General features: G+C 41.0%; 108 protein-coding genes and 4 pseudogenes (1 of these 112 running past the window's edge). 64 read left to right on the forward strand and 48 right to left on the reverse strand.

Annotated features, from left to right (window positions below; translation table 11 throughout):
* Positions 1-161: 161 nt before the first annotated feature.
* The 3 genes from rmuC (at position 162) to AN395_RS02765 (ending at position 2,585) form a co-directional block, all read left to right on the forward strand.
* A complete protein-coding gene (rmuC, locus tag AN395_RS02755) occupies positions 162-1,628 on the forward strand; it encodes a DNA recombination protein RmuC (RefSeq protein WP_004586298.1) in 1,467 nt (488 codons plus the stop codon).
* Positions 1,629-1,671: 43 nt separating this feature from the next.
* The gene (locus AN395_RS02760; RefSeq protein WP_054981987.1) at positions 1,672-2,223 is read left to right on the forward strand and encodes a GNAT family N-acetyltransferase; all 552 of its coding nucleotides are present in this window, start codon (positions 1,672-1,674) and stop codon (positions 2,221-2,223) included.
* Positions 2,224-2,291: 68 nt separating this feature from the next.
* Positions 2,292-2,585: a hypothetical protein gene (locus AN395_RS02765; protein WP_157683941.1), complete on the forward strand. Its 294-nt coding sequence runs from the start codon at positions 2,292-2,294 to the stop codon at positions 2,583-2,585.
* A 34-nt stretch (positions 2,586-2,619) separates the two neighbouring features.
* On the opposite strand, the gene AN395_RS02770 is transcribed toward AN395_RS02765, so the two are convergent.
* Positions 2,620-3,024: a MerR family transcriptional regulator gene (locus tag AN395_RS02770; protein ID WP_054981989.1), complete on the reverse strand. Its 405-nt coding sequence runs from the start codon at positions 3,022-3,024 to the stop codon at positions 2,620-2,622.
* 86 nt (positions 3,025-3,110) lie between these two features.
* Between AN395_RS02770 and AN395_RS02775 the strand changes: the two genes are divergently transcribed.
* Complete coding sequence (locus AN395_RS02775; RefSeq protein WP_054981990.1) at positions 3,111-4,361, forward strand: NADH:flavin oxidoreductase/NADH oxidase family protein; 1,251 nt, start codon at positions 3,111-3,113, stop codon at positions 4,359-4,361.
* A 26-nt stretch (positions 4,362-4,387) separates the two neighbouring features.
* On the opposite strand, the gene AN395_RS02780 is transcribed toward AN395_RS02775, so the two are convergent.
* The gene (locus AN395_RS02780) at positions 4,388-5,113 is read right to left on the reverse strand and encodes an aspartate/glutamate racemase family protein (protein WP_054981991.1); all 726 of its coding nucleotides are present in this window, start codon (positions 5,111-5,113) and stop codon (positions 4,388-4,390) included.
* Positions 5,114-5,224: 111 nt separating this feature from the next.
* Here AN395_RS02780 and AN395_RS02785 point away from each other — a divergent pair, with 111 nt between their 5' ends.
* On the forward strand, positions 5,225-6,109 hold the full coding sequence (locus AN395_RS02785) for a LysR family transcriptional regulator (RefSeq protein ID WP_054981992.1): 885 nt from the start codon (positions 5,225-5,227) through the stop codon (positions 6,107-6,109).
* Between the two features lie 205 nt (positions 6,110-6,314).
* Positions 6,315-7,322 (forward strand): zinc-binding alcohol dehydrogenase family protein, encoded by a 1,008-nt coding sequence (locus tag AN395_RS02790; RefSeq protein WP_054981993.1) that lies wholly within the window; start codon positions 6,315-6,317, stop codon positions 7,320-7,322.
* A gap of 64 nt (positions 7,323-7,386) precedes the next feature.
* On the opposite strand, the gene AN395_RS02795 is transcribed toward AN395_RS02790, so the two are convergent.
* Together AN395_RS02795 and AN395_RS02800 are read right to left on the reverse strand one after the other, a co-directional pair.
* A complete protein-coding gene (locus AN395_RS02795) occupies positions 7,387-8,334 on the reverse strand; it encodes a LysR family transcriptional regulator (RefSeq protein WP_054981994.1) in 948 nt (315 codons plus the stop codon).
* Position 8,335: 1 nt separating this feature from the next.
* The gene (locus AN395_RS02800; RefSeq protein ID WP_004586290.1) at positions 8,336-9,241 is read right to left on the reverse strand and encodes a LysR family transcriptional regulator; all 906 of its coding nucleotides are present in this window, start codon (positions 9,239-9,241) and stop codon (positions 8,336-8,338) included.
* Positions 9,242-9,539: 298 nt separating this feature from the next.
* Between AN395_RS02800 and AN395_RS02805 the strand changes: the two genes are divergently transcribed.
* On the forward strand, positions 9,540-10,295 hold the full coding sequence (locus tag AN395_RS02805) for an SDR family NAD(P)-dependent oxidoreductase (protein ID WP_054981995.1): 756 nt from the start codon (positions 9,540-9,542) through the stop codon (positions 10,293-10,295).
* A gap of 187 nt (positions 10,296-10,482) precedes the next feature.
* Positions 10,483-11,205 (forward strand): class III extradiol ring-cleavage dioxygenase, encoded by a 723-nt coding sequence (locus tag AN395_RS02810; RefSeq protein ID WP_235576540.1) that lies wholly within the window; start codon positions 10,483-10,485, stop codon positions 11,203-11,205.
* A gap of 334 nt (positions 11,206-11,539) precedes the next feature.
* Here AN395_RS02810 and AN395_RS02815 read toward each other — a convergent pair whose 3' ends face one another.
* The 3 genes from AN395_RS02815 to AN395_RS02825 all read right to left on the reverse strand — a co-directional run bounded on the left by AN395_RS02815 (position 11,540) and on the right by AN395_RS02825 (position 15,840).
* Complete coding sequence (locus AN395_RS02815; RefSeq protein WP_157683942.1) at positions 11,540-12,205, reverse strand: hypothetical protein; 666 nt, start codon at positions 12,203-12,205, stop codon at positions 11,540-11,542.
* 650 nt (positions 12,206-12,855) lie between these two features.
* Entirely contained in the window at positions 12,856-13,578 is a 723-nt protein-coding gene (locus tag AN395_RS02820; RefSeq protein ID WP_054981997.1) for a hypothetical protein, read from the reverse strand.
* Positions 13,579-14,295: 717 nt separating this feature from the next.
* Positions 14,296-15,840 carry an EAL domain-containing protein gene (locus AN395_RS02825; protein ID WP_157683943.1) on the reverse strand — a complete coding sequence of 515 codons (1,545 nt, stop codon included), beginning with the start codon at positions 15,838-15,840 and terminating at the stop codon, positions 14,296-14,298.
* A gap of 561 nt (positions 15,841-16,401) precedes the next feature.
* On the opposite strand from AN395_RS02825, the gene AN395_RS02830 reads away from it, so the two are divergent.
* From AN395_RS02830 to AN395_RS02865, 8 genes are all read left to right on the forward strand, one after another.
* Positions 16,402-17,079: a haloacid dehalogenase type II gene (locus AN395_RS02830; RefSeq protein ID WP_054981999.1), complete on the forward strand. Its 678-nt coding sequence runs from the start codon at positions 16,402-16,404 to the stop codon at positions 17,077-17,079.
* Between the two features lie 368 nt (positions 17,080-17,447).
* The gene (locus AN395_RS02835) at positions 17,448-18,986 is read left to right on the forward strand and encodes an aspartate aminotransferase family protein (RefSeq protein ID WP_054982000.1); all 1,539 of its coding nucleotides are present in this window, start codon (positions 17,448-17,450) and stop codon (positions 18,984-18,986) included.
* Entirely contained in the window at positions 18,986-20,305 is a 1,320-nt protein-coding gene (locus AN395_RS02840; protein ID WP_054982001.1) for a lysine N(6)-hydroxylase/L-ornithine N(5)-oxygenase family protein, read from the forward strand. The genes AN395_RS02835 and AN395_RS02840 overlap by 1 nt, the downstream gene beginning before the upstream one ends.
* Positions 20,302-21,480 carry an MFS transporter gene (locus AN395_RS02845; RefSeq protein WP_054982002.1) on the forward strand — a complete coding sequence of 393 codons (1,179 nt, stop codon included), beginning with the start codon at positions 20,302-20,304 and terminating at the stop codon, positions 21,478-21,480. The genes AN395_RS02840 and AN395_RS02845 overlap by 4 nt, the downstream gene beginning before the upstream one ends.
* A 25-nt stretch (positions 21,481-21,505) precedes the next feature.
* Positions 21,506-23,854: a GNAT family N-acetyltransferase gene (locus AN395_RS02850; RefSeq protein ID WP_054982003.1), complete on the forward strand. Its 2,349-nt coding sequence runs from the start codon at positions 21,506-21,508 to the stop codon at positions 23,852-23,854.
* The gene (locus AN395_RS02855; RefSeq protein ID WP_054982004.1) at positions 23,847-24,485 is read left to right on the forward strand and encodes a hypothetical protein; all 639 of its coding nucleotides are present in this window, start codon (positions 23,847-23,849) and stop codon (positions 24,483-24,485) included. Before AN395_RS02850 ends, AN395_RS02855 begins: the two co-directional genes overlap by 8 nt.
* Positions 24,469-25,548: a heparan-alpha-glucosaminide N-acetyltransferase domain-containing protein gene (locus AN395_RS02860; RefSeq protein WP_054982005.1), complete on the forward strand. Its 1,080-nt coding sequence runs from the start codon at positions 24,469-24,471 to the stop codon at positions 25,546-25,548. The genes AN395_RS02855 and AN395_RS02860 overlap by 17 nt, the downstream gene beginning before the upstream one ends.
* Before the next feature lie 230 nt (positions 25,549-25,778).
* Complete coding sequence (locus AN395_RS02865) at positions 25,779-26,981, forward strand: multidrug effflux MFS transporter (RefSeq protein WP_054982121.1); 1,203 nt, start codon at positions 25,779-25,781, stop codon at positions 26,979-26,981.
* Between the two features lie 63 nt (positions 26,982-27,044).
* Here AN395_RS02865 and AN395_RS02870 read toward each other — a convergent pair whose 3' ends face one another.
* On the reverse strand, positions 27,045-27,914 hold the full coding sequence (locus AN395_RS02870) for a LysR family transcriptional regulator (RefSeq protein WP_054982006.1): 870 nt from the start codon (positions 27,912-27,914) through the stop codon (positions 27,045-27,047).
* 101 nt (positions 27,915-28,015) lie between these two features.
* Between AN395_RS02870 and AN395_RS02875 the strand changes: the two genes are divergently transcribed.
* The 7 genes and pseudogenes from AN395_RS02875 (at position 28,016) to AN395_RS02905 (ending at position 32,422) form a co-directional block, all read left to right on the forward strand.
* Complete coding sequence (locus AN395_RS02875; protein ID WP_054982007.1) at positions 28,016-28,516, forward strand: lactoylglutathione lyase family protein; 501 nt, start codon at positions 28,016-28,018, stop codon at positions 28,514-28,516.
* Between the two features lie 199 nt (positions 28,517-28,715).
* Positions 28,716-28,958: pseudogene (locus AN395_RS02880) on the forward strand (GNAT family N-acetyltransferase); the annotation flags it as partial.
* 160 nt (positions 28,959-29,118) lie between these two features.
* A pseudogene (locus tag AN395_RS02885) lies at positions 29,119-29,322 on the forward strand (GNAT family N-acetyltransferase); the annotation flags it as partial.
* A gap of 56 nt (positions 29,323-29,378) precedes the next feature.
* Positions 29,379-29,867, forward strand: a complete 489-nt coding sequence (locus AN395_RS02890; RefSeq protein WP_054982008.1) for a GNAT family N-acetyltransferase — start codon at positions 29,379-29,381, stop codon at positions 29,865-29,867.
* Positions 29,868-30,411: 544 nt separating this feature from the next.
* Positions 30,412-30,735 (forward strand): co-chaperone YbbN, encoded by a 324-nt coding sequence (locus AN395_RS02895; protein WP_054982009.1) that lies wholly within the window; start codon positions 30,412-30,414, stop codon positions 30,733-30,735.
* Between the two features lie 19 nt (positions 30,736-30,754).
* On the forward strand, positions 30,755-31,705 hold the full coding sequence (gene trxB, locus AN395_RS02900) for a thioredoxin-disulfide reductase (RefSeq protein ID WP_054982010.1): 951 nt from the start codon (positions 30,755-30,757) through the stop codon (positions 31,703-31,705).
* A 126-nt stretch (positions 31,706-31,831) separates the two neighbouring features.
* Positions 31,832-32,422: a TetR/AcrR family transcriptional regulator gene (locus AN395_RS02905; protein WP_054982011.1), complete on the forward strand. Its 591-nt coding sequence runs from the start codon at positions 31,832-31,834 to the stop codon at positions 32,420-32,422.
* A 127-nt stretch (positions 32,423-32,549) separates the two neighbouring features.
* Here AN395_RS02905 and AN395_RS02910 read toward each other — a convergent pair whose 3' ends face one another.
* Positions 32,550-32,960 carry a hypothetical protein gene (locus AN395_RS02910; RefSeq protein WP_054982012.1) on the reverse strand — a complete coding sequence of 137 codons (411 nt, stop codon included), beginning with the start codon at positions 32,958-32,960 and terminating at the stop codon, positions 32,550-32,552.
* A gap of 21 nt (positions 32,961-32,981) precedes the next feature.
* Positions 32,982-33,464: a DUF2938 domain-containing protein gene (locus tag AN395_RS02915; RefSeq protein ID WP_054982013.1), complete on the reverse strand. Its 483-nt coding sequence runs from the start codon at positions 33,462-33,464 to the stop codon at positions 32,982-32,984.
* 157 nt (positions 33,465-33,621) lie between these two features.
* On the opposite strand from AN395_RS02915, the gene AN395_RS02920 reads away from it, so the two are divergent.
* A complete protein-coding gene (locus AN395_RS02920; protein WP_054982014.1) occupies positions 33,622-34,506 on the forward strand; it encodes a LysR family transcriptional regulator in 885 nt (294 codons plus the stop codon).
* 251 nt (positions 34,507-34,757) lie between these two features.
* On the opposite strand, the gene AN395_RS02925 is transcribed toward AN395_RS02920, so the two are convergent.
* The gene (locus AN395_RS02925; protein ID WP_054982015.1) at positions 34,758-35,342 is read right to left on the reverse strand and encodes a TetR/AcrR family transcriptional regulator; all 585 of its coding nucleotides are present in this window, start codon (positions 35,340-35,342) and stop codon (positions 34,758-34,760) included.
* A gap of 300 nt (positions 35,343-35,642) precedes the next feature.
* Between AN395_RS02925 and AN395_RS02930 the strand changes: the two genes are divergently transcribed.
* From AN395_RS02930 to AN395_RS02940, 3 genes are all read left to right on the forward strand, one after another.
* Positions 35,643-36,194, forward strand: a complete 552-nt coding sequence (locus AN395_RS02930) for a carboxymuconolactone decarboxylase family protein (RefSeq protein ID WP_054982016.1) — start codon at positions 35,643-35,645, stop codon at positions 36,192-36,194.
* A 109-nt stretch (positions 36,195-36,303) separates the two neighbouring features.
* Complete coding sequence (locus AN395_RS02935; protein WP_054982017.1) at positions 36,304-37,035, forward strand: SDR family oxidoreductase; 732 nt, start codon at positions 36,304-36,306, stop codon at positions 37,033-37,035.
* Between the two features lie 191 nt (positions 37,036-37,226).
* Positions 37,227-37,469, forward strand: a complete 243-nt coding sequence (locus AN395_RS02940; RefSeq protein WP_054982018.1) for a hypothetical protein — start codon at positions 37,227-37,229, stop codon at positions 37,467-37,469.
* 119 nt (positions 37,470-37,588) lie between these two features.
* On the opposite strand, the gene AN395_RS02945 is transcribed toward AN395_RS02940, so the two are convergent.
* Positions 37,589-38,497 (reverse strand): LysR family transcriptional regulator, encoded by a 909-nt coding sequence (locus tag AN395_RS02945; protein WP_054982019.1) that lies wholly within the window; start codon positions 38,495-38,497, stop codon positions 37,589-37,591.
* Positions 38,498-38,605: 108 nt separating this feature from the next.
* On the opposite strand from AN395_RS02945, the gene AN395_RS02950 reads away from it, so the two are divergent.
* Positions 38,606-38,848, forward strand: coding sequence for a hypothetical protein (locus AN395_RS02950; RefSeq protein WP_054982020.1), 243 nt, complete (start codon positions 38,606-38,608; stop codon positions 38,846-38,848).
* 27 nt (positions 38,849-38,875) lie between these two features.
* Positions 38,876-39,394, forward strand: coding sequence for a hypothetical protein (locus AN395_RS02955; protein ID WP_054982021.1), 519 nt, complete (start codon positions 38,876-38,878; stop codon positions 39,392-39,394).
* Between the two features lie 117 nt (positions 39,395-39,511).
* Here the strand turns inward: AN395_RS02955 and AN395_RS02960 are convergent, their stop codons facing one another.
* The 3 genes from AN395_RS02960 to AN395_RS02970 all read right to left on the reverse strand — a co-directional run bounded on the left by AN395_RS02960 (position 39,512) and on the right by AN395_RS02970 (position 42,151).
* The gene (locus AN395_RS02960; RefSeq protein WP_054982022.1) at positions 39,512-40,615 is read right to left on the reverse strand and encodes an FAD-dependent oxidoreductase; all 1,104 of its coding nucleotides are present in this window, start codon (positions 40,613-40,615) and stop codon (positions 39,512-39,514) included.
* Positions 40,616-40,618: 3 nt separating this feature from the next.
* Positions 40,619-41,293: a cupin domain-containing protein gene (locus tag AN395_RS02965; RefSeq protein WP_054982023.1), complete on the reverse strand. Its 675-nt coding sequence runs from the start codon at positions 41,291-41,293 to the stop codon at positions 40,619-40,621.
* A gap of 84 nt (positions 41,294-41,377) precedes the next feature.
* Positions 41,378-42,151: an SDR family NAD(P)-dependent oxidoreductase gene (locus AN395_RS02970; RefSeq protein ID WP_054982024.1), complete on the reverse strand. Its 774-nt coding sequence runs from the start codon at positions 42,149-42,151 to the stop codon at positions 41,378-41,380.
* A gap of 169 nt (positions 42,152-42,320) precedes the next feature.
* On the opposite strand from AN395_RS02970, the gene gcvA reads away from it, so the two are divergent.
* The 4 genes and pseudogenes from gcvA to AN395_RS02985 form a co-directional block, all read left to right on the forward strand.
* On the forward strand, positions 42,321-43,250 hold the full coding sequence (gene gcvA / locus AN395_RS02975) for a transcriptional regulator GcvA (RefSeq protein ID WP_054982025.1): 930 nt from the start codon (positions 42,321-42,323) through the stop codon (positions 43,248-43,250).
* Positions 43,251-43,405: 155 nt separating this feature from the next.
* Positions 43,406-43,927: a carboxymuconolactone decarboxylase family protein gene (locus AN395_RS02980; protein ID WP_054982026.1), complete on the forward strand. Its 522-nt coding sequence runs from the start codon at positions 43,406-43,408 to the stop codon at positions 43,925-43,927.
* Positions 43,928-43,984: 57 nt separating this feature from the next.
* The gene (locus AN395_RS19585) at positions 43,985-44,230 is read left to right on the forward strand and encodes a hypothetical protein (RefSeq protein WP_235576541.1); all 246 of its coding nucleotides are present in this window, start codon (positions 43,985-43,987) and stop codon (positions 44,228-44,230) included.
* A 12-nt stretch (positions 44,231-44,242) separates the two neighbouring features.
* Positions 44,243-45,214: pseudogene (locus AN395_RS02985) on the forward strand (MFS transporter); the annotation flags it as partial.
* A gap of 436 nt (positions 45,215-45,650) precedes the next feature.
* On the opposite strand, the gene AN395_RS02990 reads toward AN395_RS02985, so the two are convergent.
* Complete coding sequence (locus AN395_RS02990) at positions 45,651-46,625, reverse strand: transposase (RefSeq protein ID WP_054982027.1); 975 nt, start codon at positions 46,623-46,625, stop codon at positions 45,651-45,653.
* A gap of 172 nt (positions 46,626-46,797) precedes the next feature.
* Between AN395_RS02990 and AN395_RS02995 the strand changes: the two genes are divergently transcribed.
* The gene (locus AN395_RS02995; RefSeq protein WP_054982028.1) at positions 46,798-47,130 is read left to right on the forward strand and encodes a gamma-glutamylcyclotransferase; all 333 of its coding nucleotides are present in this window, start codon (positions 46,798-46,800) and stop codon (positions 47,128-47,130) included.
* 44 nt (positions 47,131-47,174) lie between these two features.
* Here AN395_RS02995 and AN395_RS03000 read toward each other — a convergent pair whose 3' ends face one another.
* Positions 47,175-47,855, reverse strand: coding sequence for a hypothetical protein (locus AN395_RS03000; RefSeq protein ID WP_054982029.1), 681 nt, complete (start codon positions 47,853-47,855; stop codon positions 47,175-47,177).
* Positions 47,856-47,962: 107 nt separating this feature from the next.
* Here AN395_RS03000 and AN395_RS03005 point away from each other — a divergent pair, with 107 nt between their 5' ends.
* On the forward strand, positions 47,963-48,838 hold the full coding sequence (locus AN395_RS03005) for a LysR family transcriptional regulator (RefSeq protein WP_054982030.1): 876 nt from the start codon (positions 47,963-47,965) through the stop codon (positions 48,836-48,838).
* A gap of 75 nt (positions 48,839-48,913) precedes the next feature.
* On the opposite strand, the gene AN395_RS03010 is transcribed toward AN395_RS03005, so the two are convergent.
* The gene (locus AN395_RS03010; RefSeq protein ID WP_054982031.1) at positions 48,914-50,995 is read right to left on the reverse strand and encodes a TonB-dependent siderophore receptor; all 2,082 of its coding nucleotides are present in this window, start codon (positions 50,993-50,995) and stop codon (positions 48,914-48,916) included.
* A 168-nt stretch (positions 50,996-51,163) separates the two neighbouring features.
* Here AN395_RS03010 and AN395_RS03015 point away from each other — a divergent pair, with 168 nt between their 5' ends.
* The 5 genes from AN395_RS03015 (at position 51,164) to AN395_RS03035 (ending at position 55,391) form a co-directional block, all read left to right on the forward strand.
* On the forward strand, positions 51,164-51,787 hold the full coding sequence (locus AN395_RS03015) for a fused MFS/spermidine synthase (RefSeq protein WP_054982032.1): 624 nt from the start codon (positions 51,164-51,166) through the stop codon (positions 51,785-51,787).
* A complete protein-coding gene (locus AN395_RS03020) occupies positions 51,780-52,664 on the forward strand; it encodes a spermidine synthase (RefSeq protein ID WP_054982033.1) in 885 nt (294 codons plus the stop codon). Before AN395_RS03015 ends, AN395_RS03020 begins: the two co-directional genes overlap by 8 nt.
* Positions 52,665-52,784: 120 nt before the next feature.
* Positions 52,785-53,258 carry a MarR family transcriptional regulator gene (locus AN395_RS03025; RefSeq protein ID WP_054982034.1) on the forward strand — a complete coding sequence of 158 codons (474 nt, stop codon included), beginning with the start codon at positions 52,785-52,787 and terminating at the stop codon, positions 53,256-53,258.
* 8 nt (positions 53,259-53,266) lie between these two features.
* Positions 53,267-54,331, forward strand: coding sequence for an HlyD family secretion protein (locus AN395_RS03030; RefSeq protein ID WP_054982035.1), 1,065 nt, complete (start codon positions 53,267-53,269; stop codon positions 54,329-54,331).
* A gap of 10 nt (positions 54,332-54,341) precedes the next feature.
* On the forward strand, positions 54,342-55,391 hold the full coding sequence (locus AN395_RS03035) for a DUF2955 domain-containing protein (RefSeq protein ID WP_004586263.1): 1,050 nt from the start codon (positions 54,342-54,344) through the stop codon (positions 55,389-55,391).
* A gap of 81 nt (positions 55,392-55,472) precedes the next feature.
* Here the strand turns inward: AN395_RS03035 and arfB are convergent, their stop codons facing one another.
* Positions 55,473-55,886, reverse strand: a complete 414-nt coding sequence (arfB, locus tag AN395_RS03040; protein ID WP_024033019.1) for an alternative ribosome rescue aminoacyl-tRNA hydrolase ArfB — start codon at positions 55,884-55,886, stop codon at positions 55,473-55,475.
* Between the two features lie 193 nt (positions 55,887-56,079).
* On the opposite strand from arfB, the gene AN395_RS03045 reads away from it, so the two are divergent.
* Positions 56,080-56,652: a hypothetical protein gene (locus tag AN395_RS03045; RefSeq protein ID WP_004586261.1), complete on the forward strand. Its 573-nt coding sequence runs from the start codon at positions 56,080-56,082 to the stop codon at positions 56,650-56,652.
* 89 nt (positions 56,653-56,741) lie between these two features.
* Here the strand turns inward: AN395_RS03045 and AN395_RS03050 are convergent, their stop codons facing one another.
* The 5 genes from AN395_RS03050 to AN395_RS03070 are packed head-to-tail and all read right to left on the reverse strand — an operon-like array spanning position 56,742 to position 61,340.
* Positions 56,742-57,488 (reverse strand): SDR family oxidoreductase, encoded by a 747-nt coding sequence (locus tag AN395_RS03050; protein ID WP_171036111.1) that lies wholly within the window; start codon positions 57,486-57,488, stop codon positions 56,742-56,744.
* 10 nt (positions 57,489-57,498) lie between these two features.
* Positions 57,499-58,203 carry a histidine phosphatase family protein gene (locus AN395_RS03055; protein WP_054982037.1) on the reverse strand — a complete coding sequence of 235 codons (705 nt, stop codon included), beginning with the start codon at positions 58,201-58,203 and terminating at the stop codon, positions 57,499-57,501.
* The gene (locus tag AN395_RS03060) at positions 58,203-59,276 is read right to left on the reverse strand and encodes a phosphotransferase family protein (protein WP_054982038.1); all 1,074 of its coding nucleotides are present in this window, start codon (positions 59,274-59,276) and stop codon (positions 58,203-58,205) included. The genes AN395_RS03055 and AN395_RS03060 overlap by 1 nt, the downstream gene beginning before the upstream one ends.
* A gap of 12 nt (positions 59,277-59,288) precedes the next feature.
* Positions 59,289-60,110, reverse strand: a complete 822-nt coding sequence (locus tag AN395_RS03065; protein ID WP_054982039.1) for an SDR family oxidoreductase — start codon at positions 60,108-60,110, stop codon at positions 59,289-59,291.
* Positions 60,111-60,119: 9 nt separating this feature from the next.
* Positions 60,120-61,340, reverse strand: a complete 1,221-nt coding sequence (locus AN395_RS03070; protein ID WP_054982040.1) for an acyl-CoA dehydrogenase family protein — start codon at positions 61,338-61,340, stop codon at positions 60,120-60,122.
* Positions 61,341-61,455: 115 nt separating this feature from the next.
* Here AN395_RS03070 and AN395_RS03075 point away from each other — a divergent pair, with 115 nt between their 5' ends.
* Positions 61,456-62,367 carry a LysR family transcriptional regulator gene (locus tag AN395_RS03075; protein ID WP_054982041.1) on the forward strand — a complete coding sequence of 304 codons (912 nt, stop codon included), beginning with the start codon at positions 61,456-61,458 and terminating at the stop codon, positions 62,365-62,367.
* Positions 62,368-62,423: 56 nt separating this feature from the next.
* Here the strand turns inward: AN395_RS03075 and AN395_RS03080 are convergent, their stop codons facing one another.
* The 3 genes from AN395_RS03080 to AN395_RS03090 form a co-directional block, all read right to left on the reverse strand.
* Complete coding sequence (locus AN395_RS03080) at positions 62,424-63,296, reverse strand: bile acid:sodium symporter family protein (protein ID WP_054982042.1); 873 nt, start codon at positions 63,294-63,296, stop codon at positions 62,424-62,426.
* Between the two features lies 1 nt (position 63,297).
* A complete protein-coding gene (locus tag AN395_RS03085) occupies positions 63,298-65,283 on the reverse strand; it encodes an AMP-binding protein (RefSeq protein ID WP_054982043.1) in 1,986 nt (661 codons plus the stop codon).
* Between the two features lie 129 nt (positions 65,284-65,412).
* Entirely contained in the window at positions 65,413-66,219 is an 807-nt protein-coding gene (locus tag AN395_RS03090; RefSeq protein WP_054982044.1) for a class II aldolase/adducin family protein, read from the reverse strand.
* A 90-nt stretch (positions 66,220-66,309) separates the two neighbouring features.
* Between AN395_RS03090 and AN395_RS03095 the strand changes: the two genes are divergently transcribed.
* Entirely contained in the window at positions 66,310-67,239 is a 930-nt protein-coding gene (locus AN395_RS03095) for a LysR family transcriptional regulator (protein ID WP_024033009.1), read from the forward strand.
* On the opposite strand, the gene AN395_RS03100 is transcribed toward AN395_RS03095, so the two are convergent.
* The 4 genes from AN395_RS03100 to AN395_RS03115 form a co-directional block, all read right to left on the reverse strand.
* Positions 67,223-69,607, reverse strand: a complete 2,385-nt coding sequence (locus AN395_RS03100; protein WP_054982045.1) for a TonB-dependent receptor — start codon at positions 69,605-69,607, stop codon at positions 67,223-67,225. The genes AN395_RS03095 and AN395_RS03100 overlap by 17 nt on opposite strands.
* Positions 69,608-69,770: 163 nt before the next feature.
* The gene (locus AN395_RS03105) at positions 69,771-70,508 is read right to left on the reverse strand and encodes a phytanoyl-CoA dioxygenase family protein (RefSeq protein WP_054982046.1); all 738 of its coding nucleotides are present in this window, start codon (positions 70,506-70,508) and stop codon (positions 69,771-69,773) included.
* Entirely contained in the window at positions 70,505-71,095 is a 591-nt protein-coding gene (locus tag AN395_RS03110; protein WP_054982047.1) for a uracil-DNA glycosylase family protein, read from the reverse strand. The genes AN395_RS03105 and AN395_RS03110 overlap by 4 nt, the downstream gene beginning before the upstream one ends.
* 150 nt (positions 71,096-71,245) lie before the next feature.
* A complete protein-coding gene (locus AN395_RS03115; RefSeq protein WP_054982122.1) occupies positions 71,246-71,602 on the reverse strand; it encodes a VOC family protein in 357 nt (118 codons plus the stop codon).
* A 222-nt stretch (positions 71,603-71,824) separates the two neighbouring features.
* Between AN395_RS03115 and AN395_RS03120 the strand changes: the two genes are divergently transcribed.
* The 3 genes and pseudogenes from AN395_RS03120 (at position 71,825) to AN395_RS03130 (ending at position 74,092) form a co-directional block, all read left to right on the forward strand.
* Positions 71,825-72,163 carry a hypothetical protein gene (locus tag AN395_RS03120; protein ID WP_054982048.1) on the forward strand — a complete coding sequence of 113 codons (339 nt, stop codon included), beginning with the start codon at positions 71,825-71,827 and terminating at the stop codon, positions 72,161-72,163.
* Positions 72,160-73,754 (forward strand): annotated as a pseudogene (locus AN395_RS03125) (PepSY-associated TM helix domain-containing protein). The gene AN395_RS03120 and the pseudogene AN395_RS03125 overlap by 4 nt, the downstream one beginning before the upstream one ends.
* On the forward strand, positions 73,751-74,092 hold the full coding sequence (locus AN395_RS03130) for a DUF3325 domain-containing protein (RefSeq protein WP_054982050.1): 342 nt from the start codon (positions 73,751-73,753) through the stop codon (positions 74,090-74,092). Before AN395_RS03125 ends, AN395_RS03130 begins: the two are co-directional and overlap by 4 nt.
* A gap of 237 nt (positions 74,093-74,329) precedes the next feature.
* On the opposite strand, the gene AN395_RS03135 is transcribed toward AN395_RS03130, so the two are convergent.
* Positions 74,330-74,851 (reverse strand): lipocalin family protein, encoded by a 522-nt coding sequence (locus AN395_RS03135; RefSeq protein ID WP_004588274.1) that lies wholly within the window; start codon positions 74,849-74,851, stop codon positions 74,330-74,332.
* Between the two features lie 120 nt (positions 74,852-74,971).
* Between AN395_RS03135 and AN395_RS03140 the strand changes: the two genes are divergently transcribed.
* Genes AN395_RS03140 through AN395_RS03150 form a run of 3 tightly spaced genes read left to right on the forward strand, consistent with a single transcriptional unit; the run spans position 74,972 to position 76,381 of the window.
* On the forward strand, positions 74,972-75,427 hold the full coding sequence (locus AN395_RS03140) for a YaiI/YqxD family protein (protein WP_004588273.1): 456 nt from the start codon (positions 74,972-74,974) through the stop codon (positions 75,425-75,427).
* 1 nt (position 75,428) lies between these two features.
* Positions 75,429-75,971 carry a DUF6942 family protein gene (locus AN395_RS03145; RefSeq protein WP_054982051.1) on the forward strand — a complete coding sequence of 181 codons (543 nt, stop codon included), beginning with the start codon at positions 75,429-75,431 and terminating at the stop codon, positions 75,969-75,971.
* Positions 75,972-75,988: 17 nt separating this feature from the next.
* Positions 75,989-76,381: an ACT domain-containing protein gene (locus AN395_RS03150; RefSeq protein WP_054982052.1), complete on the forward strand. Its 393-nt coding sequence runs from the start codon at positions 75,989-75,991 to the stop codon at positions 76,379-76,381.
* Between the two features lie 125 nt (positions 76,382-76,506).
* Here the strand turns inward: AN395_RS03150 and AN395_RS03155 are convergent, their stop codons facing one another.
* Positions 76,507-77,388 carry a LysR family transcriptional regulator gene (locus AN395_RS03155; protein ID WP_054982053.1) on the reverse strand — a complete coding sequence of 294 codons (882 nt, stop codon included), beginning with the start codon at positions 77,386-77,388 and terminating at the stop codon, positions 76,507-76,509.
* 144 nt (positions 77,389-77,532) lie between these two features.
* On the opposite strand from AN395_RS03155, the gene AN395_RS03160 reads away from it, so the two are divergent.
* Together AN395_RS03160 and AN395_RS19460 are read left to right on the forward strand one after the other, a co-directional pair.
* Positions 77,533-78,138 carry a short chain dehydrogenase gene (locus tag AN395_RS03160; protein ID WP_054982054.1) on the forward strand — a complete coding sequence of 202 codons (606 nt, stop codon included), beginning with the start codon at positions 77,533-77,535 and terminating at the stop codon, positions 78,136-78,138.
* 103 nt (positions 78,139-78,241) lie between these two features.
* A complete protein-coding gene (locus AN395_RS19460; RefSeq protein WP_157683944.1) occupies positions 78,242-78,412 on the forward strand; it encodes a hypothetical protein in 171 nt (56 codons plus the stop codon).
* A 1-nt stretch (position 78,413) separates the two neighbouring features.
* Here the strand turns inward: AN395_RS19460 and AN395_RS03165 are convergent, their stop codons facing one another.
* The 5 genes from AN395_RS03165 to AN395_RS03185 form a co-directional block, all read right to left on the reverse strand.
* Positions 78,414-79,070, reverse strand: coding sequence for a class I SAM-dependent methyltransferase (locus AN395_RS03165; protein WP_024033000.1), 657 nt, complete (start codon positions 79,068-79,070; stop codon positions 78,414-78,416).
* 12 nt (positions 79,071-79,082) lie between these two features.
* Positions 79,083-82,733 carry an AAA family ATPase gene (locus AN395_RS03170; RefSeq protein WP_054982055.1) on the reverse strand — a complete coding sequence of 1,217 codons (3,651 nt, stop codon included), beginning with the start codon at positions 82,731-82,733 and terminating at the stop codon, positions 79,083-79,085.
* Complete coding sequence (locus AN395_RS03175) at positions 82,730-83,977, reverse strand: exonuclease SbcCD subunit D C-terminal domain-containing protein (protein ID WP_054982056.1); 1,248 nt, start codon at positions 83,975-83,977, stop codon at positions 82,730-82,732. The genes AN395_RS03170 and AN395_RS03175 overlap by 4 nt, the downstream gene beginning before the upstream one ends.
* 77 nt (positions 83,978-84,054) lie before the next feature.
* Positions 84,055-84,291, reverse strand: a complete 237-nt coding sequence (locus AN395_RS03180) for a hypothetical protein (RefSeq protein ID WP_004588266.1) — start codon at positions 84,289-84,291, stop codon at positions 84,055-84,057.
* 135 nt (positions 84,292-84,426) lie between these two features.
* Positions 84,427-84,663 carry a hypothetical protein gene (locus tag AN395_RS03185; RefSeq protein ID WP_004588265.1) on the reverse strand — a complete coding sequence of 79 codons (237 nt, stop codon included), beginning with the start codon at positions 84,661-84,663 and terminating at the stop codon, positions 84,427-84,429.
* Positions 84,664-85,045: 382 nt separating this feature from the next.
* Here AN395_RS03185 and AN395_RS03190 point away from each other — a divergent pair, with 382 nt between their 5' ends.
* From AN395_RS03190 to AN395_RS03205, 4 genes are all read left to right on the forward strand, one after another.
* Positions 85,046-87,481, forward strand: a complete 2,436-nt coding sequence (locus AN395_RS03190; RefSeq protein WP_054982057.1) for a M1 family metallopeptidase — start codon at positions 85,046-85,048, stop codon at positions 87,479-87,481.
* Entirely contained in the window at positions 87,481-87,972 is a 492-nt protein-coding gene (locus AN395_RS03195; RefSeq protein WP_004588263.1) for a DUF6702 family protein, read from the forward strand. The genes AN395_RS03190 and AN395_RS03195 overlap by 1 nt, the downstream gene beginning before the upstream one ends.
* Positions 87,973-88,229: 257 nt before the next feature.
* Positions 88,230-88,847, forward strand: coding sequence for an HAD family hydrolase (locus AN395_RS03200; RefSeq protein ID WP_004588262.1), 618 nt, complete (start codon positions 88,230-88,232; stop codon positions 88,845-88,847).
* Positions 88,848-89,025: 178 nt separating this feature from the next.
* Positions 89,026-89,751, forward strand: a complete 726-nt coding sequence (locus AN395_RS03205; RefSeq protein ID WP_054982058.1) for a YebC/PmpR family DNA-binding transcriptional regulator — start codon at positions 89,026-89,028, stop codon at positions 89,749-89,751.
* Positions 89,752-89,841: 90 nt separating this feature from the next.
* Here the strand turns inward: AN395_RS03205 and AN395_RS03210 are convergent, their stop codons facing one another.
* Complete coding sequence (locus AN395_RS03210; RefSeq protein WP_054982059.1) at positions 89,842-92,034, reverse strand: malate synthase G; 2,193 nt, start codon at positions 92,032-92,034, stop codon at positions 89,842-89,844.
* A gap of 236 nt (positions 92,035-92,270) precedes the next feature.
* Here AN395_RS03210 and AN395_RS03215 point away from each other — a divergent pair, with 236 nt between their 5' ends.
* Positions 92,271-93,872 (forward strand): isocitrate lyase, encoded by a 1,602-nt coding sequence (locus tag AN395_RS03215; RefSeq protein ID WP_004587182.1) that lies wholly within the window; start codon positions 92,271-92,273, stop codon positions 93,870-93,872.
* 490 nt (positions 93,873-94,362) lie between these two features.
* On the opposite strand, the gene AN395_RS03220 is transcribed toward AN395_RS03215, so the two are convergent.
* From AN395_RS03220 to AN395_RS03230, 3 genes are all read right to left on the reverse strand, one after another.
* Positions 94,363-96,399: a S9 family peptidase gene (locus AN395_RS03220; RefSeq protein ID WP_054982060.1), complete on the reverse strand. Its 2,037-nt coding sequence runs from the start codon at positions 96,397-96,399 to the stop codon at positions 94,363-94,365.
* A gap of 358 nt (positions 96,400-96,757) precedes the next feature.
* Positions 96,758-97,492, reverse strand: a complete 735-nt coding sequence (locus AN395_RS03225) for a 5-oxoprolinase subunit PxpA (protein WP_054982061.1) — start codon at positions 97,490-97,492, stop codon at positions 96,758-96,760.
* 19 nt (positions 97,493-97,511) lie between these two features.
* On the reverse strand, positions 97,512-99,308 hold the full coding sequence (locus tag AN395_RS03230; RefSeq protein WP_054982062.1) for a glycoside hydrolase family 3 protein: 1,797 nt from the start codon (positions 99,306-99,308) through the stop codon (positions 97,512-97,514).
* 557 nt (positions 99,309-99,865) lie between these two features.
* Here AN395_RS03230 and AN395_RS03235 point away from each other — a divergent pair.
* Positions 99,866-100,075: a cold-shock protein gene (locus AN395_RS03235; RefSeq protein ID WP_004587186.1), complete on the forward strand. Its 210-nt coding sequence runs from the start codon at positions 99,866-99,868 to the stop codon at positions 100,073-100,075.
* A 196-nt stretch (positions 100,076-100,271) separates the two neighbouring features.
* Positions 100,272-100,952, forward strand: a complete 681-nt coding sequence (locus AN395_RS19310; protein ID WP_095206602.1) for an ABC transporter substrate-binding protein — start codon at positions 100,272-100,274, stop codon at positions 100,950-100,952.
* Between the two features lie 96 nt (positions 100,953-101,048).
* On the opposite strand, the gene AN395_RS03245 is transcribed toward AN395_RS19310, so the two are convergent.
* From AN395_RS03245 to udk, 3 genes are all read right to left on the reverse strand, one after another.
* The gene (locus AN395_RS03245; RefSeq protein ID WP_054982063.1) at positions 101,049-101,750 is read right to left on the reverse strand and encodes an ABC transporter substrate-binding protein; all 702 of its coding nucleotides are present in this window, start codon (positions 101,748-101,750) and stop codon (positions 101,049-101,051) included.
* Between the two features lie 354 nt (positions 101,751-102,104).
* Positions 102,105-103,328, reverse strand: coding sequence for a NupC/NupG family nucleoside CNT transporter (locus tag AN395_RS03250; protein ID WP_004587189.1), 1,224 nt, complete (start codon positions 103,326-103,328; stop codon positions 102,105-102,107).
* A gap of 17 nt (positions 103,329-103,345) precedes the next feature.
* On the reverse strand, positions 103,346-103,975 hold the full coding sequence (gene udk, locus AN395_RS03255; RefSeq protein ID WP_004587190.1) for a uridine kinase: 630 nt from the start codon (positions 103,973-103,975) through the stop codon (positions 103,346-103,348).
* 194 nt (positions 103,976-104,169) lie between these two features.
* Here udk and AN395_RS03260 point away from each other — a divergent pair, with 194 nt between their 5' ends.
* The 5 genes from AN395_RS03260 to AN395_RS03280 all read left to right on the forward strand — a co-directional run bounded on the left by AN395_RS03260 (position 104,170) and on the right by AN395_RS03280 (position 108,626).
* Positions 104,170-105,387, forward strand: a complete 1,218-nt coding sequence (locus AN395_RS03260; RefSeq protein ID WP_054982064.1) for a phosphopentomutase — start codon at positions 104,170-104,172, stop codon at positions 105,385-105,387.
* Positions 105,388-105,402: 15 nt separating this feature from the next.
* Positions 105,403-106,104, forward strand: a complete 702-nt coding sequence (deoD, locus tag AN395_RS03265) for a purine-nucleoside phosphorylase (protein ID WP_004587192.1) — start codon at positions 105,403-105,405, stop codon at positions 106,102-106,104.
* A gap of 617 nt (positions 106,105-106,721) precedes the next feature.
* Complete coding sequence (locus tag AN395_RS03270) at positions 106,722-107,465, forward strand: ferredoxin--NADP reductase (protein ID WP_054982065.1); 744 nt, start codon at positions 106,722-106,724, stop codon at positions 107,463-107,465.
* A 92-nt stretch (positions 107,466-107,557) separates the two neighbouring features.
* Complete coding sequence (locus AN395_RS03275) at positions 107,558-108,289, forward strand: nuclear transport factor 2 family protein (protein ID WP_029773547.1); 732 nt, start codon at positions 107,558-107,560, stop codon at positions 108,287-108,289.
* A 16-nt stretch (positions 108,290-108,305) separates the two neighbouring features.
* Positions 108,306-108,626 carry a hypothetical protein gene (locus AN395_RS03280; protein WP_004589283.1) on the forward strand — a complete coding sequence of 107 codons (321 nt, stop codon included), beginning with the start codon at positions 108,306-108,308 and terminating at the stop codon, positions 108,624-108,626.
* Between the two features lie 504 nt (positions 108,627-109,130).
* On the opposite strand, the gene AN395_RS03285 is transcribed toward AN395_RS03280, so the two are convergent.
* Positions 109,131-110,009 carry a TPR end-of-group domain-containing protein gene (locus AN395_RS03285; protein WP_024032988.1) on the reverse strand — a complete coding sequence of 293 codons (879 nt, stop codon included), beginning with the start codon at positions 110,007-110,009 and terminating at the stop codon, positions 109,131-109,133.
* 658 nt (positions 110,010-110,667) lie between these two features.
* Here AN395_RS03285 and katG point away from each other — a divergent pair.
* A complete protein-coding gene (gene katG / locus AN395_RS03290) occupies positions 110,668-112,848 on the forward strand; it encodes a catalase/peroxidase HPI (protein ID WP_024032987.1) in 2,181 nt (726 codons plus the stop codon).
* A 429-nt stretch (positions 112,849-113,277) separates the two neighbouring features.
* Here katG and AN395_RS03295 read toward each other — a convergent pair whose 3' ends face one another.
* Complete coding sequence (locus tag AN395_RS03295) at positions 113,278-114,885, reverse strand: ABC-F family ATPase (RefSeq protein WP_095206603.1); 1,608 nt, start codon at positions 114,883-114,885, stop codon at positions 113,278-113,280.
* Between the two features lie 186 nt (positions 114,886-115,071).
* On the reverse strand, positions 115,072-115,343 hold the 3' portion of the coding sequence (locus AN395_RS03300) for an ABC transporter substrate-binding protein (protein ID WP_054982067.1). 463 nt of this gene lie beyond the right edge of the window; 272 of the gene's 735 nt are visible here — the last part of the coding sequence; its start codon lies off the right edge, out of view — the gene reads right to left on this strand; its stop codon occupies positions 115,072-115,074.

Below are 115,343 nucleotides of genomic sequence, written 5' to 3' on the forward strand. Positions count from 1 at the left end.
CAAGCTTCATGTTGATTTCCCTGATTGGTTACTAAATTTAGTAATGATTGAGCCAGCCCTTTTAGCTGGCTTTTTTATGCCTTTAGTAAATGTTACGCCCCTACCCCCCACTACCTTTATTCGTTATGATGGCATGTCTCTAAATTTTATAAGTTTATTTTATGTTTACTCAGCTATTAACGCATATAGATTGGTTAAGTGCCAGCGCAGGGCTTGCAACAGGGCTCGTACTATATGGCCTAGTGTCGCTCCCTTCTCGTAATAAATTAAAACAACACATTAGCGAGCAACAGCAACAGTTATCGTTATTACAAAACCAGTACGACAATAAACAGCTGCAATACACGGCCTTATTTGATGAGCACGAGCTGCTCGAGCAGTCACATCAAGAGCAACGCGATGAAGCGCAGCATTTTAAAACTCGCTTTAGCGAGCAAGAAAAACAAAGTGTTCAATACAACCATTTTTGGCGTAAAGCCGAAGGCGAACTTAGTGCCTTGCGAGAGCAATATAACCAGCGCGATATTGAGCTTAATAATATGCGAACTACGCTTGAGCAAAAGCAGCAAAACTTTACCGAGCAGCTTGCACAAATAGAGCAAAGCAAAAATGTGCTTAAAAAAGAGTTTGAAAACTTAGCTAATAAAATTTTAGAAGAAAAATCGCAAAGCTTTAAAACCCTAAACCAAGAAAGCATTGAGCAACTATTAAAGCCAGTTCAAGGGGAGCTAAAAGGCTTTAGAGATAAAATGGAATCTATTCACGTTGAAGACTTAAAACAACGTGCTGCCCTAAAAACTGAGCTACTGCACTTGCAAGCTAAAAGCCAAGCTATTACAGAGCAAGCCGATAAACTTAGTAATGCCTTACAAGGGCAAAAAAAGACCCAAGGTAATTGGGGCGAACTAATGCTCGAAAATGTACTCGACAGCGCAGGCCTGCGCGCGGGTACTGACTACAAACGCGAAGTATCGTTTAATACCGAAGACGGTCGACTGCGCCCCGACGTAGTGGTGTATTTACCTCAGGGCCGCCACTTAGTGATTGATGCTAAAACATCGCTAAATGCTTATACCCGCTACGTTAATGCCGAAAACGAGCTAGAGGCTAGCCAAGCAATTAAAGAGCATGTAAATGCAGTTACCGCGCGTATTAACGAGCTTGCCAGTAAATCGTACGATCGTCTCCCAGGTATAAATTCGCCTGAAGTAGTTATTATGTTTGTGCCTATAGAATCTGCATTTGTTGAGGCGCTTAAATATCAAAGCGATATTTACCAACAAGCTATCGAAAAAAACATTTTAGTTGCTACACCAACGACTCTGCTTACAAGCCTTAATATTGTTAAACAGCTGTGGCGCTTTGAAGAGCAAACTAAATACTCTAAAGAGCTGGCGAATCGTGCAGAGCGCTTTTATAACAAGCTCAATGGCTTTTTAACGAGTATGGAAGGTGTTGGCAAGCAACTAGACCGCGCAAAAGAAAGCTACGATAAAGCCTTTTCACAGCTTTACCGTGGTAAAGGTAACTTAATTAAACAAGCTTCAGAATTTAAAGAGCTAGGTGTATCGGTTCAAAAAGAGCTACCAAACGAAAGCGTAGAAAAAGCCCAATTAGAGCTGGATTAAGTTCGATTTATCTCTACTGTTTTATACATCAAAAGGAAGGTTAATGGTTTTCCCCTTACTCAATTCGCAAAGGTTAGCGTTAACCCCTATAAATTATGAGGATAGAGACGCTATTTTTGCTCTTTTTTCAGACCAAGGTGTTACTAAATACTATGATCTGGCGCCCTTTACTCAAGTTTCTCAGGCCGATAAGTTAATCGAATTTTTCAATATTCGGTATAAAAATGGAGAAGGGATCCGCTGGGCTATCCGTTTAAAAAATACTGATGAGTTAATAGGTACTTGCGGTTTTAATAGTTGGTCAGTACCAATGAAGCACGCATTTATTGGTTACGACCTTAATAGCCAGTATTGGGGTAAAGGCTATGCTTTTGAGGCTATTCATATGATTATAAAAGCTGCCTTTGATGGATTGCTAAGTTGCGGTGCTTTAAATCGAATTCAAGCCGACACAGTACCAGGAAATAACGCATCAGAGGCGCTTTTAATAAAGCTCGGCTTTTGTGAAGAAGGCACAAGGCGCCAAAGTGGTTTTTGGAAAGGGCAATTTCACGACTTAAAATGCTTTGGACTTTTAAGCGCGGAGTTCAATTGATGAAAACGGATGTTGTAATTTATAAGTTATTGCACGAAATCACTGCTCAATTCCCTTAAGTTAAAGCGTTGCTGAGCATATATGATGAAGGTGAAACCACGTATAAAATGGAGACGTTTTCTAAAGCCACAACACACGCTTTTGCTCTTGGCTATGTGGAGCAAGCCCAGCGTTATTTAAGTTTTATGGCTGAAAAGCTAGTAAATGCTGAGGCAAAAGTAATTGAATACATAGACGTATATTACGTAGAAACATTATTTTGGGGCGCAAGTTCTCATACTATTGCGGTTGGTTGGCCTCTAATGCCTGGCAACTTACAAAAGCTTTATATCAATTTTCATGGTAAAGCGCCGCAAAACTAATACAACTAAAGCTCACATGTACTCGCTTACGCCTTTAATACTCCACCTCATTCAATAACTCATTTATTTTTTCATCGCCAATACACTCTCCATTAGACCAGTTTGCATTAAGCACTGTAATTAAATTACCAATACGCTCAGACTTACGCTGTAGCTGCTCAATTAGTGCATTAGCTTCATGTTGTTTTTGAGTGAGGCGCTCAATAATGGCGTTGTGATCTAGCTCCTCATTAGGCTTACGTAGGGAGGGGATTTCTTCAAGCGAAAACCCTAAACTTTGTGCAAACTTAATCATTTTAAGCTGCTCTACACTGGCTTTGTCGTATTGCCTATACCCGTTGTTATTTCGCGTACCGGGTGGCAGCAGCCCTATACTTTCGTAATACCGTATGGTGCTTGCTGCAATACCCGAGTGCTTAGCTAGTTCACCTATTTTCATTATTGCCTCTACTATAAAAAGCGGGTTGACCTTAAAGCTGACTTTAAGGTTATAGTGCCTGTAATGTCAATTTATGGTTTATATTTATGTCTGAGTTTGAACAATCTGCTGTATTTACGCCCTTTACCCTACCAAGCGGTTTAACGCTTAAAAACCGAGTAGTAAAAGCCGCTATGGAAGAGAACCTCGCAGAGGCCGACCTAACGCCATCGCAAGTGCTTAAAAATGTATACAACGAATGGGCAAAAGGCGGGTGCGGGTTAATTATTACCGGCAATGTTATGGTTGACCACCTTGCAATGACAGGGCCTGGCGGCCTTGCCCTTGAGCAGCAAACCGATATAACGCCTTTTGCAGAGCTTGCTCGTTTAGGGCAACAAAACGACTGTAAAATTGTGATGCAAATAAATCACCCTGGCCGCCAAGTATTTAAAAAAATGGGCGGTAAAGCGCTAAGTGCCTCTGATATTGCGCTTAATATGGGTAAGCACTCTCACTTATTTGCCCAGCCAACAGCTATGGATAAAAGCGAGATTAGTGATGTTATCGCTCGTTTTACCCATACAGCGCAACAGGCCGAAAAAGCAGGTTTTAATGGCGTGCAAATACACGCTGCACATGGCTATTTATTAGCGCAGTTTTTATCTCCACTAACTAATAAGCGTGATGACGAATGGGGCGGTAGCCTTGAGAATCGCGCGCGATTATTACTTGAAATAACACGTAGTATTAAAGCGCAATGCAGCGCCGGTTTTTCGGTATCGGTTAAGTTAAACTCAGCCGATTTTCAGCGCGGCGGCTTTGAACCGCATGATGCGCAAGCAGTTGTTAATATGCTTAGTGCATTAAAGCTTGATTTTGTAGAGCTTTCGGGCGGCAGTTACGAAGCACCGGCTATGCAAGGACAAACAGGCGATGAGCGTACACTTGCACGTGAGGCGTACTTTTTGGAATTTGCCAAAGCAATTAGCGAGCAATCAACCATACCTATTATGACCACCGGTGGCATTAGCCGATTAGATGTGGCAAATAAAGTAATTAGCTCAAGCGTAGCGCTCGTTGGTATGGCCACGGCACTGGCTTATCAGCCTAATTTAGTTAATTGCTGGCAAACACAGCCAACGCAAAACCTGCTTATGCCGCGTGTTACCTTTAAAGACAAAACCCTTGCAGGGCTTGCCACTATGGCGCTGGTAAAAAGGCAAATTCGCCGAGTGGGCCAAGGCAAACGCGTTAAAGCAAATGCCTCGGCTATTTTTACTTTAATAAGTGACCAAATGCGCGCTGCAAAGCTTACAAAGCGCTATCGAAAACGCTTTACTAAAGAGCTAAATTAATTAGCTCTAGTTTAAACTGATATTTTCTATGCCACACTTGAGAGCGTTGATTGATGGGCGTTTGCATATGCCCAGTTAACGCACTCTTGCGCTAAAATAGCAATGGTATCTAGGCAGGTGTCTGGCGAGTGTTTAGCTTGTTCATTTAACACAAGCGGTATTTCGGTACAGCCAAACAACACGCAGTCAGCACCTTGAGCAAGCATTAAGTCGTATGCCTTGCTTAACAAGTGGCGACCTTTATTTAAATCGCCCGCTTTTACGGCGGTTATCCCATCCATTATGGCTGCTTGTTGCTGAGAGTTTGGTTCAACAAAATCAATATTGTGCTGCTTAAACGCATTTTGGTAAATGCCCATATTAAGCGTAGCGGTAGTGGCTAAAATACCAACCTTTTGTTTGCCCGTGGCTTTTACTTGTTTTATAACGCTTTTTACAATGCTAATGGTGTGTACATCGGCATTTTTAGTGAGCGCGTCGTACCAGTAATGCGCGGTATTACACGGAATAACAATACAACTTACACCTAAGCTTGTTAGCTCTTTAAAGCCTTTTTTAAGCTCAAAAAATGGGTTTTCATCTTCAAGACCCATTAAAAATTTTGTTCTGTCAGGAATTTGCGGGATATTCCTTATAAACATAGGTATATGCTCTTGATCATTTTTAGCGGGCGATAGCGCAATTACCTGATTCATAAATGAGGCGGTAGCCAAAGGCCCCATTCCACCTAATACGCCAAGAGTTCTAAGCATGATTGCATTCCGGTTATTGAGTTTATAGGCTTAATTTATAGTGTTTTATTTAGTTTGAATAATGCTATTATTTTACCACCCATGCACAAACTGCATAACTAAGTGGTCGCTATGAATATTGAAAGTAAATGGTTAGAAGATTTTTTAACGCTCTCGCACACAAAAAGCTTTTCGCAAGCGGCAAAGCTTAGGCATATTACGCAACCTGCATTTAGTCGGCGTATAAAAGCCCTTGAAGACGCCCTTGGCGCAGCCCTAATCGACCGAGAAAACTTGCCTATTACTCTTACCCCAAGCGGTAAAATATTTCATATAACGGCGCGTAATTTAGTTAACCAAATGAATACCTCGGTTAGCATGCTTGAGGAGTTGTCGGTGCAGCAAAATTATTCTGTAAAGGTAGCGGCCGCACATTCTTTAGCGAGTTTTTTAACCTTACAACTCGCTAACTTTCAAACACAAGATGAACGCGACATTGTACTTAATTTAGAGGCTATAGACGTAGATAAAGCCACCGAAGCGCTAGAGCAAGGTGAATGCGACTTACTTATTGCCTTTGATAACGAACGCCTTAAACTGCCGCCGTTTAGTCATCAAAAAATAGGTAATGCTAAGTTGTTACCTGTTAGCGCCTGTGACAAGCAAGGCAAAGCCTTATATAACCTAGAAAGCGCAGCGCCTATACCGCATTTAGCCTACAGCCTCGACTCCTACATGGGCCGGCAGTTAGAGCCTATTATATCGGGCGCTAAGCTTAAAAAGGTGTTTGTTTCATCCATGACTGAGCTTTTAAAAGTTCACGCTGTTGCAGGTAATGGTATTGCTTGGCTGCCCGACTACGTTATATCAAACGAGCTTAAAAATAATACCTTGGTAGTTGTAGGGAGTGAGCACCACTGCGTGCCAATAACTTACTATGCGTATAGATATCATGCGGCTTTGCACCCCGGTGGCGAAAGTGTGTGGAATAAGTTAACTGAGCTCAATATAAGCTAACTGTAAACCCCCGTTACAGTTAATAAGGTATTATTAATTTAAAACGATAACAGCTATGTGCAATTGAATTTTAATTATTTACCTATTTTATTATGGAGTTTTATTTCCATAATAATTGGGTGTTTTGTCTCTTTTTTAATGCTCTTGATAAAGCCAAAATAGCGTCATCAACACAGAGTATTAACTAGCTAACGAGGCAACTCCCATGAAAGCAATCGGATATCAAAAAAGTTTACCTATCGAAAACGAATTATCATTACAAGACATTGAACTTGAAATGCCAACAGCACACGGCCACGATATTTTAGTAGAAGTTAAAGCGGTATCGGTTAATCCGGTTGATTTTAAAATTCGCCAAGCAATGCCAGCAGCTGAGGGCGAGTATAAAGTAATTGGTTGGGATGCAACTGGGGTTGTTAAATCGGTTGGCGAAAACGTATCGCTTTTTAAGCCAGGCGACAAAGTATGGTACGCAGGCGACATTACGCGCTCAGGTAGTAACGCGCAGTTTCAGTTAGTTGATGAGCGTATTGTTGGCCATATGCCAAGTTCGCTTTCGTATGGGGAAGCCGCCGCATTGCCGCTTACTAGCATTACTGCGTGGGAATTATTGTTTGATCGTTTAAACGTAGCTAAAAACGATGACTCTAAAAGCATTTTAGTTATTGGTGCCGCCGGTGGGGTGGGCTCAATAATGGTGCAGCTATTAAAGCAGCGCACTAAATTAAATATTATTGCTAGTGCTTCTCGTGCTGAAACAATATCGTGGTTAGAACATTTAGGTGCCGACACTATTGTTAATCACCGTAACCCGTTAAGTGAAGAGTTTGCAGCTAAAAAATTAAGCGAAGTGGATTACGTTGTTAGCTTAAACAATACAGAGCAGCACTTACCTGAAATTGAAAAAGTAGTGAAGCCACAAGGTCAATTTGCCCTTATTGATGACCCTGAAACACTTAATATTGTGCCATTTAAAAACAAAAGCGTGTCGGTACATTGGGAGCTTATGTTTACTCGCTCGTTATTTAAAACCGACGACATGCAAGAGCAACACGTTATTTTAAACAACGTAGCCACTATGATTGACCAAGGGCAAATTAAAACTACGGTAGGTGAGCACTTAGGTAAAATTAATGCAGCCAATTTACGCAAAGCGCATCAGCACCTTGAATCGCAAATCGCTAAAGGTAAAGTGGTGTTAGAAGGCTTTTAAGGCCTTTAGCTAATATAGTTTTTTTGAGTATACCCAAGCCCCTAACGGGGCTTTTTTGTGGCTATTATTTATATAACTGGTTGTAATTAGGAATATGTTTTACCCAAAATGCAGGGCTGCCAATATACTCTTGTACAGTTTTTATAAATTCGCTCACTAGTGGCGTTTGTTTACGGTGCGGATACAGCGCATAAATACCGGTGCCCGATGCGCTGAGCTTATAATTAGTTAATAGCGGCACTAGCCCCATTTCGTCTATGGGTTTTTCTAGGTTAAATAAATCTAGCATCACATACCCTAAACCCGCTTTTGTGGCATCAAGCATGGCGCGTACATCGCTTACCTTATAGTTGCCTTTCATTTTATGAGTTTTGTATTCATCACCATGAGGTTGGGTGCTTAATTTAATTTGATCTAGGCTTACATCGCCATTGCCATAAACCACTGCAGGTAAGGCGATAAGTTCTTCGGGTGTGCTTGGCATACCATGGCGTGCAATAAAGTCATTAGAGGCAACCAAAGCAAAGTGCATGTCAGATATTTTTTTTGCCATTAGATTGGAGTCATTCAATTTGCCAATTCTAAATGCTAAATCGTAATGATCGGCAATAATATCGTTGCGCTTATCATCAAGCATGAGGGTTATTTTTACCTCAGGGTATTTTTGCATAAATAAATTAATGGCAGGCTGCACATACTGCTGCCCAAAAAACATGCCCGAGGTAATGCGCAAAATACCTTTAGGTTTTGCTTGGTAGGAGTCGGCAATGCTATGAATATCACTGAGCGTATCAATTAAAATATGCGCTTGCTGGAGTATTTCCTCCCCTGCGGAGGTAAGCGAAAAGGAGCGCGTAGAACGATTAAGTAATTGAATACCTAAACTGCTTTCTAGCTTTTTAATTTGCTTTGAAAGCGATGAGTTGTCCATATCGTGCAGCGCCGCGGCTTTTGCAAATGAGCCTTGCTGTACTACATCAACAAATAACGCTAATTGGTTGGTGATTGACATCTCACTCTCCTAAATCCCAATAAGGTGTATCGGTGTAATAATTGCTCGCAAAATCAACAAACGCGCGCACTTTACTGGGTAAAAACTGCCTGTTTGCGTACACCATATAAAGCCCTATTGGCTCAGGCTCGTAGTCTTTTAATATACGCACTACTTTACCCTGTGCCAGCGCCTCACCAGCTATAAATGTTGGCTGCATGGCAATACCGCCACCTGCTATAGCGGCATTGAGTAGCAGGTCGCCATTGTTAGCAACTAGGTTACTTTCAAGCTTTAACTCGTTTTTAAGCTCGTTCGCTCCACGTAGCTTTTTGGTAGGCTCGGTGTGTGCGTAGCGTAAATAGTTATGCGATTGCAGCTCTTCTAAGCTAGTAGGCGTACCGTGCTGCGCTAAATAAGAAGGAGAGGCAAACACCGCTAACCTAATAGGCGCTATTTTTTTAGCAATAAGTGATGAGCTTTTTAAAACCCCTATGCGTAGCGCTATATCAATACCTTGCTCAACAATATCAACAAACTGGTCGGTAAGGTTTAGATCTAATTTTAAATTTGGATAACGCTTTTGAAACTCAACCAATAGCGGTGCTAAGTGCTTTACCCCAAACGACATAGGGGCACTAATACTGAGCACACCAGAGACATTTTCGTTTAGGTTATCGAGCGAATTTTCCATGTCGTCTATATCGTCTAGCACCTGTAAGCAGCGGGTAAAATAGTGATCTCCCGCCTCGGTAGTGCTTACTTTGCGCGTGGTGCGGTGCAGTAATCGGGTAGCAAGCCCCTCTTCTAGCGCAGACACATACTTGCTCACAAGTTGCGGCGATATGTCGAGCTTATCGGCAGCTTTAGAAAAAGACCCCTCTTGTACAACACTTACAAAAGTCTTCATGGTGGTTAGCTTATCCATTATTAGCAATGCCTTGTTTATAATTTTTAAATAAAGATCGTATTAATTATGTTTATAAAAACAGTTAAAGTCCACACATCGCATTTTTGCACAGTTAGTGAGTTTTTATAGCGTTATAAACACATTTTTTTGCGTAAATAACTATTTATTTACAACAAAATGGAGTTAATACGTGCTACTGCAGCAATCACGCTTCTTTTTATCCATTCTAACGCCAAGTCGGGTTTATTAATAATGCAGTATCGCTGTACGTGAATAAGCACGCTTATATTTTTATTAATGACTAAGAGATAAAGCCATGAAAAGATTAAACAACAAAGTAGCCATCGTTACTGGTGCAGCACAAGGTATTGGCGCTGCTTATGCAAAAGGTTTAGCTCAACAAGGCGCTAAAGTTGTGCTTGCTGATTTAGCCGACCCAAGCGCAGCTGTATCTGAAATTATTGCCGCTGGCGGCCAAGCAATAGGCTGCAAAGTAGATGTAACGAATAGTGAATCGTTAGATGCCATGGTAAAACAAACCGAAGCTGAATTTGGCCCGGTTGAAATATTAGTTAACAATGCTGCTATATTTGCTGCGCTTGAGCTTAAACCATTTTGGGAAATATCTGAAGACGAGTGGGATTTAGTTATGCGCGTAAATGCACGCGGGCCTTTTCAGTGTACCAAAGCAGTGTTGCCTAGCATGCGTAAATTAGGTCGTGGTAAAATCATTAACATTGCATCGGGTACATTTTTACGCGGTGCACCTATGTTTTGCCATTATGTGGCATCTAAAGGCGCGGTTGTTGGGCAAACACGTGCGTTGGCCACTGAGCTTGCTAACGATAATATTTTAGTTAACTGCCTATTAGTTGGCTTAACCGAAAGCGAAGGCGTTAAAAATAACGCACAGTTTGATAAAGCTAAAAATAGCACACTAGGCTCACGAGTAATTAAACGTGCAATGGAGCCTGAAGACTTACTTGGCCCTATTTACTTTTTAGCCAGTGAAGACAGCGATTTTATGACCGGACAATGTATTAACGTTGATGGTGGCGCAATTAACTACTAATACGCCTTTATCGCTTATTTAGTGTTAATTTAAAAGCCGATGTTTACGCATTGGCTTTTTAACGTGGGGGCAAATAAAAATCAGTTTAACAATACTGTATTTATAATATCTCAATGGGCGCTTTATTTATTAACAAAATAAAAGCCAATAAAATAAGGATATATTAATAAAATCCTTAGGTATTACCATGGCTCAACCTGCACTATTTATCTCTCACGGTTCACCTATTATGGCCGTACAGCAATCGCCAACGTCTGACTTTTTAAAAGCGCTTGGCAAGTCACTCAACACGCCACGCGCTATTGTTATATTTTCGGCGCACTTTGATATCGCCCATGATGAAGCGGCCCATAATATTGTAATAACCGCAGGGCAAGCGCCTGAAACCATTCACGACTTTTATAATTTTCCTGCGCATATGTATAACATTAAATACCCTGCGCCAGGTCATCATGAGCTTGCGGGTAATATTGCAACGCTATTTAAAAATAAAGGCATTACAGCAATACTTGATGAACGCCAAGGCTGGGATCATGGAGTATGGATACCACTGCGCTTAATGTACCCGCAGGCAAATATTCCTATTGTACAAGTATCTATAAATACTCAACTAGGCGCAAAAGCCATGTATGAATATGGGCAGTTACTTGCCCCACTTCGCGATGATAATATATTAATTATTGGCTCTGGCGGCATTAGCCACAACCTACGAGAAGTGTTTAAAACCCCTGCTACACCTAACCGTGTACAAATGGTAAAAGCGTTTACCCAATGGGTTGAATATAAGCTTTTAGCGCAAGACACACCCGCACTTTTAAATTACTTAGCCGATGCACCCCACGTGTTATTTAACCACCCTACCCAAGAGCATTTTTTACCACTCTTTGCTGCTATGGGCGCAGGCGGTTGAAATGGATATTTTAGCGCTTGATACCTATAAGTTTTATTAATTTTGATCAGCACGCTGCAAGCGCCTTGTGTTTTTTTAATCAAAGTGTAATGGGGGTTTACAAAGAGGTGTTGGGCTAAACTATAATTAATAAACAATATACTTTTTGAGCTCCTTGGTATAAGAATTTTTGGTATGTTAGAGGTATTCGAATAGATATTTGATGAGATAGGGCTGCATATCTGTAGCTTTAAATTCTTGCTGGCAGACTGATAAATGTTATTAAACAAGCATAGGAATTAATGACCAAACTCATAATACAAGGTCTTTACATTTAGATTTTCCTAGGCATTTATTAGCACCAGCTCCAATTAAACTTTAAATAATTGCTCGACTTTGCTTTAGCAAAAAATATAACATCATTTAGTTCATTATTAGATGCTAAAGCATGCTTACACCTTAAGTTGGCTTTGTTTCTAGTTGTTAGTGCGCCATGCCCAGTTCCACAGCCAGAGGCAATTAAATATATAGCACCTCCGTCATTTCGAACGCAGTCATTTATATAATCTAAAATAGGTTTTATGTTTTCGTAAATAATCAAATCATCACAAGATGAATAAAATTTTATGTGTTCTCCTGTATCCCACTCGTTGTAGAAGCCATGTTTAGAATGCGCTGGAGCAAGATCGCCAATAAATGATGGCTCAACATAATATGCAGTATTCGGTACTATATTTTTAAATACAAGCCTTAACTCGATTCCTTCATCATAGGCGACCACTTTAATGAAAGGATGAAACCCTATTAATGAATAAATATCGCTGTCACTACTAATTTTTATTAGTTGGCACTTAAAGCTATAAGGCCATTCTAATGATTGAAACCATTGTCGAAAAATTTTTCTTCCATTCAACTTCATCACAATTATATTGACCTTTATTTGACTGTGTTCAGCAGCACCAATAGGGATAAATAAACAACCTTTAAAAATACAAGTAGTAAAGGCATAGCCGCTCAACAAGAAATTGATTTAATTCTTATATTAAAGCACCCTACAAGCATGGTAAATGCACGGTGGTAATCTATTAGAGCAATGCATGGCTCATTTTTGAGGACTATTATGCTGATTGTCAAAAATTACTGAGCTTATCTTTCTGGCTTTGAATACATACCTTTGCTAGTTCAGTATCTTTTGTTCAAAAACATATTTTGTTTATCCGTTTTAGGCTGACTTTAACGTGCCATGGCAAACAACAGAAAGGGCGACTTATGCCATAATTTTTCTGGATAAAGCAGAAGATCCACATTGGGGTAACTTTCACAAACTAAGGGCCATATGCAATCGTCTGCTTATGAGGTTTCAATATACCAAAGGTACGACTTTCATGAGCCCCTGAGCTAAGTTACCAAGCCAAAATCAAAGGTATCAAAGAAGGATGATACTTATACCTAAGCCAACATTGTAAGAAATCAGCTTTTCAAATCATGTAGTGTGCTCTAAACGATGGAGGAGGTAAAGTAGGTGACATAATTAGCCCTCCTCGTTAGGCACTTTTAGTTTTTACTATCTGCACTTAGCGTGCATGAAGAGCAATATAATAAAGACAACAAAAAGGCTGGAATTTTAAGTGCTTTAGTAATGACTTGCTCACGGAATAGAACTGCTTTTGCCTATATTTTCATTTTTACGACAGATATAAGATTAAAGCCAAGTCGTAGCTTATTATAAATACGTGTGAGTATAGTTAGCTCCTCAGGAGTACATAGGAGTACTAGAGAAAGCTTCTCTTTAATTATAAAGCAATCGTTTATAGCATTTGTGCCTATTCTTCCATTGTTGATTGCACATAAACCTCTAAAAAAATCAATTATTAGAGATTCATCATTTAGGGCAGGAGCCACGTTTTCTAGTAAATAAATAGCGCTTCCTAGATACCAGTTTGGTAGAGTCCTCGTGTAGCTGCCATGTTGAAAACACACTTCCCCCCTGATAAATGCACTACCTTGGCTCATCATGCATTTACTAAAGTCGAGTGAATAGACAGGCATATCTCGTAAAGCAGCTCCGTGCTCGAGTAAAGGCTTCACCTGTTCAATCTGATTTGTTGAAACCGCACGAAGCATTTCATATTGTGTGTTGGGTGCCACAAAACCCCAGTTACTTGAAGTTAAATTTAAGCCAAAGTCTTTTTTGGTATGAGCCCTTATACCGGCGGACTTTGAGGATAACCTAGAAAATCGACCTTTTCTTCTTGTGGGGGTCTGTATATTAGCGTCATTTAATGAATTTTCGACCTGGGGGTGCGCTCTTTTATTTACACAAATTTGTTCAGGCTCAATAGCTTGGTTTTTTAAGTTTAGGTTACAGGGCTGAGTTAAGCTTTCTTCTTTCATCCATGCTAAATTTGGTGTTCAATTTATAAGTTAGGTTATTAATTGGGCGCTTTAACTTAGTGCGCCTATATATTCATGTCTATAAATATATTCCCCCATACATTCAGGTAGTAAAAATTTTCAAACCAATAAATTAATAATCAATCAACGAGACGCTACTATTTTAGTACGACTACATAAACGTTTAATTATTTATTTTTTATGGCTTTGTGTAATATTTAGAAATTAAGTTACTTATTTTCTTTTTTACTATTGTTTTATCATGTTGTGGTATAACAATACTTATTCTTGTCTTCGATTCCAGTGTTTCCATTAAATCAAACACAGTTTATATAAATAGCACGTACCATTTTTAGAACCGCTCGCCGTGTTAATGCTTATACTGCTAGAAATTTTACGTAGTGTTTTTCTAGCTTTACCTTGGCTTACACTCTCATTGTATAGTCTAATGTATTTTCTTCTGTGTATTTGAATTCTTAATAAACTATGGATTTATTTAAAAACCTAATATCCGCATTCGCTTATCAGTATTTTTTCTCAAGCCCCTATGTGTTATTTAACCACCCACCCAAGAGCATTTTTTACTACTCTTTGCTGCTTTGTTTGAAATGGATATTTTAGCGCTTGATACCTATAAGTTTTATTAATTTTAATCAGCACGGTGCAAGCGCCTTTGGTTTTTTTAATCAAAGTGTAATGGGGGTTTACGCTTTCTATTTAGCGATCTCCGAGCATGTAATGTGCTTTAAAAGCTTCTAATTGACTGGGTTTGTGATAATAAAAGCCTTGAATATACTTAAAGCCAATGCTTTGTACTATATCTAACTGCTCCTTATTCTCAACTCCCTCAACAATTACTTTTAAATCGAGGTGTGCAGCCATGTCGTATATAGACTCTAATAGTGATATAGCGTCCGTATTTTCCTCAATATTATGGATAAATGCACGATCTATCTTTATCGCTTTAAATTTATGGTTTCGCAAAAAGTCTAACCCTGCGTAGCCTGTTCCAAAGTCATCCACAGAAAAGCTAGGGCCAAACAGCTCTATACGCTTTAAGTTTTTTTTGAGCTCGGCCACTTGCTCTAAATTAAATTTATGTTCTTCTGTAATCTCTAGTACTAAATGTTTAGCTGTTCGTGGATGCAGTTCCAAAATATGTTCGAGTTGAGTGATAAACTCAGGGACTAAAATAGAACAGCGACTAATGTTCATACTAACGTACCTGTTCGCAAAAAAAACGGGGTTAGATTCAATCATTTGAATACATTTCTTTAGTACCAGCGTGGTTAAATCATCTATTAATTGAAACTGTTCGGCGATTGGTATAAAGACCGCTGGCGAGATATAGCCAAGTTTACTATGTTTCCATCGAGATAACGCTTCACATCCTATAGGGCTGTTCGTTTTTGAATTTACAATAGCTTGAAAATAGACATCAATCGTTTCGTTTTCAATTGCATATTTTAAATCTCTTTGTAGCACCCTTACTTTCAGATATTTTAATGCAAACGGCGTTACTATAAAGGTGATTACTATTAATACTAAAAGTAAAACTAAATTATGAAATATATAATCAAGATAAATCTGACTCTGCTTTTCATACTTGATAATTAAAGGAAAATCCTTAGCTTGAAGGGTTATTCCATCTATCTGATCAGTGTTTTTTGCTAATAGAGCCTCGTTGAGCAATAGCTGATATTTGAGGTGTTGATTTTCCAGCGTTTTTGAAAAAATATCTAGTAAATGATGCTTAGGGCTAACAATACCAATGTACGTATCTTTATTTATATTGAAATAGTTAAATATACTTCGAATATTAATATAAGTTGGAGTACCCAGAGATAACCCTTCTTCTGGTAGCTTGCTAACGTTTAATAACTTGTAAAAGTTAAGGTTATTTTTACCTCGTATACTTTCACAATAAACAACACCATCCCCATTAAATAGCCCTATAGCGTCTATTGAATTTATGTGATAAACAGTTTCTCTCATCGCTTTTTTGAGGGACGAACATTCACTTTTTAGTATGGGTAATAAAACACGTTTTGTTTCTTCCCGTTGCTTTAAATAGAGATCATTACTTTGATTTAAGAACGCCAAGGCATTCTCTTTTATTGTGGAATTTACACTAGAGACATGGTATGCGGTATTACCCATAACGAGAACAACTGAAATTACACATGCAGTTTTAAAAGCATCAGGCTCTACTATTTGTTTAACTAATTCTTTAGTCTTACTTATAACTTTTGAAAACAACAATTTAACTCCAATATCCTTATTGACTTCATATTAATACGCATTAAAGATGAAACACAAGCGTGTTTCCCCATTATGCGAGTTAATTTAATAATAGCGTTTGCTGTTTTGTTTTTATTTTGTTAACCACAAGGATAAAACAAAGTAGTTAATTCTTAATTACTAATGTCGAGGTGTATAGATAGCTTAATAATTGTACTAGTTGATTGTGCCGTTACCTTACTAATAACGATGACAAACATTGAAGGGGATAAGATGTTTAACCATAAGCTAGTTTAGTTAATGGTCCATCAAATAAGTAGGTATTATAAAAAGGAACTATAAACAAATATTTGCTGACGTGGTTAAAAAGTCTTTGTGCTGGGCTTGTTTTACGTACTCAAATTAGCAAAGAGAAAGAGCCCTATTTAGCTTTTGTTATTTATCCATTATTTAAAATAAAAATACGTAAAAATCATTGGTTCGAGCAGATATTATAAGCTTTATTAATTTGAGCAACCGTTCAAAGTAAGTTAAGCTCAAAACGACTAACCTACAAGTATCTTAAAATTACTGGGAGCAAACATGGCAACCACACTCGCATTTGACGTATACGGTACGCTTATAAACACTCACGGCGTGCTGTCTTTACTTGAAGATATGATAGGCGATAACGCGCAAAGCTTTTCAAATACATGGCGTGAAAAACAATTAGAGTATTCGTTTAGGCGTGGGTTAATGCAAAACTATATTCCGTTTTCATTATGTACCAAACATGCTCTCGATTACGCGTGTTTAGCGCACAAAACGCAGCTTAGTGACGAACAGAGGCAGCAATTGCTTGAGCAGTATAAAATTTTACCCGCCTTTGACGATGTTAAAAAAGGCCTTGAGCAACTTAAAGCACAAAACTACCGATTGTTTGCATTTTCTAATGGCGCTGCGGATGCCGTAAATAAATTGCTCGAAACCGCCGGCATAAACACCTATTTTGAGGGCGTTGTAAGTGCCGACGATATGAAAACATTTAAGCCAAACCCAGGTGTTTACAGCCATTTCTTACGCGAAACAAATTCAACGGGCGCAAACACGTGGCTTATTTCGAGTAACCCGTTTGATATTACCGGCGCTATTTCGCATGGTATGCGCGGAGCATGGATAAAACGCTCTGAGGATTCTATTTTTGATCCGTGGGAAATTCAGCCAAGCACCGTAGCCACCGATCTAGTGGATTTAAAAAATAAGCTTGAAGATATCAATTAAGCTGCATTTTTTCTTTTATATCCCTCTTTAGCACTTAAAGTTTAACCGAGCTGTAAAGGGGGTTTACTTCTTATAGTGGTGCTGTCCACTTATAATACGTTCGCTTTTAGCTACCCTTTCTCATTTCTCAACTCTTATATTTTAACTAGCGCACTATTTTACAAACTGTCATTATTTAGCGCGCATTTTGGCACCTTCTCATAGCTCATTTTATACACTTTGTTAGTTTTAAAAGTAATTCCTTATAACTAATCAGTCACTCCTAATTGCGAAAATAAACCTATATCTAACCCTTAATCATTATTGTAAATGCAAATTGTTACTATTAAGATCCTCAATCTCAATGCAAGTACAACCAAGGAGCGAATATGTCACAATTACAATCGGCGCAGCTCAGCCCTGTCGAAAATAAAGCAATATTTGAGCAAAACGGGTTACCTCCTCAATTTAATCTCGATCAGTTTATTAACTACCAAATAGCGTCGTTGCAGGGGCTTTCGGCTGTACAACAAGCTATGGCTAAAGCGCAAAAGCCGTTTTCTGGCGTGTCTGTTAATACGCTTGCCGCGACTGTAAATGATGTAGATTTAGCCAAACCTCTTGCTGATTTTCCTGCCGTATTAAACGAGCTTAAAAGTGTGTATTTAGATCACGCTGTGTATTTTCATCATCCGCGTTATATGGCGCATTTAAATTGCCCCGTTACGTACCCTGCGGTTGTAGCAGAGCACATCATTGGCGCAATCAACACGTCGGTAGACACCTGGGATCAAAGCGCTGGCGCGACCCTTATTGAACAAAAATTAATTGATTGGAGCTGTGAAAAAGCAAAATTACCTAGCACTGCCGATGGAGTTTTTACCAGTGGTGGTACGCAATCGAACTTAATGGCTATGCTTGTTGCTCGCGAAGTCGCAGTGAGCCGCTATGCACCTAATCATGCAGTAAAACTGCAAGGCTTGCCTGAAGTAGCCTCTCGTTTTCGTATTTATTGCTCTGAGGTTGCGCATTTTAGTATTCAAAAGGCAGCGGCATTACTGGGCCTTGGTTATAACGCGGTAGTGCCCGTGGCTACAAACAATAAAATGCAAATGGATATGGACGCACTTAACCACGCAATTGCGGATTCTAAAGCCAAGGGCGATTTACCTATCGCTGTGGTAATTACCGCAGGTACAACCGATTTTGGCTCAATTGACCCTGTTGAAGACATAGCAAAACTTGCTAAAAAAGAGCAGCTTTGGTGCCATGTTGACGGCGCATACGGCGGTGGTTTATTGGTAAGCGAGCATCACCGAAGTGCCCTAAACGGCATAGAACAAGTAGATTCAATTACCATTGATTACCATAAATCGTTTATGCAACCGGTTAGCTGCAGTGCTTTTTTATTAAGTGACAAACGCCACTTTAGCCATATTACCCTTTACGCCGACTATCTAAACCCGCTTGCTGAGGCTGGCAATGGCACGCCAAATTTAGTTGATAAAAGCTTACAAACCACACGCCGTTTTGATGCCTTAAAACTGTGGTTAACACTTCGCACCATGGGCGAAGCGCCACTAGGGAGAGCGTTTGATAAAGTAATTGGCCTTGCTCGTCAAACCCATATTGTACTTAACGACCACCCTGATTTTGAAGTTATAAATTACCCAGAGCTTAGCGCATTGGTGTTTCGCTTTGCACCAGAGGAGCTAAAACATAACCCCGATTTACTCGACACCCTAAACCTGCACGTACGCCAAACATTCTTAAATACTGGTGAAGCCATGATTGCGCGCACCAAAATTAACGGCCGTCATTACCTTAAATTTACGTTACTTAATGCCCAGTGCCAATTGAGCGATGTGCGCGCCGTGCTTGAACAAATTAGTGCTATTGCGTGGCAAACGTATAAGGAGCAAAAATAATGAGTAACCAGCCTTATGACTTTATAGCCATTGGCCTTGGCCCATTTAATTTATCGTTAGCGTGTTTAAGTGAGCCACTGGAGGGCGTGAAAAGCTTATTTTTAGAGCAGCGTAGCCAATTTGATTGGCACCCCGGAATGATGCTAGAAGGTGTTACCTTGCAAACGCCGTTTATGTCTGACTTGGTGACCCTTGCAGACCCTACTAGCAAGTACAGTTTTTTAAATTATGCCAAGCTTAATAATCGCTTATACCCATTTTATATTCGCGAGAGCTTTTTTTTACTGCGTAAAGAATACAATCTCTATTGCCAGTGGGTGTGCTCGCAGCTTAGTAACGTAAGCTTTGAGCAAAGTGTAACAAAGGTTGAATTTTGCCAGCAAAGTGAGTGCTATACCGTTACCTGTAAAACCCCAAATGGGGAGCAACACTATGTTACGCGCCACTTAGTGCTTGGCACCGGCCCTGCCCCATATATTCCTGATTGCGCAGTGCAAAGTAATTCTAATAACGTACTGCACAGTAGCGATTTTTGCCACCGCCTTGATGAGCTAAAAGCGGCTAAACGCGTTACGGTTGTAGGAGCTGGGCAAAGTGCGGCTGAAATTTATCACACCTTATTACAACAAGGTGTGCCACAAGGTTTGCAACTAGATTGGATTGCGCGTTCGCCGCGTTATTTTCCGCTGGAATACACTAAACTCACCCTTGAGATGACCTCACCTGAGTATGTTGATTACTTTTATAATTTAAAAACTGAGCAACGAGATTGGCTTAATCAAAATCAAAAAAACTTATTTAAAGGCATTAATGGCGATTTAATTAATGACATTTTTGACACCCTTTACGCGCAAAGCCTAGATGGGCCCATATCTACCACATTTAAAACTAACAGCAAGCTTACCAATACACGTAAAAGTGCTGGTCGCTTAGTCACTGAGTTTTATCATCAAGAGCTAAATGAAGCCTTTGAAATAAAAACCGATTACTTAATTTGTGCCACGGGCTTTAAATACAAGCGCCCTGCTTTTTTAAACCCCATTGCACAGCAACTCCCAGAAGATGAGCAAGGCCGCTACTTAGTTAGCCGCGAGTATGCGGTAGATAGTGAACAAAAACGTATATTTGTACAAAATGCAGAGCAGCATACCCATGGTTTTGTAACCCCCGATTTAGGCATGGCGTGTTATCGCAACAGTATAATTTTGCGCGAAATACTCGGTTATGCGCCGTATCAGGTTGAGCAAAAAATTGCTTTTCAGTGTTTTGATTTAAGCGATGTAGAAACCCATCCACAGCAAAAGAGTAACGCCGCATGAGTTTACGTTTAGCGCTTATTTTGCTTACGGTTATTTCGGTAGTGTGCGACACCTTATTACTGCCGTTTTATCCGCAATTTTTTGCCAGCGAATTTTCTGTAAGTAATCCCACACTTATTGGCGTGTTTGTAGCTAACTGTTGTATTACCGTTATGCTCGCGCTGCCCCTGTGGGCAAAGGTTGCCAAAAAATACCACGAGCTGGCTCTTTGGCTTGTAACGCAAGTGATTGCCGCCTGCTTTGGTTTGCTTTGTTATTTTGCAACTAACGTGTGGGAGTTTTGGTTTTATTATCAGCTTATGTTGGTGCTTAAAGCCAGTTACCTGCTTATTTACCCGTTTGCACTGCGTTTAGAGCAGCAAAGTAAGCACCTTTCTATTATTGGCTTATTTTCGGTACTTATGCACTTTGGTGCTATTGGCGGCGCGTTAGTGGGCGGGTACTTTTTTAGTATAAATGCACCGCGTTATGCATTGTTATTAAGTGCTGCGGGCGATGTTATACAAGTGCTGTTGTGCGCCTATTTAATGGTGAGCTTAAAGTTAGGTATTTATCAGCACGCGATTGAAAGCGAAAAACCGCGCACTCGCACGCCGTACTTTATTTGGCAATTTTGCTTTATAAGCGTGGTGGTTTATTTTAGCGCGTTTTTAATTAGGCCGTTTTTTACGACCCATTGGCAAGGAATGAGCGCACAAAGCAGTGCATTCCAAAGTGCGCTTGTGTACGCCATTCCTGCTTTTGCAGCCCTACTTATGCTGTTGTTTAACCACTTTCGGCAGCACTTACCTCTTCCTACGCTTAGCCGCACTAGCACGCTATTGTGTGCACTTATTTTTGGTGCTATTGGGCTTTATTTACAGGCGCAAGAGTCGGTGTGGTTAGTTGTCAGCTCTCGCGTTTTATACGGTATAGCATTGTTTCAGGTCATGGTTTTATTAGAAGTGATGTTATTTGCTAAAAGCGAGCCTGCTCACTACGGCAGTGATTTTGCCAAAGTGCATATTGCGCAAAATATTGGCGTTATTTTAGCGTCGTTATTAGTGGGTATGAGCGTGGAATATTTTAATACCACCGTGCCTTTTTACTTTGCTGCCATTGGCTTTGCAAGCCTTGGCGCTATTTTGCTATGGCGCGTTAAATTTGTTGGCCAAGCTGCACACACAGCCACTTAATAATTAAAAAGATTTAGGAGTTTTTATGTATTTTTCATCTTTTGTAACCACGTTACAACACACAGGTAATGTGACTATGCGGTTACTACAGCAAAGCGATATGCCCATAATTTGCCAGTGGCTTACACTACCTTACGCCCATTTTTGGGGTATGAGTAAACACACCCCCAAGCAAATGTGCAGCGCCTACCAAGATATAATTAACAACCCGCACCATCATGCCTATGTTATTGAGCAAAATAATGAGCTGCTTGCCTTAGTTGAGCTTTACAGCCCAAAGCACGACAAACTACTCGCAGCTGCCTATGAGGTACTGCCAAACGATACCGGCATGCATATTTTACTTGCCCCAAATACACAGCCTAAACGCCATTTTAGTTTTGAAATAATGCAGTGCGTATTGCACAGTATTTTTACTCATAATGCCGATGCACGCGTAGTAGTAGAGCCCGATATTGCCAATAGTAAAATTCATACCTTAAATAAGCGTTTAGGCTTTGTGCATACTAAGCAAATAACCCTTGGTGATAAAAACGCCTACCTTGGGTTTTGTAATAAAGCTGCATTTGAAACGCACGTTAATTTACATCACAAAGCGCAAATGCCAATAAACACCGACTATGTAAAGTTTGACCACTGGCAGTGGGCTAACAGGCACTTACAAAGTAAAGCCATTAGCGAACTGGTACACGAGCGCTTATTGGTTGCAGAGCAAACCCCACAAGGTTTTAAAGTAAATATTGAAGGGGGTTATTTTATATTTAATGGCCGTGCTATGGCGCTTAACCACATAGATATAGACGAGCCAAGCTTATGCTTTTATAACCTTAATAATGAGCAAGCAGAGCTTGATGTACTGCACTTTTTTAGCGTGCAAGGCCCTGCGCTGGGTTTAACTGGCGAGCGTTTAGCCACCTACCTTGAAGAGCTTAACGCCACACTTGCCAGTGCCTGTTATAAACGCGAAAACAACACCCTTAGCGCAGCCGAACTTGCGCAATTAGGGCTGCAACAAATAGAGGCTGCAATGAGCGAAGGCCACCCTGCGTTTGTGGCTAATAATGGCCGAATTGGTTTTAGCAAAAGCGACTTTTTACGCTATGCGCCAGAGGTGGGTAAACCGTTTAAAGTATTGTGGTTAGCGGCGCACAAAACAGTATGTGATTTTGCTTATAGTGAATACTTTAGTGATTACCCAAGCCATATTAGTGGCGAGCTTGATTTAACCACCCGTAATGCGTTTAACAAAGCGCTAAAAACGCAAAACCTAAACCCCGACGACTACCTATTTATGCCTGCCCACCCGTGGCAATACCAACATAAATTAAGTGTGGTGTTTGCCAACGAGTTTGCCAATAACCGTTTAGTTTACTTAGGTGAAGGTGACGATTTATATCAAGCGCAGCAATCTATTCGCACCTTATATAACTGCTCGCACCCGCATAAGCCGTATTTAAAAGTGGCGCTGTCTATTTTAAATATGGGTTTTATGCGCGGGCTTTCGCGCGCTTATATGGCGGTAACCCCGGCTATAAATGATTGGGTATTTAATAAAGTAAACTACGACCCCACGCTTAGCGCGTGCAATTTTACAGCACTTAGAGAGTACGCCACCCTAGGGTATGCGCATCATACCTTTGAGCAAAGCGCGTTGGGCGATACACCGTATCGTAAAATGTTTGCCTGTTTATGGCGCGAAAACCCAAACCATAACTTACAAAATAATGAGCAGCTCACCACCATGGCCGCACTACTGCACCTAGATAACAACGGTAAAAGTATGGCAGGCGCATTAATAGATCAAAGTGGTTTAAGCACACATGCTTGGCTGCAACGCTATTTTAACGCCTATCTTATCCCGTTAGTGCATAGTTTTTATGCCCATAAATTAGTGTTTATGCCCCACGGCGAAAACCTTATTTTAAAGCTTAAAAATTCAGTGCCTGTTGGCGCTTACATGAAAGACATAGGCGAAGAAGTGGCGCTGCTTAATAGCACTGAGCCTTTACCTGAGGAAGTGTCGCGTATTCATATTGCTATGCCAAAAGAGCTTGAATTACTGAGCATATTTACCGATGTATTTGACTGCTTTTTTAGATACCTAGTGGCTATTTTAGTAAGAGAAGAGCGCATTACCGAGCACGACTTTTGGCACGGCGTTGCGCAAAGTGTTAAAGCGTATCAACAGGCTAACCCTGCCTTAAATGCGCGTTTTAAAGAGTATGACTTTTTTAGTGATGAATTTGCACACTCTTGCTTAAACCGCTTGCAGCTTGGCAATAATAAACAAATGGTTGATTTAACCGACCCAGCAGGCAGTTTACAGTTTGCCGGAAGTTTAAATAACCCGGTATCGGCAAAGCTGTATGGCTAAGCCTGTAACCCTTGCGCACTTTTTATTTTGCCCAAATGAGCCAGCTACTGCGGCTCACCCAAGCTTAGATTTAGTGCGCAAATTAGCGATTCATTGCAAGGCGCATTACCCACATGCGCCTACGCAATTTATTAGCCGCCATTTGTATTTGCAGCTTTGTTGGCAAACTATTTATGCCTATTGTTATTGGCATACTTCTAAACAAAATGCACATAACCCCATGCAATTACAGCTTAAAATTAATGGCGCTTATAGCCGAGGGTTTAACCTCAGCGGTGCGCCTATATTAAGTAAAGCCGAGCAAAACACTGCACTTATTGAGTTTTTTAGCTGTGTAGGTAAGTGGATAAATACCGATTATGCGCTGGGAAAAAAAGAGCAAGGGCGCTTATTAATCGACGCCCTTAACAGCGCATTTGAGCGCGCCCATAGCTTAAATTTAGCAAGCGCTGATCACACTACACATTGCCATCAGCAGCTACACAATTTAATCAGCAACCACTTTAATTTAAACACCCCATTTAAATTAACGGCCGGTCGCTTAACGTGCTGTCGTTATTATTTAGCTGGTTATAACAAATGCCAAACCTGCCCTAAAAAGGATATTAAAACCAATGAACACACGTCTTAAAACGATAGACCTTGCCCGAGGTGCGAGCGTTTTTATTATGATTTTGGTACACACCCTATGGATGTACTCGAGCACAACGCTTCAAAGTGAGAGCCTATTTGGGGCTGTTATCCATATACTTGGCAAAGGCACCGCCTCGTTTTTAGTGGCAATGGGGCTGTCTATGGCGCTTTCGCGCAGGCAAACCCCCATGTTATTAATTAAGCGTGGTATACAGCTTTTACTACTTGCCTATTTAATGAATGCGGCAAAATTTTGGCTACCCATTGAGGTATTTAATACCATGCCCGAGGCATTTATAAATGCCTATGGCTGGCAAAGCCCGCTCAGTGCTGGGCAGTTACAATTTATGGTGTTAACCGGTGATATTTTACAACTTGCTGGGGTGAGCTTAGTGCTGTTTGGCGCGCTTAATATTGCCCGCTGGAAAACCACATGGATTGCATGTTTAGCCGTGGCTATTGCACTTGTAAGCCAGTTTGTTAGGGGGCAGCAGTTTGCGCTTTCGCCTTACATTAGTGATTTGTTTTTTGCTAATAACTACCAAGTTTATTTTCCGGTATTTCCGTGGATAAGCGCTATATTAACGGGGTATGTGCTTGGGCGTGTATATATAAATAGCCAACATAATGCAGCGTATTTATTTAATGTGTGTGCAAAGTTAGGGGTCGCATTATTAGTGATTGGTTCCGTGTGGTTATTTATTGATTTTAAAGGCCAGTTTGGTAACTTTTTTCACTTAAATGGCGGCGGTATTATTTATTTAGTTGGTTTAAATTTATGTGCATTAGCCTTAATAGAATATGCCATTGCCAATAAATTTAATGGCCCTATTACCCGCGCTCTTTTATATGCGAGCAAACATGTAACGGCCCTTTACATTATTCAATGGGTGCTAATTTGCTGGCTTATGGGCGTGTTTGGTTATCATACACAGTCGTTTTGGCCAACGTTGTGCTTAATGGTACTTATGAGCTTATTAACCTTTGCAGTGCACAAAGTGTATTTGCAAGCTAAGCAAACCATACTCGCTATTAAGCAAAAGCCTAAGCGTACAGCATAAATTAAACTCTCTGGCTATTACTGGTAAAGTAATAGCCAGCTATAAAAAACGAACATAAAAAATGAGCAATATACACATGGGCTTAGAGTATATAAAATCTACTTATAACGTGGAGCATACAAAAGGAGTCTATTAAGTAGGTAATGAGTGCAGTCGTGCTTTGCATTTACCACGTTATTTATAAGCAAGATTGTGTATTAGTCAGTTATTTTGTTTTTTTGGAGTTTAGTTTGAAAGTAGAGCAGCCTGTATTAGGCAAAACTGGCACGTTAATTTTTTTAGTTATTATTAGTGCATTTCCCCCTTTAACTACCGATTTATATCTTCCTGCTTTACCTACTATGGTAGAGAAACTAAATACTAACCAAGCCATGGTTAACTTAACACTTAGCGTATACTTTGCAGCCTACGCCATAGGACTATTGTTTTGGGGCCCATTAAGTGAAAAATTTGGCCGTAAACCTATTTTGCTTATGGGCCTTGGAATATACGTAATAGGCAGTGTGCTTTGTGCGTTATCTAATTTTGTAGAAATGCTTATAGGCGCGCGTTTATTACAAGCCTTTGGCGGAAGTGCAGTAACGGTTGTAGCCACGGCAATAGTAAAAGATTTGTACGATGGCCGCGAGCGAGAAAAAATTATCGCCACTATTATGTCGCTGGTTATTATTGCCCCTATGGTGGCGCCTGTGCTGGGCGCATTGCTATTAAAAATTGCTAATTGGCATATGATGTTTGCTGCTTTAGCCGTGTTTGGCTCGGTGGCTATGTTATTTACCTTTTTTTACCGCGAAACCTTACATACACGCTACGCCGGCTCTGTTTTTCAGTCGTGGGGGCGATTAGCTGTAGTAGTTAAAAACCCGCCATTTTTATCGCTATTGGCTGTTTTTACTATTGTGCCTATGGCGTTAATGTCGTTTTTAGCGGCGGGCTCTTATGTATATATCAACGGGTTTGGTTTGTCTGAACAAACCTTTAGTTACGCCTTTGCAGCGAATGCTGTGTGCGCCTCGTTTGGGCCAACAATTTATATGCGGCTTTCTAAACGTGTATCGGTAAAAAAAATAATTACTGCGAGTTTTTTAACCCTAACAGCATGCGGTATAAGTACCATTTTTATAGGTGGTTTATCGCCTTGGGTATTTGGTGCATTAGCAGCAATAGCCACCCTAACCGTTATTATTACCCGCGTGCCCGGTACTAATTTAATGTTAGAGCAACAAACAACGGACACGGGCTCTGCTGTGGCCGTTATTCAGTTTTGTTCTATGATTGCAGGTGCAATAGGCATGGCGCTTGTATCGCTTAATGCAGAAACATTAATTAAAAACTTAGGTGTTATTCAGCTAAGTATTGGCCTTATAGCGCTTACTTTATGGTTGGTATTTAAAAATAAGGCGTATGTAAGCGCCTATATGTCTAAGGTTTAAACACGCTAAAACCCAAAAAGGCAGTACAGTAAATTAAAGCTGGCTGTACTGCCTTTTTAAAAACTATTTCCCCGCTTTTATTGCCTCAATTACCGTGTGCATGCGCTTTGCCATTGGCCTGTTACGATGATGACACACATAAATATTTTCGCTGATTGGATTAGCTAAATGGTGCGTTTTTATAAGCGCTGGTTTATTAAATGCGCCCACCGCATAGGCAGGTAAAACAGTAAAACCTAGCCCTAAACTTACCGGCTCGAGTATTAAACTTATTTGGTTAGAAAACCCCGTGCGCTTAATTTGATCAACATGTTCAAACTCGCTGTAGTTTTCGCTAAGTAATAGCTGCGCGTGGTGTTTTGCATCGGGGTGGCCAATAAAGCCAAGCTCACATAAAACCTCCCATGTTGGGTTTTTAATATGTGCGGGGGTTACTAATAATAAAGCTTCTTGACCAATTTTGTGGCTGGTAACTTCGCTAAGCGTGGGGGCTTGGGTTAAAAAGCCTATGTCGGCACTGTGGTTTGCTACCGCTTGCTCTACACTGGTATTAGGTGCAAAGCGATAATCAATATTAAGCTCGGTATGCTCAGCCTGTAATGCTAATAATTGGCTATAAAATTGTAGCCCACAACTACCAGGCGATTGTATTTTTACTAGGCCACTGTAAGGCGAGTCATCTTTTAATTGTTGTTCTAAAAATTGCCATTCTTTTAATAACAAGCTGCCTTGCTGATACAAATTTTGCCCATGCACGGTAAGGGTAAATTGTTTGCCGTGGCGCTCTAGTAGCGCGCAGTTTACTTGCTGCTCTAGCTTTTTAATATGCTGGCTTACGCCAGATTGGGTCATAAATAAGCGTTCGGCGGTTTGGGTAAAATGATTTACCTCAACCAACGTACAAAACGTGTTTAACCATGTCGGGTTTATCATTACAAAACGTACTCAAAATGATGATTAATGATAATTTTACTTAATAAACACGGGTTCGTAAACTAACTCCATCAACTAATCACAGTTAAAGAGGAAGCATTATGAGTCATACATATCCACGTAGTTTTTCGCACATTGGTATTTCAGTACCTGATGTTGAAAAAGCCGTAGAGTTTTACACTAAGGTGATGGGCTGGTACACCATAATGGAGCCTACCGTGATCACTGAAGATAACAGCCCCATTGGCGAAATGTGCACCGATGTATTTGGTCCAAATTGGGAAAAATTTAAAATAGCGCACCTTTCAACAGGCGACCGTATTGGTGTAGAAATTTTTGAATTTAAAGACCAAGAAAACCCTAAAGACAACTTTGAATACTGGAAAACCGGTATCTTCCATTTTTGTGTACAAGACCCAGATGTTGAAGGCTTAGCGGAGCGTATTGTTGCTGCAGGTGGTAAAAAACGTATGCCAGAGCCACGTTACTACTACCCTGGCGAAAAGCCGTACCGCATGATCTACATGGAAGACCCGTTTGGTAACATCCTTGAGATTTACAGCCACAGCTACGAACTTATTTACAGCGCAGGCGCTTACTAAACGTAGCTAATTTAAAAAAGTTTAGCTAAAAACAAAGGCCGCAGTATTTATTTACTGCGGCCTTTTTGTGTTAAATAGACTTGTAGATTATTAATTTGGCTAATATTGGGTGTATAAAAATCAATATCTTCATTTGATTGATTATAGGTACATACACTGATAGCTTACTAATTGCACAAAGTTGTTCTAAAGGAAAAACATGAATCTGTCACTGGAAGACATCACCGCCGATAACTATGAAGCCATATGCGATTTAGAGGTTACTAAAACGCAAGAAGAATACGTAGCGTGTAATATGTGGTCGTTAGTTGAGGCGCACTATAATAGCGGGTATACCTGTAAAGCGATTTACCTAAATGCTCTGCCAGTTGGCTTTTTTATGTGGGTACAAGAAACCCCTAAAAAGGTTTCTATTTGGCGCTTTATGGTAGATCAAACTTATACCAACTCCAATAAATAGCTGCTCTATTTTACTTGCTAAAACAACCCATTTCTTTGTTTTAAATTTCGTAAAGGGAACAACCATTTACATCAATTTACGCCTAGAACTGAATTGTTTTTTCGGCGTAAAATTTAGAACACATACTTAATGGAGTTGGTATTATCAAAATAAAGGCATTGGGCGCAAAGCACTGGCTATGGCAATTGAAGAGATTAAAGCAACTCCTAAGCTTGAACAAATCGAGATTTGTTATAACCCGCAAAACCCAATAGCTAAAGATTTTTATTCAAGTTTTGGGTTTGAGGAAGTTGGCCTCGATGAGGACGAAGACGATATGTTAGCGGTAATTAAAATTAGCCGTTAACTCATTTATAAGTAAGCGCTAATTTTAAAGAATGATAATAGTTTTAAGGAAATACTGTGATCATAAGGCCATTTGCAAAGAACGATTTTTTAGCCGTTCAAAATATTTATCAGCAAGGCATTGATACCGGCAACGCGACCTTTCAAACTGAAGCTAAAAATTGGGAACAATGGAATAGTTCTATGTTCAACTGTTGTCGTCTTGTTGCAGTTGAGGATGAAAAGGTGCTTGGCTGGGCTGGGTTATCTGCTGTTTCAAGCCGTGAGGTATACTCGGGCGTTGCCGAGGTAAGTGTATATGTTGCAAACCAAGCCCAAGGTAAAGGCTTGGGGCACGCATTGCTTTGTGCACTCATTAATGAATCAGAAAGCAACGGTATATGGATGCTACAAGCCAGTATATTCCCTGAAAACATAAGCAGCATTACACTACATACTCGTAATGGTTTTAGGCAAGTTGGAAACCGAGAAAAATTAGGCCAACTGCATGGCGTATGGCGCAATGTAACTTTAATGGAAAGGCGCAGCGCCGTCGTAGGCCTCTAAACCTTCAAATAGCATAATAAATACAATGTGCGTTCATTATTATGCTTTTAAATCGCATTTATTATTCAAATTATTTAAGAAAAACTCACAACCTCAGAATGTATATTGCTCACCTTCCCTACTCTTTTCTCAAAAACCATAAATTAATTATTTTAAATTTCAGCTCCTAGCTGCGTTGTTTTTTTACTTTATAACCTATTGCTTTAATTTAAAAAATAAAAACAAAGTCGCTTCAAATTAATTTATGAGTGCGGCTTTTTGAGTGTTAATTTTACTTATTTGTGGAATGAGTGTTCTATAAGTTGTTGGCACTCGCGATTCTTGAGTGTAAATTTCGGATCAATCGATCCATAAGTGTTCTGGGTAATGTGTTTTAAGTTGATATTTTTAAGAGTTTGTTCCTCTTATTTTAAATAGCATCTTTTTAAAACACGTTTATAGCTCTGATATTTATTATGCGTAGTTTGCATATATAAATAACCTGTTAGGCGAAATATAGGTGTGTCACTGTGGGTCGATTTTTACTTTTAACTAGGAGCCAAAAATGACTAACCAAGTAATTAAATTAAATGATGAAAACTTCGAATCGCTAAACAAAAAAGACGCCAAATTAGTTGTAAGACTATGGGCTGAGTGGTGTGCTCCATGCCAAATGATGTCGCCTATTTACGAGCAAGTAGCCGATAACCTCGCTGATGAAAATATTATTATGGGTGAGCTTAATATTGATGATTTTCCATCAGTTGCAGCCAAATTAGCGGTAAGAAGTATTCCTACTGTTGTTGTATTTAAAAACGGTAAAGAAATAAATCGCTCTGTAGGTATGATGCCTGCGCCAGAGCTACAAGCGCTAATTTTAAAAGATTAGTACGCCAAAGAGGTGATAAATGAGCACACATCGAAAGTTGATAATTTTGGGTTCAGGGCCTGCTGGTTACACTGCCGCTATTTATGCAGCTAGAGCAAACCTTGAACCATTACTAATTACTGGCCTTGAAGTGGGTGGGCAACTCACAACAACGACTGATGTTGAAAATTGGCCAGGATACCCAACGGGTATTCAGGGGCCACAACTGATGAGGCAGTTTAAAGATCATGCCGAAAATTTTGATACCGAAATAGTGCATGACTACATCACACATGTTGACCTGCAGCAAAGGCCATTTGTGCTTAAAGGGCAGCAAACTTACACAGCTGATGCGTTAATTATTTCTACGGGCGCATCGGCAAAGTACCTTGGCCTACCAAGCGAAACTGAGTTTAAAGGCAAAGGTGTGTCGGCGTGTGCAACCTGCGATGGCTTTTTTTATAAAAACCAAAGCGTAGCTGTGGTTGGCGGTGGTAATACCGCTGTAGAAGAGGCTTTATATTTAGCTAATATTGCCTCGCACGTTACGCTTATTCACCGTCGTGACTCACTCAGTGCCGAAAAGGTTTTACAACAGCGCCTATTTGATAAAGTAGCGCAAGGTAAAGTAACTATTAAGTGGAATAACCAAGTAGATGAAATAGTGGGTGACGCTAATGGCGTTACAGGAATTACTATTAAATCAACGTTACTTGAGCAAGATAGAGAAACACTGAGCGTTAATGGGGTGTTTATTGCCATTGGGCATCAGCCTAATACACATATTTTTAAAGATCAGCTTGATATGCGCGATGGCTACATTAATGTGTATTCTGGGTTTAAAAATGGTGAAACATTAACGAATATTCCCGGCGTATTTGCCGCAGGTGATGTAAGCGATAACCATTATAGGCAGGCAATTACATCTGCAGGTACTGGGTGTAAAGCAGCATTAGATGTAGAGCAATACTTTACTCGCTTAGGTGCTTAGCACAGCAACTGTATTTAAAACTTATGATATGATCAGCACAATGCCCGACAATACTTAGTATTTCGGGCTTGAGTGTTTTAACTAACAATACACTTATTTAAAATTTACTTACTTGAGGTAATTTATATGGCCCGAACCGGACGCCCACGCCAGTTTAATCGTGAAGATGCAATAAAAAGTGCAATGGATTTATTTTGGCAAAAAGGCTACGAATCCACTTCTTTAGCTGAGCTACGCAAAGTGTTAGGCAATATTTCATCTGCGAGTTTTTACGCAGCATTTGGCTCAAAGCAAGCTCTATACAGTGAATGTTTAGCACTTTATACCAGCACCTGTGGAGAGACCTTTTCGGAGCTAGAAAACGAGTCGGTTCCTGCAAAAGCAGCGATTAAAAACATGGTGTTTAAAACCATTCATATGCAAACCTCAACTAAGCAACCATCGGGTTGCATGATTGTTTTATCTGGCTTAAATTGCGGCGACGAAAATAAAGAAGTTGAGCAAATGGCACTGTCGGTTCGCAACGACATTCGTAAAGCGCTTGTAAAATGCATAGAGCGCGGAACTGCTCAGCAAGAGTGGCAACAAGAAATGCCCGTAGAGCAATTTATGCTAATTTTAGATACCTTTATTAATGGCCTTTCTATTCAATCAAGAGACGGCATTGCACGGGAAAAGCTTTTAGAAGCCTGTGAGTTATTTTTAGATAGGTGGTAATAAGTAGATTGCTTTAAGCGCGTAGAAAAAACAGATTTAACGTAACTAAATTAAATTTATATATAAAAAACAAGGCGCACTTTTAATAAAAAGTGCGCCTTGTTGGTTTTAGCTACGGTATTTAATATTAAACCGTTTTAGCGGGTAACTTAGTGGCTGTTACTGCTAAATAAGTAAGTCCAATAATACCTATTAGTGCACAGGCCGATAAAATAAATGGGTCAACTAACAGGTTATCTTTAAATTCAAAGGTGCCTGCTGATATTTTTTTCCAGCCCATAAAGTGCTGATTAGCAGCCACTGTAGCGCCAAAAAAACCAATTACTAAAGCGAAATATTTGCCTATCCAGTGTGTAACCGCAGGCGTTATTAATAATAAGCCTAACAGGCCTATTACTGAGCGCTGCACTCTACAATAGGGGCACGCATACACAATGCCTAATAAATCTGTGCTCCACGCAGCTATTGAAATAACAATAGCTAATAAGCCCACTATTTTTATATGCGTAGAATAGGTGCTTAAATTTAAAATGTTCATAGTCTGCTTTCCTACTTAAAATTATGCTAAAACCAGTGCGGTTAAAAACATGCCTAAGCCAAATATGGTGTGCCCTACAAAGCTTTTTATGCGCGTAACGGTGGGGTTAGGTGTTTTTGCACCGGCCATACCCGCCCCCATGCCTGGCATCATAATAAAAAAGGGGGCAACTATGCCAAACCATGAAACAAGTAATGTAGGTAGTATGGTTGGCAAATCAAGCCACTGCGTGTTTACACACACCATTAATATTAACCCGTACGCTATGCCAATTAGGTAATGTACAACCCAACCAATGGCAAGCTCACCCGGTATTTTTTCGGCCTTAGGTAGTGCAGGCTGATAAAATTGCCCCGACTTCATATGACCTACCCAGCGTCCGACTAATCGCCAATTTGTGGCGGGTAAATCAAAAAACTTAGCGAGTAACCCCGCGTAAATATCTAACACTAGTGTGCCCCCTATACCTATTAATATAAAAGTATAGATAGAGTCGCTAAACATAGGCTGTATCTCCTGGTAATACGTTAAATGTTACACGTTTTGCTCATGGCTAATATAGCAAAGCGCATAGACTTGGGTATGTAATGTGATAATATTACCAAAACACCATTATGAACACTAATGGTAAAAACTGGTTTTGGAATGAATATAAATCATAATGCTTGAACGTAATCATCTACACATTATTAAAGAGGTTAATCGCCTTAAAAGCGTGACCGCTGCGGCCGAAAGTTTAAACTTAAGCCAATCGGCTGTGAGCCATACTATTGCTAAATTAGAGCGCCGATTTGGCGTAAAACTGTGGCATCGTAAAGGCAATACGCTGGTATATTCTCAGGCGGGGCTTTATTTACTTTCGCTTGCAGGCAAAATGGTCACCGAGTTTGAGCACGCCGAGCGCGTATTGCAAGAATTTGCCCAAGGCCGGCGAGGAATCATGCGCATAGGCATGGAGTGCCACCCGTGTGAGCAATGGTTAATGGGTAAAATTCAGCAATTTTTAAAAGCATGGCCCGAGGTAGACGTAGAAATAAAAAGTGCTTTTAGATTTGATGGCATAGCAGCGCTCAAAGCCAACGAAATAGATGTGCTAATAACCCCCGACCCCATCAATACAGAGGGCTTAAACTTTAGGTCGGTGTTTAACTACAATTTATGTATTGTCGTGAGCGAGCAAAATCCGTTATACAACAAAGCGTTTGTTACAGCACAAGATCTCGAAAACCAAATACTTTACACCGTGCCCGTAGGCTACAACCGCTTAGATGTATACACCCGATTTTTAGACCCCGCTAACGTGCAACCCAAACGCAGAGTACCCATAGAGAGTACTGAAATGATGCTGCAATTAGTGTCTGCCAATCGGGGTGTAGCAGTATTACCAGAGTGGCTAGTTTCATCGCACGAAAGCCGTTTAGGCATAAAAGGCATCCGCATAGGTAATAAAGGGCTGCAAAAAAGCGTGAATGTAGGCGTACGTGATGACGACTTACAGCTTGATTATGTAAAAGGGTTTATAGAATCAACACGCTCAAATGTGTAAATGGCTTTACCGTTAAATGTAAGGCGGTGAAGAGAATTAATAATTTGGGGGATTAACTTGAGCTGTTAGGTATATGCCAGTGTAGGTCGGATAAGCGAAGCGCCATCCGACACAGTAAAATACTTTGCCAATTATTACAGTATTTAATGTTGTTGAGTAGCTAGAGAGTGCCATTTTCAGAGGATCAGGAGCATGTTGTAGGCCGCCAAGGTTTGATCCTTTAGACCTATATGATTAACCCTTAACTCCTATTAAAAAGGATAATGCGTAAAAATATCGTCTATCATGGCACTAACCTTATTTTTGTCTTTATTAATTTTAGCAAAAGTACGTAAACCTGTTATTTGAATTTGTACATGGGTAGCAAGATCTTCAGCATTTTTATTTTTATCCACCTCACCTAATGTCTGTGCTTCTTCAATTAATTTGACCAATGCTGAGGATATATTAACTAGATGTGCTTTCGTTACATCAATTAAATCTTGATTCTCATCTGTTAATTCTGAAATAGTTTTTGACAGCATACAAATGCCATTTGGAGCACTATTTTGTGACTCTACTATTATTAACTTCATAAAGGCTTTTAGTGCATGAAGTGGCGAATCATGTTCGTCTTTACATTGCTGTAATAGTGACAGGCTCATATCAGCATAGTTAGCTAAGGCTTCCTTAAATAAACCATCTTTATTACCAAATGCTGAGTATATGCTACCGGGGCGAAGGTCTACCGCGTCTTGCAAGTTTCGCATTGATGTTGCATGAAAGCCTTTCTTCCAATAAAGATTGGTTGCCTTATCTATCACTTCTTGGCGATCAAATGTTGTGGTCTTTGCCATAACTTCACCTAAAAACATTAAATGAACAGTCGTTCAATTATAGTTATATTTTATCTTTAGGTAAAGTTAAACTCAGCAGAGGTGACTTCTAATAAAGCAAAAATATTTCAAGACAAATATCCATTTAAATACAATAGATTATATTTACATATTTAAAATAATTGAACGATCGCTCAAATATAGCTTGAACGATCGTTCAGGTGGGTATATAGTTCACTCCATCAACTAAGGGGCTTCAAGATTTATTCCCTTTTTATATAGGGACAACCCCTAAACAACCTATGTCATTGGAGATTAAAAATGAGCAAATTTACATTACACACAGTAGAAACAGCACCAGAAAAAAGCAAAGCAATTTTAGAGGGCGCTAAAAAGCAAATGGGTGTTGTTCCTGGCTTATATGCAGCAATGGCTGAATCACCAGAAATATTAAAAGCTTATACACAGCTACATCAGTTATTTACAGCAACATCATTCAACGCAGAAGAATTAACTGTAGTGTGGCAAACAATTAACGTTGAGCATGAGTGTCATTATTGTGTGCCAGCTCATACTGGTATTGCACACTCAATGAAAGTTGATGCCGCTTTAACTGAGGCGTTACGTAACCAAGAAGCGATGCCAACAGAGAAACTACAAGCGCTTCAAGATTTCACGCTAGCTATCGTACGCCAACGCGGCAACGTAACACCTGAACAAGTCGATGCTTTCTTTGCCGCAGGTTACGCGCAGCAACAAGTATTAGAAATCATTCTTGGGTTATCACAAAAAGTGATCAGCAACTATGTAAACCACATTGCTGAAACACCAGTAGATTCAATGTTTAATAAATTTGAATGGACTAAAAAGTAACGAGTTATAACTGCACAGTTATAGTAAATACTGTATTACAGCCTAATCAATTTTCCGTTGCGATAAAACTTTAGCAATCGCAACGGATACTAAACCAAAGGAATATCAAATGAGTTTTATCATTAAAGACAAAGTAGCTTTCGTTACCGGCGCAAATCGTGGCATAGGTAAAGCCATTGTTGAGTCACTTCTGCAACACGGTGCCAAAAAAGTATATCTTGGTGTGCGCAATCCTGAGTCAACTAAAGCATTAGAAAAGCAATACGGTGAAAAAGTAGCAACTATCCAGACGGATATTTCAAGCACCGACTCAGTTAACAAAGCGGCAGCTGAGGCTACTGATGTCGATCTTGTAGTTAACAACGCAGGTATAATGCTGTCGACTACACCTTTAGCAGAGAATATTTTTGAGTCTTTAGCTAGGGAAATAGACGTTAATGTTTATGGTTTAGTGCGTATCGCTAACGCCTTTGCAAAAGCGCTTGAACGTAATAAAGGTGCGTTAGTCCAACTGAATTCTGTGGTATCGATGAAAAACTTTCTTCAGGAAACCACTTACTCGGCATCTAAAGCTGCATCCTACTCAATCACACAAGGATTGAAAGACGCATTTGCCGAAAAAGGCGTTCAGGTACTTAGTGTTCACCCAGGCCCAATTGAAACAGATATGGGAAAAAGAGCTGGCTTTGATAACTTAGCAAGTGCTGAGTCTGTCTCTGAAGGCATTATAGACTCTCTTGAAAAAGGCGACTTTTTACTCTTCCCAGACGATATGGCTAAGATGATTGAAGGTGCTTACCAAAGCTACGCAGACAATATTATCTTGAAAGATTTTTCATAGTAAATCTTGAGCTAATAGCTAAGGGTTATACGGCTATCTACTCTCAAGCACTGTTATTTTTTTTTGTCGTTATAGCAGAGAAAGATAGAAGAAAATGGACCATGGCAAGCTTTGGTATTATTTCTGTATTAGGACTTAGCTATTTACTTTCTATTCAGTAAGCTGAATTTTAATGACACCTTGGAGCAAGCATGAAAAAAATTCCGCGTAAGTATCAATATCCACTTACTGTTTCTATGGTGTCATCTTCAATGTTGCTAGGAACGTCTGGGGTGATGGCCTATAAAACCCTGCCTGATGAGGCTTCGTTTATCAGTGCATGGATTAACTCTATTGAGCAAATTATCCCTTTTGCAATAATGCTATTATTAGTTGTCGCACCAACGATTAAACTCCTTGTGACGAAAATATTGTTAGAGCCAGAAGCAAAATGAGAAGTTGTACTGACTTTAAGCGCTTATTTTTATCAACGTCATCAATACTATAATAGCCAATAGCGGTCTATTAGACTTATCTTTTTAATGTATTTAGCACTTAATCTGTTCTAGCAAAACTAACTCACTATGGATTTAAATAAGTCTGATGGTTTATCCATTTTTTGAATTATTTTTTCTCTAAATGCGACCACCCTACTAGCAATCAACTGACGATCACTCCATACAATATAAGCTTTGCCTTTCGGGCACTCTACATCGGGCAATACCCTCTGTAGCACTGCGTCTTTTTCAAATTCTAACACTTCTTTCGGTATCAAGCCTATCCCTATGCCCGCTTTAACTGCATTAATCATTAAACGGAGGCTATTTATTGAATACTTAGCCATTACAGGTAGCTTTGTAGTTACACCTTGGTACTTAAATTCCCAAAAAGGTATAGTATTTCCTGCAAGTAAATTATGTTCAAGTAATGACTCTATATTATTGGGAATACCTTGAGCTTTAAGGTATTTGGGTGATGCAGCTAAGACTAGCTCAGTTTGAAATAAGGGTTTTTGAATTAATGTAGGTATATTGCTCGGTGTAGTAACAATCGCGAGATCAATACGTTCATCAATATAGTTTTCAGTGTCAGAAGAGAAACTAATGTGGATTTTAACACCGGGATGTTCTGTCATAAATTCGATTGCTAGATTCTGAAGAAAATAATCAGCGAAAGGCTCTGGACACGATACATAAATCTCACCCGTTAATGTTGCCTGTGTATTAGAAAGGTTGAGCCATTGTTCATCAACTTGTTTGAAAATAGGAGCAAAGCGTCGGTAATATTCTTCACCTGCATTAGTGAGTTGGAATTTTTTGGCATGTCGATGAATGAGTTTCTCACCTACTTTTTCTTCTAACTGACTCACAGCCCTAGAAAGCGTCGGGGCAGAGGCTGTAGCTAAAAGACTAGCCGGGGCGTAACCACCACACTCTACTGACAGGCAAAACCAATATAAATTGCCGAGCTCTTTTGCATCCATAATATCTAATCATTCAAATATGAATTTATAAATTTCAATAATAGCTATTTTTGAAATAAGGGCAAGGCTTTAAAATATGCCCTCTAAATTATTCAAGGTGTGACCAATATGAAAAAATTCCCTCAAAAATTTAAATATCCGCTAATAGCCTCAATGGTTTTACCTTCAATGCTTTTGGGCATGACGGCTATTATGGCCAGGAAAATGGTGTCTGACGATGTCTCATTTATGAGTGCATGGTCATACTCTATAGGAGAAGTTATTCCTTCTGCACTATTGCTTTTAGCTGTAGTTGCACCAACAGTTCGGCTTTTTGTTAGCAAAGTATTATTAGAATCTGAAGAGAAATAATTCACCATAAAATATAGGAAAAATGAAATGGGGAAACAATTATTACTAGAAGTATCACTAATATCGAGTGTATTCGTTATTGTCGGGTTAATGTGGCTGGCGTTACGCCATTCAGCGATGAACCCTTCGGCCATCATGCAAAAGCTATTAACCGGCTTGTTAGCTATTTTTTTAATTATGGCTGGCACAGTAAAGTTCTTTGAGCCGTTCAATACTATGTTTACTAAACAAATAGCTTTGAGTGGACTGCCATTACCCGAGATAGCTAGGTGGGCTGGTCAATTAGGTGAAATTTCAGCAGGTTTAGGGTTTTTGATTGTGCTTACTTTATCCAAGGTTCTAACAAAAAATATAATAAGAAAAGTATTTTATTGCTCATCACTATTAGCGCTATCTATTATGTTTGTCGCAGTGTATGTTCACATGATTCCAGAGGTAACTGCTGAGTTTTTACCATTACAATCAAAGCCTCCAATTCTAACATTAATTGTTATGTTGCTAATTGGGCTGAATGTGTGGATATTTAGGAAGTTTAAAAACGAATAAGTTAATCTGTTTAAATCACTATAATGATGGCTGTTTCTTGAACGCTCATAACCGCCCATCAGCTGCCGTTATGAGCTATCCATTAAAGCACTAAGCTCAAACCTCAGCCTCTACACATCACGCGTTAACATTTTTTAAATACAGCTCAACGCCTATGTTTGCTGCATCAACCGCACCAGCTACATAGCCTGGAAATTGCACTGACCATTCACTGCCAATACCGACTAAATTTTGATACCACGGGCCATTTTGCGCGGTTATGTAAGGTGCTGGTGCATGTGTATTCGCAGCATGTGTATCTAAATGTGTTGCTGTGAGTGGGTCTTGTGCCCAGTCTTTAATAATATCGGCTTTGGGAGTGGCGGCTTGTGCGCCAAAAAGCCTGACTAATTGCGCTCTGCAGTGTGTGATAAAATCTTCATTACTAATGCGTTTTCGATCATCAGCGGGTATGCCAATAAAGCCAAATAATGCGGCTTGGCCTTGTGGATTTGATGCATCGTGTATTTCTGCCATTGGCCCAACACTGCTGCGGGCGCTGCCCGAGAGCGTTTGCTTACGCCAAAATGGCGTATCGTACACTGCAATATACTTAGCGTGGGGTGCCGTCCAGGTTGCGGTATTTTGCCACTGCGTTACTAAATCGCTTGGCAATGCGGGGGTAAATGTTATTTGGCTTGCGGCTAAGCGTGGTGGTAGCGCAAGCATTACGTGCTCAACGTTTACTTTATTATCGGTTGTGTTTGAGGTGCTAAAGTTAACTTCAATATTACCGTGTTGGTGGGTAATTGTTTTTACCAAAGCACCAGTTACTATTTGTTTGTTGCTAAGCTTTGCATGTAAGGCATTAATAAGGGTGCACATGCCACCTTTTAACCGCATAGACGTAGGCGCATGCGTATAACCGGGCATTGCTGTGGGCGGTTGTGTATGTGAGCGCTCTACTAACGTATTGCCTTGCTCGTACTGGGCAAATGTTTCTAGGTTTAGGGTTTTAATAATGGCATTTAATTGCGGCTGAAACTCTGGCCAAAACCATGTTGGGCCAAGATCAAAGCTATTTGTTGTCGCTTGCGACAGGCTTGTAAAGTCCATAATACGGCCACCTAATTGGTCTCTGGCTTCAAGCAATATGTAATCGGTAATGCCGCATTGCTCTAACTGGTAAGCTGCATACACGCCGCTTAGCCCACCGCCTATAATCGCAATTTTTGTACGCATTATTTAGCCTCCACAGCCTATGTTTTTAAAATTACCTACTTTTAGGTAAATTGTAGCGCTGTTATTTCCCGCAGATATTAACGCTTTACTCGTGCTTGGCAGCCTTAGCCAGCTTCCTTTTGAATATTCTACCTCGTTGTGTATTACGCTGCCGCCCAGTACAAATAGCTCTAAGGCATTATGTGCTTTTAGGTTATCAAATAGGGGCTGTTGCGGGGTTAACTTTACCAGTTTAGTTACTTCGTTATCATCTTGATAAAGCGGGCATATTAGGCGGTTATTTTGGGTTATCCACGTAGCCGGATCGTGTGTATTTATGCGCACTGGGGCGGTTTCTGTTACCCACATTTGCCACAGTTTTACAAAAATGGTTGCGCCACTTTTACTTTTAGGTGCATGTGAAGACCCTGGCGGGTTTCGTAAATAAAAGCCTTGTGGGTAGTCGCCCGACTCATCTGAAAAAGTGCCCGAAAGTACCAATATTTCTTCACCACCTGGGTGAGCATGGCTTGGAAAAGTAGACTCAGGCGCGTAGCGTACTACGCTAGTTGCTCTGGCTTTTTCAGCGCCTATTCTGTCGAGCATTACCCGCTCAACACCCGCCTGAGGCGATGTTTGCCAACTATATTGACTTGGCAGCATAGAAGCGTTTTTTGAAAAATCTGAATTGACTCGCATTTATCCAACCTAAATTAAACAAGAGCAATAACATACATTATTGCTCTATAAATTTGCGCCCATCGAGGGCTTTAAAATTACGTATTAATTACGACCAGCCATTACACCGCCGTCAACATCCCATACAGCACCCGTTACCCAAGCGGCTTTGTCGCTGAGTAAAAACGCAATGGTATTGGCGACATCTTCGCTGGTACCTACACGGCCAATTGGGTGGAAACTGTTAAAGCCTTGTAGGGCATCGTTTACTTGTGCTTTAGGAATAAAACCTTCGTAAATTGGCGTTTGTACAACCGCTGGCGATACTGCATTGACGCGAATGTTGTGCGCGGCTAATTCCATTGCTAAATGTTGAGTTAGCGCATGTAAGCCCGCTTTAGCCATTGAATACGCTGACGATGGTGTAGCTGCAATAGCTTGCTTACCCCACATAGAACCCACATTTACAATGGCGCCTGCGCGTTTTGCTGCCACTAAATTAGCGGCTACTTTTTGTGTAATAAAAAATAGTGCGCGGTTAATTTGCATGTACTGATCGTAATCAGCCGCTTCGTGCTCTAAAAATGGTTTAGGGAAAAACACACCGGCCGCATTTACCAGTAAATCCACGTCTGCGTGGTCTTGTGAAAGTGTGTTAATTAAGTTTTGCACGCCTTCGTCGCTGGTTAAATCAGCGGTTAACACCTCAACAGTTCCTAAAGCTGATAACTGCTCTTTTGCTGCTTGGGCTTTTTCTTTACGGTGGCCAACAATAACAGCGTGGCCGCCTTGCTCTAAAATTAATCGAGCCGTGTCAAAACCCATTCCGCTAGTACCACCAATAACGAGTAATTTTTTACCTAAAAATTGCTTAGTCATGTTTATTGCTCCAAGCGCCACTAAGCGCTGTATTTGTTATATAAATAAAAAGTATTGGGTTGCCTAATAGCAAGTAACTTGCTGGTTGGCTTGGGCGGTATTTTTTACTTATTTACTTGCTTTAACAAACGAGATAATCTGAATCATCAGTAAAGAAAAAGTTTATCGTATGAAATCACCTATACACCTCAATGCATTAAAAGCGTTTGAAGCAAGCGCAAGGCACCAAAGTTTTTCAGCGGCAGCTGAAGAGCTAAATGTAACGCCTGCAGCCGTTGGGCAGCTGGTAAAAACATTAGAAGAGTGGCTCGACACGCCGCTGTTTCATAGAATGAGCTCAGGTAAAACACGGCTAGTAACCACCGAAACCGCGCAAAGTGCCCTGCCACTAATACGCGAAGGCTTTGATAAACTTGCCCAAGGGCTAGACATTTTAAAAGACAACGCCATAAGTGGCGCGTTAACAGTGGCAGTAAGCCCCGCATTTGCCGCCAAGTGGTTATTGCCTAGGTTGCATTTTTTTCAAGAAATATGTTCGCAAACCAGTGTGAATTTAAATACTAATTTAAAGCCTGTTGATTTTACTGAGCAGCGCATAGATATAGGCATACGCTTTGGTACAGGCACTTGGCAAGGCTTGAGCGCAGAAAAACTAATGGATGAAGAGGTATACCCGGTATGCTCACCTAAGTTTTTAGAAGACTCAAACCGCTTAAACACCATAGATAAATTATTGAACGAAACCCTAATACACGATCAATCAATGGATGACCATACGGGTTTTCCGTCTTGGTCGGCGTGGTTAAAAAAAGCCGGAGTAACAGGCCCTTTAACCACTAAAAGCATTCAAATAAATAACTCAGCGGCTGTATTGCAATCAGCTATTGACGGCCACGGCGTGGCGTTAGCACGCAGTGTTATGGCTAAAGATGATCTAGCCGCAGGGCGATTGGTCAGGTTATTCCCTGATATTTATTTTGAATCGCCTTTGGCGTATTACGTTATTTACCGCCCCGAATGTGCTGAACTGCCAAGAATACACGCATTTAAAGAATGGCTGTTTAAAGAGGTAGGAAACCCGCGGGCTAAAAGAGATTAAAGCTCAGGAGTACTTTGATAAAATACAGCAATAAAGAAAATATTTACCATGGTAAAAGATAATCTCTGTGGTTAAGTACGTTCATTCCCCGTAAGCTTTCGCTCCAAGTTAGCCACTTTAATGACTAAAGTGGCGTTTAATTAGGAGTAAACATTATGTCACAAGTAAGAGTAACGCCATGGCAAAATGGCGAGCAAGCCCCAGGCGAACTACTAGCCGAAATGCAAGGTCGTCGTCCAAACGGTGAACTAATAGGCATAGATAGAGTACTACTAAAAAGCTTTCCTTTAGCTAAAGGCTGGAATGAGCTGTTAGGGCGCGTTAGAGCAAACTTTGGCTTATCGCTTGAGTATCGCGAACTTATTATGCTGCGTGTAGCGGTATTAAACAAAGCCGATTTTGAATGGAATGTGCACTACCCTGCATACATACAGGCTGGCGGTAGCGATGAAAAAGCAACGGCTCTTAAAAGTGTGGTAGTAAATGCTGAGTTATTCTCTGAGCAGGAGCTGGCTTTGCTTGAGCTTACTGATCAATCAACCACTAAAGTAAATGTTGATGGCGACGTTATTGAACGTTTAAAAGCACTATTTGGCGAAACGCAAACAGTAGAAGCGGTAGCAACGGTTGCTGCTTACAACATGGTATCGCGCTTTTTAGTGGCGTTAGACATTTAAATACCTCAACCATAAATTGCTTTTAAGCGCCTTCAATACTTTTAGGAAAGTGAAATCATGGAAAAATTAAGCGCTATAGACTCAGATAGGCTTGAGCAAAGCGACCCTCAAGTTCAAACAGCTAACTTATGGCGTTTAATGTTAGCCCAGGCACTTTCTGGGGCTAATAGCGTTGTGCTATATGCAACAGGTGCGGTAGTGGGCAACTTGCTTGCTCCTACTGCACTTTTAGCCACTTTACCTGTTTCTATTTTTGTTTTAGGAATGGCGTTGTGTGTTTTTCCCGCCGGTGAATTAGCATGAAAATATGGCCGGCGTGCAGCCTTTATGGCAGGCACTGGCGCGGGTGTTTTAACCGGACTATTAGCGACTATTGCGTTGTATATAGACAGCTTTTGGCTGTACTGTTTATCTGCGCTATTGGGCGGCGCTTATGCGGCAGTGGCTTTGTCATTTCGGTTTGCTGCAACCGATGGCGTGCCCGAAAATAAACGCCCGCAAGCGCTTTCTATGGTAATGGCCGGTGGCGTAGCTGCAGGTGTTATTGGCTCGCAGTTAGTTACGCATACCATGCACCTGTGGTCAGACAAAATGTTTGCTGCCACATTTATTGCGCAAGCCATTGTCGCGGCTCTCGCTGGTGTTATTTTGTTTGGCGTTAAATTGGCTAAGCCTTTAGCAAATCAAGCATATTCAGGAAGACCATTGAGAACAATTGCTTTGCAACCACGATTTATAAGCGCGGTTATTTGTGGTGCAGCATCGTATATGGTGATGAACTTTTTAATGACATCGGCACCTTTGGCAATGCATATGCACGGGCATAGCCAAGAGTCAGCAAACTTAGGAATGCAGTGGCATGTTATTGCTATGTATGCACCTAGCTTTTTTACCGGTAAGCTCATTGCACGTTTTGGGGCTGCTCGTATTTCTGTTTTTGGTATTATTTTAACTGCAATTTCAGCAGCTATAGGCTTTTTAGGTGAAGGTGTATATCACTTTTACGCGCTATTAATTTTGTTAGGCATAGGTTGGAACTTTGGCTTTTTAGGGGCATCCGCATTAGTGCTAGAAACGCACAAGGCAGAAGAAAAAAACCGTGCTCAATCGTTTAGTGACTTTATAGTGTTTGGCTTAATGGCGGTAGGCTCTTTTTCATCAGGTGGGTTATTAAGAGCCTACGGTTGGCACACCGTTTTATGGGCGTCGTTTGTGCCTTTATTACTGGCCGTTATTGTTTTGATATTAACCAAAAAATACCAAGCCAATTTTAGCGAGCAAGCTTAAACACACTAACCGCCCTACAAGCCGCTTTTATTAGCAAGCTAAAGTTTATTAAGCTGCTGGCAAAATTGCCTTACTTTTAATTCTTGTAGCGAGGTTGTTTTATATGAAATATAACACGGCCTAAAATATTCCCTTGCTTGATAAAACCAAGCTGTTTTGTACTGGTGCTACTGACATGATCGCCGCTTAAAAAAATTATAATGACACCCACTATAAATTTTGAGTTGGCAGTTCAAAAAATTAACATGACACCCACTTCAAATATGTAATTAGTAGTTAAATTAAGCGCTTTTAATGAGGATTTATTAGCTGTAATTATAAAAAGTGCAGGAATATGGATAAATTTAAAATTTATTGGGTTGGCATATTTATGATTTATTAATTTTAGGCATGCTTAAACCTGCATCTAGGCAGTTTTAAAACTATTAAGGAGGTTTTAGGCTAGTAGCTTTTCGCAATTACTAAAATTAACTCGTCGCTTTTTATTTAAATGCTCGCAGTAACTTACATGTGATTGCGGCTTACCTACAGCGCCATGAAATACGCGTGTAAAATCAGTAGTGAGTTTTAACCAATTCTCTGGCGATATGTTTACTCTTTCTAATAAAGGGAGCTGTGTGTTTTCAATAAAACCTGGTTTGTTATCGCGAATAATGCGCCCTGTGAGCTCAACTAATTCGAGGTAATATTTAAGCTCGAACGGTAAACCTTTTGGCATAAATTTACGGGGCTTACCTGCAAATTTTAAAAGTTGTTTGGGTTGCTTTGCATTTTTAGCGCCCTGAATACGCTTTTGCACGCTGGTGAAGTTTGAGCACTCGGGGGTTTTAGCTACTTTTGCTCTTATTGGGTTTAAATCAACGTAAGCCATGCAAGCTGCAAGGGCTGCTTCATCGAGAAGAGCTTGTGATTTAAATCGCCCTTCCCAAAATCGGCCAGTGCATTTATCTTCTTTATTTGCTTTACGAGCAATGTGTTCGTTTAAAACGCGCATAAACCAGCTAATGCTAGATAACCTTTCTCTGTATTGAATAATAGTTTGGCTTAAAAAGTATCGCTCTGTATTGCTAAGCGCCTCACCTTGTAAAAATTTTTGTGTAAGGGGTGTGCCTTTACAAAGCTTATGCCAACGCAGCACTATGGCTTTGTCATTTAATCTATTTGCTTTTTTATCATCAACATAAAGCACAATATGGGTGTGATTGCTCATAACTGCGTAAGCACATATATCAATACAAAATATTTTAGCGAGGCTAAATAGCTTTTGTTCTACCCAGCCCCTTCGATGTTCGTAGGATTTACCCGTTAATGAATCCTCGCCGCATAGATAGGCATGGCGTACACAGCGCGAAATACAGTGATAATATTTTGTATCTGCCAAACTGATTTGGCGTTTTCTTGCAATAGCCATGTAGCACCTAGCTTTTGATGAACCAATTAAAAAAGTAGATGCTTATTGCGTAAAGTGCAAAAATAAAGGTGGGTGTCATTGTAAAAGTAAAATTTCACTCGGGATTTTTTTCATATCTAGTTAAGCTTTAGCTTAGTTAAACATAATCATTAGCCTTAATTTAGGAGTTTACGTGTTAGAAGCGTTATTTGTATATGGCACCTTGTGCCCAGGGCATCCGAACGAGCATATTCTTGCCAATATTGGCGGTACGTTTGAGCAAGGCAGTGTGGCTGGCAATTTAATTAACGAGGGCTGGGGCGCCAAAATGGGCTTTCCTGCACTGGTATTAGACGAAACAGGCCAAGAGATAAATGGCTATGTGTTTAGCTCAACTAATTTAAAAGATCATTGGCATGTGCTCGATGAATTTGAAGGCGATGCGTACTCACGCATTTTAACGCAAATAAAATTGTTAAACGGCGAATACGTTCAGGCAAATGTATATGCTCTTAACGTTAAGTAATTTATATAGCAGCGCTTTTTAAGCTAAAGCGCTGCTATAATTTTTTAATTAACTGCAAAATCGCGAGTTTCTAAATAGCTTGGGGCGCTTTTAAAACAGGCCTTTAGCTTACTTGCAAGCGCTGTGGTTACTGGCGCATCACATTTTAACTGGCCATTATATTTTCCGTTAGTTAGTGCTACTAAACTGAGTGAGTCATAGCTTGGTTTACTTTGTATTTTATGAATTACCACCCCCTGCTCTGCTGAAACCTTTATTAAATTAAACTCTTCTTTTTCAGGTTGTGTTATAGCGATCTTTTTTACATATAACGGATTTTTAAAAGTCAGCTTTGTCGAAAACAAAGCCGTACCTCCGCGCTCAAAATGGCCATTAAACACAGTGGTATTTAATGTGGGTGTCTGCTTATTTATTAATAAATTCAAATCAAATTTGGTTGGTAAAATGGTGATCTGAGTTTGTTTTTTTAGTGACTCGTTCAGTGCTTTTTTGATTATTTTAAGATGGGTGTCATTGGTAGTTACTTCGTACACTATTTGGTAGTTGTGTGGGGGGGCGTATAAAGGCATGTGGCTGGCAAGTAGTTTATCGCCGGCTAATATAAGCGCCATGCCATGAAACCCCACATAGCTGTGGGCTTTATGTGTGTTGTGTGCCTTGTGCTCAGGGTCGCTTGCTAGTGCTGCGCTTGAAAATAAAATAAAAATTAGCAGTATGTGTTTCATGTTAATGCTCAAAAATAAATATAACGTCACTATAAGCTGATTTTTATGTATAAATAATCGATAATAAGTTGTTAGCTGTTTCCTTTTAGTCAATACGGTTTGGCGCTATGCATTTAGATGACATTGAAAAAGTAATTCATATGGCGAGTTCGCAAAACCTGCACACAACCGCTAAGCATTTTAATATTACCCCAGGGGCGCTGTCTAAAACGCTAAAAAAGGTTGAGGCAAACTTAGCCACAGAGCTGTTTAATCGTGTGGGCAAAACCTTAGTACTTAATGATAAAGGCAAAGAGTTTGTTAAGCACAGTAGCGATTTAGTTCATAATTACCAGCAGCTTACTAGCCGCTTTAAAAGCGATAATCATAAATTTAATGCAGTTATTGCAGGCCCTGCAATTTTACTTAAAAGTGGCCTTAAAAAGTTACTTACCCCTCTTAGCAACCTGCCCTGTTCGGTACGTATTAATAATGTATTTGAAGGTGAAGCCATAAGCCAAGTTGCATCAGGCGCGGCGCATATTGCGCTAGTAACTCGCGAGGCACTAAATAATAGCTCACACGCTAATTTAGTGGCGGTTGATGTATTTAATACTGGGTTTAGTGTGGCAGCGCATGCTTCGCATCAGCTAGTACAAACTGGCTCTTTAACGCTTAATAAAGATCAATTACTAGAGCTTGCTTTTGCATGCCCTTTGTTTTCACCCCTGTGCGGCTTAGAGCAAGGTATAGGCTCCGACGGCTGGCAAGATGATATTGCACCGCGCAATATTGTATTTAGATGTAGCGATTACAGTGCATTAATAGAGGTGGTTCAAAGTGGCTTGGCCTTGGCGTATTTACCTAACTTTGTGATTGATGATTTAGGGCTTACAAAATTAACTGTAAAGGGGGTTAACAGTCACTACAGTGAAAGCATTGTAATGATATACAAACCTTCAAAGGCCGATGGTTGGCTTAATAAACTTATGCACACTTTATAAATGGGCTTAAAAATATAAAGCGCCTTAACCACTACATTAAGACGCTTTAGGATGAAAACTTTAATTTGCTAGCTATTAAAAATTATACGCTAACGACATTTTAAATTGAGTTGGCGCACCTGGGTAAACCCATAAAGCGTTGTAGCTGCTTTCGGCGTAATCTTCATCAAAAATGTTATTAACACTTATATTAAGCTCGGTTTGCTCGGTTAAGTTAACGTTGCCAAACACGCCTACTAATTGGTAGCTTGGTAGCCTAAAACTTAAATCGGCGGCATCACCTAAACGGCTGCTGGTGTATTGGTAACTTGCACCAAACTCAAGCTCTTTGCCCATTAATGCTGTTTGGTGGCTAAGCGTAAGGTTTAAGTTATTTTTTGGTACATTTACCAGCGGGCTGCCTTTTTCAATTGGCACGCCCCAATCTGCATTAATAATGTCGTTTGCTGTGGTGGCATCTATATAGGCGTACGATAAGTTAAACGCCGTTGCATCAGTAATATAGGTATTTAAATCAAGCTCAAACCCTTTACTATCGGCTTTACCAATAGGCGCTGAAAAACCAACGTTTACAGGGTCTGCCACTAACATATTACTTTTAGACGCATCAAAAAATACCACAGTACCGTTTATGCCTAAGTATTCAAACTTAGCGCCAACCTCAAACGAGTCACTGTATTCAAAGCCAAAGGGGTCGCCGTTTGCATCAGTGCCGCTCAGTGGCAAAAAGCCTTCTGAGTAACTGCTGTAAAAAGTGATTGCGTTATTTAGCTCGTACACTACGCCAACACGCGGGCTTACTTGGCTTTCAGAGCTGGTCGAAAACACGCCGCTGTTGGTTTCTAAAATATCTTGGTCTACGCTGTCAAACCTTAGGCCCACTAATAGCTTAAATTTGTCGGTAATATCCATTTGGTCTTGAACATAAATACCGTACGCCTTTTGCTCTTCGTCGTTTTCGTAAAGCAGGCTTACTGCTGGGCGTTCTACATCGTAATTTGGCTCAAAAATATCAACGGTATAAGTGCCGTTACCGCCTCGATAGCGAGAAAGCGCTGTACGTAAATCGTACTTGTATGCATCGGCACCTATTAATAAATGATGCGTAATACCGGCTGTGTCTACACTGCCGCTTAGCTCAAACTTTACACTTAAATCTTCTACTTCGTAGTCGCGATAACGCTGCTGGCGAGTAAGTGTGCGGCCATCATCAAATAGCGATTGGCGCGATGGCGAAAGCTCAGCATCTGACGAAAACCCCGTTAACGTAGAGCTGCGGTAGTTTGCACCGGCCACTAACGACCATTCATCGTTAATATCGTGATTTAAAGTAATTTGGTGCCCGCGCGAATACACCTGCGTGTCGCCATCGTTTGGGTTACCTAAATAGCGCGAGCTTGGTACGGTGTCAAAATCGTTATCGAGTACGACAACACCACGGTCAAATAACTGCGTTAAATCTACGTATTCAAACTCATAAGTCACACTGGTTGATGTGTTTAATTGATGATAAATAGACGGCGTAACTACCTTTTTATTGGTGTACACCTCATCGCGGTAGCTGTCGCTATCTTGCCACGCGCCATTTATTCTAAACGCGGTGGTGTCGTTAATGCCGTTTGTGTAATCGCCTTCAACGCGATTAAAACTGTCGCTGCCTAAGCTTAGTTTTAGCTCACCTTGCGGCTCAAACTGAGGTTTTTTAGTCACAATATTTACAGTACCGCCGGGCTCTGAGCGCCCATAAAGTGCTGAGCCTGGGCCTTTTAGTACTTCAATGTAATCAATGTTAGATACATCACGCGGGCCGCTAAAACCACGCCCACCGCTAAAGCCATTAATTAAATAGCCCGATGGCATGTTTTCGTTACCCGAAAGACCCCGAATAGAAAAGCTATCCCATAATGCGCCACTGTTATTTTTGCGCGAAATACTGGCCGAAAAATCGAGTGCGTCTTGTAATTTAGTAATGCCTTTTTGATCAAGCGCAGCACTACTAACACTTACAATAGATTGCGGCATTTGCTTTTGAGGAATATCGCCACGGTATGCTTGTTTATAAGTAACCGATATTTTTTCAATTTCGTCGTTTTGCTCTTGCGCCACTGTTTGCGCACTTAAGCCTAAGCAGGCTAAATAAATTAAAGAATACTTCATGATAATAGGGAAATCGAAGGTGTTATATTATAACAACAAGTTTAACATGTGTTACTTTATAACAAAACAACTTTTTAAAAAATCACAGAGCGATTAATTAATGCACTAGCGACTGCCCTGTCATCACGTTAGTATGGAGATCTCTTTAGGTTACATAACGATAATTACATGAGTATAAAAACAAACGCGTTAGTCTATTTTTTAGCCTTTTGCAGTGGCTTTTGCATTATGGGAATTGAGCTATTAGGCGGGCGTATTTTAGCGCCTTTTTTTGGCAGTAGTGTGCACATTTGGGGCAGCATAATTACCGTATTTATGCTTAGCCTTTCTCTTGGGTATTTACTCGGCGGTAAGCTAAGTACTAAAAATGCATCGCTTACAAAATATGGCTTAATATTTTTAACTGCCAGTATTATGGTGGTGCCTATTGCGCTTTTTTCGCAGCCAATAATGGAATTTATTTTTACCCACATTGAAGATACACGCTACGGCTCGTTACTTGCCTCTACGGCGTTGTTTTTTATTCCTACCGTTATTTTAGGCATGATCTCGCCTTACTCGGTGCGTTTATTAGTCACCGACAGCCATAAAAGTGGCCAAGTGGCGGGTATTTTATATTTTGTAAGCACGTTGGGCAGCGCCTTAGGGACTATTATTACCTCGTTTTACTTTGTACTGGCGTTTGATGTAAACACCATTATAAGTGCCTTTGCGTTAACCTTGGGCCTGTTAGGCGTGCTGGCAATTACTGTTAATAGCCTTGCTGGTAATAAGGAGCTTGCCCATGCGTAACTGTTTATTATTTTTAGCGGTACTGTTTTCGGTTGCGGCGCACAGTAATGTAGTGCATGAGGAGCGTTCTTTATATCGCAATATTATTGTTGATGAAACACATGACCTACGCTGCTTAAAATTTAATACAAAAAGTAGCCAAACCAGCCAAAGTTGTATGTACAAAAACAACCCCGACAAACTGGTTTTTAATTATACAAAACTTACGTTTGCCAGCCTTTTAGTAACCGACAACCCTAAAAATGTGCTTATTATTGGCCTAGGTGGCGGTACGCTTTCTAATGTAATTCATGAGCTGTACCCTGCTGCTAAAATTCATAATGTTGAAATAGACCCAGCAGTGTTAAAAGTAGCCCGCGATTACTTTAACTTTATAGAAACCGATAACGTTACGTCAAGCGTGCAAGACGGGCGTATATTTATAAAGCGCGCAGCCATTAAAAAGCAAAAGTACGATTGGATTATTCTTGATGCGTTTAACGGCGATTATATTCCTGAGCACTTACTCACCAAAGAGTTTTTTGAAGAGGTAAAAAGCGTATTGGCCGAGGGCGGTGTAATTGCCGCTAATACGTTTTCGAGCAGTAAATTATACGAACATGAGTCGGCAACTTACCACGCCGTGTTTGGCGATTTTATTAACGTAAGCCGTGCTAATCGCTCTAACCGTATTATTTTAGCGGGTGTAAACTCTATGCCTACTGAGGCGCAAATTAATCAGCGAATTAAAGCACTTAACCCGCGTTTAAAAAAATACGATGTAGATTTAAAAGCAATTAGTACCTATATGCAAAGTACCAAAAACAAGCAAGATTGGCCTGCCAATACAAAAGTGCTTACCGATCAGTACTCCCCTGCTAACCTCCTTAATTTTTAAATCCACAAATTTATGTAGCCCCAGTTTTGGGGCTTTTTTTATTTGCAACACCCCTCAATATTTACTTAGCACGCTAACTAATGTTAAAATACTTAGCATGCTAACTAATTTGAGGTGGTTATGACTACTCAAAAACCTTTTCACGAAACGCTCGATTTAACCATTATTGGTAACATGGGGCGGGTTCATAGGCTGTGCCGCGAGGCCATCACTTTAGCTGTAGAACCTTTAGGGCTTACGCAATCGCGCTGGACGGCGCTAACCCATATAAATATGTTGGGCGAGGGCATAACGCAGCTTGAGCTTGCGCAGAGTTTAGGAATAGAAATGCCCTCGCTTACTCGCACATTAAAGCAATTAGAAGAGCAGCTATTAATTACCCGTAAAGTTGATGAGCACGATAAACGCAGTAAAAAAATTTACTTTACCGAGCAAGGTGGGGCAATTTTACAGTCGCTAAACGAAAAACTCATTGATATTAAAAGCCAGCTATACAGCGGGCTAAGCACACAGCAACTCGATGCGCTTGCTTATGGCATCGTCAATATGGAAAAAAACGCACTAAACTGTATTAAAAATCAAAGTAAAGAGTAAGAGAGACAATGACACCAGATCAAAAATTTACTCGTTATGTAAGGCTTTCGTTAGCGGGTTTTGTTGTTATATTTATTTACTATTTAATTGCCGACATGTTTATGCCGGTAACGCCGCAAGCGCGGGTTTATCATCCTGTGGTGCAAATTGCCCCGCAAATAAGTGGCCGTGTTACTAAGGTATTGGTTAATAATAATCAAACCGTAAAAGCTGGCGATGTATTGTTTGAAATAGACTCAGGCCCGTATAAATTAGCGCTAGAGCAGGCACAGCTCGCCCTTGACGACGCTAAATTACAAAACAAACGTTTAGATACCAATGTAAAAGCACTGGAGGCGCAAATTTCGGCGGCCAAGGCAAAGCTGCACGAACAGCAATTACTAAATAACCGTGGCGAAGCATTATTTAAGCAGCGCTCTATTTCAGAGCAAGAGCTTGAAAGCATTAAAGCTAACTTTGAAGCAAGTAAATCAAATGTCGCCTCATTAGAAGCGCAATTGGCAGAAGCAGTACTTGCCCGCGGCGAAAGCGGCGCGCAAAACTTAGCGCTTCGCCATGCTGCAAACCAATTAGCACAAGCCGAGCTTAACTTATCGTACACCCAAGTACGTGCGCTAAGCGCTGGTGTGGTTTCTAACTTACAACTACTTGATGGCGCATATGCGGTAGCGGGTAGCCCGCTTTTAGCTATTGTGGCTAATAAAGCCGACCTTGTTGCCGATTTTAGAGAAAAATCATTACTAAATATGAAACCTGGTAGTTTGGCGCGAGTGGTATTTGATAGCCGCCCAGGTGAGGTTTACAACGCGCATATAAGCACGTTTGAGGCAGGCGTAAGCGATGGGCAACTCAGTGCTAATGGCTCGCTTAGTAGTACCGAAACCAGTAATCGTTGGGTGCGCGATGCTCAGCGCCAGCGTATTCATTTAGTGATGCCAGATAACGCTAAATTAATTGCTAATATGCCAAGTGGTGCGCGTGCCACTGTGCAACTATTGCCAGAGTCAACAATCGGGCAATGGTTAGCGTCGGCTCAAATTAGGTTTATTAGCTGGCTACACTACATTTATTAATGGAGGCCGTATGACTCAAGCTGTTAGCCAAGCACCGCAATTAGACTCAAACGGTTTACGCCAAGCGCTGCGCATAGCCGGTGGCTGCACCATAGGGTTTACTATTAGTAAATTAATGAACTGGCCATACGGTATATTTTTTACTGTTTACCCCATGTTGCTACTTGGTTTAGTGCCGGTGTTAAATAAAAGCATTGTGCGCCAGTTTTTAGCCAGTGCCGCCATTAGTATTCCAATGGTTTTAATTATGCAGGGCTTGTTTTCGCACCTTCCGGTACTGATGACCATTATTGTATTTTTAGCGTTTTGCTTTTTGTTTTATCAAATGAGCTCAGGTGCGGCTTTTTTATTTGGCGCACTAGGCGTGGTTGGGTTGTCGATTCAGCTGCACTTTTCAAGCTATGTAACCGGTACAAGTAGTGTATACCCGCTTATTTTAAGTAATGGTTTGGCTACTGTTCTCTCTATTGTTATTGCGTTTGTTATGCATGGTGTTTTTCCTGATGTAACCGCGCGTGCCGTGAGGGCGGTACCCGCTAAAGCCAAAGAAAGCATTCGCCATGAGGTATTATTATGCGCAACGGTTGCTACGCTTTCGTTTGTGGCGTTTCAAGTCCTCGATTTACAAGATTCAATATCGGCGCAAGCCTCATCGGTATTAATTTTGTTTTCGCTGTGCTGGAAAGCCGCAGGTATGGCCGGTTGGCAGCGCGCTATTGGTACATTAATTGGCTGTAATGCCGCGCTGTTGGCGCAAGTGTTATTGTATAATCACTCTGACTTTTTATTATTTCCGGTGCTTATACTGTGGACGTTATCGTTTGTATTTAGCCGTTTTCATATTATTGGTGGCGGCGCACCGGGCATAGGATTTGGTGTGTTAACCACGTTTGGTATTTTGTTTGGCAACTCACTAGGCCCCGGGCAAGACCTTGTTTATAGCGCCATGTATCGCTTTAGCTCTGTTGCGGTGGCTATTGTGGCCAGTTTATCTGCGGTGTATGTAATGCACCATATATTAAATCGCTTTAGTGCCACCCGCCATCATACCTACGAATAGCCCACTCACACCTACGGTTAACTATTAGCTGTAGGCGTAAATTAAGCATACTTTACTGTAAAGCCTTATAAACTTAGTGAGTTATAACTTAATGTTACCGCGCAGGGCTTTGGTTTGCCCATGTTTGGTTTTTTTATCCATGCGCTTGCGCTGCGAGTTACGGCTTGGCTTGGTTGCGCGGCGGGCTTTGTTTACTTTGGTTGCACTTAAAATTAAATCTTTTAAACGTTTTAGTGCATCTTCTCGGTTAAGCTCTTGGGTGCGAAAGCTTTGGGCTTTAATTACCACCACGCCCTCTTTGGTGATCCGAGAGTCGTTTAGCTTTAATAGACGTTCTTTGTAAAAATCGGGTAACTTTGAGCGGTTAATATCAAAGCGTAAATGAATGGCGCTGGCTACTTTGTTAACGTTTTGGCCACCGGCACCTTGCGAACGTATAGCAGTTAGCTCTAGTTCCCATTCATCTATAGTGACAGTATTTGAAATAGTTAACATTACGTTCAGCTCTTATCGACAAAAATGCAGTATAACATTTGTAACTATATTTGTGCTGAATCAGCTTAAGTTATAGAACTTTAAAGCATTTATACTACTTTATAGCCTAATTACACCTAATACTTTAGTTATGTATTGGCAAGCGCTTACATTTAGTTTTTAATGGCTTTAATTAAATAATAGGAAACGCCCCATGAAAAAAATAATTTTATCACTTAGCTTACTAGCAATGAGTTTTTCTAGCCTTGCAGAAGATATTAGCGAAGGCCAATTACAAAGCTACATGAAAGCACTACCGGCTGTTTCTAGCTGGGCTAGCAGCCAAGATTCGTTAAAAAACCTAGATTTAGCAAGCATGCTAGGTGGCTCTGCTGATCAAAATGTTGAAGAGCAAAGCTCTCTTGCTAATAGCGCATTAAGCATGATTAAAGAGCAAGGTTTATATAAAAGCTTTGCCGATATTACTAACCGTTACGGTTTTTCGCCTGAAGAATTAGTATCTGTTGGCTCAGAAGTATCTATGGCTTACATCGAAAACCTTAAGTCGGGTCTTTCAGCTGAAAACCAAGAAACAGCAAATAAAGTAATGGGTGGCCTGCAAAGCCTTAAAAGTGCTAAAAGCAGTGACGCTAGCTCGTTAATGGGCTCGTTTGGTAAGGCTTCAAGCGCGGCTGAAGAATCTACAGACCCACTAGTAAGCGAAAACAACCTTGAGCTTGTGAGCGAGTACATGCCACAGCTGCAAAAGATTTTTGCACTACTATAATTTTACAAATAACCTAAACGTAGGTTAAGTAAACACGTACATAAAAGGTGGCATTTGCCACCTTTTTTAATGCCTAAAATTTAAAAACCTTACGACATTTTACGAATTGTACTCAGCGGTGCTATTCGTAAAATCCAATGCAGAAATGCCCACGGCCAGCTTGGCACAAAGCTGTTGGCTTTTTCTTTATTTATTGCTTTTACCAGTGCTTTGCAGCCAGTTTCGGTATCAACAATAAACGGCACTGTTTTTACTTTTTCGTTTATTTCGCTTCTTATAAAACCTGGGTGTACGCAGCTTACTTTTATAGGCGTGTGCATTACATCTATGCGTATGCCTTCACTTAATGAGGTAATAGCCGCTTTAGTGGCGGCGTAAACGGTCATGGCGCGCCTAAAACCACGTACAGCACTAATAGATGAAATAGTCACTAAATGACCATGGTTTTGCGCTCTAAAAATTTCCATTGCGGCCTCAGCCTGCGCAAGTGCGGCCACAAAGTTAGTTTGTGCGGTTTGTTTGTTGGCATTAAAATAACCCGTACCAATAGAAGCCCCTTTGCCCATACCAGCATTTATAATCACTCTATCAAGGCCGTTAAGCTCATCTTTAAAGGCGTTAAATACGCTAAATACTTGCTCGTGGTCGTTAACATCAAGCACTTTTATGCTAATGGTTATATTTGGGTTTATTTGTTCAAGCTCACTTTTTAGCTGCTCTAATAGCTCAAAGCGCCGAGCACATAAAGCAAGATTACAACCTTGTTTTGCAAACTCTTTTGCCATGCCTTTGCCTAAGCCTGAACTTGCACCTGTTATTAGTATGTTTTTGCGCATAATTAGATCCTTAGGTGTATGTAATTAATTTTTGTTGTGGGTGGCACTCTAAAAAGTGATGCTCGTTTAAACTACTTATCGTTAATTTTTGATTTTTTCCTTTGCCGCGCGCCACTACTTTGGTTACGCCTGCGTTTACTAAGCTCCAATTAATATCAATAAAGCGCTCGAGCTTTAGCCCCATTAAATGGCTGGTTATAATGCTAATAGGCCCGCCAGAGGTATAAATAAGTACATTTTTACCGTGGTTTTCATTGGCTATTTGTTCAAGCGCGCCAAGTACACGCGCAGTAAATGCATTAAAGCTTTCGTTATATTGAGTGCTGTCGGGATTGAGCACCCATTGCTGTATGGCGCTAATAAATACCGTTTTAAAGTATTCCATAGGCTCGGCTTGCTTGCTAAGTGCCGCGCGAACTTGGCTTGGGGTGGCAAGCTGTGGGTTATAAACCGCTAAAATATGTTCGTGATCGTACTCGTTTAATCGCGCATCGTTTATTAGTACCGGCACATTATTAGCACTTACTAAACTCAGCTCTGCGGTTTGATTATGGCGCAGCATACTGCCTGCAAATACAGCATCGGGCGTAAGCTGCTTTTGTGCTAAATATTCACCCAGTAGTGTGGCTTGCTGTTGCCCTTTTGTTGAGAGCGTATCGTAATTATCAGCCGAAAAACTGGCCTGCCCGTGGCGTACTAAATATAAAATGCACATTAGACTTTACCTTGGTTGTTAATGGCTTTTTTACAGCGCCATAAAAGGTAATGTACAAACACCCAAAAGTGTTTAAAGGCAGGGTTTTTAGTTTGCCCATGGTGATAGCGGTAATAAATTTGCTGCACAATGCCGGCAAGTCTAAACAGCCCGTACACTTCGTAAAAGGTAAAGTCATCTACGGTTATATTCATTTTTTTACAGTAGTAGGCCACCACTTCTTTGCGCGTTAGCATGCCCTCTAAGTGAGTGGGTTGACGGCGCGTGGCTTGGGCTAAAAAGTCATCTCCTGGCTCTACCCAGTAAGCCAATGTATTGCCCAAATCCATAAGTGGGTCGCCAAGGGTGGCAAGTTCCCAATCTAAAATACCCAGTACGTTGGTGTAGTCGTTTGCATCAAGCACAACGTTATCAAACCTAAAATCGTTATGTGTTATGCAAATACGCTCGTTACTTGGCATGTTGTTTTCAAGCCATTTAATGACTTTTTTACCGCTGGGTACATTCCAGGTTTTGGCTTTAGTAAAGCGCTCGCTCCAGCCGCTAATTTGACGCTGGGTGTAGCCTTCGCCTTTGCCTAAATGGCTTAAATTGGCCTGTTTGTAATCTACTTTGTGTAACTCTACTAGGCAGTCGAGTACGTTTTCGCACAGCTTTTTGGTACGCTCGGGCGTGGGGGTTAATCCGCGTGGTAAATTTTTACGCGGAATAATACCCGTAAGCTTTTCCATAACGTAAAAGTCGGTGCCGAGTATGTTTTCATCGTCGCAAAACGCCTCCATATTTGGCACATAGCTGTAAACTGGTTTTAGCGCTTGCTGCAGTTTATATTCACGGGCCATATCGTGTGCGCTTTTGGCTTTGGTGCCTTTGGGTGCTCGGCGCAAAATAAGCGATTGCTCTGGATACTCTAGGCAGTAGGTCCAGTTTGATGCTCCCCCTGCGTATTGAGTAACACTTGGCTCGCCAGTTAATTGTGTAATGTGTTGCTTAAGCCAGGCATCTACTTTTTGTGTGTCGAGCTCTTCGCCTTGGCGTACGTTTTTGGCTTGATCTAATAATTGTGTGTTCATTGCTAGCCTTTATTATTTTGATTTTAAACGTTGCATAGAGCGTGTTTTTTTCAGCATGTTTTTAATGTACCACTCAACGGGGAGTAGTTTTTTCATTAAAAAGGCCTGTTTACCTAATTTATGGGTCAAAATTAAAAATGGGCGGTTAAGCGACTGCTGATAAATAATATCAGCAACTTGCTCTGCGTTTATGGGAGAGCGCTCAAAGGCACGGTTAAGCATGGTTTTCATGGCCGGCTCGCTGGTGCGCATGGATTCATCAAGATTGGTTTTAAAAAAGCTCGGGCACACAACACTTACATCTATATTATCGTGGGCGAGTTCGAGCTTTAGGGTTTCGCTAAAGCCTATAACCGCCGCTTTTACAGCGTTATAACTGCTCATAAACGGAATAGGGGTAAGCCCTGCTTGTGAGGCTATATTAATAAAGTAGCCACCGCCTTGTTGCACAAAGGCGGGGTAAAACGTTTGGCACACCCGCACCATAGAGAGCAAATTAATATCCATAATCCACTGCCATTGCTCAAGCGATTCGCCCTCAAGCGAGCCGCCCGTGGCAACGCCTGCGTTATTTATAACAATATCTACGCCCTGCCACTTGGTCTGGATAATATCGTAAAGCCCCTTTACATCTGCTTGCTTGGTTACATCGCAGGCGTAAAAAAAGGCATCGCTTTTTAGTGCTTGCAGCTCACTAATGGTTATGGCTGCACGCTCGGCGTTTATATCGGCAATACAAATTTGTAAGTTAGCGCCCAAATTACTTGCGTAACTCAGGGCTAACGCTTTACCCAGCCCAGTTGCTCCACCTGTTATTATTAGTCGTGTTTTCATGGTGTTGCCTTAGCGGTATTTGTTAAGTTCGAGGCGCGAAACCATGCCCATATGTACTTCGTCTGGGCCATCTGCAAGGCGTAAAATACGCCCCATTGCATTAAACGATGCTATAGGAAAGTCGCTCGACACCCCAGCGCCCCCAAACACTTGTATTGCCATATCTGAGACCATTTGCAGCATATTAGGCACGACTACTTTTATGCTCGATATTTCCGTCATGGCGTGTTTAACGCCTTGAGTGTCTATTTTCCATGCCGCGTGCAGGGTTAATAAACGGGCTTGATCTATTGCCATACGCGCTTGCGCGACGCGTTCTAAATTACCGCCTAATTTAAGTAAGGGTTTACCAAAAGCGCTGCGCGATAGGCCTCGTTTAATCATGAGCTCTAAACAGCGCTCTGCTGCGCCAATTGCGCGCATACAATGATGAATTCGCCCAGGCCCCAAGCGCCCTTGTGCAATGGCAAAGCCTTTGCCTAACCCTAAAATAAGATTTTGTTTTGGTACGCGTACGTTATTAAACTCCATTTCGCCGTGGCCGTAGGGGGCATCAAAATCGCCACAGGCACTTAGCATACGCTTAATGTTTACACCGGGTGTGTTTAGCGGCACAAGTACTATTGAATGCTGGCTGTGTTTATCGTTTTCGGGATTAGAAAGCCCCATAAAAATAGCCACCTGGGCATTAGGATGACCGAGGCCGGTGGTCCACCACTTTGTGCCATTTAAAATAAGCTCGTCGCCATCAACATCTATGGTTGCTTGCATGTTTGTCGCATCTGATGAAGCGACATCGGGCTCGGTCATGGCAAATACTGAGCGAATATCGCCATTTAATAATGGGGTTAACCACTGCTGTTTTTGCTCATCATTTGCAAAATGATAAAGCACTTCCATATTGCCGGTGTCGGGGGCATTACAATTAAATATTTCTGATGCAAATAAACATTTACCCATTTGCTCTGCAATAGGGGCGTACTCTAAGCAGGTTAAGCCTTGTGCTAGTTCTGCATCGGGTAAAAATAAGTTCCACAGGCCAGCGGCTTTTGCTTTAGTTTTTAATGGCTCAATGTGCTCACTTAGTTGCCAAGTGGTCCAATTGTTTGAATTATTTTTAGCATGGTTATGCGCAACTACTGCTTGCTCAATAGGCAATACGTGTTCATCCATAAAGGCGGTTACACGCTTTAGGTAGTCTTGGCTTTTTTGGCTTGGCTCAAAGTTCATTAGGGTTGCCTGTTTATTTTTTAGTTAACCCAGCATAAAACATTCGCCCCAATGAATTAAATGAAATATATTACCAGTTAAGTGTGAATTACATTCATAGTGTGAGCGGGTAATAATGATTGAAGCTAAAAATATTCAACAGTTGGATTTAAATTTACTTAAAATATTTGAATGCCTATACCGTGAAAAAAACATGAGCGAAACCGCAAAGGTGCTATACATAACGCCCTCAGCAGTTAGCCATGCTATAAAACGTTTGCGCAGTGTATTAAACGATCCGTTATTTGAGCGCCAAGGGCAATTAATGCTCCCCACCCCTGCGTGCCAACGTATGGCACCCGAGCTAATAGATTTACTCGAAAAATTACGCCAAGTGCTACAAGCCTGCGGTGACTTTAATTTAGCGACCACTGCGCAAACCTTTAAAATAGCTCTGCACGATGCAATAGAGCCTATTGTTTTGCCTAAATTGCAACTTGCACTGGCAAAACATGCTCCCAATGCAAGCTTAGCGAGCGTAAAATTAAGCCGTGAAGATATGCATAAGCAATTAGCTAATCATCAAATAGATATGGCAATTGATGTAGCGCGGCCAATAAAAGCGCCCATTAGCCATGCTGTTCTTTCAAGTGATCACTTTTGTGTACTCATGAAAAAAAACCACCCGCTTAAAAACCAACTCAATATAGACAATTATTTAGCGGCTAAGCATGTTGCGGTATCTAACCGGGCAACCGGTACTGTTATTGAAGATATTGCGTTATTGCAATTGAGTTTTAATAGGCAGGTGGCTATACGTTGTCAAAATTATTTTGCCGCGAAAGAGGTAATAAAAGACGCGCCATTTTTACTCACCCTGCCCTCTATGGTGGCAAGCCAACTGCTTGACGACACGCTAATAGCACGGCCCGTGCCCACCACTATGCCTGCTATTTATCAGCATCTATATTGGCATCAAAGTACTGATAAAGACGACGCTTTAGTATGGTTACGCGGGCAAGTGCAGCCTATTTTTAAACGTGAATAGCTATAATAAAAGCGCCAAACTTAGTGAACTAAATTTGGCGCTTCGCGTTGTTTTTTTTAAGCGTTTACAAGGCGTTTGTTTTTAAACTTAAGCCCAGCAATTAATAACAGTGGCCCAATAAACATGGCAAGGCCATATACACCGCCTGTTACTGCGTATTCGGGCTTATTTAAAAAGCTTATAGCAATTAAAATAGCCAACGATGCGTTTTGAATCCCTACCTCAATCCCAAGTGTTAGTGAATCGGTCAGGTTAAGGTTTGAAAGTTTAGCTATGAGCAAGCCAATGACCATTGAGCCAATATTTAATGCAAGGCAGGCCCAAAATACAGCATCAAACGAGCTTGCCAGTAAGGCGCGTTCTTTTATTACTAGCGCGGCTATCATGGCGAGCATAAAAAATAACGAAAAACGCCTAAAAAACGGCTCACTTTTAATCGCAAATTCGCTTTTAAAATGGCGCAGGCTTATCCCTATGGCAACAGGCACTAAGGTGATTACAAATAGCCCAAGAGATGTAGTTAATATAGAAAAATTAGCATCGTCTTGCGGTGCAAATTGGTGCATGGCAAAGCCAATAATAAACGGGGTGGTAATAATGCTAATAGCGGTTGAGGCAGCGGTTAAGCTTACCGAAAGCGCTAAATTAGCCTTTGCCAGCTGGCTCACTACGTTTGACATAGTACCACCCGGGCACGCGGCTAAAATCATTAACCCTATTGCTATAGGCGTAGGTAAATTAAGTAAATAACACAAACCTAAAGCCAGTAGCGGCATGGCAATAATTTGGCCTAGTAAGCCCATAGCAATTGCTAAGGGCTTTTTAAAAAGCCGCGTAAAGTCGCCAACTGTAAGCCCAAGCCCCATGCCAAACATAATAAGGGCAAGGGCGAGTGGGAGTATGATTTCTGTTAAAAATGATGCGTTCAAATTAGGCGGCCTCTGTTGTTTTTAATGCCAGCACTTCGTAGTTAAATGAGTACGGGGTTAGCAGCGTTTTTATCTGTTGTTGCAGCGCGTTTAACTCATCTTCATTAACTAAAATTGTGGCTTTTATGCCTAACTTTTTATCAGCAAACACATTTATTTGCACGGTTTTGTTGATTAATTGCTCGCTTAGAGCCTCTGTAATGGTTTGTTTTATTTCTAGGCAAACCAGTTCGGGCTTATAAATTTTACCTACGGCAGTAAGCGGTATTTCATCAATTATATAAATAGCTTTTGGTACCTCTGCTCGCTCAGGTATGTTGGCGCTAACATACGCGGTTAGGTCATCAAGTTTAAGCGTGCTATTTGGGCTTAGCGTTACGTAAAGTACGGGTACTTCGCCTGCGTAGCTGTCGGGGCGTGGCACGGCGGCTGCAAGTGTTACTTCGGGGTGGCTGGTTGCGGCATCTTCTATCATTTTGGGGTCTATATTGTGCCCGCCACGTATTATTAGCTCTTTTTGTCTACCACATAAAGATACATACCCGCTCTCATCTATTTTTCCTAAATCGCCGGTTCTAAAATACTGTTGGCCGTTTTCATCAACTACCCATGCGCCTTGGTTATGCGCATCTTCTACGTAACCCGGAAATACGTTATTACCGGTTATTATTATTTCGCCGACATCGAGTGTATCGCAAATTTTAACAAGCGTACCTTGCTCGTTTATATCGGCAATTTTAAGCGTAATACCAGGTATTGGCAGCCCTACAGAAGCCTCTTTATTAATTGGGTTTACAGGCATTAACGTACTTACTGAGCTGCCCTCAGTTGAGCCATAACCCTCTACCAGTGGGGTGTTTGTGAGTTTAGTAAACAGGGCTTGTAAATCTGATGAAAGCGGCGCGGCCCCACAAATGGCAAACTTCATTTTAAGCGGTGGCACCGATATTTTTTGCGAGGTAATTTGCTCAACCATAGCCGCGTAAACCGTAGGTACGGCGGTCATAACGGCTACATCGTAATTATTAATTAGGGTGAGTAAGTTTTGAATGATGTTTTTACCTCTAAAGCCAGAAGGGCTTGCGAGTAAAATTTTACAGCCTTTCATAACCGAGGCTATGCCTGTGGCTACCGCCGCATTTACATGAAATATGGGCAAACCTACTAGCATGGTATCGCCTGCGTTTACTGGCGAAAGCAAATTAACCTGCCCTGCATTGGTGAGCTGGTTTAAGTGTAAGTGCTTGGCAAGTTTTGGTAAGCCGGTTGTACCACCCGTATGAAAATACGCGCACACATCGTTTTGCTCAGGCAAAGTAAAATTAGCTGCTTGCGTACTTTGCGCCGCGAGTAACTTTTTAAACCCATACACGGGTACTTTATTATTTTGCGAGCATGCTATGTCGTCACCAAATAAACTAATAACCGCTTTTAGGCCGGGTATATGCTCTTTAATTGCCATTACTTTTTGCCAAATATCGCTACCAGGGACTGGGCCTAGGGCAATGATTACTTTGGTATTGGCTGAGATCATAATTTCTTTCATTATGGACTCATCAAGCAAGGGGTTTATGGGGTTTGCAATGCCTGCGGCCTCTGCTGCCCAAAGCGATACATAGGTTTCAGGGAAGTTAGGTAATACCAGCGAGGTAACCTCGGTTTTTGTAATACCCAACGAGTGCAATGCATTGCCAAGCCCTGTTACGTTTTTTGCGAGCGCGTTGTAACTCATTTTACGGTGCGGATTAGCAAAGCTTTTACCTTTAAAGGTCATTAAAATGCGATGAATAAGCCTTTTTGCAAACGGAATTTGCGCTTCGCTAATGCAGTCGCCATCTAAAATGTATTCAATAGCGGTTGCATCACCAAAGTTTTTTGCCGATTGTAAAATGGCATGATAAGTAGAGCGAGGAAGTTGCTCTGGTGATATTTCAGCAAGGTTTAAATTGCCAACATCGGCGTGGTTTTTAATTGTTGTTATATTCATAAAACCCTCAACGTATCTTTATAATGTGTGTGTTTGCGTGTGAGTGCATAGTATTTAAACGCGGCTTTGGGTGTGTGGGCCATTACCGCGCAAATTTTAGTCTATCAAAATTAAGCTATTGCCAGTGTTTTAATCTAAAAAGCTGTTATCTTTTGCGGCAACAACCTGATACATGGGCTGAAAGTTCCCCCATGTAACTAGCTCTGAGCCATTGGCTTGTTTAGTGTGTAGCGCTACCTCGTGCGAGATAAGCTTAGGCTCGCCTGCGGCTTGCGCTAATAACTGGCTTTGGCAGCAGCTATCTAACAATACAAAATTGGCAACTGCGGCATCAACCGACGAACCAACGGTAAGTAAACCATGGTTTTGCAAAATAACAGCGCAGTGATCAGCCAGTGACTTAGCTATCATATCGCCCTCTTCGCTGTCGGCCACTACGCCGCTAAATACATCAAATACACTATGGTTTTCGTAAAATACGCAGGCATCTTGCGAAATAGGTTTAAGTAACTCACCTAATGCCGAAAACGCACGGCCATAACGTGTATGGGCATGGGCTACTGCGTTTACGTCGGGTCGCGCCATATGTATGCGTGAATGAATAGCAAACGCGGCATTATTAATTGGTGTGCTGCCTTCAATAATATTACCTTTATGATCAACCCGAATAAGATCTGACGCTTTAATATGCGAAAAATGCATACCCACTGGGTTTACCCAAAAGGTATCGGGCTCAATGCAGTCGCGAAGTGTTATGTGCCCAGCAAGTCCTTCATCAAAACCGTACATGGCAAATACTCTAAAGCCTGCGGCTAGGCGTTGTTTTTCGTAGCTGCGTTGCTCCTCTAGGGTGTTAAATTTAGGCGGCATAATAAGTTTAAATTTGTCGCTGCCTATGGTCATTTTTGCGGCTTGCTGCTCTAGTGTATTGCTCATAATAATCCTAAATTAAACTCTGTTGACTTTAGTTTAGTCTCGCTTAAGATAAATAGAAGTGATGTTAATTAATGGTTAAACATAAATACTATGCATGGAAAGATAGATTTAAACCTGTTTGTAATACTTAAAACGGTATATCAAGAGGGCAGTATTACCACTGCAGCGGATAAACTGCATTTAACGCAACCTGCTGTTAGCCATGCGCTTTCCCGCCTTAGAGAAAAGTTTGACGACCCATTATTTATTCGCCACGGTCGGCGTATGGTGCCCTCACCTTTTTGCCAAAAAATAATAGCGCAAGTTATTGAGTCGGTGCAGGTATTAGAGTCAACCTTAAATAACGAACGGCTTTTTGATATAGCCGCCTTTAAGCGCGAAATTAAATTTGGCTTTAGAGATATTTTAGAATCGATATTTTTTCCGCCGCTAATGAGCGACCTACTCACAAACACCCCCAATATCACGATTAACAGCCGACAGGTGTCGCATGTTGATATGGAAAAATCACTCGAAAACCAAGAGCTCGATATAGTCATTGATGTACTTACCCCTACCAGTAACCACATAAAAAACACCTTTATTTGTAATGAGCATTTTTCGCTAATTTGTAGGCACGATCACCCAATATTAAATGACTTAACCGTACAAAATTACGCAAAGGCATCGCACGCGTTGGTGTCGTTAAAAGGTGCGCAGGTAGATATTATTGATATGGCGCTGGCAAAGCATGCACTTGCCCGTAATGTAGTGCTTAAATGTGAACATTATTTTGCGGCGACTAAAGTGATTAGCCAAAGCGACATGATAATGACAATGCCAAACGCGTACGCGCAGGTATTAAAAGAGCAAATGCCTGTGCATGTAACTAGCTTGCCGTTTGATGTGCCGTTAATGCCCGTGCACATGTATTGGCACGAACAAGCTGATGACGATTTAGTAAATAGTTGGATGCGAGAAAAGCTGCTAGGTTTAGCCCAGCAACTAATCCCTGCTGACAAACTTAAAAGCGGTAATTAAATTGTGCGTGATAACTGCGCCCACGCTCTGATAAAAAACGGTGTGCGTAGCTAATTACTGGCACATCGTTGGCCTGCGAAAAAGTGTGTTTATCGGTTAAATTTTTAGCCAATAACGCCACCGACCAATCTCCTTCACTGCTACCTAGCTCTATGCGTAAATTTAGCTTTTCAAAAGCACTTTGCTTGGCTATTGGGTCAAGATCTTGCTCTAAAAAGTAATCGTCACTAAAGTTAAGCGCTAAATTGCTACTTAAAGTTAAATTAGAAAATACCTCGGTATTGTAATCAATCGCTATATTGCCTGAGTAATCGGGAGCAAACGCGCCAGTTTGCCCGGTTAAATCTTGAAATGCTTGGCCAAGTAGCTCGCTTTGCATAACCGTTGGCGATGCACTGGCGTATTGTTCGTATTCAAAATCAAGCACCGCAAGGTTTGCCGATAGCTGCCAACTTTGATTTATTGCCCAGCGCGAATCGAGCTCAATCCCTTTTACTTTGGTTTCGGCAGCATTTTTAACTACAAATGCATTACCATTAAATTCAGATACTTGTAGGTCATCGTACAGGGTGTAAAACAGTGTAGCATTTACTTGTAGAGTATTTTTAATTGGCTCGGCTTTTATGCCAAATTCAAAGTTTGTGGCTTTTTCGTCGTCAAACTCAAAGCCTGAGTTTTCATCAACCGTGTTACCTTGTGAGCCATTTAAGCCAGAACCATCAAAACCACCGGCTTTGTAGCCTATGCCAGCGCTTGCAAATAACATGGTGTTGTTAAACCCTAAATACTGCACACTAATATTGGGTGATAAGTGCGATTCATCACGCTTAGCGTTAAGGTTATGTACCCCCGCGCCTGAGAGCTGCCCTGCAATAGTGGGCGCAGCGGCATTGGCAAATTGTTGTACGGCTTGCGGTGTGTTTGGCTCAAATACGCTATACACACTTTGTACGCTGCTCACTTCTTTTTCTTCTTTTTGATAACGCAGGCCAAAATTAGCGCGCCATTGCGCGTTTACATTCCAAGTAAGGGCGGTAAATGCGGAGTAGCTTTGTTGGTCTTGATCAAACAGCGCATTTACGCCCAATGATGTACCCACTAAATCAGGAATAAGTAACGATGCGCCAAATAAAATATCGTTTGGGTGTTCAAGCTCGCTGCTCATGTAAAATATGCCCGCTACGTATTCAAGCGTGCGCCCTGTTGGCGTGCTTACTCTAAACTCTTGCGTAAACTGGTTATAGTTTTCTAAGTAGTCTTGTTTTATAAGCGGGATTTCTGAAAAGTCGGCGTCAAAAGTTGAGTCCCAATCGTACTCGCTATACGTGGTTACAGAGGTAAATTCGTATTCGCCATGGTTATAGGTTAATTTAAGTGATGCGTTATCAAGCGTGGTTTTACTTTGCTCATTAAGCCCACCTGGGTGACCATCGCCCGATACTGAACTTGTGTAATCAAGGCCCGAGTTGTCGCTTAATAAAAGTGAACGATACCCTACATTGCCTGGGTTAGTAGGGTCATTTGCTATTTGTAAATCTCGGTTGGGAGTATCAATAATGTATTGGTAGCGCGAACCGTGCGACTCAAACTCACCGTGTTCCCACTTAAACAATGCGTTTATATCATCGTTTATTTGCCAATCTATTGATAAACGTGCACCTGATGAGTCGTTAGATTGCTCATCACTTTGGCGCGCTTGGTTATATAAAAAGCCATCAACAGAATGATCAAACGCGGCAATACGAATGGCTAAATCATCGTTAATAGGAATATTTATAACGCCTGTAAAGCGCTTTTCGTTATCAGAGCCAAACTCTGCCGATACGTTGCCTTCAAGTACATCGGTTGGCGAGTTTGAAACCATACTAAAGGCTCCTGCTGTGGCGTTTTTACCAAACATAACCGACTGCGGGCCTTTTATAAGCTCAAGGCGCTGCATATCTAAAAATGGAAATTTAGCCTGATGCCCGCGCCCTAAATACACGCCATCTTTATACATAGCAACCGATTGCTCAAAGCCTGAGTTAGTACCCGAGCCTATGCCGCGTACAAAAATACGTTTGCTGCTTGAGGTTTCGGTTATATGCACGTTAGGTAGGTTTTCGCTTAGGGCGAGTAAATCGTCAACACTGTTTTGCTCGAGGTAGTCGCCAGAAAGCGCTTGAATAGAGGTAGGAATATCTTGTAGCGATTGCACCCGCTTTTGCGAGGTGACGGTAATGGTTTCAAGCTCGCTGTTATTTACTTTTTGCTCGCCAGCTTGTGCCATACCCACGCTTAATGCGCTGAGCGTAAATAAAGTCAGTGTTTTTTGTTTTAAAAAGCTAGGTTTTAAACGTGTGTGTGACTGTGTGTGTTCAGTTGTCATAGCTGCAACTCCATTATAGAGGTTATTTTTATTGGATAATTTTGCGTCTATTTCATACTGACGAGTCTTAAAATAAATAACAGTGATGTTTATTTATTCAACACTATTAGTAATATTTATAGTTAAGCGGAAAAGTATTGTGCTAAATGGGGTTATAGCGGGTTTAAAGTGGGTTAAAAAATACTTGTGGATTAGCGGTTTTATTTGCTAATGCCGAGCTTGGGGTGTTTGCTGCATTGATAAAGGCAGTAAGCTGTGGTGCATTTTCGCAAAAAATAATATCCAGTGCTAAACGGTTTTTGCCGTATAAGCCTCGGTGAATCATATTGGCTGAAAACAACAGTAAGTCACCCGCATTAAGTTTAATAACTTTGCCTGTAGTTAAGTTATCGCTTGGCAGCTTATTATTTTTTGCAAAACGTACATTTAGCTCCTCTGGTGTATCCCAATTTTTATGCGAGTGGGGCACAAGCTCTATACCTGGTTCGTCTTCAAGGGCTAACCGGCAGTGCACTACGTCGGGCCCGTTTAACGCAGCTTGTTGCTCTTGCACATTTAAATGGTATTGCATATCGCGATGCCAATAATTTTTTTGTGTAACATTAACGGGATTAAAAAATAACTGAGTATTTAAAAACAGTGGCTCACTAATCGCCTGTTTTACACGCTTAATTAATTTGTTATCAGCTATTAAACTAAATAAGGCTTCGTTTTGCTGCGCCATTAAATACTCACTATTTGTTATGCCCGAGCTATTAATTGCACGGGATTGATAAAACTCACGGTTATTAGCCTTCCACTTTGTATGAAAGGCATTAACTAGGAGCTTAATTTTATTTAGCTCTTCGGTGCTGTAAAGCCCCTTTACAAGCATATAACCGTTTGATTTATAGTTGTTCATTGTGGTTCTTCATTTAATATTGCAGCAACACGTTCAGCAAGTTCTGGCAGTACATCTTGTGCAAACCATGGATTCTTTTTAAGCCAAATATTATTGCGTGGGCTTGGGTGTGGTAGCACCAAATGCTCCGGCCAATACTCACGCCACGATTTTACTAACTCGGTTAAGGGCCTGTTTTTAGTATGCGGTAAATGATAAGCCTGCGCGTATTTACCAAGCACGATTGTAAGCTCTAAATTTGGCAGAGCGGCCAGTAATTGCGCTCTCCAAGCAGGTGCACATTCTTTACGCGGGGGTAAGTCGCCCGACTTACCTTTACCAGGGTAACAAAAGCCCATAGGTAAAATAGCTATTTTTTGCGGATCATAAAACTCATCAACACTTAGCCCAAGCCATTCGCGTAGGCGGTTTCCGCTGGCGTCGTTAAAGGGCTTGCCAGTTTCGTGTACTTTTATGCCCGGTGCTTGGCCGGCAATTAAAATACGCGCATTGGCATTAAATTGTATAACGGGGCGAGCACCTAACGGTAAATGAGGTTCACAGATCACGCATTTACTAACTTGCTCAATTAAATTGATCGGATCCATATAAATCTGGCCTTAAATGCTTAAGTTTTGTTCTAAATGGCCATTTAGACCTAATGAGTTGGTAAAAAATCGGTTTATTTTACTCAAATTAGTTATTAGTTGGTAAAATCGTGATCTCACTTGAAAGTAACAACTAATTATTTGATATATTTATTGTTTTTCTGACCATACGGCAAATTCGTTACCACTGGGCTCGGTAAAGTGAAATCGGCAGCCACCGGGGAACTCAAAAATAGGTTTTACTATTTTGCCGCCATATTGCGCTACTTTTTTAAAGGTTGCGTGAATGTCGTTACTGTAAAACACCAGCAGTGCGGCCCCATGTTGAGTAAGTGATTTAAGGGGGGCATTAAAAAAGCCACCATCAAGCCCTTGGCCGCTAAATGCCGTATATTCTGGGCCATAGTCGGTAAATTGCCAGTTAAACACGTTAGTAAAAAAGTTTTTTGTAGCTGTTAAATCGCACGCGGGAAATTCTACATAATTTAGTTTTTCGTGGTTGCTCATTTTAAATTTACTCATTGGCTTGCCAGTATTGACCACTGTAAACCTTCGTTATTAGCTAAGCAATAACCCTAAAATGGCAGAGATCAGTATTTTACTAACATGCTAGGTACTAACGTTAAATTATCTAGAATATACAAATGAGAATCGCTATCTTTTGTATTTGTAAGCTTTATAATAACACCTTATTTTTATCCTCGTATTTGAATAAGGGATTTGTTAACTATGCAGGCACCTCTGCACATAGCACCTTTTACAAAAACTAACCTAGCTGCGCTTTTAAAGGTGGCCCAAAGCTATAGAGTGTTAGTATTTTTGCGTTTTATTATTGCCATTGTGGGTGGCTATGCGTTTACCTCAGCGTGTATTTCATTATTAAGTGTACTGCTGCCCATTCCTAAGCAAGATGCCGTTTTACTGTGTGTGTCTATCAGTATTTTAATTTACGCCGCAGTGTTTATTTATGCGTTTTCGGTTAAGTCGTTAAAAACTGTTTGGATCAGTATTTTACTAAGTGCCGGTTTTTTTGTTGCTGTATTGGCATTACTGAAGGGTTGGCTATGAAAGACAGTTTTTTTAGGTCGATGACCTGGCTACATACCTGGGTGGGATTACTTACCTGTTGGATTATTTACGTAATATTTTTTGCAGGCACAGCGAGCTTTTTTAGAGACGAAATAAATCTGTGGAATCAACCGGCTATACACAATGTGCAAGCCCAAACCGACAGAGTGGCCGCGCAAAGGCAGCAAATTATTAAGGGCTTTGATTATTTAAATCAGCACGCTGCAAATTCCCCTAGTTGGCGTATTACCTTGCCCGAAGAGCGAATACCGTATTTGGTATATGGCTATGCAAAACCTAAAGAGCCAGGGCAGCGCCGCAGCCAGTTTGTAAATACCCAATTAAACCCAAACACCATGCAAGCGCTGCCTCCTTTTGTTGAAAGTAAAGGCGGTAACTTTTTTTATCGGTTGCATTATCAGCTTTATTATTTAGATGCCATAACAGGGCGCTGGGTAGTGTGTTTTGCCAGCTTTTTTATGCTACTGGCAATAATTTCGGGCGTGGTTATTCATAAGCGCATATTTAAAGATATGTTTACCTTTAGGCGCAATAAAGGGACTCGTAGCTGGTTAGATGCACATAATTTAAGCTCGGTACTTGCCCTACCGTTTCATTTAATGATTACCTACACAGGCATTATTACGCTTATATTTATGTTGTTCCCCTACCCTGCGTTAACGACGTACGACAAGGGTATGCGTGGCTTTTTTAACGATGTAACACCTAGCAATAACGTGACTAATAACGCCCAAGGCAGTGCAGAATTGCTCCCTATAAACACTATTTTGGATCAAGTTTATACCAAGTGGCCTAGTGCAGATATTACGCGTGTTCAGGTTAGTAAACCGAATATGGCCGCTTCAACAGTAACGGTATTGGTAAGCCCTGCAAAGGCGCTTCGCGATCAATCTCCACGGCTTTTGTTTAGTGGTGCTACGGGCGAGTTAGTTGCACAAACTGATGACGAACTTAGCAGTAGTAAAGCACTTTATGAATCACTTAACTCTATGCATACAGGGCGCTTTGCTACGCCTTTACTGCGCTGGTTATACGTACTTGGCGGAATTGCAGGCTGCGTAATGATTGGCTCTGGCTGCATAATGTGGGCTAAACGTATACGCGAGCGTAATAAGGGTAAAGCCTCATTTGGCTTACAGTTAGTCGAAGCTTTAAACCTTGCCACCATTATGGGCTTACCACTGGCTACTTGCGCCTTTTTTATTGCCAATAGATTACTTAGTCCAACCGTAGCAGGGCGTGGTGAAAAAGAAGTTACAGCGTTCTTTTTAGCATGGTTAGTGGTTGCCGTTATGGCACTTTTAAAGCGCGATAGGCTGCAATGGCGTGTAATGGCAGCCATAAATGCCCTCGCGTGTTTGAGTGTACCGGCAATAAATGCGCTCACCACACAGGGCAATATAGTGAGCTACTTACTTAATAAACAATGGGCCTTGTTTATTTTCGATGCGGTATTTTTACTGTTTAGCATACTGTTTTTAGTACAAACCGAAAAATTACGTACTGCTTCTAGCGTATCTAAAAAACAGCTAATAACCTAGCCAATAATAAAAAGAGGCAAAAAGCATGATTGATTTACTTAGCTTTAGCCTCTGTTTGTTTGCTTTTAATGGTTTTGCTTTGGCAAAGCCAGCGCATTTTAAAACGGTGTTTACAAAGCGTCCCTCTAAGCTGCAAAGTAATTTGCTGCTAATAGTTGCCTGGATCAGTATTTTACTAAGTTTATTGCTCTGTGTTGTTACGCAGCAGGGATACGGTGCTTTACTATTTTGTGGCTTTATGGGGCTAAGTGTATTAATTATAACGATTTTTTATAATTTTATAGAAAAGTTGATTAAGCCATTTAGCTTTTTAAATATGTTACTGATTGGCTTATCAGGGCTATTACTGGCAGTAAATTCACTTTAGTTAGTAAAAACCTGATCCAAAGAAAGCCATTAATTTTAGGCAAAAAAATGGCAAGCTATAAAGCTTGCCAACAATAGGGGGATATTCAGTATGTCCAACACTTGCATGTCTCGTTGCAAGTGCAGCTAATATAGCCCTAACATATTTAACTTACCTTACAGTGAGATGATCGTTTTATTACAGCTGTAACAATCATTTGCTCAACAACTGTAAAGCCCCTTTACATAGCTAAATAGCCTACTGTTTAACCCAAATAATTTGCTCTGTAGCAAAGCCTAGTTTGTTTGCTTTAGCTATAAAATGTTGTTTAAGTTTGTCACTAACAGTAGGTGTACGCGATAAAAACCATAAAAAGTCGCGGTTATAACTTGTAATAAACGCATATTGGTAGTCGTCTTGGTCTAATTCAAAAATAACGTAAGCACCATAAAATGGGCCAAAAAACGAGACTTTAAAATGGCCTGTGTCAGTCCCTTCTACAAATTTAGCTAAGCCCTGTGCTTCATCCCACTTTTGCTCTTTAGTTATAAAACCTTTGTTGAGCACTTTTACAGTGCCATCGTCATTTACAGTGTAAGTCGCGGTTACTTGCTCCATACCCTCTTCGAATGAGTGATCAAGGCGGGCAATTTCGTACCACTTACCTTTGTACTGCTCTAAGTCAAAGTTTTTAACCGGAGTAATGCCCTCTGGTGCGCTTGTGCAGGCGGTGAGTAAAAATAACCCTGTAATGAGTAAAATAGTCGTAATGGCCTTCATGAAAGCTCCTTTTTAAAAGTGATGTTGTTTGTACGGCTCTAAGCCAATAAAGTTTGCTAGCCGATTAAAATAAATTGCTATAGGATCAGCTAAATACTAGAGCAATTAAAAGATTTAAGCATGAAAATATGGGTAGATGCCGACGCATGCCCTGTGGTAATAAAAGAAATACTTTTTAGAGCCGCTGAGCGCACGCAAACACCAACCATTTTAGTAGCTAACCATGCAATGCGCATTCCGCCTTCAAAATTTATAAGCCGCGTACAGGTTTCGAGCGGGTTTGATGTGGCCGATGACGAAATAGTAAAACGCGTAGAAAAAGGCGATTTAGTTATTACTGGCGACATACCGCTAGCCAGTGAAGTTATAGATAACGGTGGCCAAGCACTTAACCCGCGTGGTGAGCTTTACACGCCAGAGAATATTCGCTCGTTATTAAACGTGCGCGACTTTATGGATACCATGCGCTCAAGCGGCGTAGAAATGAGTGGCGGGCCACCACCGCTTAGCCAAACCGACCGCCAAAACTTTGCCAATAACCTCGACCGTATTTTAGCGCAAAAAAAGGCGAGCTAGTGTGAGTGAGCAACTAATTGGCTTAGGTGAGCAAACCTTTAGCGTAGCCGTTTATGTGGCAAAAGCGCCGCCTATGCCCTACTTTGCAACCCTACAAAGTGTTGAGCCTGTAATAAACGAGCAAATAAATACCATAAACCAGCACTGTGGTAATGGCTGGCGTAAAGTGTTTAACGTATACGCTAAAGTGTTGTTTGCGCTACCGAGTGAGCATTACAGCTTTGCTAAACAAGCCGCTAGCTGGCAAGCGTATCGCGATACACTTTTACTGCAAAAAAACAGTAAAACAGCGCTGTTATTTAGTGCGCCCATCATTAACGGCACAAATAAAAACCAACTGCATATTATTGCTGGGCGAACCCATGCTAAAAACTTATTACAGCAAGGTAAGCTTAATGCGCAATTTAATTGGTTAGACGATGAGTTTGCAATTGATACAACGAATAACATTATTGTGTGCCCGTACTTTGATTACCGGCAGTTAAGTAATATTAAAATAGCCCGATTAAGCGAGCTAGTTGCCAAGCTTAAAACATCTAATTGAAAATGTAAGGACTCAAAATGGCGGGAATTTTAGAGCTAAATACGTTATTAAAATCAATGAACCCCGAGCTTAAACAAGGTGAATATATATTTTGTTGTTTAGCAGGCAACCTTGCTGACTACGTTCATTTAAACCCGCTTGCCAGTTACGTTGAAGAAGAAGGCCTAACCCTTATTTTAAATGCAGATACCGCCGATAAAGCCGGTATTACTTATGAAGCTAAATATAATTTAATTACCCTTAATGTGCATTCAAGCCTTGAGGCTGTTGGGTTAACCGCTGCGGTATCGGCCAAATTAACCGAGCATAATATTAGCGCTAACGTAGTAGCTGCGTTTTATCACGACCATATTTTTGTACAAACCGATAAAGCGCAGGCCGCGATGAAAGCACTTGGCGAGATTTCTTGAGTTTGCGGGCACAGCAACATGTTAGGTGATGTGGATATTAGCGCATCGGGTGGCGCTTCGCTTAACCGACCTACGTTTTAGGATGAGCTTGTCTTAAGCGTTTGATCAGAATTAATATATCCAAATTACTCAACCACTAACTTTGACACTACCCATTTATGCAGTGGGTTTTTATTGTAGCGTGGATGCCACGCGGCTATTACATCAAACGGAGCTGGCAGCTGCTGTAGCTCTATTTTTACCAGTTCGGAGCTTACCGCGCGTGAGGGTAAAAACGCGATGGAGTCGGTGGTTTCTAGGTACATAGGCACAATTGAAAAACACGGTGCCGATACAACAACATTGCGCGTTAAATCAAAGCTTTTAAACCAATCGTCAATAGAGCCTTTAAAATTTGGGCGCGAAGGCGAGGCTATAATGCTTGGGTAACTGGCTATTTGTGCAAGGGTTGGTTTTGTGCCTGCTATTGATGAGTTAGCTGAAGTAACGCAAATATGTTGCTCCTCAAATAACTTAATAATGGGGTAAGTACTTGGGATGTAGTCGGGGAAGGCAATGGCTAAATCAACTTTACCGTTTTCCATTAAATCGTGCAGGCTGTCGAGTTCAAAGTCTCTTATTATTAATTTTAAATTAGGCGCTTGCTCTCTTAACTCTTTTACAAGCGCAGGCAAAACAACTTGCTGTGCGTAGTCGGTAGCGGCTATTACAAACGCACCATCAACTGTTTTTGGGTCAAATATTTTAGGCGCTAATAATGCCTGAAAATCGTTTAGCAGCTTGTCTATATCTACCGATAACTCTTCTGCATAAAGCGTTGGCACAAAGCCGGTGGTTTTTCTTAAAAACAGCTGGTCGTTAAATACATCACGCAGCTTTTTGAGTTGCTCACTCACAGCTTGTTGGGTTAAGCCTAATTTACTCGCCGCTTTTGATGCGTTTTTTTCGCGAATGAGCGCCTGGAAAATACGCAGCTGCTTTATATCTAGCCTGTCTAACTTACTCATGCCAATGCCTTTGTTGTTTTAGCATTATTAACGTATCACATTACCATTTATTTTTGTATCACTTACATGAAGTGGTTGTTTCTAATTGTCGAGCTACCCCCTTATTATGCCCCTACACACTAAATTGAATGATTGGAGCAAACAATGAAAACAGTAATTTTAATCGGTGCACTGGGCAAAATGGGTCAAGCGGCATTGACCGGTTTATCTAAGCATAAAGTTATTACAGCGGGTCGCTCGGGCGATGTAGATCATATTGTTGATATTACGAGTGAAGCGTCAATTACTGCTTTGTACGAAAAAGTAGGCCACTTTGATGCCCTAGTAAATACAGTGGGTTTATGCGAATACGAAACCTTTGCTGATATGAGCGAAGAGCAGTGGATGACGACCATTATGAGCAAAATGATGGGGCAAATTAACCTTGTACGTATTGGTCAAAAGTACATTGCTGATGGCGGCTCATTTACGCTAATTAGCGGTATTTTAAACGTTAAACCGATTCCTTTTGCGATTGCCGATGCAACAACAAGCGGCGCAATAGATACGTTTGCAAAATGCGTATCACTAGAAATGCCACGTGGCACGCGTATTAATGTGGTTAACCCTACTGTGCTTGAAGAAGCGTGGGACGTATATGGCGAAATGATGCCAGGTTTTCAACCCGTACCAAGCAAGCTTGTAGGTAAAGCGTTTGAGCGCTCGGTTGATGGCTTTATTACTGGCGAAGTTATTTTTGTAGATGCATAACTACCCGCCATATTGGTGAGTGACGTGGCAAATTAAACAAATAAGCGCTCTGCATTAACAGTAACTGCAAAGCGCTTAAATACAGATTTTAATAGGTGATGAAATGAAAAAATTAATACCCGTATTTGCGATATTATTGGCCGCAGGCTGTGCCAGTGTAGCACCAAGCTCGCAATATGTTAGCGAGCCAGGTGCCGATTCTAATAAAGAATGTAAAACCATACCGCGCCATAAACATACGGTTAAATGGTGCAGGCCGCATCCTTCAAGATAAGTTAAACAACGTATCCGCTAAAACCAAGCGCTTTAAAATAAAGCTTAGGAATACCGTATTTGCATTCATTAAGTAACTCGCTAAAGCGCATTCTATCAAGTGGGTAAAATTCACTGTCTAAGTTTTGAGCTGTGTAGGCTTGCCCTGCATCACTTAAGCCCAAATCGGCACACACAGTAATTTGTGCTTCGCGCTCAAAGTCGGTTTCGGGTTTCATTAAATCGCTAATAAATAAGTTTGCGCCTTTATTTAAATTAGCTTTAATATTTTTTAATAGCTGCTTTTTGCTGCCGTCGTCTTTTAAAAAGTGCATTACGAGTAGGCATAGCGCCGCATCGGCCTTAGTAGATAGCTTATCAAGCTCGCCTTCAATAACATTAACGCGCTTTGCTATGCCGTGCTCTTCAAACGCTTGTTTAGCAATTGCGAGCATATCACTTGAGGTATCTTGCGCGGTAAATTGCCAAGTAGGGTTAAGCGCGGCAAGGGCGAGTATTTCTTTGCCTGTGCCTGCGCCCACGACTAAAATATGTGCGTTATCTTTAAGGGTTGCTTTAAGTTGAGCATTAGTAAGTTGGTGCAATAGCTCATAACCAGGGACTAAACGGGTAATGCGGTCGTTGTAATGCGTTGCTTGCTCGCCTGTGAATGTTGGCATTTTTTAACTCCTTTATAAGACTTCAACAGTGGAGTATCCACCACTTTTTTTACTTACATGTACTTGCGTGGCTACGCGTTCACTCATTTCACTCACATGCGATATAACCCCTACTTTACGGCCTTGTGCTTGTAATGAGTCGAGTGCGTCCATAGCAACGCTGAGTGTTTCGCTATCTAACGTACCAAACCCTTCGTCAATAAACAAAGAGTTGATTTGCACTTTATTTGAAGAAAGCGATGCAAGCCCTAATGCCAGTGCTAGTGATACTAAAAATGATTCACCACCAGAGAGCGTATTAACAGAGCGTTGTTCGTCGGCCATATCGCGGTCAATAATGGCTATATCGAGCGATTGCGCAATGGCAGTGAGCTCGTAGCGTTTATTGAGGGTTTTTAAATGGCTGTTAGCATAATGCAGCAATATTTTAAGGGTTTGTGTTTGCGCTAAGTTACGCATGGTTTTACCGGTTGCATCCCCTAATACTTTATTAAGTACGTGCCACTGCTCTACCTGCTTTTTAAGGGTAGCAAGTTCAGCGTGTTTGCCTTTAAGTGCTTTGGCGTTTTGATTGTGTTGCTCAAGTGCGGTATTAGTGCCAAGCAAACTATTTTGTAGCTCAGTTTGTTCATTGGCTAAGGACGTTTCTTGCTCTGCTAATTGGCTTTCGCTTTTTTCGGGCTTGTTAGTATTTTGGTGATCTGTTTGCGCCTTTTGCTGTTGCTTAAGCGCTGCATTTGCGTCTGTAAGTGCTGCTAAACGCTGCTCAAACTGCATTAATTGCTCTTTTATTTGCTCACTAGTCAGAGTTAGTAAAATAGCGATCTGTTCGTGATTTGCATCGCTATATTGCACTTTAAAGTCGTTAAACCAGGCATTGTAGCGCTCTTCAAGTGTACTTTGCTCTTGAGTTTGCTCTGCCAAGCGCTGCTCAATGTTTTTGAGTGTTATAGCGTGCTCATCGCGTTTTTTAATTGCGCTGTCGTGGGCTTGTTGGCTTGTATGTAATGCCTTTTGGCACTGCTCAAGCTGCGCATTAAGTTTTGCTTGGTAATCATCGGCACTTAGTGGCTCGTTGTTAAATAAAGCAAGGCGCTCTGTGCGCGTAGTGTTTTGCAGTTGTTGCGCTTTGGCTAAATCGTCGTTTAAAACCTTAAGCGCTTGCTCGCTTTTAGCTATTAACGGTGTGAGTTGCTGTAATTGCTGATTAGCGCTGTCTATTTGTTTTTGACTTTGTTCAAGCTGAACTTGTGTTTGCTGGTACTGCTCAACCTGCTGGCTTAAATCGATCATATTAAGCGTGTTGTTTTGCAATTCCTGCCAAAAGTCACTGTGCTCAAACTGTGCGTTAAGGGTGCTGGTAAGCTCGTTAACTTGCGTATTTAGCTCTGCATGTTTAGTGTTTATTTGGCCAAGCTTATTGGTTAATTCAACATGCTGATTATGCAATTGCTGTTGTGTATGTTGCTCGGCTTTTAAGTTATTTATTAGCTGATTTACTTTTTCTTGCAGGGCTGTTTGCTGTTTTTGCGATTCAAAATAGTGCGACTTTTGACTGCTGAGCTGGGCGTATGTTTCATCAAGCTGCTGTGCTGTTAAGTCGTTAAGCTCTGTACGTGCCCCTTGCATTGTTGTTTTAATTTCTAGCTGCTTTGTCTGTGCGCTCTGTATGGCTTGGCTGTATTGGGCGTGCTCAGTGACAAGTACAGCATGTTGAGTTTGGTGCTGGTGCAGCTTAGCTTGGGCGCTATCGTGTTGCTGCTTAGCTTGGTTATAACTTGTTTCAAAATCGGCTATTAGGTTATTTAATTGCGGGTTTTGGCTGCTTGCATACGGGTGCTCTTTTGCCCCGCACACTACACATGGCTCGTTAGGGGTAAGCTGCGTGCGTAAATGCTCTACGTTTTCGCTGGCACGCAGGCGAGCTTGGTTTAATGCGTATTCACTGTGTTTAAGTGCTTGCTCGCACGAGGCTAAGCTTTGTTGCAATGTTGTTTGCGTTTGCTCACTGTGTACAAGCTTGGCCGCAACCGCCGCTTGTTGTTGTGTGCTGTGTTTTATTTCTTGATTAAACTGCTGGTAGCGCAAACGCTGATCTTTTAAATATTCAATATTTTTAAGTTTGCTATCGCATTGTTCAATATTAAATTGGCGTTGTTGCTCACTTAGCTGGTTAAGATCATTTTGTTTATGCGCAAGTTGTTGCTCTTGCAACTCTACTTTTTTAGTTTGCTCTGCTAACAGCGCCGCTTGTTTACTTTGCTCTTCTAACAGCTGTTGGTTTTGCGAAGCGGTTGCCTTTATCTGCTCATTGGCACTTAAATATGTATTAAAGCTGTGTTGGTAATAATTCCAATCATTAGCTAATGGTTTAAGCTGCGAGTGCTCGTTTAGCCACGTTTGATGCCCAGTGCTGAGTTTGTTTTCCTCATCAAGTGCATGTTGGCTTTGCGTGTACTGCGTTTGTAATTCGCTAAGTTGCTGCTGCTCTTTTTCGCTTTGCTGAGTCAGGCTTGTAATAGTTTGTGAGTGTATAGCAAGTTGGCTGTCGAGCTCACGAGCTTTTGCAATAATTGGCTCTGCCGTTTGCTTTTGCTCTTGCGCTGTTTTTAACTCGCTTTGCTTTGTTGTAAGTGTTGCGGCCTGCTCTTTTATAAGCGCTGCATGGTCAATCGCTTTTAAATCGCTTATTTGCGTACTAAGTGCTTTGTTTTGCGCCGTTAAGTACTCATGACGTTTGCGGTTGTCTTTTATTTCAAGGGCGCTTTGTGCTTGTTTAGCTTGCTCACTTTGCTTTGCTATGGCATCAAGCTGTTGTTGCGCGTGTTGTTGCTGCTTTACTGCGTGTTCTAGTGCCTGCGATAAGCTTGCTGCTTGCTTATACCAATTTAAGTCTTGCTCTGTTGCTGCATGCGTTTTTTTAGTTTGCTCAATTTTTTTAAGTAACTCATCGCGCTGGGTTTGTTTAGCACTTAATTCGTCATCGCTTAACAAGGTGTAGCTTGCAAGGCTTGCATTAAGTAATTCATATTGATCTTTTAGCGCTTTATTACGCTCAAAAATACGTTTACCTATTAAGCTAAATTTATCGGTGCCGGTTAAACACTCTAAAAGTTGTGCGCGTTCATCGCCTGTGGCTTTTAAAAAGGCTGCAAACTCGTGCTGTGCTAACAATACCGCACGCGAAAACTGATCAAAGCTTAGCCCTATTTTGTTTTCTACTTCTTTTATGGTTTGGCTTTTATCGGCTATTAGGGTTTCATCGGGCAAGGTTAGTAACGTATGCTCAGCCACTTTTAACTTGCCTGTTGCCTTTTTGTGGGTACGGGTAATAACGTAGCGTGCGCGGTATAATTGTTTGTCTTGGCCAACAAAATCAACTTCAGCAAAGCCTTCCCATTTGCCTCTGCGCAGTAAGTTACGCGCATCGTTTAGCTTTATACTGTCGCCGTTAAAATCAATTAAGTTGCCTTTATCGCCTTTTAAGCGTGCTGTTTTAGTATAAAGCGCTAAACAAATAGCATCTAAAAAGGTGCTTTTACCTGCGCCTGTGTCGCCGGTTATTGCAAACAAGCCCGCGTCTTTTAATGGAGCTTGAGTAAAGTCGATTTCGGCATCGACTATTGAGGCTAAGTTGTGAATACGAACTGCGGTTATTTTCATAGTTGCTCTTGCTCCGTCAGCTCACTTATTACATCGTTTAACAGTGTTTTTAGCTCATCTGGTACTGCTTGGCCGGCCATATCTTTATCGTTTGCAAAGGCTTGTTCTAATAAGTTTAATGGGTTGAGCATTTCAATTTCACTTAAATCTTCAAATACGGCGCTGTTATCGCTTGTTATGGTTTGTTCTCGTACCCGCTCAATGCCGCAAAATTTTACGTGTTTACCCTCAAGTGCCTGCTCTATTTGTTCTCTAAAGGTGGTGTCGGTATCACTTGATTTAAGTTTTACACGTAAATAAGGGGCAATAGTATGTTGTGATGTATCGAGCGCTTTAATTTGCTCGCATAAGTCGCTCAATGGCACGCACTCCCCTTTTGGTAAAATAATCACTTCAGCAGAGCGAGTAATGTAAAGGGGGTTTACAGATGTGCTAATGGTTTGTTTTTCATCACTTTTAAATTCTATTACATTAACTTGGTGCGCGTACTTACGCTCTGAAAACGACATAGGAATAGGCGTACCGCTGTAACGAATAACGTCTTTTTTAGCCACTTGCTGCGCTTTGTGTAAATGCCCCAGTGCTACGTAGTCTGCCTTGTTACCAAATACATTGGCCGAAATAGACTCCTCCCCACCAATCACTAAATTACGTTCTGAGTCACTTGAAATATCACCGCCTTTGGCATGTAAGTGCCCCATTACAATTAACGGCGAATTTTGCGCGTTAATGCTATAGGCGTGATCAAGGGCAAGCTTATAGGCTTTTTCAACGCCTTGTGCGTAACTAGGGCCGTTTTTAGTATGACTAAGTGAACTTATGTCGCTGGTACGTAAAAAAGGCATAGCGACGATTACAGCGCGTTTATTTTGCGTATTTATTTCAATCACGGTATTGGCTGGGTCGGTTACTTCAAAGCGCCCCACTACATGGGTATCAAACTGAGCAAGTAAGGGCTGCGCCGCTAATATACGATTTGCTGAGTCGTGGTTGCCGGCAATAATAACAACATGCAATTGCGGGCAACGCTTTTTAGCATCTTTTATAAATTGGTAGAGTTGGTTTTCGGCGCTGGCACTGGGTGTGGCTGTATGATAAATGTCGCCTGCAACTAAAAGTATATCTATGTGTTGCTCTACAAGGGTGCTAAGTAGCCAAGTAAAAAATGCAGCGTGCTCATCACGGCGGTCATGTTCATAAAATTGTTGGCCTAGGTGCCAATCTGAGGTGTGGAGAACTTTCATATCGCGCTCTTAAAAAACCATAAGAGCGCCAATATACCCAAGGCAAGTAAAGATGCAAGCCTCGGGAGGGCTTTAGTTTAGGTAAAACTATATATAGCAATAATAATGACAGGAAGCGCTAACAAAGCCATACCTAGCGGCATTTTTAAACTTTTAGTTTGCTTTGCTTGCAATGCTTTTATGGCATTCGTTTCGTTACAGGCGGCTACTTTATCAATATAAAAATAACCTGAGTCTAGATACTGCTTACAACTTTGCTGATTTGCTGGAATGGCTATTAGCTCTTGTTGTTTTTTTAGGATATAAAAATCCATACACCCACCACATTGCTTACTGGTAATAAGTACATATTTGAGAATAATTGTAACGATTTTATTATGCTCAAATAAAAAAAGTGGGCGATTTTAAATATAAAATGCACTAAATATCAACCTAAAATTTCACTATTTTTAATTTATCGTATAAATAGTTAATATTAGTGAGATCACGGCAATATTTGCGCCAATTATTAGCCACTTTTTACTGTGTTTTTGTTCAGTAGATAGGCGTTTTAGTGCATCTTGCTTATTGCATGCCGACACCACATTAACATACGAATATTGGTTTGATTCGTAGCGCTCTAGTAAGTCTTTATCAGCAGGGATAGCTTCGAGCTGATGATCTTTTTTTACAATGTAAAATTTCATATCGGGCTCCTTTAGTTTAAATATGCTGCTTAATTTGTATTGAACCTGAGCGCAATAAAACCGTATAAACACTGCTAACGCTATAAATTTAAGCTCAACTTGAACAACATATTTTTGCACCTTAATTTAATCCTAAGCTAATGGCATGAATTAGGCCTGAACCCTTATAAATACTATGTTTGTACCTTAATTAATACACATCAACCAGCTGTAAAGTGTAAACCCCCTTTACAGTTTTAAAAGCGGCTTAATTTACTGATTCAAAAACCATGTTAAAACAACGTGAATATTACCGTGTTTAATGGGCGGTTGGTCGCTAATTAATTGAACAAAAATAGTAACTTTGTCAAAGTACGCTCACAAAATTCCACTAGGACTCATAATGAAAAAAACAGTTCTTACGCTAAGCGCGTTTGTGTTGCCTTTGGCAATGTCGAGCGCTGTGTTAGCGTCATCCGTTGAGCAAACTAAAGGCTCTTTCGTTGATAAGTTTCGTCAGTTAGACGAAGCGCTTCCTACCCCAAATGTTTATCGTAGTGCCGCCGGTGAGCCTGGCGAAAAATACTGGCAGCAACGTGTTAATTACGACATAGATGTAAAGCTTGATGAAAAAAAGCGCCGCTTAACAGCAAGCCAAAGCATTGAGTATAAAAATAACTCGCCGCATACACTTAAATATTTGTGGTTACAGTTAGATCAAAATATTTTTAAAAGCGACTCAATTGCTGAAACCACAAAAACGTTTAAAAGCACGCTAAATAGTTTACCTGCACAAAAGCCGGCTAAATTAAGTTTAGGTGAGCTACGTCGTCAACAATTTATGAGCGACAACGAGCTAGGCTATACAATTAGCAATGTAAAAGATGACAATGGCGATGAACTGCGCGTTACTGTTGTTGATACGCTAATGCGTATAGATTTAAACGAGCCGCTAAAACCTGGCAAAGAAGCTGAGTTTAGTATGAACTTTGCTTTTAACATTGTTGAAGAAGATGCCGTAGGTGCGCGTTCTGGTTACGAGCACTTTGAAGAAGATGGCAACGATATATTTTTACTTGCGCAGTGGTTTCCGCGTTTAGCTGCTTACACCGATTACGAAGCATGGACAAACAAGCCGTTTTTAGGCCGTGGTGAGTTTACGCTTGAGTTTGGTGATTACGATGTAGAAATTACTGTACCTGCTGATCATATTGTATCGGCAACAGGTAAGTTAGATAACGCAAGCAAAGTGCTTACTCGCACGCAGCGTAACCGCTTAGAAAAAGCTGAAACAGCAAAGCGCCCTGTATTTATTGTTACTGAAGAAGAAGCGTTAGAAAACGAAAAACAAGGTACCGATAAAACAAAAACATGGCACTTTAAAGCAGAAAATGTGCGTGACTTTGCGTGGGCGTCGTCGCGTAAATTTATGTGGGATGCAAAGGGCTATCAGCAAGGTGGCGATGAACAACCTTTAGTGATGGCTATGTCGTTTTACCCTAAAGAGGGTGGCGATTTATGGAAAAAGTATTCAACTGAATCTGTAGTACATACGATGGAAGTGTATTCTCGCTATTCATTTGACTACCCATACCCTGTAGCGCAATCGGTAAATGGCCCTGTAGGTGGTATGGAATACCCAATGATCACTTTTAATGGCCCCCGTACAGAGCTGCAAGATGATGGCTCGCGCACTTATTCTCAAGCTGAAAAACGCTTTTTAATTGGTGTGGTTATTCATGAAGTTGGCCATATTTACTTCCCTATGATTGTAAACTCTGATGAGCGCCAATGGACCTGGATGGATGAAGGTTTAAATAGCTTTTTAGATGGCGTTGCAGGGCGTGAATGGGACCCAACTATACCGTGGGGTGTTGAGCCGCGCGATATTGTTAGCTACATGAAATCGCAAAACCAAGTACCTATCATGACGCAGTCAGACAGCGTACTACGTTTAGGCCCTAATGCTTATACTAAACCAGCCGCGGCACTTAATATATTACGTGAAGTTATTTTAGGCCGTGACTTATTCGACTTTGCTTTTAAAGAGTACGCACAGCGCTGGAAATACAAGCGCCCTACTCCAGCAGATTTTTTCCGTACGATGGAAGAAGCCTCGGGTGTTGATTTAGATTGGTTTTGGCGAGGCTGGTTTTACAGCACCGACCATGTAGATATCTCGTTAGATAAAGTGTATCAATTACGTTTAGATACTAAAAACCCTGATATTGACTTTAAACGCTTACGCGATATAGAAGCAGACAAACCAACATCACTATTTGTTAAGCGCAACCGTGAAGAAGGTAAGCAAACTTGGGTTGAAAAAAATCCAGATATTACCGACTTTTACGACGAAAACGACAGCTTTACTGTTACTAATAAAGAACGTAACGCGTACAACAAGTTTTTAAAAGGCTTAGAGCCGTGGGAGCGTAAAACGCTAGATCGCGCGCTTGAAGAAGATAAAAACTACTATGTTATGGAGTTTTCAAATCTAGGTGGCTTGGTAATGCCTATTTTATTAGAGCTAACTTATGAAGATGGCACAACCGAAGAGCGTTACATTCCGGCTGAAATTTGGCGCCGTAATCACAAAAATGTACAAAAGCTTATTGTTACAGATAAAAATAAGCCATTGGTATCGGTGAGCGTTGACCCTCGCTGGGAAACAGCTGATGTAGATGTTGAGAACAACAACTACCCTCGTCGTATTATTCCTTCACGTATTGAAGTGTATAAAAAGAAAAAGAGTAAAGCGAAAGTAAGTCGAGATATTATGCAAGACATTAAAACTGAGCTTAAAAAAGACGAGAAAAAAGATGGTGAGGAGCAACAATAATGCGCTTTTTGCTTATTATTGTTTGCCTTTTAGTTGCTGCGCCAAGTATGGCGCATCAACTAAAGTCATCGGTTACTACGGTGCTTTTTAATAAACGCACTAACAATATTGAGCTTATGCATCGCTTTTATTTGCATGATACTGAGCATGCTGTAGCGCATTTATTTAATGGAAAAGCCGATATCATTAGCAACAAGGCCGACCAACAACGTTTTGTAGAGTATGTTGAGTCGCATGTTGCGCTGCAAACCTTAAAGGGTAAGCCATTAACGCTTAGCCAAGTCGGTGCGCAAATTGATGGAAAGTTTTTTTGGGTGTATCAAGAAGCTCCTATCCCAAAAGGGATTGAAGGCATAAAAATGAGTAACGGCGCACTGCGTGACTTATGGCCTTCTCAAGTAAATATGGTAAACGTAGAAGGCAAAGGCAAGATTAAAACCCTTCACTTTACCCAAAACGATACCTGGCTCGAGGCTAAGTTCGAGCAATAAGTACTTCCCCAACCTACGCGCACTGCAGTTTATGTGCGCGTATTCTCCTTTTGTTTATGCTGTGTTCATTTTTGATCTGTTATTACTAGCTGTTCGTAGAATTTTAGTAATTAATTGGTGTTTATAAGGCTAAGTAATAGATAAGTGAATACTTTTCTAATAATTTGTTTGATAAACATTTGCTAAATTATTCTCATGAAGTAGAGTCATTATGTGTACACATGTTGTATTGATTTTTACCCCATTCAAGGAATGATATGAAAGCTCAAGTAGAGGCTATTCAAGGAGTTATATTTGATTTAGATGGCACGTTAGTATCGTCTGAGTTAGATTTCTCTCTTATAAAAGCACAAATAGGTTGCCCATGCGAGCAAGACCTACTTGATTATATTGCCCAGCTTCCATCGCCCTACATGCGTGAAGAGGCGATGAATATAGTGCATCAGCACGAGCTGCAAGACGCTCAGTTTGCCACTATATTGCCAGGCGTAACCGAAGCCGTTAACGCCCTTAAAGTTAAAAATATTCCTATGGCTATTGTTACCCGCAATTTTGATAAAGCGGCAGCCATAAAGCTACAAAATAACCCACTACCTATCGAAACGGTATTAACCCGTAGCGATGCCCCAGCCAAACCCGATCCCAGTGCCTTAAATGCAATTGCCACGCTTTGGAATATAAACGCCAGCAACTTGTTATACGTAGGGGATTTTTTATACGACATTCAAGCAGCACATAATGCAAATATGCGCGCATGTTTGTACGCGCCAAATGCGGTGCCTATTTATGCCGACCAAGCTGATTACGTTTTACGTGAATTTACCGAGTTAGTTACTTTAGTCGAAAGTTACTCACAAAAAGTAGAGTTATGTTAAATGGAGTGTAACTTTTATTTTTGCGTAATTACTCCTGCATTATTCACATAGGAACGGCCTTATTTATTTAGCAAATAGGTTGTTTTAAATTCAGTTTGTAAAGTTCAACAGACCCTAGCCCAATAGGGTTTGAATTGGTAAAATATGGCAAAATTAACGTATTGATTAGAGGCACAAGATGGGCAGAGCATTTGAAGTCCGTAAGAGCTCGATGGCTAAAACAGCCAACGCAAAAACTAAAGTTAACTCAAAGTACGGTAAAGAAATTTATGTTGCCGCTAAAAATGGCGAACCAGACCCCGATGTCAATCAATCACTGCGTCGTCTAATAGAAAAAGCAAAAAAAGACCAGGTTCCTGCTCACGTAATAGAAAAAGCAATTGAAAAAGCAGCCGGTGGGGCAGGGGAAGATTATTCGCCCGCACGTTACGAAGGCTATGGCCCAGGTAACTGCATGGTTATTGTTGATTGCTTAACCGACAACCCAAACCGTACAATTAAAGATGTACGTTTACCGTTTACCAAAACAGATTCAAAAATTGGTACTCCGGGCTGTGTTGCACATATGTTCGATCACCTTGCTGTACTTGGTTTTGCCGGTGACGATGACGAAGTGGTCCTTGAAGCACTAATGATGGCCGACGTTGATGTAACCGACGTTGAAGTTGAAAATGGTAAAGTGTCGGTATTTGCACCCCATACTGAGTACTATAAAGCGAAAACAGCGCTTGAGGAAAACTTTGAAGGGATTAACTTTGAAGTAGATGAAATTACGTTTGTTCCGCAAGTGCATGTAGAAATTGAAGATGAAGAAGTTATTGCTAATTTTGACAAGTTCATCAACATGCTTGAAGACTGTGATGACGTTCAAAACGTGTATCACAATGCAATTGTTAAAAATTAATTTAAAGCAAAACTACAGTTAGCTTTAAATAAACAAAAAGCGCGTTTTGTGTAGGCAAAACGCGCTTTTTTGCTGTTAAACTAATGTTAACTATTCAGCTAGGTTATGGTGTTTTGCTTTATATTTTAAGCGGTAGCTGTGTAATAGGGGCTCGGTGTATCCACTTGGCTGCTTAGCACCTTCTAATACAAGCGCTAAAGCGGCTTGATAAGCAATACTATTTTTAAGTGACTCGTCGCTTTGTGCCATTGGCTTGTACGCGCTGTCGTGCTCATTTTGGCCATCAACCACTTTAGCCATTTTAGCCATAATCGACTCTATTTGTTGTTGAGTACACACCCCATGCTGTAGCCAATTTGCCATATGTTGACTTGAAATACGCAAGGTTGCTCTGTCTTCCATTAAGCCTATGTGGTTAATATCAGGCACTTTTGAGCAGCCAATACCTTGGTCTATCCAGCGTACTACGTAGCCTAAAATGCCTTGTGCATTGTTCTCAAGCTCACTTTGAATATCTTCTTTACTGAGCGTTTGTGGCTGAGCCATTAAAGGAGGTGTAAGTAAATCAGTAAGGCTTGCTATATCTCGTTTGGCAATTTCCTTTTGCTCGGTAAATACATCTACATCGTGATAATGCATAGCGTGCAAAGTGGCTGCGGTAGGCGAGGGCACCCACGCGGTATTAGCGCCAGATTGCACATGAGCAAGCTTTTGCTCCATCATAAGTGCCATTTTATCTGGCATAGGCCACATACCTTTACCTATTTGTGCTTTACCGCTTAGGCCGCAGGCAAGGCCTATATCAACGTTACGGTCTTCGTATGCTTTGATCCACGGCTGAGCTTTAATAGCGGCTTTTGGCAAAGCGACCCCGGCGTGCATAGAGGTATGAATTTCATCGCCTGTGCGGTCTAAAAAGCCAGTATTTATAAACACCACGCGCGCTTTGGCTGCGTGTATACAGGCTTTTAAATTTACTGAAGTACGGCGCTCTTCATCCATAATCCCCATTTTTAGGGTGTTTTTTGGCAAGCTAAGTGCTTCTTCTACCATGCTAAAAAGCGTATTTGTAAAAGCAACTTCTTCAGGGCCATGCATTTTGGGTTTTACAATATTGATGCTTTGCGCACTGGTGTTTTTAATGCCTGTTTTTTTATTTAAATCGTGCAGGGCTGCGGTTGCGCTAAACATCGCATCCATAATGCCTTCAAATACGGGTTGGCCGTAAATGTCGGTAATAGCAGGGTTTGTCATTAAGTGGCCTACATTACGGACAAACATCATGCTGCGGCCTTTAAGCGTAAGGCTACTGCCATCAAGGGCTGTATATTGCCTATCGCTTTGTAAAGTACGCTCTATGGTTTTATCGCCTTTTTTAAACGATTCAACCAAGTTACCTTGCATTAAACCCAGCCAGTTTTTGTAAACTTGTACTTTATCCTCGGCATCTACTGCGGCAACAGAGTCTTCGCAATCCATAATGGTTGTTAGTGCAGCTTCAAGCAAAACATCTTTTAATCCTGCTTTGTCGGCTTGGCCGATAGGGTGGTGATGGTCTATTTGCAGCTCTACATGCAGGCCATTGTTTTTTAATAAAATAGCACTTGGGTTTTGCGCCTCGCCCTGGTAGCCAATAAGTTGCTCAGGGTTTTTTAATTGAGTATGCGAGCTGTCTCTTAGGGTGATAGACAGGGCACCTTCAACAATTGAGTAGTTGGTGCTTTCTATGTGTGAGCCATTTTTAAGGGGCAGGGCTTTATCTAAAAATTGGCGCGCATACGCCATTACTTTAAAACCACGAACAGGATTATACGTAGTGCCTTTTTCAGCGCCGTCGTCTTCACTTAATACGTCGGTGCCGTACAGCGCATCGTATAACGAACCCCAGCGCGCGTTAGCCGCATTAAGCGCAAAACGTGCGTTGCTAACAGGCACAACAAGCTGAGGGCCTGCGCTGAGTGCTATTTCGGGCTCTACATTTTGCGTTTCAATGGCAAAGTCTGCAGGCTCTGGTACTAGGTAGCCAATGTCTGTTAAAAACGCTTGGTACTGCGCGCTATCCCACGTTTTATTTGTTTTATGGTAGTCATCTATTTGTTGTTGTAGCTGCTCGCGCTTAGCTAAAAGAGCGTTATTTTGCGGGGTAAGCGTTTGTACTATGTTTGCAAAGCTTTGCCAAAATTGCTGCTCAGATAAATGAGTGCCTGGGAGTAGCTGTGTTTTTACAAAGTTGGCCAGCTGTGTATCTACGCTTAGCCCTGAGTGTGTGAGAGTGTGTGCCATATTTACCTTCCTTAAACGGTCGCGGTGTTGTTGTGTGCGTTAAAGCAACAATAACGCAAAAAAGGCTCAGTGCGTGCTTTTTAACCATTCACAAAAAATATAGCGGTAATAACAACTATAAATTTACTAAATCTAAAAAATAAGCCTAATGTTGAATTAAGCGATACGGAGCACACACTCCTAGCCACTCTTACAATAATTTAAATAATTTATAGACCCGTTCGAAGGATTTTATTATGACAACATACACACGTGAAACCGATACTCTAGCAACACTTTGCCAATCTCAAGGTAGCGCATGGAAAGCCATTAACCCTGAGTATGCAAGCCGCATGCGTTTACAAAACCGTTTTCGTACAGGGATTGAAATTGCACAATACACCGCAGATGTAATGCGAGAAGATATGGCCGCTTACGATAAAGACACCAGCCAATACACACAGTCTTTAGGTTGTTGGCATGGTTTTACTGCGCAACAAATGATGATGGCAATAAAGCGTCATCAAAAAACAACTAAGCGCAGTTATGTTTACTTAAGTGGTTGGATGGTTGCTGCACTTCGCTCTGCATTTGGCCCGTTACCGGATCAAAGCATGCACGAAAAAACCTCAGTGCCTGCGCTTATTGAAGAAATTTATACGTTTTTAAAACAAGCCGATGCCCGTGAACTAGACCACTTATTTAATGATCTAGACGAAGCGAAAGCCAATGGCGGCGATGTGCAAGCGGTGCTTGATAAAATTGATAATTTTGAGACACATGTAGTGCCTATTATTGCCGATATTGATGCTGGTTTTGGTAACGAAGAAGCAACCTACTTACTTGCTAAAAAGATGATTGAAGCAGGTGCGTGTGCCATTCAAATAGAAAACCAAGTGTCTGACGCTAAACAATGTGGTCACCAAGCAGGTAAAGTAACTGTACCGCACGAAGATTTTTTAGCAAAAATTAACGCTGTACGTTACGCATTTTTAGAACTCGGTATTGATAACGGTATTATTGTTGCGCGTACCGACTCATTAGGTGCAAGCCTTACGCAAAAAGTGCCTGTGTCACAAACGCCAGGAGACTTAGCTAGCCAGTACAACGCGTTTTTAGAAACCACACCTATTAACGGTGTAGATGATTTAAACGAAGGTGATACGGCAATGAAAATTAATGGCCAATTATGTAAGCCAACGCGTTTAGAAAACGGTTTATACCAGTTCCGCGAAGGCACTGAAAAAGACCGCGTAGTACTAGATTGTGTAACAAGCTTACAATCGGGCGCTGACTTATTGTGGATTGAAACCGAAAAACCACATGTTAAACAAATTGCAGAGCTAGTTAACCGCGTTAAAGAGCAAGTACCTGATGCTAAGCTTGTTTATAACAATTCGCCGTCATTCAACTGGACGCTTAAGTTCCGTGAGCAAGTGTACCAAGAGTGGCAAGAAGCGGGTCGCGACTTGAGCGCTTACCCAAGCCTAGGTGATAATAAAGGCCTAATGGCGCCAGAAATGGACGATACAGAGCTTGCTGCTGAAGCGGATGTATTAGTGCAAAACTTCCAGCGCGATGGTGCACGTGAAGCGGGTATTTTCCATCACTTAATTACACTGCCTACATACCATACGGCTGCACTAAGCACCGATATTTTATCAGAAGGTTACTTTGGTGATATGGGCATGCTTGCTTATGTACGTGATGTACAACGCCAAGAAATTCGCCGCGAGCAAGCCTCAGTTAAGCACCAAGATTTAGCAGGGTCTAATATTGGCGATACGCACAAAGAGTACTTCTCTGGTGAAAACGCACTTAAAGCCGGTGGTGAAGATAACACCATGAACCAGTTTTAACTTTTCTAGATAGTGTTACTCAAGGGCCGTAAGGCCCTTTTTTTATTGTATTAATATAAATCGGACTCGGCTAAATTTAGTTTGGATCACAATTTAACTAGGTAGATATTAAGTACAGCTATATGGCTGCTTTTTTACTGTAAAGCCGCTTTAAAGTGCAAAATCCCCCTATTAAAAGGCTGTTTTTAGCTGTTTTACTAAGTATAAGTAAAATAATAAACCGAAATTTTACTAACCTGGTGCCTTTATAAAACAATTTTTTACTAACTGAGTGCTTATAAACAGTGGCTCAAACCGATTTTTTACCAACTCAAACGATTAAAATTACAATAAACCGAAATTTTACTAACTGAAAAACACCTAAGTCCGATATGGATAAGCTCAAAACTGTAAAGGGGGTTTACAGTTTGGCATTAATTAACCTAAGCGTTGGTAATTACAAAAAAAATAGCCACTTAGGTGTGGCTATTTTTAAACCTAAACACGGAACTTATTTTTTGTTTGAGTGTTTATCAAACCACCATTGAATGTAGGCTACCTTGGTCATTAAATTAGAAGGGCGCGCCGTAATACCGTGTGATGCATTAGGAATACGCACCATGGCGGTATCAACACCTTGCAACTTAAGGGCTTGATAAAACTGCTCGGTTTCAGAAATAGGGGTACGGTAATCTGCCTCCCCTGTTAAAAGCATAGTGGGCGTTGTTACGTTACCTACATAGCTAATAGGTGAGCGTTTCATGTAGTGCTCAATATGATCCCAAGGTTTACCTGGGAACCAGTAATCGGCAAAAAATGGATAAAAGTCGGCAGTTAGTACAAAGCTGATCCAATTAATCACGGGTTTAGCCACCACAGCTGCTGCAAACCTGTCGGTGTGCCCTACAATCCATGCGGTTAATACACCACCGCCAGAGCCACCTGTTACAAATAGTTTAGACTCATCAATAAAGCCTTTCGCTATTAGCGCATCAACGCCGGTCATTAAATCGTCAAAATCGTTACTTGGGTAATTATGATGAATTGTTTGGGCAAACGTTTTACCGTATGAGTCACTGCCTCGTGGGTTCATGTATAAAACCACGTTTCCTTTGGCTGCAAACAATTGCACCTCGGTACTAAAGTGAGGGCCATAATTAGCCACAGGGCCGCCATGAATTTCTAATACAAGTGGGTATTTTTTTGATTTATCAAACTCAGGTGGGTATGCAATCCAACCTTGAATTGGCAGCTGGTCGTGGCTCGATTTAAGCCAAATCTCTTCTACGTTGGCAAGTTCTTTATCGCCTAACGCATCGGCATTGAGTGTAGTGAGGCGACGAGCTTTGCCTCGTTTTATAGTGGCTATATCTGCAGGGCGCTGAGTATCGGCAAGTGTAAAAGCAATTTCGCCATCTTCGCTTACATCAAAATCGCCGCCCGAATAAGGACGACCAAACGCAACGCTACCTATTTGCTCGGTGAGCACTTTACGCTTACCACTGCGTGGTTGGTAGGCAAGGGCGGTTTTGCCTTCGTCTGCGTAGCTAAAGTAAACTCCTTTTGAATTGGCACTCCATTTAATTTGCCCCACACTTCTATCAAAATTAGGGGTTAGGCTTTTTGTATCGCCCGTTTTTAAATCACGAATATAAAGCTGCGTGTTTTCGTAATTGGTGCGTTTATCATCATACCCTGTAAAGGCTAGGTAACGCCCATCGGGAGATACTTTAGGCTGTTGGTCAGGGCCGTTTCTATTGGTAATGGCAGCAATTTTTAAGGTGCTTAAATCAAGCTGGTATATTTCACTATTAGTGGGCTTTAGTTGATTTTGCTCATGCCGATTGGCCGAAAAATAAAGGCTGTTGCCGTTTTTACTAAAGCTTACTTCGCCGGCGTTATTAAACTCATCGTGTGTGAGCTGCTTTGCATTGCCGCCATTTGCATCTATTGCAAATAATTGGCTAAAACCTTTTTGGCTATAACCGCCTCCGTCGGCACGGTAGTATACATCGTCTATAAATTTAGCAGGTTCTGCCCATGTAGCGCCTTTAGGCTTGCCAGGTAAGTTAACAGGTGGTGCACTGCTACTTGGTACAAACATACTAAAAATAAGCTGCTGAGAGTCGGGATGCCAGGTAATTGCGCGTGGGCTGCTGGTTAGGTTACTAATTTTTGCTACAGCACCTGTTTTAAGCCACTTCATATAAATTTGACTGCTGCCATCGCGGTTAGATATAAATGCAAGGCGTTGCCCATCTGGCGATAGTACCGGGGAGTGATCCATATGCACGCCCGAGGTAAGCGGTTGCAGTTGTTTAGTTTTATAATCAACTGACCAAATATTACTGACTTTACGGTCCGTTTTTATATCCATACGGTTACGTACAAAGTACACCGTTTTACCATCGTCTGTTATATCAATTTGATTGGCGTATTCAAGGTTAAACACATCTTGTAGCTGTAATGTGTTGTCCTTTGCAAAAGCTAACTGGCTACTACCAAGTAATAAACTGCTACTTAAACTAAGTGCTAAAAGCGTCTTCATTTGTATTCCCTGTTGTGGTTTTTGTATATGTAGTTATATGTCAGTAGGAAAGGGATGAAAAGCGCGATGCGGTGAAACTATAATTTAATATCCGTTTAAGTAAAGCATGGTTATTTTAGAGTAATAAATAGCGGGCTTACTGCGTTAAATTTTTTATATGCAGCGCCATGTATTTCAGCGCTGTGTGACTTATGCTTTGTTACTGTGCTGTGTTGTTGCGCTCTTTTAAAGCGATATTAGGTTGTACATGATTGGACTAAATGGAGGTTAAAGCTGTAAAGCCCCTTTACAGCTAAGTAGTTTTTAAAGTAAACATGCGTTTTATAGCTTGAGGCTTAATAACGAGTTAAAAGCAAGGTTAGGTTGCTGATGCACACAGTGATTTAATTTCTTTAATAAGAGCTATACCGGCTGCGTTATCGCCATGCACGCACAAACTGTTGGCATTTAAGTTCAGGGTGTTTCCTGAGCGAGTGGTTACACAGCCGTCGGTTAATAGCTGTTTTACTTGTGCTAAAAGTGCTGGCTTGTCGTGAACGCTGCCATCAAGGTGGCGAGATACTAAATGCCCTTCGTCTGTATATTGCCTATCAGCAAAGGCTTCTAAAATAAGATCTACACCTAAACTATTGGCGGCAAAGGTGTGTTTTGCAGAGTCTTTTGTGGCCAACAGCATAAGCTTTAATGGTGCAGGGTAGTGCGCTATAGCAGTAATAACTGTTTGTAAAATATGATCGTTTTTCATCATGTCGTTATATAAAGCACCATGTGGCTTAACATAGCTAAGTGTTAAGCCCTGTACTTTAGCCATGCCATCAAGGGCGGCAATTTGGTAATGTAAGCAATTGGTCAGTTCTTGCGCGCTAAGCGCCATAGAGCGCCTGCCAAAGCCTTGTTGGTCGGGGTAACTTGGGTGCGCACCTATTTGTACATTGTGCTGTTTTGCTAAATACAACGTATCGGCTATTACATCTGGGTCTCCACCATGAAAACCACACGCAATATTTGCCATATCAATATGAGGCATTACCTCATCATCTAATCCCATTTTCCATGCGCCAAAGCTTTCGCCTAAATCGCAATTCAGTTTCATTTTTTATCCCTTGTTATTATTATTTTATGGTAACTGGCAGTACGCCATGAGCGTGTGCATTGCCTAACAATACCTTAGCAAGCGCTGTAAACGCAGGCCCCGCAACATCATTGTTTTTATCTGTATCTATATTATACGCATAAGAAGCAAGAACTGCATTAGCTCTGCTGCCAAACTGCGCTATGTCGTAGGGGGCACGTAAACTTATAAATATTGTTTTTTTATTCACTGATGCAGCTATATCCAGTAATGATGACAGCGCTTTAGGTTGCTCAGCGGTATTGAGTGCAAAGCGAGGGTCGTCTTTTAAATCATCCATTCCGCCAATCTCTACAGCGCTTTGATTAGGCGTAGCGTTGCCTGCAATAACAACATCTGCATTTTTAATTAAGCTTTGCGCCTTTACAGGGTCAAACCCTTGTAAACTACTGCAACTATATTTAAGCGCCGCAGTACTTATAGCGCTAAGCGCTTGCTGCATGGCCATGCATTTTCGGGTATCGGGCATAATAATATGGATGTGTTGCCCTTTGCTTAAATTAAGAGGCAATGCATTATTGTTATTTTTAACCTCGGTAATAGCATTTACGGCAAGCTCAGCTTCTATTTTGCGATGTGCTTGAGAGCCAATAATATCTTTTGCTTTAGCCAAAGTGCTTAATGGGTCTAGCTGTGTGGTTAATTTAAATTTATTTTTTAAAGCGGTTATACGTGCAGCCGATTGAGCCACTTCGTCTTTACTGAGCTGCTTATTATTAACCGATGCGACTAATTCATCCATTAGTTTGTCGAGTGCGTTTAAATCAGCTGGTGTTCTGATCTCTATTGGCATAAGCGCTAGGTCAACGCCTGCTGCAAAGGTATTGATTACCGCTTGGGTTGGGGTAAAAAAGTGACTAATGCCAGCCATATCTAAAGCGTCGGTTACCACCACACCTTGATAATTTAACTCCCCTCTTAAAATGTCAGTAATTATAGTACGCGACATAGTGGCGGGTTTTATCATGCTTTTGCCATCAACACTTACAAACGTACTGTTATCGAGTTGTGGGTATTGAATATGCGCCGTCATAATCATGCCTGGGTTTTGCGTGGCAATTATGTGTTTAAAGGGAGCTAAGTCTTGTTGGTATATGTCTTCTTTGGAGTGATTTACTTGTGGTAACCCTGTGTGGCTGTCTACGTTGGTATCGCCGTGCCCTGGGAAATGCTTTAACGATGTAATAACGCCGTTGCTCTCAAATCCTGCCACTTGTGCTGCGCCTAATTTACTGACAAGCGCTGGGTTTTCACCAAACGAGCGAACATTAATTACCGGGTTATCGGGGTTCATGTTTACATCTACCGTAGGGGCATAGTTAACATTAATACCTAACGAATTTAGCTCTTTAGCTATAACAGTGGCAGTTTGGGTTGCGTATTGAGTGCCATACTTATTATAGGTTGCACCAATAGACATATTACCAGTAAATGAAGTGGCAACATCGCGAGGTAAACGCGCTACTCGGCCGCCTTCTTGGTCTATCGAAATAAATAACGGCAGCTTTGAACTTGATTTACTCGCCGCAGCTTGTAATTGGCTATTAAGGGTAATGGTTTGCTCTATAGATTGGGTGTTTTCAGAAAATAAAATTACACCACCAATATTATGCTTAGCAATGGCCGCTGCTAGTTCATCAGGTAGGGTAGTAACCGGTGTTCTGCATTGTTTGCTTGACCCTTGCTGACAAAAATAGCGTAAATCGAGTATTAGTTTTTGCCCCAATTGTTGTTCAAGAGACAGTGTAGGCTTAGCAAAAGAAGATTGTAATGGCATTAAACACCCAGATAAAAAAACAACAGACGAAATAAAGCATTTATTTAGCAAAACACACTCCAACGCTAAATAGATAAGTGGCAGTAGCTTATCTATTTTTGTGTACAACTGCAAAGTGCAGCTGTTTATATACACAGGGTAAATTGTAAGGCGTGTATCATGGCTGAATACGTTTTATATAAATGGTGAGTAGGTGTTAAATTAGCTGTACTCATTGCCGCCGTTTTAAAAACTAAAGATTAAATAGTTCATTGTTTTAATTGGCCAGTTAACTATTAAAGCCGCGCAGGGGTTAAGCTATAGGCTAGCCACGGGAGTTATTAAAGGCTAAGCACAAACACTATTTATTGCCTGCATTACTATAAAGGCTTGACATAAATAGTTAACTCTATATAGTAGGCCGCAGCTAGAAAGAAAGCATGTAATTTATAAATCTCCATTTCGTTGTTGTATAAGTAATACTTGTAGTACCGTCCTGAAGTTTTTAAGTACCATCTCATTTTTTGCTACACCCGCTCTTATGAGCATATTTTTTATTTTTATATCAGGATATTACAATGTCTAACATCGTATCAGGTACAGTTAAGTGGTTCAACGAGTCTAAAGGTTTTGGTTTCATCGAGCAAGAAAACGGCCCAGACGTTTTCGCACATTTCTCAGCAATCAAAAGCGAAGGTTTCAAAACTTTAGCTGAAGGCCAACGTGTAGAGTTCACTCTTTCACAAGGTCAAAAAGGTCCTCAAGCGGATAACATCACTCCGTTATAATTTTTACTTTTAAAGTAAAAATAAAAAAAAGCGCTTAAGGCGCTTTTTTTGTGTCTAAAATTTGACTGTAAAATAGCGCCATCTATCATTTAATAATATAAATTAATGTAGTGGTGCGGTTATTCTAAAACTCTTTCCTTTTATTGCTTGTTTCTTCTTTAGCACATTTGCTCATGCAAACCATTTTAAGTTAGTTATTTATACAGATCAGTTTGCACCTTATAATTTTATAAACGAGCACGGCCAACTTGTTGGCGCTAACTACGATATAGTCAACGCACTGTGTATTAAAGCAGAAGTAGAGTGCGACTTTAAAGTCATGCCTTGGAAGCGTGCCGCAATGCTTGTGCATAAAAAGCCTTATTCAGCCATTTTTTCAATGGCGCAACATACTAACCGAATTCCTTTATTTAATTGGCTTGGTCCGTTAACTACTGCACGAACTTATTTTTATAAGTTAAAAAGCCGTCCTGATGTCACTGTAAATACCCTTAACGACACCACTCTTTATTCGTTAGGCATGGTAAGGGGAGATATATATCAATCATTGGTCAAAAAAATAGGGTTTGTAAATGGGCAAAACTTAATGACGTTTGGTGAAGAGCAACAATATATTCAGCTTTTTATAAACAATAAAATAGATCTTATTTTAGGCTCGGAGCACGTTATTTATAACCAATTAAAGCCTTATAACGTGAGCTTACTTGATGTAGAGCAACTTACTGAGCTACCTGTAAGTAACGACCTTAAAGATAATTATTTAGCGTTTAATAAAGCGGTGCCGCAGCACATAATAGAGCGCTTTCAACGTGCCTTTAAAGTGCTAAAACAAGAGCGCAGTCTCGATTCGTTCATAGCGCCATATAGCAATAATTAATCACTAAGCCCCTATTTTAGACTTTATTACTTAGGCACTAATTAACGTAACTAAGCGTTAAAATTGCGCTTAAATAAGCAAGGTTTAGCTTAGGTGCTAGGGTAGCCCTTGGGTATTTTTAAGTGTGTAAAAGGCTTTTTGTAGCGCGTTTATATAGCGCATATCGGTGTTTTTATTTGCTGCCAAATAAGCATCTACCTTGAGTTCTTCTACATTATATATGGCTTTAAATTCAGCGTCAGGGGTGGGCAAATACTGACTAATTTGATGTATTAGTTCGGGGTCATCAACAATTAAGTCTACTTTTTTGGCAACCAATAACGCATACGATTTTTGTATATCAGTGGTTAGCACAACCTCAAACCCCAAGTTGGTTAATATATCTGTAGAAAAGTCGTTACGTTGCATCGCTATTTTGTATTTTTTTGCTTCCTCAGTATTGTTAATAATTATGTCGTCACGCTCTTTAAGCGCAACAAAAGCAAGCTCAAAATGTGAAACTGGGCCTATCCAATGAAAGTTGTTTTCTCGCCCTTTGGTGCGCGCTATGGTGTAAATAAAGGTGTTTTGAATAGTACTGGCAAGTCTAAATGCTCGCGCCCATGGATACATTTGTATGTCGGGCGTTAGGTTCGCCTTTGCAAAAATAGCCCTTATAAACTCAGTGCCTTTGCCTGTCACTTTTTCATTAACGAGTATTTGATCGGGCGGCGAAAGTTCCGTGACAACTAAAAGAGGGTCTGAGCTTGCGTAGCTATTAAAAAAAACAAACAACAATACTAATAAAAGTTTACGCATTTATATAAATCGACTTATCAACAGCGGCTATTTTATGAGTGTGCTTAAAGGTAGAGCATCAATAAAACAGTAGGTTACATTAGGATAAACCTAATTGTGGCCTAAAATTTATAATTTACCACTTTTCAATAATACAAATTTATCGCAAAAACATAAAAAGCCATGTGCGTATATGTACTTAAAGGTAAGAAAGAGAAAGTAGTTATTAAAAGGAAGAATATATTTATAAGGGCCCTAAAACGATAAAAGGGCCTTGCGGCCCTTGGTGAAGTATCGTTCAAGTCAGATAGTGCTTTAACCCCTTAAAGTACTATCTTCTTGTTTTGCAACACCGGTGTTCATCTCATTAAGTTTCTAAGCTAGCGAGAGGAAAAACCCAGCAATTGCTGCGCTCATAAGGTTAGCCATAGATCCTGCTAACACTGCTCTGAGCCCTAAGCGTGCGATATCCTTTCGCCGACTAGGCGCCATACCGCCTAATCCACCTAGTAAAATAGCTATCGACGATAGATTAGCAAACCCACATAACGCAAATGTTACAATTGCTTGAGTGTGCGCACTTAACGTATCGCGATAATTTATAAAGTCTAAGTAAGCAACAAATTCATTTACTACTAACTTTTGACCAATAAAACTACCTGCTATGATTGCCTCATCCCACGGTACGCCAAGTAACCATGCAACAGGGGCAAATACATAACCTAAAATTTCTTGTAGCGTTAAAGTAGGGTAATCAAACCACCCACCAATACCGCCTAGTAAACCGTTTAATAATGCTATTAATGCTACGAAAGCTAATAGCATTGCGCCCACATTTAGCGCTAAATGCATGCCGTTAGCTGCGCCTGATGCTGCTGCATCAATAACATTAACTGGCTTGTCTTCATCGGTGTCTAAATCAGCAAGCGTATCTTTAGGTGTTTCGGTCTCTGGCACAATCATTTTGGCCATTAAAAACCCACCTGGTGCAGCCATAAAGCTGGCGGCAATTAAATACTTAAGCTCTACACCAATAATTACGTAACCTGCCATTACAGAGCCTGCTACCGTGGCTAAGCCACCTACCATTACTGCAAACAACTCAGACTTGGTCATGGTTGCTATAAACGGCTTAACAATTAGGGGTGCTTCAGTTTGGCCTACAAATATATTAGCCGTTGCTGAGAGCGATTCTGTGCGCGAGGTTTTCAATAGTTTTTGTAAACCGCCGCCCAGAATTTTAATTATCCAATCCATAATGCCAATGTGGTAAAGCACAGCAACAAGTGCTGAGAAAAACACAATGACCGGTAAAACTTGAATAGCAAAAATAAAACCGAGTGTATCTTGCGAAGCAAGTGGGCCAAATAAAAACCCAATCCCGTCGTTTGCAAAGCTAATTACCGAAGAGACGGCACTAGACATACTTGCTAACACATTTTTACCTGCTTCAAAAAACAGTACAAACCCACCAATAACTACTTGCATAGCAAAGGCTATCGCTACGGTGCGTAAGTTTATTGCTTTACGATTAGTCGAAGCCGCAAAAGCAATACTTAGTAGTACAAACATGCCTACTAAGCTCATAAATGTTGTCATACAGATGTTTCCCGTTATTATTCTTGTAGTAAATACTTAATTTTACTTTTAATAATATCAATCGCAACGCGGTTCATTCCGCCTCGAGTCACAACCAAATCAGCGTTATGCTTTGAAGGCTCAATAAATTGATAAAACATCGGTCTAACAGTTGCTTGATATTGCTCAACAACAGATTGTAATGTTCTGCCTCTTTTTTCCATGTCTCGTTGCATACGACGCATTAAGCAAATATCAAGGGGTGTATCTATAAATACCTTAATATCAAATTCTTTATTAAGTGCTTTATCACTTAATAATAAAATACCTTCTACTATTAAAATTTTAGCTGCAGCAACGCGACGAGTTTCATCGCTTCGTGTGTGTTGTGCATAATCATAAGTAGGTACTTCGACAGAGTTACCACTACGAAGTTGAGTTAAATGTTCAAGCATTAACTCATGTTCAAATGCATCAGGATGGTCGTAGTTAGTTTGCGTACGGTGTTCCATAGGCAAATGCGACTGATCCTTGTAATAAGCATCTTCTTCAATAATGGCGATAGCGCCTGGTTCAAGCTCATTAACCAACTCATTGTAAATAGTTTGGCTAAAAAGAGATTTGCCCGACGCTGATGCGCCAGCAATAGCTATAATAGTTCGTGTCACTAAAGTTCTCACCCACACAGAAAGGAAAAGTTGTTTGGTTGATCACAATAGCAAAAAAGACACGAATAATCTCTTTTGCTTTGCTTAAGAACGCAAATTTATAATGTTTAGCTTTTATGAAACAGGACTTATGTCCTGTACGGAAAATTCGATCAGCGGATAAAGTAACCACCTAGAAGCAAAGTGAGGTCAACATGGCAAGAGCAATCATCTTAATGGCAGACAGCCTAGGTATAGGCGCAGCACCCGATGCAGACAAATTTGGTGATGTTGGAGCAAATACACTCGCCCACTTATTAAAAGCATACCATGAGGAAACGGGTAAAGCGTTATCGTTACCTAATTTATCTAAATTAGGTTTAATCGATGCCTGTGAGGCAGCGGGCGGTGAAACGTGTTTAGTTTCTGAGCGTCAAGCATCGCAAGGTGCATGGGGTTATGCAAAAGAGCTTTCAAGCGGTAAAGATACGCCATCAGGGCACTGGGAAATGGCCGGCGTACCTGTGTTATTTGATTGGGGCTACTTCCCTAAAACACAGCCGAGTTTTCCACAAGAATTTGTAGACGAATTTATAGCCGCTACCGGTATACCTGGCATTTTAGGCAACTGCCATGCATCAGGCACCACCATATTAGAGCAGCTAGGCGAAGAGCATGTAAAATCAGGCAAACCAATTTGTTACACCTCAGCAGATAGCGTGTTTCAAATTGCCGCACACGAAGAGTCTTTTGGCCTCGAGCGCCTTTACGAAGTGTGCGAAATTGCCCGCGAATTACTTGATAAACTAAATATAGGCCGTGTTATTGCTAGGCCATTTTTAGGCACAAGCAGCGCAGATTTTGCCCGTACTGGTAATCGTCGCGATTATTCAGTATTGCCGCCAGCACCGACCCTATTAGATGTGCTATCTAAACACGGTGGTGAAGTAATAAGCATTGGTAAAATTGCAGATATATATGCACACCAAGGCATTACTCAAAAACACAAAGCCCCAGGGCTGATGAATTTGCTTGAAAAAAGCAGCGAAGTATTAGCAAGTGCGCCAGATAACAGCTTAATTTTTACCAATTTAGTTGATTTTGACGAAAAGTTTGGCCACCGTCGCAACCCAGTTGGTTATGCAAAAGCGTTAAAAGAATTTGACGATTACTTACCAACTATACTAAACCAATTAAATGCAGATGACGTGTTAATGATCACTGCAGATCACGGCTGTGACCCAACCTTTCCAGGTTCAGAACACACCCGCGAATATGTACCAGTTATAGCTTATCAACCGGGCATGCAAAATACCCCGCTTGGCGAGCGCAATAGCTTTGCAGATATAGGCCAAACCCTTGCACAATGGTTTAACTTACCTGCACTTGAATACGGTGACGGCTTTTTAAATAAGCTAAACGCGCCTAAATAAAAAGGAAAACAATTAATGAGTACCCCGCATATTAGTGCAAACGTTGGTGACTTCGCTGAAACAGTATTAATGCCGGGCGATCCGCTTCGTGCACAATACATTGCTGAAAACTTTTTAGATGATGCAGTACAAGTAACAGGCGTACGTAACATGTACGGCTTTACAGGCACATATAAAGGTAAACCTGTAAGTATTATGGGTTCGGGCATGGGCATACCATCTATGTCTATTTATGCGCGTGAGTTAATTGTAAGCTTTGGCGTTAAAAATATTATTCGTATTGGTACCTGTGGTGGTATTGGTACAGATATTAAAATTCGCGACGTAATTTTTGCACAAGGCGCAAGCACCGACTCAAACGTAAACCGTGCACGCGTTCGTGGTTACGATTTTTCAGCAATTGCTAACTTTGACCTACTTTTAAACGGTGTTAACGCCGCTAAAGACCTAGGCATTAAAGCAAAAGTAGGTAACGTATTTACTACCGATACCTTCTACCAAGCTGATGACACATTCTACAAAGACCTAGATAAACTAGGTGTACTAGCTGTAGATATGGAAACAGCAGGTTTATATGGTGTAGCTGCAGAGTATGGTGCTAACGCAATGGCACTATTTACCGTAAGTGACCACGTGATCACCGGTGAAGCAACACCTGCAGATGAGCGCCAAAGCACATTTAACGAAATGGTTAAAATTGCTTTAGAGTCTATTTAATAAAGGCAATTTTATTAAATTAGCAAACAGTTCCTTGGTAACGTATTCACTAAGTTTTGGAGACACGCCCAAAGTGAAGTGAGACTAAACCCCCAAAGCCGCATTTTATGCGGCTTTTTTTATGCCTATAAAAGCGCCTCTTTTAAAGCAGCCAGCAAGCTGCACGTCTGTACAGCACGAGCTAACCGCTTAGCAGCGAGTTCACCTCGCGTTTGGTATTAATTTTTTCGCGGCATAAAGCCGCTGCTACTCATTAATTGCACCGCAGAGGGCACAGAGACACAAAGGAAACAATGGGGGTTGGTAAGTCATTTCTCCTGCTCTTCTCCTTCACTCCTCTGTGGTGAAAAAAATCACTTATGAACGAAAACAACGCGCGTCTGCACAGCACGAGCTAACCACGTAGCTAGGGTTAACCTCGCGTTTGGTATTAATCTTTTTCGCGGCATAAAGCCGCAGCTACTCACCTTTTTAATCAAACCAATGTTACCCAAAGTAAAAGCACTATGTTTAAAAAGTCACTACACCCAGTGTCACTCTTACTAAGTTAATGCTAGTGTATAAATTACAACCATTTATTGTTTTTGTTGTTTAACCGTTAAGCTATGGAGTTGACTATGTCTAACTGGGTAGATGCAACCGTAAAAAAAGTAACATGGTGGAGCGATACACTTTTCAGCCTGGTAGTAAACGCAAGCGTAGAGCCATTTAAAGCAGGGCAGTTTACTAAGCTCTCGATTATGGAGGGCGATAAACGTATTGCTCGGGCATACTCTTATGTAAACGCGCCTAATAACCCCGATTTAGAATTTTACCTTATCAATGTAGAGGGCGGCTTATTATCGCCTAGGTTGGCGCAATTAAAACCAGGCGACACTGTATTAATAGAGCAACGTGCCACGGGCTTTTTTACCTTAGACGAAATACCGCCAAGCGAGCAGTTATGGATGCTAGGTACAGGCACTGCAATAGGGCCGTTTTTATCTATTTTGCAGCAACAAGAGGTATGGCAAAAATACACACAGATTAATTTAGTGCACGGCGTACGTTTTAATACCGATTTAAGCTATCAAAATCTAATACACACCCTAATAAACGCACACCCTACACAACTTAACTACATTCCGGTTGTAAGCCGTGAGGAGCCACAGCAAGGCCTGAAAGGGCGTATAACTACAGCAATTCAAAACGGCGAGCTATTTAGTAAAGCCTCTAAAACCCCAAGCCCGAGTAATTCGCAATTTATGATTTGCGGTAACCCACAAATGGTAAAAGACACCACACAGTTACTTTTAGACAAAAGCTTTAAACGAAATCGTCGCAGAGACCCAGGGCACATAACGGTTGAGCAGTATTGGTAAAGTGTATAACAATCATTTAATTGCTACCCGAAAACGCTCAAATTTGTTATGTTGCAGCATTAACAGCGTTATATGTTCATATTAGGAAAGTTATGAAATCGTTATCTATTATTTTTGCCTCGCTTATTGCCACTGTTGCCCTGATCAGTTATGCAGCAGAGCAAACCGAAGAGACTCAAGAAGAGCAAAAAAGTACCGAGCAAGCGTCAAGCTCTACTCAAGCCAGCAATTCACCAACAAAAGCAAAAGATGAAAAGTTAAACACGCTTGAGTACCAAGCCCCAGAGCTTAAAACGCCAACAGTAGATACTACTAAACCTGACGACTCAAAAGTACTGGGTAGCGAAACCCCAAAACCGGTAGAAAAACCAAAAAACAAAGTAGAAAAAGCAGCAGCTGTGGCCGAGGCAGAAAAAGCGGTAACCCAAGCCAAAGAGGCATTAACCGCTAAGCAGCAAGCTAAAGCTAAGCAATCTCGAGAGTCGCTTGCTGTTGTAGAGCAACTAGTAGAAGCCTATAACGCACGTAATATTGAACAATTTATTCGTATGTACGATGAAGATGTAGAGTTTTATATTTTTCCTAATGAGCTATTATTTAAAGGAAAAGAAAAACTAATAGCCCGTTATGGCTTAATGTTTAAAAAATTAAAGTGCATTAATAGCTCGCCAATAAAGCGTATTGTGCACGGCGACATAGTAATAGACCACGAACTATCAGAAACCTGTTCAACAGACGAAAACGTGGTAGATAAACGCTCTGAGTTAGTATCGAGCTACCAAATAAAAGACGGAAAAATAATCCGCGTATTATTTTTTAGATAATTATAAAAGGCACACTATGCAGTTAGCAGACGACAAAAAAATTCGCTTAATGTACCGCGTTGAGCCAGGGTGTTTAGGGCCGCAGGGCGCAGATCACATAGAAGACTTTTGTCGTTATGCTAATAAGCATATTAAATCACCTTATTACGGGCAATTTTTGTTTTTACCACGTTTTGATAAACAAAAAGATGAGCGTCAATACAGTGTAAAAAATCGCAACCTATCGCGAGTGCAAGCCAAAGCCTATTTAAACCATTTTGAAATTGATATAGATACCTTCGAAGAGCAACTCGACGAACTCCTCACCAAAGCCATCGATTTATACTTTAAACGATAATTATAAACGCCTGAATACAAGTTTTACCCTGTAGCTAATTTTGCCTGTATACGCCTAGTTTACTCAGGGGGATGCGTAGCTTCTCACTAATTGCATCACAGAAGGCATTTCGCGCTACACAGAGAAAATAGGCATTGGTGAGTTACTTCTTTGTGGTGAGATAATCACTTTTAAGACGTGTCTACAGAATAGGGTTTATCGTGTAGCAGCAAGTTTACCTCGCGTTTTATATTAAACTTTTTCGCGGCATAAAGCCGCTGCTACTCATTAATTTCACCACAGAGGACACAGAGACACAGAGGAAACAATGGGGGGTGGTGAGTTATTTCTCCTACTCTCCTCCTTCACTTCTCGGTGGTGAGATAATCACTTTTAAGACGTGTCTACAGAATAGGGTTTATCNAGTTTACCTCGCGTTTTATATTGAATTTTTTCGCGGCATAAAGCCGCTGCTACTGCTATTGTGGGCTTCGCACTTTACGCCAATAACGCGCCCACAAAACTCTAGCTACCCGCTACTATGGTATTAAAGCTGTCGTTGTCGTGTAGGCTAGCAAATGCACTTTCGTGTAGTAGCTCATTACGTAAGTTTGGCGAGTATTCAAGAGCCATTTTTATATCGGCTAATGCATCGGCATGTTTGTGTGTAAGTGCATACGCACACGCACGCTGCCAGTAGGCATAGCCGTAGTCGCTATCTATATCAATGGCTTGGTTACATAACTCAATGGCTTTAGCGGTTTCGTTTAGCTCTAATAATGCATCGGCTTTATAGGCAATGGCTTCTACATCTTCTGGCTTACGTTTTAAAATTTCGTCAAATATTTCAATTTTGTTTGCAAAGTCGCTTTCTAGGTTTGCGCGCATCCATAACGAGTGCACCTCGTTAGTGACCGATATACGCTCTTGGTTACTGAGTATTTCTTCTGAGCGTACACGCAGTTTTTCTTCAAGAATCTTTAAGCGATCTTCGTACTCGTCAGTGATCACACTGACACGCGTATTTACAATGTCTTCTACTTTATTTTTAACATCGCGCAGCGAGTTCCAGCCTACTAAAACCAAAATAGAGGCCGTAGCAGTAATAATAAAAAACACGTTATTAATAGTGTCGGTGGTGTAAATAAGCGCTCTGTCGGCGGTGTCTAATTGGGCGTGTGTAACTTGTTTTGTCACATCTTCGCGTAATTGTTGTTGGTCTTGGCGAACGGCTTTTAACTCATCAAGAATATAGCGTTCTAAAAGCGGTTTATACATGGGCTCATTTAATTGCGCTAACGCTTGTTGCTGTTGCTCTTCTGTTGGTGCAGCAGATTCTTGGGCATTAACAGTATTTAAAAGCGAAACAAAACAAACAAATAGAATAGTTATATAAAAACGCATGGGTACGCCTAGTTAATTATTAGTGACTAATCGCACTTTAACATGCAAGGCTTATTGGCACTAGGGCGTGTTGGCTTTGAACATTAAACAAGTTAACAAAATCATACAACTGTTCACATAGCCTCAAAGGATTCTAAATTTTAGGCAAAAAAAAGCCAGCCCAATGTGGGCTGGCAAAACTGCTTAAAACAACAATAAATTGTCGCAGGGAAATAACAGGAGTGAGTGGTCATAATAATCAAGTCAATCTGAACATTTACTTAATTATTCAAAATAGATTTCAATAAGTTATAAAGTAAAGGTGCATTGGGCTTAGTAATGCACCTTTATAAACAACTTTAATTTCATGGTGAAGGGGGGTATTCCAATGTGCGCTTAATTAAAAGCCACTTTCAAACCCTTCACATACCATTACGCGTTATCTATTTAATCCGATCACACTAATTGTGGTGTTTAAACTGTATTCATTAAACCAATGGTTTCAATCGATTTAATTCAAGTTAATACGCTGGCGAATGTAATATTAGGGGTCTATATTGTTTGAGCAGTAAATAAAAATTATGCACAAAATTAATACACCTTAGCGTGTTACTTTAAATGTAAGCGCTGGGGCTTGAGTAAAATAGTTAAACTCTTCATTTAAAGTAAGGAGCTGAAAATGAGCAGCACTAAATCGGGTCAATGTCCCGTAATGCACGGTAGTAACTCAGTTATTTCTAAAGTAAACACAGATTGGTGGCCAAATACTCTAAATTTAGACATTCTTCATCAGCACGACACAAAATCAAACCCCTACGGCACAGACTTTGACTACGCCGAAGCATTCAAATCTCTCGATTTAGACGCAGTAAAAGCAGACCTAAAAGCCTTTATGACCGATAGCCAAGATTGGTGGCCTGCCGATTGGGGGCATTACGGCGGCTTAATGATCCGCATGGCATGGCACTCTGCGGGTACGTACCGATTATCAGACGGTCGTGGTGGCGCAAGCACCGGCAACCAGCGTTTTTCGCCGCTAAATTCGTGGCCAGACAACGCAAGCCTAGATAAAGCGCGCCGCCTATTATGGCCAATCAAGAAAAAATACGGGAACAAACTATCGTGGGCCGACCTATTTATTTTAGCCGGTAACATGGCATACGAATCAATGGGCTTAAAAATTTATGGCTTTGCCGGTGGCCGTGAAGACATTTGGCACCCAGAAAAAGACATTTACTGGGGCGCAGAAAAAGAATGGCTAGCACCGAGTGATGAGCGTTACGACAACGTAGAAAAGCCCGACACCATGGAAAACCCATTAGCTGCGGTACAAATGGGCTTAATTTACGTAAACCCAGAAGGTGTTAATGGGATACCCGATCCGCAAAAAACCGCGCAGCACGTACGTGAAACATTTGCTCGCATGGCAATGAACGACGAAGAAACCGCAGCGCTTACTGTAGGCGGCCACACGGTAGGTAAAACCCACGGTAACGGTAAAGCTGAGCACTTAGGCCCAGAGCCAGAAGCGGCCGACGTACACGAGCAAGGCCTAGGCTGGAACAGCACTAAAGAAGGCGGCTTTGGTCGCAATACTGTAACGTCGGGGCTAGAAGGCGCGTGGACTACCCACCCAACAAAATGGGATAACGGCTACTGCCACTTATTATTAAATTACGAGTGGGAACTAACTAAAAGCCCAGCAGGCGCGCACCAATGGGAGCCTGTAAACATTAAAGAAGAAGACAAGCCGGTAGATGTAGAAGACCCATCAATTCGTTTAAACCCAATGATGACCGACGCCGATATGGCCATGAAGGTAGACCCAATCTACCGTAAAATTATTGAACGCTTTAACAACGACTTTGAGTATTTTTCTGATGTGTTTGCCCGCGCGTGGTTTAAACTTACGCACCGCGACTTAGGTCCTAAAGCGTGTTACTTAGGTAAAGATGTACCAAGCGAAGACCTAATTTGGCAAGACCCAATTCCAGCGGTTGACTACACCCTATCTGATGACGAAATTAGCGAGCTAAAAGCACAAATTCTTGATTGCGGCGTAAGCGCAACTGATTTAATTACTACAGCATGGGATAGCGCACGTACGTACCGTGGCTCAGACCGTCGTGGTGGTGCAAATGGTGCGCGTATTCGCTTAGCTCCGCAAAAAGATTGGCAAGGTAATGAGCCAGAGCGCCTAGCAAGCGTACTTAGTGCCCTTGAAAAATTTAAAGCTGGCTTAGCTAAGCCTATCAGTATTGCAGATTTAATCGTACTAGGTGGCACAGCGGCTGTAGAGCAAGCTGCAAAACAAGCTGGTGTTGATGTAACTGTACCGTTTGCGCCAGGTCGCGGCGATGCAACCGACGAAATGACCGATGCCGAGTCGTTCGAACCGTTAGAGCCAGTACACGACGGCTTTAGAAACTACCTTAAAGGCGATTTTAGCGTATCGCCAGAAGAGCTACTTTTAGAGCGTAGCCAGTTAATGGGCCTAACCGCACCAGAAATGACCGTACTGTTTGGCGGAATGCGTGTTTTAGGCACAAACTACGCAGGCAGCAAACACGGCGTATTTACCGATAACGTAGGTGCGCTTTCTACCGACTTTTTTGTAAACTTAACCGACATGGCCAATAACTGGAAACCGTCTGAGCCAGGTGTTTACAACATTGTTGAACGTAAAACAGGCACCATAAAATGGACCGCAACACGTATAGATTTAGTGTTTGGTTCAAACTCTATATTACGTGCACTAAGCGAATTTTACGCACAAGACGACAACAACGAACGTTTTGTACATGACTTCGTAAATGCATGGGTAAAAGTAATGAACGCCGACAGATTTGATCTTAAATAAATCAAAATTATAGGCACAAAGGGGAGCAACATAGCTCCCCTTTTTTATTATCTAAATTTTAGTTAGTGGCCTGTAGGCACAGAGCTTGTTCAGGGTTGATGTACAGCTTTTCATTAATTGTAAATTAAATACCACCACAGAAGCCACAGAGGCGCTTTGCGCTACACAGAGAAAACAAGGGGATTGGTGAGCAATTTCTCCTGCTCTTCTCCTTCACTTCTCGGTGGTGACATAATCACTTTTAAACAAAAGCAATGCGCACCCACCTATTCAAACACCCACAAAAAAAGGCGCTAAACAGCACCTTTTTAAAATGGTTTAGGCTCTATTTTTAGTTTTTGAAACCTAAAAACTTAAACCTAAAAGCTTAAACCTAAAAGCTTAAACCTAAAAGCTTAAACCTAAAACAGACGCGATATAAAATCGCTGCTACAACTTAAGCGATTTTTTCTCTTCTATGCTTGCTAGGTATTCGTCAAACGTACCTTGAAAATCAATGACCTGCTTGTCTTTAATATCAATAATACGTGTTGCTAAAGACGATACAAACTCGCGGTCGTGGCTTACAAAAATAAGCGTACCCGCAAAGTCTTTAAGTGCATTATTTAGCGCTTCAATGGCTTCCATATCCATGTGGTTGGTTGGCTCGTCCATTACAAGTACGTTTACGTCTTGCATCATTAACTTACCAAACAACAAACGGTTTTTTTCACCACCTGAACAGTTACGCGCTTTTTTGTTTGAATCGTCGGCGGTAAACAACAAACGCCCTAACATGCCGCGTACCATTAAATCGTTATGCTTGGCTGTACGCCATTGCGACATCCAATCAAATAACGTTAAATCGTTATCAAAGTCTTTTGTGCTGTCTTGCGGGCAGTAGCCAAAGCTTGCGTTTTCTGACCACTTAATTTCGCCTTCATTACTTTTAAGCTCGTCTACTAAACAGCGTAAAAAGGTGGTTTTACCCACACCGTTTTCGCCAATAACCGCAAGCTTTGCGCCAGCTTCTAGTAAAAAGTCGCCGCCGCTAAATAATGTTTCGCCATCAAAACCGTGGCCAAGTTTATTAACTTCAAGCGCTTGGCGGTACATTTTTTTGCCTTCGTCAAAACTTAACGATGGGCTCATACGGCTTGACGCTTTAACTTCATCAAGCTTAATTTTATCCATTTTTTTAGCACGCGAACTGGCTTGTTTAGCTTTAGACGCGTTAGCACCAAAACGGTTAACAAAGTCTTGAAGCTCGTCAATCTCAGCGCTCTTTTTAGCGTTTTCGGCTAATAATTGCTCTCGCTGTAAGCCTGCCGCTTCTAAAAACTTTTCGTAGTTACCTGGGTAAATACGCAGCTCACCGTAATCAATGTCGGCCATGTGAGTACATACCGAGTTTAAAAAGTGGCGGTCATGGGAAATAATAATCATGGTGCATTTACGTTTATTAAGCTCATTAGCAAGCCACGTAATGGTATGAATATCCAAGTTATTGGTAGGCTCATCGAGTAGCAGTATGTCTGGGTTTGCAAACAGCGCCTGCGCTAAAAGCACACGTAATTTCCAACCTGGGGCAACGTTTGCCATTAACCCATAATGAAACTCTTTATCGATACCCGCTTCTAATAGTATTTCTTCAGCGCGGCTTTCGGCTGTGTAACCATCCATTTCGGCAAAAACGCTTTCAAGGTCGGCCACTTTCATGCCGTCTTCTTCGCTCATTTCGGGTAATGAGTAAATACGGTCGCGCTCTTGCTTTACTTTCCAAAGCTCTACGTCGCCCATAATTACGGCATCTACAACGCTGTATTGTTCAAACGCAAACTGGTCTTGGCTTAGGTTACCTACTTTAAGCCCCGGTGTAATCGACACATTACCCGCACTTGGCACAAGCGCTCCGCTTAAAATTTTCATGAAGGTCGACTTACCACAGCCGTTAGCGCCAATTAAACCGTAACGGTTACCGTTACCAAATTTAGCTGAAATGTTTTCAAACAACGGCTCTGCGCCAAACTGCATCGTAATATTTGCGGTGGAGATCAAAAAGTTAGTCCTAGAATGAGTACTGACAGGGGCCAACTGCAGCAAAACGCCACAAACAAGACCAAGCAATAGGGTAAATTAGCTGGCGAATTATACAGATCCCCCCATGGTAATGAAAGGTAAAAGATACATACCTAAAATGGTAGCACGTTGGGCTATGAATCTATATAAGTGTAAAACCGCGGGTTAATAGGGTTTATAAATGCGCTCTATAGCCGCTTTATTATTTTTAATAAGGCCATTAATTACAGCGACTTCCTCAAGCGTGACCGACTGTTTACTCATCATAAAATGCACGCCATTAACATTAATAGCTGGCGCCGTTTTTACCGGCAAAATGGTGCTGTAGCGCTTAGCAAAATATTTTGCGACAACAGAGTCGTCAATCACGTAATCAACTCGCTTTTTGTTTAGCATACCAAAGCGCGTATTTGCATCTGCGGTAAGTACTATTTGGT

Source organism: Pseudoalteromonas sp. P1-30 (genome assembly GCF_001400005.1).
Lineage (GTDB): Bacteria > Pseudomonadota > Gammaproteobacteria > Enterobacterales > Alteromonadaceae > Pseudoalteromonas > Pseudoalteromonas atlantica.

Excerpts from the sequence above, each read along its gene's own strand:
- rmuC (WP_004586298.1), top strand. The coding sequence starts at position 162 with ATGTTTACTCAGCTATTAACGCATATAGATTGGTTAAGTGCCAGCGCA.
- AN395_RS02760 (WP_054981987.1), top strand. The coding sequence starts at position 1,672 with ATGGTTTTCCCCTTACTCAATTCGCAAAGGTTAGCGTTAACCCCTATA.
- AN395_RS02770 (WP_054981989.1), bottom strand. The coding sequence starts at position 3,024 with ATGAAAATAGGTGAACTAGCTAAGCACTCGGGTATTGCAGCAAGCACC.
- AN395_RS02775 (WP_054981990.1), top strand. The coding sequence starts at position 3,111 with ATGTCTGAGTTTGAACAATCTGCTGTATTTACGCCCTTTACCCTACCA.
- AN395_RS02780 (WP_054981991.1), bottom strand. The coding sequence starts at position 5,113 with ATGCTTAGAACTCTTGGCGTATTAGGTGGAATGGGGCCTTTGGCTACC.
- AN395_RS02785 (WP_054981992.1), top strand. The coding sequence starts at position 5,225 with ATGAATATTGAAAGTAAATGGTTAGAAGATTTTTTAACGCTCTCGCAC.
- AN395_RS02790 (WP_054981993.1), top strand. The coding sequence starts at position 6,315 with ATGAAAGCAATCGGATATCAAAAAAGTTTACCTATCGAAAACGAATTA.
- AN395_RS02795 (WP_054981994.1), bottom strand. The coding sequence starts at position 8,334 with ATGTCAATCACCAACCAATTAGCGTTATTTGTTGATGTAGTACAGCAA.
- AN395_RS02800 (WP_004586290.1), bottom strand. The coding sequence starts at position 9,241 with ATGGATAAGCTAACCACCATGAAGACTTTTGTAAGTGTTGTACAAGAG.
- AN395_RS02805 (WP_054981995.1), top strand. The coding sequence starts at position 9,540 with ATGAAAAGATTAAACAACAAAGTAGCCATCGTTACTGGTGCAGCACAA.
- AN395_RS02810 (WP_235576540.1), top strand. The coding sequence starts at position 10,483 with ATGGCTCAACCTGCACTATTTATCTCTCACGGTTCACCTATTATGGCC.
- AN395_RS02820 (WP_054981997.1), bottom strand. The coding sequence starts at position 13,578 with ATGAAAGAAGAAAGCTTAACTCAGCCCTGTAACCTAAACTTAAAAAAC.
- AN395_RS02830 (WP_054981999.1), top strand. The coding sequence starts at position 16,402 with ATGGCAACCACACTCGCATTTGACGTATACGGTACGCTTATAAACACT.
- AN395_RS02835 (WP_054982000.1), top strand. The coding sequence starts at position 17,448 with ATGTCACAATTACAATCGGCGCAGCTCAGCCCTGTCGAAAATAAAGCA.
- AN395_RS02840 (WP_054982001.1), top strand. The coding sequence starts at position 18,986 with ATGAGTAACCAGCCTTATGACTTTATAGCCATTGGCCTTGGCCCATTT.
- AN395_RS02845 (WP_054982002.1), top strand. The coding sequence starts at position 20,302 with ATGAGTTTACGTTTAGCGCTTATTTTGCTTACGGTTATTTCGGTAGTG.
- AN395_RS02850 (WP_054982003.1), top strand. The coding sequence starts at position 21,506 with ATGTATTTTTCATCTTTTGTAACCACGTTACAACACACAGGTAATGTG.
- AN395_RS02855 (WP_054982004.1), top strand. The coding sequence starts at position 23,847 with ATGGCTAAGCCTGTAACCCTTGCGCACTTTTTATTTTGCCCAAATGAG.
- AN395_RS02860 (WP_054982005.1), top strand. The coding sequence starts at position 24,469 with ATGAACACACGTCTTAAAACGATAGACCTTGCCCGAGGTGCGAGCGTT.
- AN395_RS02870 (WP_054982006.1), bottom strand. The coding sequence starts at position 27,914 with ATGATAAACCCGACATGGTTAAACACGTTTTGTACGTTGGTTGAGGTA.
- AN395_RS02875 (WP_054982007.1), top strand. The coding sequence starts at position 28,016 with ATGAGTCATACATATCCACGTAGTTTTTCGCACATTGGTATTTCAGTA.
- AN395_RS02895 (WP_054982009.1), top strand. The coding sequence starts at position 30,412 with ATGACTAACCAAGTAATTAAATTAAATGATGAAAACTTCGAATCGCTA.
- trxB (WP_054982010.1), top strand. The coding sequence starts at position 30,755 with ATGAGCACACATCGAAAGTTGATAATTTTGGGTTCAGGGCCTGCTGGT.
- AN395_RS02905 (WP_054982011.1), top strand. The coding sequence starts at position 31,832 with ATGGCCCGAACCGGACGCCCACGCCAGTTTAATCGTGAAGATGCAATA.
- AN395_RS02910 (WP_054982012.1), bottom strand. The coding sequence starts at position 32,960 with ATGAACATTTTAAATTTAAGCACCTATTCTACGCATATAAAAATAGTG.
- AN395_RS02915 (WP_054982013.1), bottom strand. The coding sequence starts at position 33,464 with ATGTTTAGCGACTCTATCTATACTTTTATATTAATAGGTATAGGGGGC.
- AN395_RS02920 (WP_054982014.1), top strand. The coding sequence starts at position 33,622 with ATGCTTGAACGTAATCATCTACACATTATTAAAGAGGTTAATCGCCTT.
- AN395_RS02925 (WP_054982015.1), bottom strand. The coding sequence starts at position 35,342 with ATGGCAAAGACCACAACATTTGATCGCCAAGAAGTGATAGATAAGGCA.
- AN395_RS02930 (WP_054982016.1), top strand. The coding sequence starts at position 35,643 with ATGAGCAAATTTACATTACACACAGTAGAAACAGCACCAGAAAAAAGC.
- AN395_RS02935 (WP_054982017.1), top strand. The coding sequence starts at position 36,304 with ATGAGTTTTATCATTAAAGACAAAGTAGCTTTCGTTACCGGCGCAAAT.
- AN395_RS02940 (WP_054982018.1), top strand. The coding sequence starts at position 37,227 with ATGAAAAAAATTCCGCGTAAGTATCAATATCCACTTACTGTTTCTATG.
- AN395_RS02945 (WP_054982019.1), bottom strand. The coding sequence starts at position 38,497 with ATGGATGCAAAAGAGCTCGGCAATTTATATTGGTTTTGCCTGTCAGTA.
- AN395_RS02950 (WP_054982020.1), top strand. The coding sequence starts at position 38,606 with ATGAAAAAATTCCCTCAAAAATTTAAATATCCGCTAATAGCCTCAATG.
- AN395_RS02955 (WP_054982021.1), top strand. The coding sequence starts at position 38,876 with ATGGGGAAACAATTATTACTAGAAGTATCACTAATATCGAGTGTATTC.
- AN395_RS02960 (WP_054982022.1), bottom strand. The coding sequence starts at position 40,615 with ATGCGTACAAAAATTGCGATTATAGGCGGTGGGCTAAGCGGCGTGTAT.
- AN395_RS02965 (WP_054982023.1), bottom strand. The coding sequence starts at position 41,293 with ATGCGAGTCAATTCAGATTTTTCAAAAAACGCTTCTATGCTGCCAAGT.
- AN395_RS02970 (WP_054982024.1), bottom strand. The coding sequence starts at position 42,151 with ATGACTAAGCAATTTTTAGGTAAAAAATTACTCGTTATTGGTGGTACT.
- gcvA (WP_054982025.1), top strand. The coding sequence starts at position 42,321 with ATGAAATCACCTATACACCTCAATGCATTAAAAGCGTTTGAAGCAAGC.
- AN395_RS02980 (WP_054982026.1), top strand. The coding sequence starts at position 43,406 with ATGTCACAAGTAAGAGTAACGCCATGGCAAAATGGCGAGCAAGCCCCA.
- AN395_RS19585 (WP_235576541.1), top strand. The coding sequence starts at position 43,985 with ATGGAAAAATTAAGCGCTATAGACTCAGATAGGCTTGAGCAAAGCGAC.
- AN395_RS02990 (WP_054982027.1), bottom strand. The coding sequence starts at position 46,625 with ATGGCTATTGCAAGAAAACGCCAAATCAGTTTGGCAGATACAAAATAT.
- AN395_RS03000 (WP_054982029.1), bottom strand. The coding sequence starts at position 47,855 with ATGAAACACATACTGCTAATTTTTATTTTATTTTCAAGCGCAGCACTA.
- AN395_RS03005 (WP_054982030.1), top strand. The coding sequence starts at position 47,963 with ATGCATTTAGATGACATTGAAAAAGTAATTCATATGGCGAGTTCGCAA.
- AN395_RS03010 (WP_054982031.1), bottom strand. The coding sequence starts at position 50,995 with ATGAAGTATTCTTTAATTTATTTAGCCTGCTTAGGCTTAAGTGCGCAA.
- AN395_RS03015 (WP_054982032.1), top strand. The coding sequence starts at position 51,164 with ATGAGTATAAAAACAAACGCGTTAGTCTATTTTTTAGCCTTTTGCAGT.
- AN395_RS03020 (WP_054982033.1), top strand. The coding sequence starts at position 51,780 with ATGCGTAACTGTTTATTATTTTTAGCGGTACTGTTTTCGGTTGCGGCG.
- AN395_RS03025 (WP_054982034.1), top strand. The coding sequence starts at position 52,785 with ATGACTACTCAAAAACCTTTTCACGAAACGCTCGATTTAACCATTATT.
- AN395_RS03030 (WP_054982035.1), top strand. The coding sequence starts at position 53,267 with ATGACACCAGATCAAAAATTTACTCGTTATGTAAGGCTTTCGTTAGCG.
- AN395_RS03035 (WP_004586263.1), top strand. The coding sequence starts at position 54,342 with ATGACTCAAGCTGTTAGCCAAGCACCGCAATTAGACTCAAACGGTTTA.
- arfB (WP_024033019.1), bottom strand. The coding sequence starts at position 55,886 with ATGTTAACTATTTCAAATACTGTCACTATAGATGAATGGGAACTAGAG.
- AN395_RS03045 (WP_004586261.1), top strand. The coding sequence starts at position 56,080 with ATGAAAAAAATAATTTTATCACTTAGCTTACTAGCAATGAGTTTTTCT.
- AN395_RS03050 (WP_171036111.1), bottom strand. The coding sequence starts at position 57,488 with ATGCGCAAAAACATACTAATAACAGGTGCAAGTTCAGGCTTAGGCAAA.
- AN395_RS03055 (WP_054982037.1), bottom strand. The coding sequence starts at position 58,203 with ATGTGCATTTTATATTTAGTACGCCACGGGCAGGCCAGTTTTTCGGCT.
- AN395_RS03060 (WP_054982038.1), bottom strand. The coding sequence starts at position 59,276 with ATGAACACACAATTATTAGATCAAGCCAAAAACGTACGCCAAGGCGAA.
- AN395_RS03065 (WP_054982039.1), bottom strand. The coding sequence starts at position 60,110 with ATGAAAACACGACTAATAATAACAGGTGGAGCAACTGGGCTGGGTAAA.
- AN395_RS03070 (WP_054982040.1), bottom strand. The coding sequence starts at position 61,340 with ATGAACTTTGAGCCAAGCCAAAAAAGCCAAGACTACCTAAAGCGTGTA.
- AN395_RS03075 (WP_054982041.1), top strand. The coding sequence starts at position 61,456 with ATGATTGAAGCTAAAAATATTCAACAGTTGGATTTAAATTTACTTAAA.
- AN395_RS03085 (WP_054982043.1), bottom strand. The coding sequence starts at position 65,283 with ATGAATATAACAACAATTAAAAACCACGCCGATGTTGGCAATTTAAAC.
- AN395_RS03090 (WP_054982044.1), bottom strand. The coding sequence starts at position 66,219 with ATGAGCAATACACTAGAGCAGCAAGCCGCAAAAATGACCATAGGCAGC.
- AN395_RS03095 (WP_024033009.1), top strand. The coding sequence starts at position 66,310 with ATGCATGGAAAGATAGATTTAAACCTGTTTGTAATACTTAAAACGGTA.
- AN395_RS03100 (WP_054982045.1), bottom strand. The coding sequence starts at position 69,607 with ATGACAACTGAACACACACAGTCACACACACGTTTAAAACCTAGCTTT.
- AN395_RS03105 (WP_054982046.1), bottom strand. The coding sequence starts at position 70,508 with ATGAACAACTATAAATCAAACGGTTATATGCTTGTAAAGGGGCTTTAC.
- AN395_RS03110 (WP_054982047.1), bottom strand. The coding sequence starts at position 71,095 with ATGGATCCGATCAATTTAATTGAGCAAGTTAGTAAATGCGTGATCTGT.
- AN395_RS03115 (WP_054982122.1), bottom strand. The coding sequence starts at position 71,602 with ATGAGCAACCACGAAAAACTAAATTATGTAGAATTTCCCGCGTGCGAT.
- AN395_RS03120 (WP_054982048.1), top strand. The coding sequence starts at position 71,825 with ATGCAGGCACCTCTGCACATAGCACCTTTTACAAAAACTAACCTAGCT.
- AN395_RS03130 (WP_054982050.1), top strand. The coding sequence starts at position 73,751 with ATGATTGATTTACTTAGCTTTAGCCTCTGTTTGTTTGCTTTTAATGGT.
- AN395_RS03135 (WP_004588274.1), bottom strand. The coding sequence starts at position 74,851 with ATGAAGGCCATTACGACTATTTTACTCATTACAGGGTTATTTTTACTC.
- AN395_RS03140 (WP_004588273.1), top strand. The coding sequence starts at position 74,972 with ATGAAAATATGGGTAGATGCCGACGCATGCCCTGTGGTAATAAAAGAA.
- AN395_RS03150 (WP_054982052.1), top strand. The coding sequence starts at position 75,989 with ATGGCGGGAATTTTAGAGCTAAATACGTTATTAAAATCAATGAACCCC.
- AN395_RS03155 (WP_054982053.1), bottom strand. The coding sequence starts at position 77,388 with ATGAGTAAGTTAGACAGGCTAGATATAAAGCAGCTGCGTATTTTCCAG.
- AN395_RS03160 (WP_054982054.1), top strand. The coding sequence starts at position 77,533 with ATGAAAACAGTAATTTTAATCGGTGCACTGGGCAAAATGGGTCAAGCG.
- AN395_RS19460 (WP_157683944.1), top strand. The coding sequence starts at position 78,242 with ATGAAAAAATTAATACCCGTATTTGCGATATTATTGGCCGCAGGCTGT.
- AN395_RS03165 (WP_024033000.1), bottom strand. The coding sequence starts at position 79,070 with ATGCCAACATTCACAGGCGAGCAAGCAACGCATTACAACGACCGCATT.
- AN395_RS03170 (WP_054982055.1), bottom strand. The coding sequence starts at position 82,733 with ATGAAAATAACCGCAGTTCGTATTCACAACTTAGCCTCAATAGTCGAT.
- AN395_RS03175 (WP_054982056.1), bottom strand. The coding sequence starts at position 83,977 with ATGAAAGTTCTCCACACCTCAGATTGGCACCTAGGCCAACAATTTTAT.
- AN395_RS03180 (WP_004588266.1), bottom strand. The coding sequence starts at position 84,291 with ATGGATTTTTATATCCTAAAAAAACAACAAGAGCTAATAGCCATTCCA.
- AN395_RS03185 (WP_004588265.1), bottom strand. The coding sequence starts at position 84,663 with ATGAAATTTTACATTGTAAAAAAAGATCATCAGCTCGAAGCTATCCCT.
- AN395_RS03190 (WP_054982057.1), top strand. The coding sequence starts at position 85,046 with ATGAAAAAAACAGTTCTTACGCTAAGCGCGTTTGTGTTGCCTTTGGCA.
- AN395_RS03195 (WP_004588263.1), top strand. The coding sequence starts at position 87,481 with ATGCGCTTTTTGCTTATTATTGTTTGCCTTTTAGTTGCTGCGCCAAGT.
- AN395_RS03200 (WP_004588262.1), top strand. The coding sequence starts at position 88,230 with ATGAAAGCTCAAGTAGAGGCTATTCAAGGAGTTATATTTGATTTAGAT.
- AN395_RS03205 (WP_054982058.1), top strand. The coding sequence starts at position 89,026 with ATGGGCAGAGCATTTGAAGTCCGTAAGAGCTCGATGGCTAAAACAGCC.
- AN395_RS03210 (WP_054982059.1), bottom strand. The coding sequence starts at position 92,034 with ATGGCACACACTCTCACACACTCAGGGCTAAGCGTAGATACACAGCTG.
- AN395_RS03215 (WP_004587182.1), top strand. The coding sequence starts at position 92,271 with ATGACAACATACACACGTGAAACCGATACTCTAGCAACACTTTGCCAA.
- AN395_RS03220 (WP_054982060.1), bottom strand. The coding sequence starts at position 96,399 with ATGAAGACGCTTTTAGCACTTAGTTTAAGTAGCAGTTTATTACTTGGT.
- AN395_RS03225 (WP_054982061.1), bottom strand. The coding sequence starts at position 97,492 with ATGAAACTGAATTGCGATTTAGGCGAAAGCTTTGGCGCATGGAAAATG.
- AN395_RS03230 (WP_054982062.1), bottom strand. The coding sequence starts at position 99,308 with ATGCCATTACAATCTTCTTTTGCTAAGCCTACACTGTCTCTTGAACAA.
- AN395_RS03235 (WP_004587186.1), top strand. The coding sequence starts at position 99,866 with ATGTCTAACATCGTATCAGGTACAGTTAAGTGGTTCAACGAGTCTAAA.
- AN395_RS03245 (WP_054982063.1), bottom strand. The coding sequence starts at position 101,750 with ATGCGTAAACTTTTATTAGTATTGTTGTTTGTTTTTTTTAATAGCTAC.
- AN395_RS03250 (WP_004587189.1), bottom strand. The coding sequence starts at position 103,328 with ATGACAACATTTATGAGCTTAGTAGGCATGTTTGTACTACTAAGTATT.
- AN395_RS03260 (WP_054982064.1), top strand. The coding sequence starts at position 104,170 with ATGGCAAGAGCAATCATCTTAATGGCAGACAGCCTAGGTATAGGCGCA.
- deoD (WP_004587192.1), top strand. The coding sequence starts at position 105,403 with ATGAGTACCCCGCATATTAGTGCAAACGTTGGTGACTTCGCTGAAACA.
- AN395_RS03270 (WP_054982065.1), top strand. The coding sequence starts at position 106,722 with ATGTCTAACTGGGTAGATGCAACCGTAAAAAAAGTAACATGGTGGAGC.
- AN395_RS03275 (WP_029773547.1), top strand. The coding sequence starts at position 107,558 with ATGAAATCGTTATCTATTATTTTTGCCTCGCTTATTGCCACTGTTGCC.
- AN395_RS03280 (WP_004589283.1), top strand. The coding sequence starts at position 108,306 with ATGCAGTTAGCAGACGACAAAAAAATTCGCTTAATGTACCGCGTTGAG.
- AN395_RS03285 (WP_024032988.1), bottom strand. The coding sequence starts at position 110,009 with ATGCGTTTTTATATAACTATTCTATTTGTTTGTTTTGTTTCGCTTTTA.
- katG (WP_024032987.1), top strand. The coding sequence starts at position 110,668 with ATGAGCAGCACTAAATCGGGTCAATGTCCCGTAATGCACGGTAGTAAC.